The organism is Terriglobia bacterium, from assembly GCA_020072565.1.
Lineage (GTDB): Bacteria > Acidobacteriota > UBA6911 > UBA6911 > UBA6911 > JAFNAG01.
In genome coordinates this window covers 1-115343 of sequence record JAIQGI010000016.1, presented here as the reverse complement: position 1 = coordinate 115343, position 115343 = coordinate 1, and the positions used below count along the sequence as shown (strand labels likewise).

80 protein-coding genes (1 of these 80 running past the window's edge) are annotated in these 115343 nt (G+C 59.9%); 50 read left to right on the top strand and 30 right to left on the bottom strand.

The genetic code is table 11. The annotated features are described in order from the left end of the window. The 5 genes from LAP85_11705 to LAP85_11685 form a co-directional block, all read left to right on the top strand. A protein-coding gene (locus tag LAP85_11705) for an efflux RND transporter periplasmic adaptor subunit (protein MBZ5497059.1) crosses the window boundary here: on the top strand, positions 1-1560 show its 3' portion. Its footprint begins 213 nt before the window's first position; the window shows 1560 of its 1773 coding nt (coding positions 214-1773); its start codon lies beyond the left edge, outside the window; it ends in the stop codon at positions 1558-1560. Continuing rightward, positions 1553-4837 (top strand): efflux RND transporter permease subunit, encoded by a 3285-nt coding sequence (locus tag LAP85_11700; protein ID MBZ5497058.1) that lies wholly within the window; start codon positions 1553-1555, stop codon positions 4835-4837. The genes LAP85_11705 and LAP85_11700 overlap by 8 nt, the downstream gene beginning before the upstream one ends. Then, positions 4834-5331 carry a nitrous oxide reductase accessory protein NosL gene (locus tag LAP85_11695; GenBank protein MBZ5497057.1) on the top strand — a complete coding sequence of 166 codons (498 nt, stop codon included), beginning with the start codon at positions 4834-4836 and terminating at the stop codon, positions 5329-5331. Before LAP85_11700 ends, LAP85_11695 begins: the two co-directional genes overlap by 4 nt. Positions 5332-5415: 84 nt before the next feature. Continuing rightward, positions 5416-6117: a hypothetical protein gene (locus tag LAP85_11690; GenBank protein MBZ5497056.1), complete on the top strand. Its 702-nt coding sequence runs from the start codon at positions 5416-5418 to the stop codon at positions 6115-6117. A gap of 253 nt (positions 6118-6370) precedes the next feature. Beyond that, on the top strand, positions 6371-12547 hold the full coding sequence (locus tag LAP85_11685) for a hypothetical protein (GenBank protein ID MBZ5497055.1): 6177 nt from the start codon (positions 6371-6373) through the stop codon (positions 12545-12547). A 124-nt stretch (positions 12548-12671) separates the two neighbouring features. Here LAP85_11685 and LAP85_11680 read toward each other — a convergent pair whose 3' ends face one another. Continuing rightward, positions 12672-13652: an MBL fold metallo-hydrolase gene (locus LAP85_11680; protein MBZ5497054.1), complete on the bottom strand. Its 981-nt coding sequence runs from the start codon at positions 13650-13652 to the stop codon at positions 12672-12674. A gap of 485 nt (positions 13653-14137) precedes the next feature. Between LAP85_11680 and LAP85_11675 the strand changes: the two genes are divergently transcribed. The 4 genes from LAP85_11675 to LAP85_11660 all read left to right on the top strand — a co-directional run bounded on the left by LAP85_11675 (position 14138) and on the right by LAP85_11660 (position 20204). Further along, a complete protein-coding gene (locus LAP85_11675) occupies positions 14138-14464 on the top strand; it encodes a hypothetical protein (protein ID MBZ5497053.1) in 327 nt (108 codons plus the stop codon). 75 nt (positions 14465-14539) lie between these two features. Next, positions 14540-17476 carry an insulinase family protein gene (locus tag LAP85_11670; protein MBZ5497052.1) on the top strand — a complete coding sequence of 979 codons (2937 nt, stop codon included), beginning with the start codon at positions 14540-14542 and terminating at the stop codon, positions 17474-17476. Positions 17477-18145: 669 nt separating this feature from the next. Continuing rightward, positions 18146-18775, top strand: coding sequence for a sigma-70 family RNA polymerase sigma factor (locus tag LAP85_11665; GenBank protein MBZ5497051.1), 630 nt, complete (start codon positions 18146-18148; stop codon positions 18773-18775). Between the two features lie 652 nt (positions 18776-19427). Continuing rightward, positions 19428-20204: a hypothetical protein gene (locus LAP85_11660; protein MBZ5497050.1), complete on the top strand. Its 777-nt coding sequence runs from the start codon at positions 19428-19430 to the stop codon at positions 20202-20204. Positions 20205-20355: 151 nt separating this feature from the next. Here LAP85_11660 and LAP85_11655 read toward each other — a convergent pair whose 3' ends face one another. Continuing rightward, complete coding sequence (locus LAP85_11655) at positions 20356-21336, bottom strand: acetamidase/formamidase family protein (protein MBZ5497049.1); 981 nt, start codon at positions 21334-21336, stop codon at positions 20356-20358. Positions 21337-21811: 475 nt separating this feature from the next. Here LAP85_11655 and LAP85_11650 point away from each other — a divergent pair, with 475 nt between their 5' ends. Continuing rightward, positions 21812-23479: a peptidase S10 gene (locus tag LAP85_11650; protein ID MBZ5497048.1), complete on the top strand. Its 1668-nt coding sequence runs from the start codon at positions 21812-21814 to the stop codon at positions 23477-23479. Between the two features lie 25 nt (positions 23480-23504). Continuing rightward, positions 23505-25046: a peptidase S10 gene (locus tag LAP85_11645; GenBank protein ID MBZ5497047.1), complete on the top strand. Its 1542-nt coding sequence runs from the start codon at positions 23505-23507 to the stop codon at positions 25044-25046. Positions 25047-25310: 264 nt separating this feature from the next. Here the strand turns inward: LAP85_11645 and LAP85_11640 are convergent, their stop codons facing one another. Continuing rightward, positions 25311-28604 (bottom strand): PAS domain-containing protein, encoded by a 3294-nt coding sequence (locus LAP85_11640; GenBank protein ID MBZ5497046.1) that lies wholly within the window; start codon positions 28602-28604, stop codon positions 25311-25313. 418 nt (positions 28605-29022) lie between these two features. Between LAP85_11640 and LAP85_11635 the strand changes: the two genes are divergently transcribed. The 3 genes from LAP85_11635 to LAP85_11625 all read left to right on the top strand — a co-directional run bounded on the left by LAP85_11635 (position 29023) and on the right by LAP85_11625 (position 31920). Beyond that, positions 29023-29805 (top strand): sigma-70 family RNA polymerase sigma factor, encoded by a 783-nt coding sequence (locus tag LAP85_11635; protein ID MBZ5497045.1) that lies wholly within the window; start codon positions 29023-29025, stop codon positions 29803-29805. A gap of 27 nt (positions 29806-29832) precedes the next feature. Further along, positions 29833-30978, top strand: coding sequence for a histidine kinase (locus LAP85_11630; GenBank protein MBZ5497044.1), 1146 nt, complete (start codon positions 29833-29835; stop codon positions 30976-30978). Between the two features lie 168 nt (positions 30979-31146). Then, positions 31147-31920 carry a response regulator gene (locus tag LAP85_11625; protein MBZ5497043.1) on the top strand — a complete coding sequence of 258 codons (774 nt, stop codon included), beginning with the start codon at positions 31147-31149 and terminating at the stop codon, positions 31918-31920. A 420-nt stretch (positions 31921-32340) separates the two neighbouring features. Here the strand turns inward: LAP85_11625 and LAP85_11620 are convergent, their stop codons facing one another. From LAP85_11620 to LAP85_11610, 3 genes are all read right to left on the bottom strand, one after another. Further along, the gene (locus LAP85_11620; GenBank protein ID MBZ5497042.1) at positions 32341-32877 is read right to left on the bottom strand and encodes a ClbS/DfsB family four-helix bundle protein; all 537 of its coding nucleotides are present in this window, start codon (positions 32875-32877) and stop codon (positions 32341-32343) included. A 373-nt stretch (positions 32878-33250) separates the two neighbouring features. Beyond that, positions 33251-35125, bottom strand: coding sequence for a DUF4412 domain-containing protein (locus LAP85_11615; GenBank protein MBZ5497041.1), 1875 nt, complete (start codon positions 35123-35125; stop codon positions 33251-33253). Then, on the bottom strand, positions 35122-35502 hold the full coding sequence (locus LAP85_11610) for a BlaI/MecI/CopY family transcriptional regulator (GenBank protein MBZ5497040.1): 381 nt from the start codon (positions 35500-35502) through the stop codon (positions 35122-35124). The genes LAP85_11615 and LAP85_11610 overlap by 4 nt, the downstream gene beginning before the upstream one ends. 308 nt (positions 35503-35810) lie before the next feature. On the opposite strand from LAP85_11610, the gene LAP85_11605 reads away from it, so the two are divergent. After that, complete coding sequence (locus tag LAP85_11605; protein MBZ5497039.1) at positions 35811-36995, top strand: methyltransferase domain-containing protein; 1185 nt, start codon at positions 35811-35813, stop codon at positions 36993-36995. A gap of 228 nt (positions 36996-37223) precedes the next feature. Here the strand turns inward: LAP85_11605 and LAP85_11600 are convergent, their stop codons facing one another. The 4 genes from LAP85_11600 to LAP85_11585 are packed head-to-tail and all read right to left on the bottom strand — an operon-like array spanning position 37224 to position 41196. Beyond that, entirely contained in the window at positions 37224-39254 is a 2031-nt protein-coding gene (locus LAP85_11600; GenBank protein MBZ5497038.1) for a hypothetical protein, read from the bottom strand. Positions 39255-39313: 59 nt separating this feature from the next. Continuing rightward, on the bottom strand, positions 39314-39949 hold the full coding sequence (locus tag LAP85_11595; GenBank protein MBZ5497037.1) for an ABC-2 transporter permease: 636 nt from the start codon (positions 39947-39949) through the stop codon (positions 39314-39316). 1 nt (position 39950) lies between these two features. Beyond that, entirely contained in the window at positions 39951-40823 is an 873-nt protein-coding gene (locus tag LAP85_11590) for an ABC transporter ATP-binding protein (protein ID MBZ5497036.1), read from the bottom strand. Between the two features lies 1 nt (position 40824). Beyond that, positions 40825-41196, bottom strand: coding sequence for a GntR family transcriptional regulator (locus tag LAP85_11585; GenBank protein MBZ5497035.1), 372 nt, complete (start codon positions 41194-41196; stop codon positions 40825-40827). 291 nt (positions 41197-41487) lie between these two features. Here LAP85_11585 and LAP85_11580 point away from each other — a divergent pair, with 291 nt between their 5' ends. The 6 genes from LAP85_11580 (at position 41488) to LAP85_11555 (ending at position 48359) form a co-directional block, all read left to right on the top strand. Next, complete coding sequence (locus LAP85_11580) at positions 41488-42279, top strand: PP2C family protein-serine/threonine phosphatase (GenBank protein MBZ5497034.1); 792 nt, start codon at positions 41488-41490, stop codon at positions 42277-42279. 9 nt (positions 42280-42288) lie between these two features. Next, on the top strand, positions 42289-42669 hold the full coding sequence (locus LAP85_11575; protein MBZ5497033.1) for a GntR family transcriptional regulator: 381 nt from the start codon (positions 42289-42291) through the stop codon (positions 42667-42669). Further along, positions 42666-43559 (top strand): ABC transporter ATP-binding protein, encoded by an 894-nt coding sequence (locus LAP85_11570; GenBank protein ID MBZ5497032.1) that lies wholly within the window; start codon positions 42666-42668, stop codon positions 43557-43559. Before LAP85_11575 ends, LAP85_11570 begins: the two co-directional genes overlap by 4 nt. Then, a complete protein-coding gene (locus tag LAP85_11565) occupies positions 43559-45436 on the top strand; it encodes a hypothetical protein (protein MBZ5497031.1) in 1878 nt (625 codons plus the stop codon). The genes LAP85_11570 and LAP85_11565 overlap by 1 nt, the downstream gene beginning before the upstream one ends. Positions 45437-46062: 626 nt before the next feature. Then, positions 46063-47397: a PDZ domain-containing protein gene (locus LAP85_11560; protein MBZ5497030.1), complete on the top strand. Its 1335-nt coding sequence runs from the start codon at positions 46063-46065 to the stop codon at positions 47395-47397. Positions 47398-47417: 20 nt separating this feature from the next. Beyond that, positions 47418-48359: a hypothetical protein gene (locus tag LAP85_11555; GenBank protein ID MBZ5497029.1), complete on the top strand. Its 942-nt coding sequence runs from the start codon at positions 47418-47420 to the stop codon at positions 48357-48359. Here LAP85_11555 and LAP85_11550 read toward each other — a convergent pair. Beyond that, positions 48251-50680, bottom strand: a complete 2430-nt coding sequence (locus LAP85_11550) for an ABC transporter permease (protein ID MBZ5497028.1) — start codon at positions 50678-50680, stop codon at positions 48251-48253. The genes LAP85_11555 and LAP85_11550 overlap by 109 nt on opposite strands. A 269-nt stretch (positions 50681-50949) precedes the next feature. Next, positions 50950-51330, bottom strand: a complete 381-nt coding sequence (locus LAP85_11545) for a HEAT repeat domain-containing protein (protein MBZ5497027.1) — start codon at positions 51328-51330, stop codon at positions 50950-50952. Between the two features lie 171 nt (positions 51331-51501). Between LAP85_11545 and LAP85_11540 the strand changes: the two genes are divergently transcribed. Further along, complete coding sequence (locus LAP85_11540; GenBank protein MBZ5497026.1) at positions 51502-52716, top strand: aldo/keto reductase; 1215 nt, start codon at positions 51502-51504, stop codon at positions 52714-52716. Between the two features lie 59 nt (positions 52717-52775). Here the strand turns inward: LAP85_11540 and LAP85_11535 are convergent, their stop codons facing one another. Together LAP85_11535 and LAP85_11530 are read right to left on the bottom strand one after the other, a co-directional pair. After that, positions 52776-53789 carry a MotA/TolQ/ExbB proton channel family protein gene (locus LAP85_11535; GenBank protein MBZ5497025.1) on the bottom strand — a complete coding sequence of 338 codons (1014 nt, stop codon included), beginning with the start codon at positions 53787-53789 and terminating at the stop codon, positions 52776-52778. Between the two features lie 14 nt (positions 53790-53803). Then, positions 53804-54757, bottom strand: coding sequence for a hypothetical protein (locus LAP85_11530; protein ID MBZ5497024.1), 954 nt, complete (start codon positions 54755-54757; stop codon positions 53804-53806). Between the two features lie 531 nt (positions 54758-55288). On the opposite strand from LAP85_11530, the gene LAP85_11525 reads away from it, so the two are divergent. The 8 genes from LAP85_11525 to LAP85_11490 all read left to right on the top strand — a co-directional run bounded on the left by LAP85_11525 (position 55289) and on the right by LAP85_11490 (position 64332). Continuing rightward, positions 55289-56020 carry a DUF169 domain-containing protein gene (locus LAP85_11525; GenBank protein ID MBZ5497023.1) on the top strand — a complete coding sequence of 244 codons (732 nt, stop codon included), beginning with the start codon at positions 55289-55291 and terminating at the stop codon, positions 56018-56020. 133 nt (positions 56021-56153) lie between these two features. Beyond that, entirely contained in the window at positions 56154-56471 is a 318-nt protein-coding gene (locus LAP85_11520) for a hypothetical protein (GenBank protein MBZ5497022.1), read from the top strand. A gap of 186 nt (positions 56472-56657) precedes the next feature. Then, on the top strand, positions 56658-58358 hold the full coding sequence (locus tag LAP85_11515; protein ID MBZ5497021.1) for an esterase family protein: 1701 nt from the start codon (positions 56658-56660) through the stop codon (positions 58356-58358). 356 nt (positions 58359-58714) lie between these two features. Continuing rightward, positions 58715-59437 (top strand): superoxide dismutase, encoded by a 723-nt coding sequence (locus LAP85_11510; GenBank protein ID MBZ5497020.1) that lies wholly within the window; start codon positions 58715-58717, stop codon positions 59435-59437. A gap of 93 nt (positions 59438-59530) precedes the next feature. Further along, entirely contained in the window at positions 59531-59818 is a 288-nt protein-coding gene (locus LAP85_11505) for a class I SAM-dependent methyltransferase (protein ID MBZ5497019.1), read from the top strand. A gap of 303 nt (positions 59819-60121) precedes the next feature. Beyond that, positions 60122-61759 (top strand): DUF1800 domain-containing protein, encoded by a 1638-nt coding sequence (locus LAP85_11500; protein ID MBZ5497018.1) that lies wholly within the window; start codon positions 60122-60124, stop codon positions 61757-61759. Between the two features lie 41 nt (positions 61760-61800). Next, positions 61801-63141: a DUF1501 domain-containing protein gene (locus LAP85_11495; protein MBZ5497017.1), complete on the top strand. Its 1341-nt coding sequence runs from the start codon at positions 61801-61803 to the stop codon at positions 63139-63141. Between the two features lie 69 nt (positions 63142-63210). Beyond that, positions 63211-64332: a hypothetical protein gene (locus tag LAP85_11490; GenBank protein ID MBZ5497016.1), complete on the top strand. Its 1122-nt coding sequence runs from the start codon at positions 63211-63213 to the stop codon at positions 64330-64332. Positions 64333-64597: 265 nt separating this feature from the next. On the opposite strand, the gene LAP85_11485 is transcribed toward LAP85_11490, so the two are convergent. Beyond that, positions 64598-64936: a cupin domain-containing protein gene (locus tag LAP85_11485; GenBank protein ID MBZ5497015.1), complete on the bottom strand. Its 339-nt coding sequence runs from the start codon at positions 64934-64936 to the stop codon at positions 64598-64600. Between the two features lie 411 nt (positions 64937-65347). Between LAP85_11485 and LAP85_11480 the strand changes: the two genes are divergently transcribed. Then, positions 65348-66229: a hypothetical protein gene (locus LAP85_11480; GenBank protein ID MBZ5497014.1), complete on the top strand. Its 882-nt coding sequence runs from the start codon at positions 65348-65350 to the stop codon at positions 66227-66229. A 712-nt stretch (positions 66230-66941) separates the two neighbouring features. On the opposite strand, the gene LAP85_11475 is transcribed toward LAP85_11480, so the two are convergent. Further along, positions 66942-69002 (bottom strand): alpha-L-fucosidase, encoded by a 2061-nt coding sequence (locus tag LAP85_11475; protein MBZ5497013.1) that lies wholly within the window; start codon positions 69000-69002, stop codon positions 66942-66944. A 609-nt stretch (positions 69003-69611) separates the two neighbouring features. Between LAP85_11475 and bamD the strand changes: the two genes are divergently transcribed. The 8 genes from bamD to LAP85_11435 all read left to right on the top strand — a co-directional run bounded on the left by bamD (position 69612) and on the right by LAP85_11435 (position 82462). Beyond that, positions 69612-70196, top strand: a complete 585-nt coding sequence (gene bamD / locus LAP85_11470) for an outer membrane protein assembly factor BamD (protein MBZ5497012.1) — start codon at positions 69612-69614, stop codon at positions 70194-70196. Positions 70197-70299: 103 nt separating this feature from the next. Then, complete coding sequence (locus LAP85_11465; GenBank protein MBZ5497011.1) at positions 70300-72342, top strand: hypothetical protein; 2043 nt, start codon at positions 70300-70302, stop codon at positions 72340-72342. Between the two features lie 119 nt (positions 72343-72461). Beyond that, positions 72462-74498, top strand: coding sequence for a dipeptidyl peptidase 3 (locus LAP85_11460; protein MBZ5497010.1), 2037 nt, complete (start codon positions 72462-72464; stop codon positions 74496-74498). Between the two features lie 26 nt (positions 74499-74524). Beyond that, positions 74525-75157: a corrinoid protein gene (locus LAP85_11455; protein MBZ5497009.1), complete on the top strand. Its 633-nt coding sequence runs from the start codon at positions 74525-74527 to the stop codon at positions 75155-75157. A gap of 806 nt (positions 75158-75963) precedes the next feature. After that, positions 75964-77187: a M20/M25/M40 family metallo-hydrolase gene (locus LAP85_11450; GenBank protein ID MBZ5497008.1), complete on the top strand. Its 1224-nt coding sequence runs from the start codon at positions 75964-75966 to the stop codon at positions 77185-77187. A 25-nt stretch (positions 77188-77212) separates the two neighbouring features. Further along, positions 77213-77554, top strand: coding sequence for a Rho termination factor N-terminal domain-containing protein (locus tag LAP85_11445; protein MBZ5497007.1), 342 nt, complete (start codon positions 77213-77215; stop codon positions 77552-77554). A 319-nt stretch (positions 77555-77873) separates the two neighbouring features. Further along, a complete protein-coding gene (gene hrpB / locus LAP85_11440; protein MBZ5497006.1) occupies positions 77874-80420 on the top strand; it encodes an ATP-dependent helicase HrpB in 2547 nt (848 codons plus the stop codon). A 146-nt stretch (positions 80421-80566) separates the two neighbouring features. Continuing rightward, the gene (locus LAP85_11435; GenBank protein ID MBZ5497005.1) at positions 80567-82462 is read left to right on the top strand and encodes a CocE/NonD family hydrolase; all 1896 of its coding nucleotides are present in this window, start codon (positions 80567-80569) and stop codon (positions 82460-82462) included. Positions 82463-82972: 510 nt separating this feature from the next. Here LAP85_11435 and mraZ read toward each other — a convergent pair. From mraZ to LAP85_11420, 3 genes are all read right to left on the bottom strand, one after another. Continuing rightward, positions 82973-83422, bottom strand: a complete 450-nt coding sequence (gene mraZ, locus LAP85_11430; GenBank protein MBZ5497004.1) for a division/cell wall cluster transcriptional repressor MraZ — start codon at positions 83420-83422, stop codon at positions 82973-82975. Between the two features lie 111 nt (positions 83423-83533). Beyond that, entirely contained in the window at positions 83534-83977 is a 444-nt protein-coding gene (locus LAP85_11425) for a response regulator (GenBank protein MBZ5497003.1), read from the bottom strand. Between the two features lie 342 nt (positions 83978-84319). After that, positions 84320-84898, bottom strand: coding sequence for a peptidylprolyl isomerase (locus tag LAP85_11420; protein ID MBZ5497002.1), 579 nt, complete (start codon positions 84896-84898; stop codon positions 84320-84322). A 709-nt stretch (positions 84899-85607) separates the two neighbouring features. Between LAP85_11420 and LAP85_11415 the strand changes: the two genes are divergently transcribed. From LAP85_11415 to LAP85_11400, 4 genes are all read left to right on the top strand, one after another. Next, positions 85608-86612 (top strand): exo-alpha-sialidase, encoded by a 1005-nt coding sequence (locus tag LAP85_11415; GenBank protein ID MBZ5497001.1) that lies wholly within the window; start codon positions 85608-85610, stop codon positions 86610-86612. Positions 86613-86750: 138 nt separating this feature from the next. Beyond that, positions 86751-89963 (top strand): hypothetical protein, encoded by a 3213-nt coding sequence (locus tag LAP85_11410; GenBank protein MBZ5497000.1) that lies wholly within the window; start codon positions 86751-86753, stop codon positions 89961-89963. A 484-nt stretch (positions 89964-90447) separates the two neighbouring features. Continuing rightward, entirely contained in the window at positions 90448-90936 is a 489-nt protein-coding gene (locus tag LAP85_11405; protein MBZ5496999.1) for a hypothetical protein, read from the top strand. A 40-nt stretch (positions 90937-90976) separates the two neighbouring features. Further along, entirely contained in the window at positions 90977-91510 is a 534-nt protein-coding gene (locus LAP85_11400; GenBank protein ID MBZ5496998.1) for a Rieske (2Fe-2S) protein, read from the top strand. Positions 91511-91526: 16 nt separating this feature from the next. Here the strand turns inward: LAP85_11400 and LAP85_11395 are convergent, their stop codons facing one another. From LAP85_11395 to LAP85_11360, 8 genes are all read right to left on the bottom strand, one after another. Beyond that, positions 91527-92693, bottom strand: a complete 1167-nt coding sequence (locus LAP85_11395) for a photosynthetic reaction center cytochrome c subunit (protein MBZ5496997.1) — start codon at positions 92691-92693, stop codon at positions 91527-91529. Between the two features lie 333 nt (positions 92694-93026). Beyond that, positions 93027-93809 (bottom strand): hypothetical protein, encoded by a 783-nt coding sequence (locus LAP85_11390; protein ID MBZ5496996.1) that lies wholly within the window; start codon positions 93807-93809, stop codon positions 93027-93029. A 111-nt stretch (positions 93810-93920) separates the two neighbouring features. Continuing rightward, positions 93921-95501: a discoidin domain-containing protein gene (locus LAP85_11385; GenBank protein MBZ5496995.1), complete on the bottom strand. Its 1581-nt coding sequence runs from the start codon at positions 95499-95501 to the stop codon at positions 93921-93923. Positions 95502-95636: 135 nt separating this feature from the next. Continuing rightward, on the bottom strand, positions 95637-96563 hold the full coding sequence (locus LAP85_11380; protein MBZ5496994.1) for an ABC transporter ATP-binding protein: 927 nt from the start codon (positions 96561-96563) through the stop codon (positions 95637-95639). Further along, positions 96560-97423 carry a hypothetical protein gene (locus LAP85_11375; protein ID MBZ5496993.1) on the bottom strand — a complete coding sequence of 288 codons (864 nt, stop codon included), beginning with the start codon at positions 97421-97423 and terminating at the stop codon, positions 96560-96562. Before LAP85_11375 ends, LAP85_11380 begins: the two co-directional genes overlap by 4 nt. A 62-nt stretch (positions 97424-97485) precedes the next feature. Continuing rightward, positions 97486-98475 (bottom strand): ABC transporter ATP-binding protein, encoded by a 990-nt coding sequence (locus LAP85_11370; GenBank protein ID MBZ5496992.1) that lies wholly within the window; start codon positions 98473-98475, stop codon positions 97486-97488. Continuing rightward, the gene (locus tag LAP85_11365) at positions 98476-100938 is read right to left on the bottom strand and encodes a FecR domain-containing protein (protein ID MBZ5496991.1); all 2463 of its coding nucleotides are present in this window, start codon (positions 100936-100938) and stop codon (positions 98476-98478) included. A 14-nt stretch (positions 100939-100952) separates the two neighbouring features. Further along, positions 100953-101471 (bottom strand): sigma-70 family RNA polymerase sigma factor, encoded by a 519-nt coding sequence (locus tag LAP85_11360; protein ID MBZ5496990.1) that lies wholly within the window; start codon positions 101469-101471, stop codon positions 100953-100955. Positions 101472-101744: 273 nt separating this feature from the next. On the opposite strand from LAP85_11360, the gene LAP85_11355 reads away from it, so the two are divergent. The 4 genes from LAP85_11355 (at position 101745) to LAP85_11340 (ending at position 109216) form a co-directional block, all read left to right on the top strand. Further along, entirely contained in the window at positions 101745-103832 is a 2088-nt protein-coding gene (locus LAP85_11355; GenBank protein MBZ5496989.1) for a peptidase M6, read from the top strand. Positions 103833-104009: 177 nt separating this feature from the next. Continuing rightward, positions 104010-104975, top strand: a complete 966-nt coding sequence (msrP, locus tag LAP85_11350; protein ID MBZ5496988.1) for a protein-methionine-sulfoxide reductase catalytic subunit MsrP — start codon at positions 104010-104012, stop codon at positions 104973-104975. Beyond that, positions 104975-105649 (top strand): sulfoxide reductase heme-binding subunit YedZ, encoded by a 675-nt coding sequence (locus LAP85_11345; GenBank protein MBZ5496987.1) that lies wholly within the window; start codon positions 104975-104977, stop codon positions 105647-105649. The genes msrP and LAP85_11345 overlap by 1 nt, the downstream gene beginning before the upstream one ends. A 348-nt stretch (positions 105650-105997) precedes the next feature. Next, on the top strand, positions 105998-109216 hold the full coding sequence (locus LAP85_11340) for a protein kinase (GenBank protein ID MBZ5496986.1): 3219 nt from the start codon (positions 105998-106000) through the stop codon (positions 109214-109216). A gap of 45 nt (positions 109217-109261) precedes the next feature. Here LAP85_11340 and LAP85_11335 read toward each other — a convergent pair whose 3' ends face one another. Then, the gene (locus tag LAP85_11335) at positions 109262-110608 is read right to left on the bottom strand and encodes a hypothetical protein (GenBank protein ID MBZ5496985.1); all 1347 of its coding nucleotides are present in this window, start codon (positions 110606-110608) and stop codon (positions 109262-109264) included. A 107-nt stretch (positions 110609-110715) separates the two neighbouring features. Between LAP85_11335 and LAP85_11330 the strand changes: the two genes are divergently transcribed. The 3 genes from LAP85_11330 to LAP85_11320 all read left to right on the top strand — a co-directional run bounded on the left by LAP85_11330 (position 110716) and on the right by LAP85_11320 (position 113806). Next, on the top strand, positions 110716-111840 hold the full coding sequence (locus LAP85_11330) for a PilT/PilU family type 4a pilus ATPase (protein ID MBZ5496984.1): 1125 nt from the start codon (positions 110716-110718) through the stop codon (positions 111838-111840). A 242-nt stretch (positions 111841-112082) separates the two neighbouring features. Beyond that, on the top strand, positions 112083-113147 hold the full coding sequence (locus tag LAP85_11325) for a succinylglutamate desuccinylase/aspartoacylase family protein (GenBank protein MBZ5496983.1): 1065 nt from the start codon (positions 112083-112085) through the stop codon (positions 113145-113147). 29 nt (positions 113148-113176) lie between these two features. After that, positions 113177-113806 (top strand): LysE family translocator, encoded by a 630-nt coding sequence (locus LAP85_11320; protein MBZ5496982.1) that lies wholly within the window; start codon positions 113177-113179, stop codon positions 113804-113806. Between the two features lie 47 nt (positions 113807-113853). Here LAP85_11320 and LAP85_11315 read toward each other — a convergent pair whose 3' ends face one another. Both LAP85_11315 and LAP85_11310 read right to left on the bottom strand, forming a co-directional pair. Continuing rightward, complete coding sequence (locus LAP85_11315) at positions 113854-114687, bottom strand: VWA domain-containing protein (protein MBZ5496981.1); 834 nt, start codon at positions 114685-114687, stop codon at positions 113854-113856. Between the two features lie 23 nt (positions 114688-114710). After that, positions 114711-115205 (bottom strand): hypothetical protein, encoded by a 495-nt coding sequence (locus LAP85_11310; GenBank protein MBZ5496980.1) that lies wholly within the window; start codon positions 115203-115205, stop codon positions 114711-114713. Positions 115206-115343: the final 138 nt, after the last annotated feature.

Sequence of the window (115343 nt, the reverse complement as noted above, 5' to 3'; positions counted from 1 at the left end):
CGGCGGGCTATCTGGATGCTGCTGTTCGTCGTTGCGCTAGCGGGTGCGGCTTACATCTTTCGCGGAAGCCTGGAGTCGATCTGGAAGCCCCAGGGCGCCCGGAGCGCCAGGCCAGGCGAGCGGAAAATCCTCTATTATCGATGCTCCATGCATCATGAGGTCAAGTCGGATAAACCGGGGAAGTGCCCCATTTGCGGCATGGATCTGGTGCCCGTCTATGCAGAGGAACCGGAGCAGGCGGCGATCTCCGGCGAACGCAAGGTTCTGTACTGGCAGGATGCCATGAATCCGCAGAACCATTACGACAAGCCGGGCAAAGCCCCGGATGGCATGGATCTGGTGCCCGTCTATGCGGAGGAGCAAAGCGGCGCAGCTCAACCTCAGGAAGACGCATTCAAGATCAGCTCCGCAAAGCAGCAACTGATCGGTGTGCAGTATGGCGAGGTGACGCGGCAGCCGCTCACAAAGACCATCCGCGCGGTGGCGCGATTATCGTATGACGAAACCCGGATTGCGCGCATTCATGCAAAGATCGAGGGCTGGATTGACCGGGTTCTCGTCGATTTTACGGGCCAGCTTGTCACCAAGAACCAGCCTCTGCTGAGCATATACAGCCCGGAGCTGGTCGCCACACAGGACGAGTATCTGCTCGCGCTGCGGGCACAAGAGAAGCTGGGCAGCAGCTCTTACAAAGACGTGGCCGCCGGCGCCAACTCGCTGCTCGAAGCCGCTCGGAGACGCCTGGAACTGTGGGATATCTCGGAGCAGCAGATAGCTGAGGTCGAGAAAACCAGGAAGCCAATAAAGGCGCTTATGCTCTATTCTCCGGTGAGCGGATTCGTCACCGCCCGCAACGCCTATGAAAATCAGCGCATCACGCCTGACACGGAGTTGTATGCGATTGCCGACTTGTCGACTGTCTGGGCGATCGCTGATTTCTATGAGTATGAGATTCATGAGGTCCAACTGGGCCAGACGGTCATGCTGACGATCGACTCTTTCCCCGGACGGACCTTCCGCGGCAAAGTCACTTACATTTACCCGCAGCTCGACAACACCACCCGCACGCTCCGGGTCCGGGCGGAGTTCCCCAACCCGGATTTCACGCTCAAACCCGAGATGTACGCGAATGCGGACTTGAAGATCGACTATGGACAGAGGCTGGCTATCCCGCAGGAAGCCGTCCTCGATTCCGGCGCCGAGCAAATGGTCTTTGTGGCTCTCGAAGGAGGGTACTTCGAGCCACGCAAGGTTGTACTCGGCGACAGGGTGGATAACCGAGTGATCGTGCTCAGCGGGCTGAAGGCGGGCGAGAAGATAGTGACCTCCGGGAATTTCCTGATCGACTCCGAAAGCAAGTTGAAGTCGGCGGCCGGCGGGATGGGGATCCCAGGGATGGAGCACGGCGCCGCCTCAGGGGGAAAAACCAAAAAGTCGCCCGATGCGCCGGCACCGCAGAGCGCCCCCATGGATCTATCCAAGCATCAACCGCAAAAGAAAGGCGGGTTCATGGTCCCCTCCAATCCTCAATTGCAGCCGGAGCAAAACAACCATGATTAACAAGATCATCGAGGCGTGCGCGCACAACAAGTTCATCGTGCTCCTCTTCATCATGGTCGCTACCATGGTCGGCGTCTGGTCCATCCAGAACATCACCTTGGATGCGATCCCTGATCTTTCCGACACGCAGGTCATCATCTACACCCGGTGGGACCGCAGCCCCGACATCATCGAAGACCAGGTAACCTACCCCATCATCTCCGCCATGTTGGGGGTGCCGAAAGTAAAGGACATTCGGGGATTTTCCGATTTCGGTTTCTCCTACGTCTACATCATCTTCGAAGACGGCACCGACATCTACTGGGCGCGCTCGCGCACGTTGGAGTATTTGAGCAACATCCTGCCCCGGCTTCCCCAGGGTGTGAACGTGGAGCTGGCTCGTGACGAGACCGCAGTGGGGTGGGTTTATGAGTACGCGCTGGTAGACAAGACCGGCAAGAACAATCTGGCGCAACTGCGTTCGTTCCAGGACTGGTATTTGCGGTATGCCCTCCAGGCGGTTCCCGGCGTCGCCGAGGTCGCGCCTCTGGGTGGTTTCGTACGCCAGTACCAGATCAACGTGGATCCGAATGCTCTCCTGGCCTATGACGTTCCCATCGATCGCGTAGTCAGCGCGGTGCAGCGGGGGAACAACGATGTAGGTGGCCGGCTGGTGGAATTTTCCGGCCGCGAATACATGGTCCGGGGCCGCGGGTACATAAAGAAGCTCTCCGACATCGAGAATATCGTGGTCGGCACCAGCAAAAACGGCGGGACACCGATTCTGGTCAAAAACCTCGGCACTGTTACTTTGGGTCCGGACATCCGCCGGGGCATCGCTGAGCTCGATGGCGAAGGGGAGGCCGTGGGCGGCATCGTCATCATGCGCTACGGCGAGAATGCCCTGAAAGTGATCGAGCGGGTGCGCGCGAAGCTCGAGGAGATGAAAGCGTCCCTACCGCCCGGCGTGGAGATCGTCACTACCTATGACCGGGCCGAGCTGATCCAGCGTGCCATCGAAACCCTCAAGGGTACTCTCATTGAAGAGTTGACCATCGTCAGCCTGGTCATTCTGATCTTCCTGTGGCACTTCCCGTCAGCCATCATCCCGATCCTGACCATTCCGATCACGATCATCATCGCGTTCATCCCACTGCACGGCATGCACATGACGGCGAACATCATGAGTCTGGGCGGCATCGCCATCGCCATCGGCGCCATGGTGGACGCCGCCATTGTCGTGGTGGAACAAACGCACAAGAAGCTCGAACACTGGGATACGGAGGGCAGGCGGGGCAGTTACAAAGATGTGGTCATCGGCGCAGTTAAGGAAGTGGGTGGGCCGAGCTTTTTCGCGCTGCTGATTATCGCGGTTTCGTTCCTGCCCATCTTCACGCTGGAAGGTCAGGAAGGCCGGCTCTTCAAGCCGCTGGCTTATACCAAGACCTTCTCGATGGCAATTGCCGGCTTCCTCGCCATCACTCTGGATCCGGCTATGCGGTTGCTTTTTACTCATATGGATCCTTACCGGTTCCGTCCCAAATGGGTGGCCTCTATTGTGAATGCGGTTCTCGTCGGCAAGATTCATAGCGAAGAGAACCACCCCATCAGCAAGCCGCTGATGAAAATCTACCACCCAATCTGCGATTTCGTGTTGCAGTACCGCTGGGCAGTTGTCGGCGCGGCCATTTTGGTGGTTGCCTTCACTGTCCCGGTGTTTGAGCGTCTGGGGTCGGAGTTCATGCCCGAACTCAACGAAGGCGTCCTCCTTTACATGCCGACCACGCCACCAGGTATTTCCGTGACCGAGGCGGGCAAGCTGCTCCAGGTCCAGGACAAAGTCCTCAAGCAATTTCCCGAGGTCGAACGCGTGTTTGGAAAGGCCGGCCGAGCCGAAACGGCTACCGATCCCGCGCCATTTTCAATGATGGAAACCGTCATCGTCCTGAAACCCGAGGCGCAATGGCCTAAAGTTCCACAATGGTATTCCCCATGGGCTCCGGAATGGCTTCAAGGGATGCTCCGAAGAGCCTGGCCGGACCATAAGAGTATCAAAGAGCTGGTGTATGGTCCGGGCGGTATGAACGACGCCATGCAGTTCCCAGGGGTGGTCAATGCCTGGACGATGCCCATCAAGGCTCGGGTGGACATGCTTACTACCGGCGTGCGCACGCCCATCGGCATCAAAATCATGGGCGCGGATCTCGACAAGGTGCAGGAGCTTGGAATCCATATCGAAAGCGTCTTGAAAAACGTCGCCGGAACCAAGAGCGTCTTTGCCGAGCGGACGGCAGGGGGGTACTTCCTGGATTTCGATCTCAACCGCGAAGCCCTGGCTCGCTACGGCATGACGATCGACGACGCCAACGACGTGGTCATGCAGGCTATCGGGGGAGAAAACGTCACTACGACGGTTGAAGGCCGCGAGCGCTATCCTGTCAATGTGCGCTACCTGCGCGACTATCGGAGCGATCTCGACAAGCTTACCCGCACTCTTGTGATGGCGCCCAACGGAACCCAGATTCCGATAGCCCAACTGGCCGACATCAAGCTCGTAACCGGGCCATCGATGATCCGGGACGAGAACGGCAGGTTGAGCGGATATGTCTACGTGGACTTCGACACCTCGAAGCGGGACATCGGCAGCTATGTCGCGGATGCCAAGAAAGTCCTGCGGGAAAACCTGACGCTTCCTACAGGCTACCAGCTGATCTGGAGCGGTCAGTTCGAGTACATGGAACTGGCAAAGGCGCGCCTCTACGTGGTCGTTCCCATCACGATCTTCATCATCTTCATGCTCCTGTATCTCAACACGAAGTCGGTTGCCAAAACCATCATCATCTTCCTGGCCGTGCCGTTTTCAGCCGTCGGCGCGATCTGGTTCCTCTACCTGTTGGGCTACAATATGAGCATCGCGGTATGGGTTGGCCTCATCGCCCTCATGGGCGTCGATGCTGAAACCGGGATGTTCATGCTGCTCTACCTCGATCTTGCGTACCACGAAGCGAGGGATAAAGGTTTAATGAAGGGGTGGGCCGACCTTAGAGAAGCGATATTGCACGGAGCGGTCAAGCGGCTCAGGCCCAAAGTGATGACGGTGGGGGTGATGTTTACCGGTCTGGTTCCGATCATGTGGTCGACCGGAAGCGGCGCGGATGTCATGAAGCGCATCGCGGCGCCCATGATCGGCGGCATTTTCACTTCGTTTATTCTGGAACTTGCGGTCTATCCCGCGATCTATGCGATCTGGAAATGGTACGGCGAAGTCAGATCGCTTGCAAAGGAGGTAAGCCCGTGAAAATTAAAAACGTGCTTATCGGATTGATTCTCCTGGGTGTCGTTGGTGGCGGATGCTATCTGGCTTATCAGCGCCTTGTACTCCCAAGCCAGCAATGCGACATCTGTGGACGGCCTGTTCATGCCGCGCACGATTCGATTGTGCTATTGAAAAACAGCTCCAAAGTCCATACCTGCTGCCCGCGTTGCGCGCTGCATTATGAACAGAACCATCCTGGGCAGATTGCCGGACTCTTGGTTGCCGATCGCGCCACTGGAGTAAAAATCGATGGGCAGAAGGCACTCTACGTGGAAGGGTCCGACGAACAGCTCTGCGGCCCCTTGACGGAAGCCCCGCCACGCGAGCCGGGAGTCGAGTTTGATCGAACCTTCGATCGCTGTCTTCCCAGCCTGGCGGCATTCAAAGAAGAAGCGGCTGCCCGCAGTTACCAGGCCGTCCACGGAGGCAGGCTCCTGACCTATGAGCAGGCCGTCGAAAGTGTGAAAAAGCAGTGAGGCACCCATTCGAGTTTCGACAGTTTAGCTCGCAGGCACTGAAATGGGGATTGAACCGCCAAGGTGAGAAAAAAGGAAGGTCCTATGTTTCGATCGATTGTGGTCCTGATTTTCGCTTTATCCGCTACCCAGGTTTCCCTGGCACAAAGCTTCGAGTACGCCGTCAAGCACCGCCACATACTCAAAGACTGCCGGGGAACGCTGAAGATCACACCCGAGGGCGTGGAGTACCAGACTTCCCATGCCAAAGATGCACGCAGGTGGAAGTTCGAAGAAATCCGCGTGGTTGAAGTCAAATCGCCGACGGAGATTTCCGTGGTCACCTACGAAGATCAAAAGCGTTGGGCGGGCAAGGACAAGGTGTTCGAATTCACCCTGCTTGACAAGCAGGCGGATCCGGCACTCAGCGCGTTCCTCCTCTCCCATGTGAAGAGGCCCATGGAGCTCGCGGTCATTCCCGAAGAAGGGGAAAAGCCGGCGTTCGAGATACCCGTCAAGCATCTGCACACGATCGTCGGCGCCATGGGGATGCTGAGGATCTATGCGGACAAGGTCATTTTTCAATCGTCCAAAGTGGGAGACTCCCGGTACTGGCGGCTCGCGGACATCGAACGCTTCAGCCAGCCGGATCGCTTTCGTTTCCAGGTAGTCAGCCATGTGCCCCAAGCCGGCGGCCCGACCGAAGTCTACAACTTTCAACTGATGGAGGATTTGCCGGACGGCGTCTACGACTACCTCTGGCTGCGTCTGCATCCATCGTCCTACTATCCGGAGATCAAGCGCTGAGATATGGAGGCCAGGTAAAAGAGAATCTTGAACCCGATTTTTGGCTCTATTTTCTGCAATTAGGAGCGTCCTGGACACGCAGTCCGCGCGGGGAGGAGCCCGTGCCGGTTTTTCGAGCCGTGCGGTCAAGAAACAAGGCAGAAATCGAATCTTAGGGCTTTATCAGGAGCCTGTGTTAATGTAGCTGATGTAGCTGTTTTCCTTCTTCGGGTCCGACACCAAGCGCATTGCAAATTTGCAGAGGAGAAATGCGATGCTCTCTGCGAAACGAACGAAACAGGCCGCTCCGTCCACCGACGCACACCTCCAGGAAGGGTGGGTGATCGCAAACCACATCCTCGTGTCCTTCCATGTCGCCTTCATCTCCTCGGTTCTGGCACTCCCGGCTGCCTCGATCTTCAAGTCCGATGTGCTGCGCTTCATTTTCTGGAGCCCCGAGACGATTCTGTCTGCTGTTTTTCTCTACATCAGTTTCCACACCGGCATTGCCGTCCACGAGATGGGACACTTTCTGACGGCAGCACGGCTCAATGCCTTGAGCGAGTCTCTGGCGGCACGAGTGCAACGCCGGCTCGAGCGGCCACTTCTGCCGCGGCTCCTCTACTATGCCCGTGTTTTCCTGTTGGCGCCTTTTGGCAGAGCAGAAGGGATCCGGCGCGAGGCATTGAACTACTATCCGGACGCTCCCTATAACCTCGCGGTGGCAGCTGCCGGGCCGCGCGCGAGCCGCAACCTGGCGTATGTCGCACTCCCCCCGGCTGTGGCGCTGATCGCGCTGGGGCTCCTGACCGAGACCGCGCTGGCCATCTACCTGGGACGGCTGTTCCTGGGAATCGGCATCGTCGGGCTGCTTGATTTCTGCCTGGCGGATCGCGGCAAGTACAGGGATTTCAGGGAGCGCGAGGCGCGTGCGCGGGTGTCGGCTGCGCAGGTGGCTGCCCAGACGGAAAAGGGAAAATGGCACGAGCTGGCACGGCGCATGAAGCGCCGGATGCTGGAGGAACGCCTGCAGCAGGCAGTGCATCCGCGTCTGGGAATGGTCACCGCCCCCTGGCAATTTCGCAACTGCGGCATGGGAGGACGGCACACCGAAAGAGAATACCCCGAGTCAAACATCAGCATGCAGGAGGCCATGTTCTTGATCCTCGGGGCCTCCGATTTCCAGGAGGCGCAGGAAATGACTGTGCGTCTCCAGAACCGGCTCAAGGAAGTGATCGAGAAGGAGGAAGGTTGCCGTGTCATGGGGATAGGTCTGGAGGGCGGGCTGGCGCCCTACATCGATCGCCGCGACTATCCGCTCCCTGAAGTCCGGCTGTGGACCCTCATGCGCCGGACGATCGAGGAGTGCGGCCTTCGTCCCGGGAGGGACGTCGCGATTGCTCTCGACCCCGCCATGAGCGAGCTCGAGATCGCGTATCGTGAGGAAAACAACATCCCGGGTGCCATCGGCCAGTACCTTTTCTGGCGCGATAAGGCCAAGATCGTGCTGGACCGCGACGGCGTGCTGGCGATCTACGAACAGGCAATCCTGCAGTACGACATACCCATCCTGTCCATCGAAGACGGGTTTTCGGAGAATGACGTCGAGGGCTGGAAGAAGCTGCTCGAGAAGTTCGGCGACCAGCTGTTCATCATCGGCGACGACCTGGTCACCACCAACGACCGCACCATCGAGATGGCCGCCGGGCAGGGTCTGATCAACACGGCGCTGATCAAGGCCAATCAGATCGGCTCGCTCTATGAAACGCTGATCGCCATGCTGGTGGCGCTCGGTAAGGGGCTCGACCTTGTGGTTTCACACCGGTCGAAGAGCCCCAACGACGACATGGAAGCTCATATCGCGCTGGCGGTCAACGCCCTGGGGCTCAAATGCGGCGGCGGTGCCAACACCGAGCGGCTGGTCAAGTACCAGGCCGTGGCTGCGCTGATGCGCCGGGCGCCCGATGCCTCGGATGTTCCGGCGCTGATCGAAGGGCAGAGAGCGCTGGTACGCAAGGTCTGGGGTTACGAAGAACCCACCAATGCCGGCATTCCGACCGTGGGTGTCGAGGTCGAGCTGGCGCTGCCTGAGGCAGGGGTTGCCCTGCAGTTCCGGGGGGCGACGCCGCTGGGCACTTCAGCAGGCACGGGCGAGGCCATCCATCTGGTCGATGCGGTGATCGAGCGGGCCGAGCATCTGGAGCTGATCGACGCTCATGGTGCGCTCTTCGACGAAATCGAGTCGAAGGTTTTCGCCTTCAAAAAGGGTGTGGATCTCGACCGGGTTGTGGCGACCGGCGATGAGGCTCTCCGCAATCTCTTTGAACGCACGCGACGCTATCAGGGAAAAGGCTGTCTGAACGCCGTGGACAATATCCGCCAGATGATCGCCCCCTATTTCGAGGGACGCAATCTGGCCACGCGGACGCTGTGCGACATCGACCGCGAGCTGCTGGCGCTGGAACTGCGCATGGCGCAGCGGCGCGGCAAGCTCGCGGAAGAGCGGACACCGGAGCGGGCGGTTGCGGTCATGCAGCGCAAGCAGAATCTCGGGATGAACGCCATACTCTCGGCATCCCTCGCGCTGGGCCGGGCGATCGCCCACATTCAGGGCAAGCAGCTATATGAGATCCTGCGCGAGGAAATGATCGGGTTGATTGGGCGCCTGGCCGCCGAGTGCACGGTGCCGATCGACGGCAGTCAGTGGTCTGATTACGTGCGGGCATTGCGTGCAGCAAACCGGGTGCTCGAGGATGCAGGGCGCCCTCTCCACATCGAGATCCGACGCCTTGCCGGGATCTATGCGGGAGATGCAGCCAGCCGGGAAGTCCCGTCCGGAGAAACTCGGGAAGCGCTCGCGATTCCGGCACCAGGGGACGACCGGAAAGAGCGACCAATGGCGGCTTCAGCGCCGATGCCCGCGCCGCTCATCGATCCTGGTGCGCGCCTCGCTGAGTTGTTGGCAGGAACCGAGCAGGCGGAGATCGCCACGGTCACCGCAGCCCTCGCGCAAGCCCTCCGGCACCCGGACGAAACCGGGCGGGCGGCTGCGCTGCGCGACTTTCTGATCGACATCGAGACCTTCTGTGCCGGCGGCCGCCGCCTCGAGATTGCCAACAACCGGGTACTGCGGGCCGGCGAGCGGATCCTCGTCCCTTACGTGATCCAAAGCAACCTGGTGACCTACGTCGTCTCCAATCATAAAGCCCTCCCGCTCGCGCCGAGGAAACTGTCTCCCGGCACCATCCTGACCGACACCCTGATCGCGCGCTTTGCCGGACTCGATGCCGGGACCGCCCTGATTCAGCCCATCGACCTCGAAGACGAGCTTTACGAGTTTGAGGATGAAGGGATCGATGAGATCGACGTAACCCGGATCCGTGATATAGCCGCCCTGCTGTCACAGATCAACTCATGCGCCAACATCAACAAAGCCAACTATCTGCTCCATTTCATGGTGGCAAACCTTGGCGGCATGGTTTCCCGGGCGTTTATCGGGGCGAAGAACCTGCAACCCGAGATACGTAATCTCATGGACGAGCTGGCACGCCTGCTCAATGGCCCCTATGGCCGACGGCTGCGATTCATCACGCGCGTTCTGGTCCGCAATCTGTCGGCTCTGGTGCTCCGTCCCAACCTTATCGATGAGGTGTGGAACATCACCGTCCAGCTGGCGGAGGTGCAGGTCCGAGGCAGTGCGATCATCAACGAGATTCGCCGCAGCAGCCATCATGCGCTTGGCCAGCGCACCCTGCGCCTGGCGCGGGCGTACCTCTCCTATCTCGAAACCTCCGATCCGCAGCCGTTCGCCGAGCTTGGCTTCTGTGAGCTGTCACCCTCAGATCTGGAAGCGCCGCACCGGGATGCGCTCGCCGGGATTTTCCATCGCCTGGTCGCCGACCTGGAGAAGCTGCTCGGCACTTCGGAAACCCTGAGCCGGATCGAAGAGTGGCGCGAGTTCTACGCCGAGAGCCTGTTACGATGCGAGTTCGGCAACAGCCTGGACCACGAACTCGAGACCCTGATCTCAGAAGGCATCCGGGCGCAGAACAGCTGGATCTATCGCCACCGTCTGAGAGTCATCAAGCGCAAAATCGACAGTTTCACGCTGCCGCCGGAGATCGAGACGCCGTTGCGCCAGGAACTGGCCGAGCTTGAGCTCCTCGAGTTCCATGACGGAAACTTCGATCCCGAATTCTGGGCGCAGCGGGCGAGCGTATGTATCGAGGGCGTGATACGATCCCTCAAAGGGCTTTACCAGGACGAACTTTTCCGTGAGCTCCAGGCGGTGATCGACTCCTGCCAGCAGCAGGTTTCCACGGCGGCTTTTGCGCACATCTGTGCGTTCCGGCAGACAGTGCACCGCAGGATCGAACTCGGCGGCTTTGAGGAGATGCGTTGCCATTTCTACCAGCTTGACTGCCTGCTCGAGGAGATGGGCTATCTGATGCTGCGCCGAACGGCTGCCGAATTTGAACAGCACGGCGTGGACCTCGACCGATGTTTCAACATCATTCGCCGCCTGATCATTAACCTCAGCTACGACGGCTTTCCCTCGCGCGAACTCGACGATCTCGGCGCCATGCTGGCGGACACCGCGGGAGACCGTGAGGAAATCACCAATGTCCTGGATCACATCCAGCATCTGTACCACAAGATATTGCGCCAGACGACGGCTCCTTACGATGCGATGGCGGAGCGGCTGCGCTTAAGCGACCAGGATTTGATAGCACTGGTCGGCAATTTCAAACGGTATCTGCATGATTTGGAGGCGATCGCACAATTCTGCGACATCGCTCGGGCCCATGTTCGCAGCCTACCGGGGAGTGCGAGCCTGAGGTCAGGCGCACCGCCATTGCCGTCGGCCGGAGGAACACCCCCGATCCTTCATATTTCTCGCCGGGAAGACATTCTCGTCCAGACGGGCGAGGGAGTGAATCTGCGGGAAGCTTATGGCTGCAAGGGTAGCGGGCTTCTTTACATCAGCCTTCTCAATATTCCGACGCGCGATGGCTTCATTCTGCCTGCAAGCCTCGCCCGCACTGCAACTGGCCATCCGGAGCCGGGCCGTCTCAACGAGGAAATCCTGCATCACCTCGAGATCCTCGAGCGCGATCTGGCTCAGACCGGCGGCCAGAGGAAGAGGTTCGGCGATGCGAACACGCCGCTCCTCCTCGCCGTGCGCGGGGGTTCGATATTCTCGATGCCCGGAATGCTCTCTACCGTGGTCTTCGTCGGCATGAACGACCGGATCGCAGCCAAGCTGGCCGAACACGACCCATGGCAGGCCTACGACGCCTACCGCCGCTTCCTTGCTTCCATAGGCAAGGCAATCTGGGAGGTCGACATGGAGACCTTCGGCCTGGTCGAGGAAGCCAAGGAGCGTCACAAGGTACGCTTCAAGCACGAGCTACCCTGGGAGACGATGAGGGAGATCGCCGAGGCGTCGAAGGAAATCTTGCGCCATAAAGGATTCGGCGCGGAACTGGACGCTCTACTGAGTGATCCCCAGCAACAGCTGTTCGCGGCGGTCCGGGCGGTCCTGGCTTCCTGGCATTCAGAGCGGGCACAGCGCTATCGCGAACTCAAGGGACTGTGTCACGGCTGGCACACCGCAGTCATAGTGCAAGAGATGGCCTCCGGCAATCGCCGCAACGATTACGTCGGGGAAGGCATGGACGAAACCCAGGCTTCGCTTACCGGCGTGATCCCGCGTACCACCATGACCAGGAGCGGCACTCCCGCGCTGGCCGGCGAAATCAAATTCTCGGCGGCCGGGGATGACCTGGTCGGCGGCGTCACGGGCATCAACTCGCTGCAGCCGATCAGTGAGCTGCCCAGGACCATGCCGATGCTGCACCGGCGGATCAAGCATATCGCAGCAGCGCTGCGCAGCTTCATGGGCACTGACCAGGAGATCGAGTTCACCGTCGAGCGTGGCGAACTCAGCATCCTGCAGACGCGCATGGCAGAGACGGTCGAGGGGAAAAAGGTCTGCAACTTCGCAGGACGCAGGGAGGCGCTCACGCGCGGCAACGGCGTGCGCGGGGGCGGCTTTCGCGGGCTCGTCGCCTTCGATGAGCCCAGCCGCCGCGAGATGACGGCGATCGTCGAGTCCGGGCGCGACGACGTGGACGGCGTGCTGCTGGTGCTGGAAAATCCGACACCGGACGACATTCCGCTGATACTGTCTGCCGACGGAGTGTTGACCGCCAAGGGCGGCTCGACTTCCCACGCCGCGGTGGCGGTCAACGGCATCGAGCACAAGAGATTCAGCGCCGTGCTGGGAGCAGCGGGGCTCAAGGTCAACCCCCGGAAGAACGAGGCCGTATTTGTCGACGACCGCCGGGAGGTGCGGCATCGCGTGCAGACTGGCGACGTTCTCTCCATCCATGGCACCACCGGTGAAGTCTACATCGGCTCGCTGCCGCTGGTCGGGACTGCCGATTGAGAATGTTTCAGATCCCTGCGGGCTTCTCGGGAAGTGGCGACAAGTCCGGTCGCAGCGGCGCCATTCGCGCCTGTCCGCGAAATCAGTGAGGGTTCCTTCTGCTTCCGTGGAGGCGGAGGCGATCCTATTTCTTGGTGCCGGCCATCAGCAGCGAGAAACCATCGAACTTGTATTCGCGTCGACCGCCGGTGAGCGTGAACTGTGCTTTCCCGGATTGCACTTGACGAAAGGCATCGGATAGCCGCGTGAGCATCTCCGGCTTCGCTTCAGGGAAATTGTGCGATGGCAGTAGAAGATCCAATTGCGGAACCAGTTTTGCCAACTTTTCTATGGAGCGGCCGTAGGCCGTTACGTCGGTGTCGGGTATGTAGAGAAAAATGGGACCGGCATAGAAGGTATCGCCGGTGAAAAGAAGCCTGTTTTTACGGTCCAGCAGGCAGAGAGCATCGGGGGCGTGGCCAGGCGTCAGCAGGACTTCAACCTTGCGATCGCCGAGGTCGAGCACCTCCCCTTCCTTGACATAGCTTGAGATCTTAAACGGAGGGATCGCATAACCCTCCGGCTTGAACCCTGGCGGCAGATCGCCACAGAATCGCTCGGGTATGACCGCGTCCCGCAGCTGTTCATGGGTGGCGCCTCCAGCATTGTGGCGAGTGTAGGAAATGTTTACGCCCAGGATAGTCTGAAACTGCCAATTGTCACCGATGTGGTCAAAGTGCGTATGCGAGTTCAGCACGATGATCGGAAGGCGCGTAAGCTGGGTGACGATCTTGCGCAAGTCGCCCATGCCCATGCCGGTGTCGAAGAGCAGGGCACGCTGTGAGCCGACAATCAAATAGGAAATCACCTCTTCGTACTGGTGAGGCTCATAGATGGCAAAAACACCGGGGCGAATACGATAAACCTCAAACCAATGGTCGGCAAGAGAGACGCGATCGAGGGCCTTGTATCCCGGGCGGGGCAGTTGGCCGCACCAGTCCGGCTGCAGTGGCTCTCCCTTGGCCTCCGGTCGCGCCGGCCTGGCGCCCTGTAGTGCACAAAGAGGAGAGACCACACTCAGTAACAACAGAAGCCACGACCAACCAGCAAAGATCGCCATACGCATCACGGGCAGAGCCTCTTTACCTCGTCTTACGCTTGCTGATGCCAAACCTGCCGCCGGCAGTGCAGGTGAAGAACAGGTAATGCCTCCGAGGACAAAGCGCCGGTGCCAGGACCGCTCTGCTCCGGCTCAGAGGCGTCGACTCCCCATAGGCAGCTCTGCCCTTCCATGACTGCCACAGCTGTATATTATACATCGGAGACAGTTAGTCCAGGCTCCGGCGATCATGCTCAGCAAGCCGGCATACGTGATCGGTGCGTGATCGGTGCCGGACCTGAGGAAGTAATTGAGCCTGCAGGAATTGATCTCAATACTGCACGTGAGCATAGGGTTTGCGTTTAGTTTTGAGGCCCGTTTTCTCGGTTTAAGAAACCTTCGTCTCTATGTCTTGCCGCCAAGACATTTAATAAGCTGCAAGAGAGCGCTGAAACCGTGTCCTTTTCAGAGATGAAATGGCAGCGGCATGACTCCAAGGTGAAGGTATCGGCATGCTCTCCATCAATGGGCTTTACAGCTTCGAAAAAGCCGGGGCCAAAATCGCGCCGTTCATCACCGGAGGCTATTCGCTGCTATTCCGAAGCGGCCATTTGAACGCCATGAATTTCGGTGGGGGGGTTGACTACTGGTTTGGGAAGAGATTTGGCATTGGGATTTTTCATGTCTATCGAAGAACAGGTTATGAAAAAATGGGATGTCAGGTCGAGCTAAAAACAGCGGAAGGCGGGCAAAGGGGCAACCGGCAACCTCAAACCTGCCGGACATCCGCAAGACGGTCGATACGCGATATTAGTATCCCCGAGGATTATTCCAGCTGACCGCCACCGTGATGAGTGATATTCTGTCGCCAACATCAAAAAGCAATTCATTATCAATTCGAGGAGGGCTGAGAAATGAGTCTCCACAGAAAGATCCAGGTGTTGCTGCTGTCGATGCTGATTACGGTCTTCTGCATCGCTGCGGCAGAGCAGCAGGTGGCTCAAAGCCCTGCGCCGGCTCAGGCTCAGACTCAGGCGCAGGCGAATGCCTTATCGCTTACCCAGCAGATACCCGTCGATCCACGGATCACCATCGGCAGGTTTCCCAACGGGCTCCGTTATTACATCCGGACCAACAAGCTGCCAGAAAAGCGGGCGGAGTTGCGCCTGGCGGTGAATGCGGGTTCTGTACTCGAAGACAACGACCAGCTCGGCCTGGCGCACATGGTTGAGCACATGTGCTTCAACGGCACGAAGAATTTTGCGAAGCAGGAGATCGTCAATTTCATGGAGTCGATCGGGATGCGTTTCGGTCCGAGCCTGAATGCCTTCACGAGCTTCGATGAAACGGTCTACATGCTCACGATTCCGACTGACAAGCCGGAAGTGATGGACAAGGCATTTCTGATTCTCGAGGACTGGGCGCACAACGTCTCTCTCGATCCAGCCGAGATCGACAAGGAGCGCGGAGTCATCATCGAAGAATGGCGGCTGGGACGGGGAGCCGGCGCAAGGATGAATGACAAGCAGTTCCCGATCCTGTTCAGTGGCGCGCGCTATGCCGATCGGCTGCCCATCGGCAAAAAGGAGACCATCGAGACGTTCAAATACGATGTGCTCAAGCGGTTTTATAAAGATTGGTACCGGCCGGACCTTATGGCCGTCGTCGCCGTGGGCGACTTCGACAAGGCTGCGGTAGAGGGCCTCATCAAGCAACATTTTGCATCGATTCCTGCGGCGAAGACCCCCAGGCTGCGGCCAACGTACAATGTCCCCGACCATCCCAATACACTCTACGCCATCGCCACGGACAAAGAAGCTACGATGACGTCGATCTCGGTCTACAACAAGCTGCCGCTTCATGAGCAGGGAACGGTCGGCGTCTACCGGTACAAGATCGTGAACCGGCTTGCAGCCGGAATGCTCAGCCGCCGCCTGTCCGACCTTACCCAGAAGCCGGACGCCCCGTTCGTCATGGGCGCCGCGGGCTGGTCGAACTTTGTCCGCACGAAGGAAGCTGCCATGCTGAACGCGATCCCGAAGGAGGGTGGTATCGACCGCGCTCTAGATGCGCTGTTGACGGAGGCGAACCGGGTCGCACGGTTCGGGTTTACCGCGACGGAGCTCGATCGCCAGAAGCGGGAAACATTGCGCACTTACGAACGGTATCTGGCCGAGACCGACAGGCACGAGTCGGCAACCCTGGCCGACGAGCTGGTCCGGAATTTCACACAGAAGGAGACATTGCCCGGTCCACCCCTCGAGTATGCGCTCCATCAGCGGTTCCTGCCCGAAATCACGCTCGATGAGGTAAACAACGCCGGGAAAAACTGGTTGAGCGACAGAAGCCGGGTAATTGTTGTCAGCGCTCCCGAGAAGGCCGGCGTCGTGGTGCCCGACGAGGCGAAGCTTGCGGCCGTGGTCAAGGGTGTCGGGACCAAGGAGATCAGCGCCTACGTCGATACGGTCGGCAACCAGGTGCTCCTCGACAAGCTGCCCGAACCGGGAAAGATCGTCAAGACCACCCCCAAGGAAGTGTTCGGCATCACAGAGTGGGACCTCTCCAACGGCGTAAAGGTCGTGCTCAAGCCGACGAACTACAAGATGGATGAGATCGTGTTCCGGGCGACCAGCCCGGGCGGGACCTCCCTCGCGAGCGATGAGGATTTCATACCGGCGAGAACCGCAACTCAGGTGATGTCCATCACCGGCCTGGGCAATTTCAACGCAATCGACCTCCGGAAGGTGCTTGCCGGAAAAATCGCGACGGTGAGCCCTTTGATATCCGAGCTCGAAGAAGGATTGATCGGCAGTTGCTCGCCGAAAGACCTGGAGACGATGTTTCAGCTCATCTACCTCCGGTTCATGGCGCCACGCTCAGACAAGGAAGCGTTTGCCGCCCACCTCGCGCAGGGGCGGGCCGTCCTGGCGAACCAGCAGGCGAGCCCTGCCTATGCCTTCAGCGAGGCGCTCCAGTCGACACTGACGCAGAACCATCCCCGGGCGCGCATGTTGACCGTGGAGATGATCGATCAGATGAATCTCGAGAAGTCGCTGGCGTTTTACAAGGATCGCTTCGCCGATGCCGGTGACTTCACCTTCGTTTTCGTCGGGAGTTTCGACCTGGAAATGATGAGACCGTTCGTCGAGCGCTATCTCGCCTCGCTGCCCGCGCTGCACCGGAACGAAACCTGGAAAGACGTGGGGATCCACACGCCGAAAGGCGTCGTTGAAAAGGTGGTCAGAAAGGGGATCGAGCCGCAGAGCCGGGCGGCGATCGTGTTCAGCGGGCCGTTCCAGTACAACCAGAACAACCGGGTTGCGATCCGGGCACTCGGCATGGTCCTGGATACAAAACTGCGCGAGGTGCTGCGAGAAGACCTGAGCGGGACCTACGGCGTCAGCGTAGCCCCGAGCTACACGATAATCCCACGCCAGGAGTTCTCATTCACGATCCAGTTCGGCTGCAATCCGCAGCGCACGGATGAACTGGTTAAAGTCGTCTTCCAGGAAATCGAGAGTCTGAAGCAAAGCGGTCCCAGCGAGAAACAGGTCAGCGACGTCAGGGAGGCGCTGCTTCGGGACTTCGAAACAAATTCCAGGCAGAACAGCTATCTGCTGAGCCAGATCTATCTCCGTTACCAGGTTCCCCAGGATCTCGGGGAGTTTTTCGGTCTGGGCGAGTTTTACAAGACCCTGAATGCAAAGATGATCTGGGATGCGGCCCGGTCGTACCTCACCCCGGACAATTACGTGAAGGTGACGCTGTTCCCGGAGACGAAGTCAGAGTCTTATGCCATCGAAAAGAACCGGGATGATCCCCCGGCCATCCGGCAACGGCCGGCTGCTTGATTTTTCTGATGCAAACCGCCAACACAGATCCCATGGGTTTCACGTGATTCTTCGGTGAAACCCATGGAATTTCAAGCAGGGACACGCGCGATTTTCAGGATAAAAACCCTGTAAAACCTGCGCATCCCCATAACCAGCTGCGCTCGGAGTTTTTTTACAGGCCTCCGGAGTCTTGGTGTCGGCTTGCCGACTGCTTGCCGGCGATCTTGCTGGCAGGCCTGCCGCGGGACCGGGCTGTGGGATTATGTGCAACCGCAGCCTGTCCTTCCCAACCCGGATTATTCATGAATATGCGATCAAAAGAAATTTTTGGACGTGGAAAAACGCTGACAGACGCTGACCGTTCGGTGTCGGTCGGCGTGCAGGAGCTTTTGCCGGGCAAACAGGACGGCAAAAGCTCCTGCCAGGGTTTGTCCGAATCCAATTGTGTTGCCTTTAACCGGCGTCCGGTTCTGCTTCACGAATAATTCGGGCTAAAAGCCCGGAAAAGGTGCCAGAGTGAAGCTCCGGGGGCTCGATACCTCCAGGACATGGTCCCACTCCCGGGCTTCTTTACCGAATTCGCAGAATTCACATGCCCGCGAGAAGCGGCAGTGATTTCCTTTCAACGTTTTCGACGAATCATCAGTCTATAGTAAGTAGATAGGTGCTCTTAGCCCCGGATACAAAATGTTGTCCGATGCAGCAGGCGCTCTGCGGATTGCCGGAGATGAAAAACTGAAAACAAGGGAGGACTCTGCGACCCGGAGCAGCGATCTGGTAGTGCGTGCTCAGGCAGGGGAGACCTATGCTTTCGAACAACTAATGATCTGTTATCAAAGGCAAGTCCTGTGTACGGCGGCGCGCATGCTGCATCGATATGAGGATGCAAAGGATGCCTCCCAGGAAGTTTTCGTCAAGCTCTACCGGTACCTGCCCCGCATCAATCCCGGGGCCGTGCAGACTTGGCTCTATCGGGTGACGATCACCGTCTGCCGGGATCTAGCCAAAAAGAGCAGAAGAGTGACGGAGACTTCGCTGGAGGAGTATGACGCCGGGAATGAACCAGGTTTCCCCACTGGAGACCAGGTCGAGACGGGCGTGGACCTGAGGGAACGGAAGGAGATGTTGCGCCGCGCGCTGCAGTCGTTGCCGTTTAAGGAAAGAGCGGCTTTGGTGCTCCGAGATGTCGAGGAGCTGAGCACCGAGGAGACCGCGCGCGTATTGGGGAGTTCCGCGGTGACGGTCCGCACCCAGATTTCAAGCGCGCGCGTCAAGGTGCGGCGTTACTGCGAACGCGCTATGCGGAGAACAGGATGAGAGGGCACATCGAAGAAGAGAAGATTGCACTAATGGCTCGGGGCGATCTGAATGCCAGGGAAACCCGTGAGCTTGCGCCGCACCTTACCGGGTGCCCCGCGTGCTCGGGCCGGCTGAAAAGCTACGTACAAGATTGTCAGGCTATGACCGAGCTCCGTGATCTTGAGTTTGAAGAGGACGATTTCGCTCGCGTGCGGCGGTCGGTCCTGCATCGGCTCCGGGAGCAGGAAGTTCCACGCGTCCGGATGCATATGCCGTTCTGGCGGTCGGCTTTGGCGGTTGTCATTCTGGCGGCAGTTACGACCTCTGTCTGGTGGTGGCGGAACACTTCCACACCACAGGTGTTGCAGGTTCCGGTTCCGGAGAGACCGGCCCAAGTTATTCAAATGCCGGTTCAAATCAAACCGCGTTCTGCCGGACCTATGAAACCAGCTGTGAATCAGGCGGGGACTTTGCCCCACATGAGACGTTCCAATGCAAGGAGAATGCAGCCATCCAACGAGCTTGCCCGGGAAACCGTCCCTCTTGCGGAGGGCGCAAAGCCGCCTGGGCCCCCGGCTTCCGTGATCTTGGACGATGTTTTCATGAAATTAGAAACCCCTGATCCCAACGTCATCATCATCTGGTTAGCAAGCCCGAAAGGAGTAGGAAGATGACAAAGAAACGAATTTGGCTGGCGGCAGTAGCAGTCGCGTGGTGCCTGGCGGCAACGGAATCCCGAGCCCAGGCAGCACAATCGTCACAACAAGATCCTGCAAAGGTGATCACCCGATCTATTGAAGTGAAGTCCGCAGATCCCTACTCAATCAAGACCACCCTTGATCCCATCGCCAAGGCAAACGGCACGGTAATAACTTACGATTCCCGGAACAAAGTCCTGATCCTGGCCGGTGATTCGGACCGGATCAATGAGATGGAGGGCCTGATAAGGAGGCTTGACGTCGCCCCACCGGTGACCAGGGGCATAGAGCTTACCGTCTATCTTCTTTTTGCAAGCGATGTGGCAGGTAGCGCAGAAAATCTCCCGCAACAAATTGATCCTGCACTGAAGCAGCTGCGCGCGACTTTCAACTACAAGTCCTATCGGCTACTGGATACCGCCTTCCTGCGCAACCGCATCGGAGAATCCGGCAGTACCAACGGCGTCATATCAGGGCCAACCATATCAGTGCCGAACAGTGAAACCAAGCCGGAAAGCCTTGGCCTTGTCACTCAAACGTACACACTCTCCTATAACGCTTCCTACTTGAGCCACGATGAAAAGGGGGATGTCATCCATCTGAACAATGTGAACTTGAAGACTCCGAGCGCCGGTATTCAAACCAATCTGGACCTGCGCCCGGGCCAGCTTGTGGTCGTAGGCAAGACCGCCTTCGCCAGAAGCGATAGCGCTCTGATTGCGATCGTCACCGCCAAAATCGTTGATTGAGCACGTCCGCAAACCGGGAGCCGCGCTCAGAAGAATGACCGGCAAGAATGCCGGTATCATCCAGGCTTTTGCAGGCAATCATGGGTTTCGTCCCGTGTCCACCTCATTTCCGATTTCCGGGAGTTGGATGTAGAGGGCTTGGCAGGCCCGGCTATTTGAAGATACCCTTCGATATTTTCACGTGAACTCCGAGGTTGGGCTTGTCCACCAACTGCGTGATTGCCACATTCCCGGCCATGCTCACGACCTGATAGGCCTGATGCTTCGTAAGCCCCTTCGCGCCGGCCAGAAAATCAATCATCTCCTGGATCGCCGTCTTCGCTGCAATCGCCAGGTCCGGATCCATCGCCATGCTGATAAAGTCCGTCGCCGTTTCCGCCCGCGGCCACGAGAGCTTCATGTCCTTACGGACCGTCAGTTGAATCCGGCCTCGTAATGACGTCTCGATGGCCGTCTGGTCCACTTCGCCATCCCCCTGTGCCGCGTGCCCATCGCCAACCTCGAATAACGCTCCGGGGACGAACACGGGAATATAGAGTGTCGAACCCGCGACGAGGTCCTTGAGGTCGATATTGCCCGCATGCCTGCCCGGCGGGGTGCTGCTGACTCGGCCGAGCTCGGGAGCCGGCGCCACGCCCATGCTGCCGAAAAACGGCCGCAGCGGAATGACGATGCCGGGGAACAATTCCGCCGTCATTGTCTTCTTGTCGAGCTGAATGATCTTCGACCCTGCCGACCGGTCACAGTTCTCCGGAACGAAACCGCTGCAGCCGTTGTACCCATAATCAATCGGAAGATCGATGGAGAGGATTTTTACTTCAAGGGTATCCCCCGGCGCCGCGCCTTCGATGTAAACCGGACCGGTCAGGATATGCCCGCCGGGCCCGCGTTTGTCTCCCGTCACCTCGGCAACAACGGCTCTCAATGAGTCCTGAATCCTGGCTTCCGGCAGGCCGGCCCTTGCGAGCCCCGTCGGACTGTTCGTCAGCAAGGTATCGACATCGATGATGTCGCCCGATGCGATCCGGAGAGCGGGTTTCGCTTCCGACCAGTAATAACCGTATGCCACGGTCGCTGGGGTCGCCTCCAGCCGATGTGTCTTCGGCACCGGTGTCTGCCCTCCGACCGACATTACCAGAACCCATGGAACCGCAATCCCAAAAACCAAGCTACGACGCATTGAGCCACCTCGTAGATACATAAAGTAGAGTTAATCTCCCTTCTTTCCCGGGCGGAGAGGCCACGCCCATCAAGGACTCTCAGAATCGAGTGCAGACGGGGCGGTCAATTCCTGACCCTCGGATTTCATGATGACTCGTAATTTACGTCCGGCGACCTGGCCAAGCCAGAACAATTTGATCCGCTCTCTCTCAAAACTGTAGAAGAATCCGGCTGCATGGACTGTTATAGTATCCCAATGGTGGTGACTCCCATGTCCACAGCAAGAAGGCCCGCGGCGGGGGCAACGGCGTTTGCGTATTTCCGGCGCCGTTGAAATCCCGGCAGAATTTGCGGAGCCGGCGGCGAAGTCTTTGGGGTGGCAGTAGGCGCAATTTCAAACCCGAGCTAAAGGTTATATCACCGGGTTGGGTCAGGAGCAGATTACGATGCGATGCATACGGAACGGACAATTCCTGCTGGTGATCACGCTTGGTTTATCGTTCGGCGCCTGGGGCCGGAGCGGCAGCGTCCAGGCTGGCCGGGGCGCGGCGGTGCAAGGCGCCGCAGCACAACAGGCCGGGCCGCCGGGGAGTGCTGCCGGTCGAGGCGGGCGCGGCGGTGGAGGTGGAGGCGGCGGCACCGGTTTCTACAACTATGATACGACGGCGTCTTCAGGGATACCGATTCCCGATGCCCCGCCGGCAGAGACTCACCAGAAGATCACCGTCAACGGTGAAGCGCTCGCCTACACCGCGCGTGCGGGCCACATGCCGCTGCGCAACGCGACGACGGGACAATCGGCAGCGCATCTGTTTTTCACTTACTACGCCAGGGATGGCGTGAGCGACGCCTCGGCGCGCCCGGTGATGTTCTTCCTGGGCGGCGCGCCGGGCGTGGCGGCAGGTTGGCAGGAGTTCGGCGGGTTGGGTCCGAAGCGGATGAAGTGGGCGGCGGACGGCACTCCCGGGCTCCCGCCCTATGGCTGGGTGGATAATCCCTACACCCTGCTCGGCCAGGCCGATCTGGTTTTCGTGAACCCGGTGGGCACGGCGTTCAGCAGGCCTGACCAGCCGGGCCGCGGACCCGATTTCTGGACCACGGCCACCGACATCGCTTCGCTCGGTGAGTTCGTACGCAGCTTTCTGAACAACTACAACCGCCGGAACTCACCGCTTTTCCTCGCGGGCGAGGACTTCGGCACGGCACGAGCGGCCGGCCTGGCCGGCTATCTTATCGAACACCAAATCCCGGTCGATGGCGTGGTGCTGCTTTCGATGACGCCGGCCGCCGACGCTCTGGCCGGCGACGAACAGTACCTAACGCTGCTTCCGAGCGTAGTCATGGCCGCCTGGTACCACAAGAAACTCGCGCCGGAATTGCAGGCGCTCGGCGCCGAGCAGATCGCGGAACAAGCCCGGCAGTTCGCGGCGCGCGAGTACCTGCGCACACTTTACAAGGGCGACCGCATGACGTCGGAAGAGCGCACCAAGGTAGTGGCGAACCTGTCACGGCTGACCGGACTCTCGAAGGCGTTTATCGTAAACAACGACCTGCGCATCACGTTGGCCCGCTTCACCCCTGAACTGCTGCGCGACCAGCGCCGGGCGCTTTCGAACTCGGACGCACGCGTGACCGGTTATGTGCCCGGGAGCAGCGGCGGAGGACGCGGCGGCTTCGGCGGCGGGGGTGGTGTGGCCGCGATTGATTACAACCAGATCAACCTCGCCGGCGGCTTCCTGACGGCGTACGAGGCCTACTTGCGGCGCGAGCTCACCTTTGCCGGCAGCGGCAGCATCTACTATCTGCTGAGCGGCGGCATCGGGACCTTCACTTCGAGCGGGAGCGACGACGCCAGCCTCGCCGGCCTGTTCGTCCGCAACCCGCGCCTGCATCTGTTCGTGGGAGTGAACTTCTTCGATCTCAATGCGCCGTTTTATGCGACCGAGTTCACCCTGTCGCACCTGAACGTGTCGCCGGAAGTCCGCGCTCACAATATCACCGTGAGTCATTACGAGGCCGGCCAGATGGCGTATCTTGACAACAAGGCGCTGGCCAAACTGCATAGCGACCTGGCCAGATTTATCAACGAAGCGATATCACCGGCACGCCAATAAGCGCACGAAACCAAGGAGCAATGCCATGAGATACAACGGACGATTCAACCCGACGCTTTGCAGCTGCGTCATCCTCATCGCGGCCATGGTTGTCGGCGCTTTCGCGCAGGGCCGGGGCGCCGGCAGCGCGCCCAACAATTTCTTCCGCTTCAATTACAGCCTGGAAGAGATGCAGCCCATCAACTATCCGCCGCAGCCGATCACGACGCAGCATCAGATTACGCTCGGCGGTGAGACGATCCAGTACACCGCCCACGTCGGATTCATGCCCATCCGCAACGCCACCAGCGGCGTGAGCGAGGGACACCTGTTCTACATCTACTATTCCAAAAACGGCGTCACCGACAAGAGCAAGCGGCCGGTCTGGTTCCTGTTCAACGGCGGACCGGGCGCGGCCACCATCTGGCTCCACATGGGCGCCTTCGGTCCCAAGGTGGTGAAGCTGAACTCGAACGGCCTGGCGACGCCGCCACCGTACACCTACGTCGACAATCCCAACTGCCTGCTGGATACCGGCGACCTGGTCTTCATCGACGCCATGGGCACAGGTTTCAGCCGTCCGGACCGGCCCACCTGGGGTCCCAACTTCGGTGGCGTGGACAACGATCTGGCCGCCTTCGGCGAGTTCATCCGCAGCTTCCTGAATGAATACAATCTCTGGGGCTCGCCGCTCTTGGTCGGCGGCGAGAGCTATGGTACGACTCGCGCAGCGGGTTTGGCCGGCTATCTGACCGACCGGAGCATGCCTCTTAACGGCGTGATGCTGCTGTCGGCGGTCATCGACTCTAATGCAGGAGCCGGCATACAGCGCCAGCTTACCACGCTGCCGACGGAGATCATGACCGCTCACTATCACAAGAAGCTCGGGCCGGAGCTGCAGAAACTCACCGCAGACCAGATGGCCGAACAGGCGCGCCAGTTTGCCTCGGGTGAGTACCTGGAGTATCTGTTTGACGGCGCCCGCGCCTCGCAAGCCCAGCGCGACAAGGTGCTGAACAACTTTGCGCGCTTCACCGGACTCTCGAAGGCCTTTATCGACGCCAACAACCTGCTCATCCCGCTGGGGCCGTTCAGCACCGAGCTGTTGCGCGACCGGCACATGATGACCTCGCGTCTGGACTCGCGCCTTGCCGGCTACCAGATCGATGCCGGCGACACCAATACGAGCTTCGATTTCAGCAACGCCAACATCACCAACTGTTTCCTCGTCTGCTTCGAGGCCTACATTCGCAATGACCTGGCCTACAAAAACGACAACCTCTATTACCTCTCGGGCAACGCACCGCCGTGGTCAGGCGAATACAACACAGTGGTCAACCTGGAGAACGCCTTTGCCAAGAATCCGCACATGCATCTTTTCGTGGGCATGGGGTATTACGATTTCGCCTGCCCCTTCTATCCCGTCGAGTGGACCATTGCCCACCTGAAAGTGTCGGACGAAATCAGGAAGAACAACATCTCGCTGGGATATTATGAGTCGGGCCACATGGTCTACATCGACCAGCCCTCAGCGGCAAAGTACCACGCCGACCTGGTGAAGTTCGTGCGGGCCTCGTTGCCTAAATGAGAGCTAAGAACCGCTCTGTATCTCGGGAGTTTCCCGGCAGGTTGGCAGCTTGGAAGCAACCGCTCAGATATGGATGGGGCGCTGATGCAGGGCGTCGATTTCTCGATTTTTTTCCCCGGCTTAGCCCGTATTACTCATGAATGTGCGACCAAAATGCAGTTTTGGACGCGGAAAAGCGCTGACCGGCGCCGCCCGTTCGGTCCTGGCCGGCGGCCGATTCCCTGGTTTTTTCTGCTTGCCATCGAACTTCATGAAGAGTTCAGGCTAAGATGCGTTTTTTTTGAGGGCGTTCTTTTCCGCCGGGCGAATACAGGATCGGATGGCGGCGATCAGGGCGTCCGACGGACCGCTCTTGGTCTGATAGCCCTGCGCACCGGCCTGTCGCATGGCGGCGGCTTGCTCGCCCTCCTCGAACATGGACAGCCCGATGACATGGACCTCGGGCAGTTCCTTGTGGATAATGCGCGTAGCCTGAATGCCGTCCATCCCCGGCATGTTAATATCCATGAGGACGACATCGGGACGGATCTGACGGGCAAGGTTTACGGCGGCTTCGCCGTCGGATGCCTCGCCTACGATTTCAAGGTCGGGCGTGATTCGCAGTAATCCAGCCAAACCCTGGCGCATGACCACGTGGTCATCCACCAGCAGGACACGAATTTTCTTTTCCGCGCCGGGCGTTACCGGCCCGCGCTGCGGAGACATGACCACGGACACCCGCGGCGGTCGCTCGGAAAGTGGCTGGCCCGCCTCCTCCGCGGGCGCCGATTCAGGACCGACCAGCCTGAAGCGGCTGCCTCGTCCCGGGGCGCTGTCGATCTCCATCCTTCCACCCAGCAGACTCAGGCGCTCGCGGATGCTGAACAGGCCGATGCCACCGCCGCTGCCTCCCTGGGCCCGGAGCTGACTCGGATCAAATCCCCCGCCCTCGTCATCGACCACGATCTCGATCCGGCCTTCCCGTTGGGTGACTATCACAGCAGCCGACTTTACCCCGGCGTGTTTGACGACGTTGAACAACAGTTCGCGAGTGGCCTGGAACAGCAGGACAGTCACTTCCTCCGGCGCGGGCTGAATCTGCCGGGGTACCAGGAGACTGGCACTCAACCCATGTTTGTCGCGCATCCAGCGTGCCAGCCATTCCAGCGCCGGGACCAGCCCGCCCTGGCGCAGGATGGGCGGGCTGAGTTCGGCCGTGAGCGAACGGGAAGTCTCGATGGCGTCGTCGATAAGGTCCGCCACCTCCTCGGCCGTCCGACTCACATCCTGGCTGCGGTCCACCAGCACAAGCCGGAATTTTGCGGCGACCAGGATTTGCTGGAGGCCATCGTGCAGAACCTGCGCCAGCCTTTGCCGCTCTCGCTGCTCGGCCAGAGTCAACTGCGCGGCCAGCAACTGCAACTGGCCCGACCGTTCGCGCAGGGCCTGCTCCGTGAGGATGCGCTCGGATACCTCCTCGTGCAAGGTTGTGACCGCTTGTGACAGTTCAGAGGTCCGCTCCTGCACCCGCAGATCCAATTCATCCTTCGCCTTGCGGAGAGCCTCCTCCGCGCGCTTGCGTTCCGTGATGTCGCGGGCCACATGCACTGCTCCGATCATGCGCCCCTGCGCATCCGAGATGGGGGTCGTGCTGACGAGGAAGTCGCCGCCCAGGCGGTCTTCATGGACTTCCGCTATGTGTTCCCGACCGTCCGCCAGGGTCAGGACATGGGGGCAGAAAGCGGGCGGGATTTTCGCGCCGTGCACGTGCTCATAGCATTGAAGACCGGTGCACCCTTTCGGGAAAGTGGCCAGCCGCCTTTCCATGGCTTTGTTCATGCGCATGATCTGGAATTGATTGTCCAGGATTGCTATCAGGTCGGGCACGCTTTCAAAGGTCCGTTCCCACTCTTCTTTGGCCTGGAGCAGCGCATTCTCGGCCCGTTTTCGTTTGGTCAGATCCAGTGCGAAGACCGCAACTCCCGTCACGTTGCCGCTCGCATCCCGGACCGGATTGTGGGAGATCTCGAAATAGCGTCGCGTTGTTTCATCCTGACCGGCAATCGTCTCGACCGTGACCCGTTCGCCGCGCAGCGCCCGGTCCAGGTTCTTCTGCGCGGCATCGCGATCCCGGGTGACCGTGTGGTAATCGAGCGCGTTGTGCCCGATCTCGATATTTGCGCCGAAAAGCGCCTTCATGACTTCGGCGTGCTGCATGTTAAAGCTGGTGTAGCAGTAGTTACGGTCGACAGAGAAAACCGGCCCCTGGGCGCTTTCAAAAATTGTCTGTAGCAGGGAGCGCTGCTGTTCCAGACTCCTCTCGGCGCGTTTGCGGGCCGTGATCACCTCCGAAAAAATGATGATGCCTCCGATCTGCTGGTCGCCGGTCCGCCAGGGGTGGATCTCCCATCGGAGCCATTCAATCCGGCCATCAGGCCGGACGAACTGATCCTCCTCGCACTTCTCGGACGCTCCTTGCAGACACCGCTGGTGAACGGCTTTCCATCGGTCTTCGATTTCGGGAAACACTTCGTAGTGACTGCGCCCGATGATCTCGCCCTGCCCCAGGCCGTAATCATGTCGCCACCGGTCGCTGTGGGCGAGGTAACGCATCTCGCGGTCGAACATGGCTACGGCTGCCGGAGCATGCCGGACGAACAGCCGGAAGATCTCTTCGCGCTCTTGCAGAGCATCCTCCGCCTCACGCCGCTTCTCGTCCGTCCGATTGACCGATCTGGCGTTCATCCAGACCAGCCAGAGCAGGCAGACGGTAAAAGCGACCGCTACCAGGGCCACACCGATTTCCGAAGCGAAGGCGCCTGCACGCTCTCCCATCAGCCGCAATCTGCCGACCAAAAGCGGAATGATGAGGAGGGCCGGCAGGAGCCGGCGGGCCATAACGCCACCGGCATGTTCACCAGTGAGCACGCTCATCAGCCAGGTATCCGGACGGAGATAAAGAATTGCGATACAGAGGGCGCAGAAAGCGATGCCGGTATTCAGCGCCACCGGAATGTCCAGCCAGCCGGTCATCGCCTGAACATCGAGAAGGTAGCTGACCGGCACCAGGTAACTCGCGATGGCGGCCGGCAATATGACGGCATGAGCGATATTCGCCCCCCGGCGACCGCCGGCCGCCAGCAACATGAGGGAGCAACTGCTGACCACGAAAAGGATCGCGGTCAGCAACGCCGGCCGGTTGGGAGGCGCAAAAAAAAGGCCGAGGAATGGCGCGTTCACCAGGGATGGGTCCTGCCCTGTAACCATCGCGACGACGTACAGCACGGTAATCAGCAAACCCACCACGCACACCAGTACCGCGGGCGTTTGAAGAATCGGGAGACTGCGAACGTTGGACGGCTTCTCCTGCAAAAGAGCCAGTTCGATTGCCTGCAGGGCCAGACAAATCGCCGTGATCACCCTCATGGTGATCCACCGGGGGCTGATGCTCTTGAGCAGGGTGATGTCCAAAATCCATCCCAAGAGGGCCAGGAAGCTGATCGCAAAGACGGTCACGATTGCCAGCCTGGCGATCGTCCTCGCAGTACGCGGCTCAGTCAATGAATGCCGAAGTCGCATCACTATCCTCCCCGTCCGCTTGGCGTCCAGGAGATTCCCCGCCGGCAGTGTGCCCGTGGCCGCGGAGTATTGATTTTCGGGACACGGACTTTTGCCCGGCGGCCACGCTGAATTCACATCAATTCAGCATAACCGAAGCTTCTTCTTAGGCCAGCATATTCTTGCGTTCGCGCCGGAAATTCGGAAAGAGTCACCAAAGGTGCGAGGTCAAAAAGCACAACATTTGGGTAGGCTAATGGCAATCGGGCCACATGGTCTACATCGACCTGCGGTCGGCGGCAAAGCACCACCTTCGTGACCCTGACCTGGCCAGACGTCCGGATCAGCCCGGCCCAGAAGCCGCTCGTCATGTCTGGATCGCCTTTCGTCACAAACGCATTGGAGCTCAGTCCGGACCCATCTACAGTGAACTCAGATTATGGCTACGATCGAATGTTTTCATCTCGTATCGAGCGCCCCGGGATCGCGTGCCCCGTCCCCGATTCTGGAAGCCGGCACCGCAGAGCACCGCATGGTCGAGACGCCTCGATCAGAGGCGCATCCGAGTGGGAACGCTGGAATTCGGGCGCATGAACGACGGGGATTCGTCCTCCGGTGCGAGTGCGAGACAATTCGCAGAGCTCAGTTGGGCGACGCCCTGGCCTGGGAAACCTTGGTCCGGCAGAATGTCGGTTGGATTCTCCGCACGTGCAGCCGATGGGCAGGTTCCCGTGGCCGAGCCGAAGATCTGACTCAGGATGTGTTCATCAGAGTGTTCCAGACTCTCCACTCTTACCGAGGTGAACTTAGCCGATTTCGGATCTGGTTGAATCGCATCACCCGAAACCTGCTGATCGACGACTACCGCAGGAACCGCAAGGCGCGGCGTACCGTATCCTTTGACAGCGCCGACGAGCGGACGCAAAGTGTTCTCCGTGCGGTGCCCTCAGGCGGAACCAGCCCCGAAGCCGATTTCGAGAGGCGGGAACGGAGAGCCGCCCTATGCAGGGCGCTCCGGCTGCTCGCTCCGGAAGTGCGGGAGGCGGTCATTCTGCGCGATGTGCGGGGCCTTACCTACCAGGAGATCGGCCAATTGCTCAAGATGCCGGTGGGAACCGTAAAATCGCGGGTTCATCGGGGCAGGATCGAGCTGGTCCTCCGCGTGCGGCAACAAGCAACGTTATCGACCGGTTTGGGTCCGAGTGCTTCTGCGGTAGCATAGAGCCGGCAGACGACAAAGGAAGGCGACATGATCCTGAGGCGCGTGGGATTTAATGTCTTGCTGATCCTCCTCGCCGTCAACCTGATGGCGCTGGGCGAGCTCATTCATGCGCTGATGATGATGAATTGGCGGCCCGGCACGACCATGGGCCAGTTGTTTTTCGCGCAATTGTCATCTGCGGCCTGTTTTGGGATTCTGATTCCTCTCATTGTCCGGCTTGCGGAGCGTTACCAGCTGGCTCGTGAACGCTGGTGGAAGAACTTGCTCCCGATAGCCTTGGGAGGAGCTTTGGTCTGCATGATTCACCCTGCCCTGTACACAGGGCTGGATCGCCTCATCGGTGAGGTGCTCGGCCCGCCCTACTCTTTCCATTACCGTTACGGCTATGCCTTTGTGGAGGGCCACGCGGAGGTTCCGTTCTGGAAAGTCTGGTGGTACGTCCTGACCTACTACCTTACCTCATTAGTGTTCTTCTACGCGTGCGTCGTGGCTTTTGTATCTGCGCGCCAGTATTACCAGTTGCTGCGCAAGAGCGAGCTCGATCGCATCCGGCTCGAGTCGGGCCTGGCGCAGACCCGCCTCCACCTGCTTACGATGCAGCTGCACCCCCACTTCTTGTTCAACACGCTGAATTCAATTTCCGAACTCATGTACGAAGACGTGGCAGCGGCGGAGCGCATGGTTGCGCGGCTGAGCGAGCTGCTGCGCCTTTCTCTCGACCAGCGGGATGTGGCGCTGGTCCCGCTCGACAAGGAGCTCGAATACCTCGGAGTCTACCTGGAAATCGAGAAGATTCGATTCCAGGACCGGATCACGGTGGATCTCGAGATTGCACCGGCCGCGCGAGAATGCCTGGTTCCATTCCTGATCCTCCAGCCGCTGGTGGAGAATGCGGTACGGCACGGCATTTCGCGGCTGAGCCGGCCGGGGAAGATCCTGATCCGGGCCCGCCGGGACGCGGACCGTCTCGAATTCGAGATCTCCAACGACGGTCCTGCAGCTGCAGTGAGGATTCCCTCGGAGGGACTGGGCCTGGGCAACACCCGCGATCGGTTGAGAGCGCTTTATGGGGAAGATTTCAGTCTTGGATACGGTGCGATCCCGGAAGGGGGTTGGAGGGTTCGCCTCGCGATCCCCGGGGCGCGCGTCGAGAGCCCAGAGACTATGTGTTGATTGCGTTGCCCGGGTTCTCGCCGCGGTATCCCGCTTCCGTTCGGAACTATCGATTGTGATGCTGAACCTGATCACGACATTGGCGCGGAACCTCGAGGTCCGATCGCACTTCCTGTTAAGCGTTATGCCTTTCCGCGTGTAGAATGATGAAAAAAGGGGGGTCTCCGCGTGTATCGCGCGCTGATTGTAGATGATGAACCTCTCGCTCGTAAGAGGATCCGGCGCATGCTCAGCGGGGAATCGGACATTTCCGTGGTCGGCGAGTGCGCTGACGGGCACTCGGCTGTCTCTGCAATCAACGATCTGAGCCCCGACCTGGTCTTCCTCGATGTGCAGATGCCGGAGATGAACGGCCTCGAAGTGATCCGGGCTGTCGGCCCGCGCCGACTCCCTGCCCTGGTTTTCGTGACCGCCTACGATACTTACGCGCTGCAGGCCTTTGAAGCGGAGGCTCTCGACTACCTCCTCAAACCGTTTGACCCACTCCGTTTCCGAGAGACTCTGCAACGGGTCCGCCGCCGCCTCGGGGGGCAGGGCGGCGACGAGCTCAGCGAGCAGATCCGGCAGCTGGCGAGCCGCTTCGGCGCCGAGCCGAGGTATCTGCAGAGGCTGGTGGTCAAAACGGGGGACCGGGTGCTCCTTCTCAACATAGGCGATGTGGATTGGCTGGAGGCGGCAGGCAACTATGTCTGCGTGCACGCCGGCAAGCAGAGCCACATCGTTCGCGACAGCCTGGGACATATTGAATCGCGCCTCGATCCTGAGCACTTCGCGCGCATCCATCGCTCCACCGTGGTGAACCTCGACCGGATCCGTGAACTGAGGCCGCATTGGCACGGCGACTACAAGATCATCCTGCAGAGCGGTCAGGTCCTGCCGTTAAGTCGCCGCAACCGCGGGGCGTTGACTGAAAAGCTCGGCATCCAGGGGCCGCTGGCGTGACCAACGTCCAATGCCATTCCCGATTTTGCTCTCGGCCAGCAGGAGCGCGCCACGCAAGGACTGGCTACTTATAGACAGTCGTGGAATATTGAGATAGAAATCAAATTCCGAGCCCCGAAGGGGCGAAAGAGAATAGCACCGGGCCTGAGCCCGGGGTTGAGAGCAAGTGAAGAAAGAGCCTTGAAGGGGCGACACATCTTTCCTCGGAATTGTGTCCCTATAATATCTGATCCTCAATAGGCAGCTGGAGATTCTGCTTCTGACGGCCGCAGAGGTCCGTCATCGGATCGGGCAGAGAGAACTGGAGGTGTAGCATGCGCGGCCTTGCCGTCAAGCGCCGCCGGGGATTATTCCTGGCCGCTGCCGTGGTCATTATGGTGTGGGGAAGCGTCGGCTTCTACCAGGGACTGCACAGCGGATTCAGCGGCGGCTGGTATTGGGCCGGACACTCTCTTGGGCCTTTTGCTCCTTCAGCCACCTTTTGAGGACCCTCGTCGCAAAGCGATAGTGGCTGCCGGTGTTCGGTGCAAGATACGTCGTGAGTGGATACTTCCCCGTCCAGGCGAAATGTCCGGGGATGAGGAGCTCCTCAGGCGACAGCTGCCAGACCAGGGCGAGGATCTCTTCATAACTGGATTCAAATCCCTCTATAACCTTCTTGGTCGAACTCCGGCGGTGCTTGCGCCAGATGGCCCGGTTCAGCTCCGGTATCTGGTTCCACTTGTATCCCGGAGCGGGAAGGGCGGGTTTTCCACCCTCGCGCCCCTCGCGGTACCAGCGCAGGAACATCTGTTCCCACTCCATGAGGTGGGCGAGGAGATCTTGTATGGCCCAGCCGTCACCCCAGACCCCTTCCTCTCGATAGCGTGACCTCGGTATGGACCTCGCGAGCTCGACAAACGCCTGGTGCTCCTTCTCGTTCCTCTCCAAAAGCTCCCGCTTCGAACCGAATCTCATGGTAGACATCCCCCATGCGTGCCACATGCCCGGCATGCTCCAGCCTCTCTGCGCGACACGGAAGTTCAGCGGCAGCAACCTGTGGTTGCCGCGCGCCTGGGCTGGCATGTCGGATGTTGCCAGGTTCTGATTCCAGCTTCACGCCGACGGCCTCGTCCTCCTGCGAGTTCCTCCGGACTATAGCCTGCCCGGTGTCCTTTCGAGTTCGATCCAGAACGGGAGCCAGATTCTCCCGCGCAGTCGACAGCCGTGACGAATCCGGCAATCAAGACCGTCACGACGGCGGCAGACATCGCCACGAAAAAGATCGAAATCATTCTGGCATCCCGGTGTTTCATTTCACTCACCCCCACAGAAATTCCGAGCGGCAGGTTCAGCGAAGATTTCCGACGTCGAGCTTTTCGAGCCGGGTATAGTCCGGCGGCACGCTGAAAATGCCGGGGGGGACGATCTTCTCGGCGATTTCAACTACGCGCATCACATACTTTTTGTTGAATGGAAACCGCCCGGTCTCCTGTTCGATTCCCATTTGGTATCCCTTCATGCGTTTCTGCATCTCCTGCAGAAGCGCTTCATCTTTGTTGGAAACCAGCAGGCGCATGTTGGCAAGCGCCTCGTCGAACAACGCGACGTTAAAGGGAACGTCATTGGTGGTCCAGACGATGTTTTCCGCACGGTCCGTCTGTTCGCCGCCATAGGCGCTCCAGTTGATCAGGCGGAAGCCATTGCATGTTCGTCCCAGAATCTGCTGCGTTTCGCCCAGCGATTTCACCCGCCCCGACGTCTTGCGCTCTTCGAAAAATCTCGCGAGTTCAGGAGCATATGCCGTCGCCCGATTCACCGGCGGCGGGACTTCCAGATAGGTCTTTCGGTTGTGGTTCAGAAAAAGGAAGCGGTTCTTTTCCTTATCCAGGATGAAGGTCCGGCCTCCCTCGAGCAGCGCGACTTTGTTGCCCGCATGCCAGCCTTCCTCCATGGAAAAAAAGCGGGACTCGGCCTCGAGCCAGAAGAAATAGTCGGTCTCCCGGGTGATCATGCGCCAGTAAACGGCACGAACACCGGCTCCGGAGGCAGGCGCTTCCACGGGCTGCTGGCTTGCAGAAAATGGGCTCCCAGAATACTGAGCGGCCGGATCCACCGTTGGATTCACCGAGGCGGGCCGTCCGGCCATGGGCATCACCAGAACCGCCATGCCCAGGATGACGAGGGCGGCTGAAGCCGCAATGGACTTGCGATGATGCCAGGTTTTTTTCTCCAGCCAACGAATCCGCGCCACCAGCCAGAAGGGTTCTTCGAACACACCCAGCAGGCCCATTCCGGGTTCCACCTTTTCCGTCAGGAGTTCCCGCGCGGTGTTCAGAAGGGTTTTCCGATAGGCTTCGGTCCGATCCTGAAGCCGGGCCGCAAGGGTCTGGTCACAGCACATTTCGCGTACATGGCGCAACTGCCGGTTCGCCCACAGCAGGAACGGATTGAACCAATATGCGACCTGCAGCAGCATGACCAGGCCGTGAACCCACAGATCGCCCCGCTTCACGTGGCACAACTCGTGCAGCAGGACGTGCTCGGCTTCCTCCCTGCTCAGATCATTCAGATAGTGTTCCGGCAACAGCAGCACCGGCCGGAACACTCCATAGACCGCGGGCGTCGCCGCATCCCGGGAAAAAACGATGGCCGGCAGTTGCTCGAGATTCAGGCGCCCGCTGGTTTCGACCAGCAGCTCGTGAAACCACGGGGGGATCGTTTTGCGCTCCTCCTGTTGACGGTGCCAGCGGCGGAGCTTGGCCATCTTGAAGATTAAAAGAAACAGAAAGAGGCTCATGCCCGCCAACCAGAATGCAAGAAGGTATGCCTGGGGGACCAGCCGTGAAGATGCGGCAGGCGTGACTATTTCGGGCCGGCCGGAGCCGGCCACCGGCTGCGGGATGGCAGCGGACTCCGGGAGCGCCGGTTCCGCTCCCCGCAAGGCCGCCGGCGAAGGAAACTGCCGGTCCCAGACCCGACCCAGCAGCTGCTGAGTTTCCCCCAACAGCCGAGGCACCACCGCCGTGGGGAGATGCCAGCCGGGGGGTATCAGGAGCTTCACGAAGATCAGCAGCCAGAGCACGTACCGAATCTGCGGCCAGACCCTGCGCCGGATCAGCAGGTCAAGGCCGCTCACCAGGAGAATCAGGAGGCTGGCCTGCCAAAACATGGATCCCATCCAGTCCCACCATCGATACGCAATGATGTTCCAGAGTTCGATCATTTCTCCTCCTTTTCCCTGCGTTCTTCCTCCTCGAGGAGCTGAGCCAACTGGCGACGCTGTTTTTTAGTCAACTTCCGCCCTCTGACCAGGAAGTGGAGCAGGGGCTCCATTGCGCCGTCAAATGCCTGATTCAGGAAAGTGCTCCAGGCGCTGCCCCGGGCGGTCTCGGGTGAAACGAGAGCCTCGTAGACACTGACGTTTTTGTTCTTGCGCTCGCTGACGGCCCGCTTGGTTTCCAACCGCGTCAACATTGTCTTGACCGTGGTGTAGGCCCAGTCCACGCCTGGAGGCAAATGCTCGATCAGATCCCGGACCGTGGCCGGCTGGCAGCGCCACAACGCCTTCATGATCTGCCATTCCGCCTCACTCAATCTCATGGGAATGCACTCCTTTCTACATTTGTAGAAAGAATCTCATGAGCCCGATGTCCTTGTCAAGGACATTTTCTACATTTGTAGATGCATGAAGTCGTATCCCTATCGGAACGACAAAGGCCAGATAGTCAGCGTTCATTTTTCAGGTCCTCACCGATTTCCCCTTGTGCTCCCGAACAGAGGTGCTTATAAGAGAATGGCATGCGTTTTTTCCAACATTTTTGCGTCTAATCCTAGAGGCTGCGCAGCAGCCCCCATGCGCCACACCCTGCGCATGAAAATGCATGACCTTATTGCCGAAGGAGGCACGCATGAAGCGTTGGATGAAAAGAGATTTTGCGCTGGCCGTTGCTGTTCTGGTTGCGAATCTCGCGCCGGCGCAGAAAGCAACGTCGTTTCACGAATTCCTGCTCCGGCTCCTGGATATCAAGGCCGGTATGACAGTGGCCGACGTGGGTGCGGGTCGAGGAGAACTGGCCTTCCTGCTGGTCCACGAGGTCGGACCCGAGGGTGAGGTTTACGCAAACGAAATATCTCGAGAAAAGATCAACCAGATCGAAAAGGGGAAACGAGAGAGGAGTCTTGCCAACCTCACCACCATTCTCGGTGAAGTTGAGGATCCCCGTTTGCCGGAGAAAGTCGATTATCTTGTCATGGTCAAGGTGTTTCATCACTTATCCAAGCCGGACCAGTTCATGAAGAATGCCATGAAGTATTTGAAGCCGGAGGGCCGGCTGGTCATCACGGCCGTTCTGAACAAGCGGAATCCTCAAGCCCAGCCCCGCACATTCACCCTCAACGACCCGTGCGTAAGCGATCCCGAGGTAACAAGGAAAGCGATCGAGAAGTCGGGGCTCCTCTTCGAGAAGATCGCCCTGTACAACGACCCCAATCCGCGGGCAAGTTGGCCTACAAGCTACGCCTTGGTCTTCCGGTTGCCCCAGGCAGCGCCTTCGAATCACCAGTCTTCAGGATCTGATCCGGCACTCGGGAGCGCCCGAGCCTCCCAAATCGCAACCACGCTAAACACCGCCGAAGGTGTTGTGGCGCAGCTGTATCGCCTTGTGTCTTTCAGGGCAGGCAAGGAAGTGGACTGGGAGCTGGTCAAGGACCTGTTCATTCCCGAAGCGGTGATCGTCCTGCGGGCGAGCCGCACCGCGACAAGTGTGTTCAATCGGGCCGGGTTCGTGGCCGACTTCGCGGCCTTCATCAAGAGTGCGAAACTCGAGGAACAGGCCTTTGAGGAGAGAATCCTGGCCAGCCGGACCCAGGTCATGGGCGACGTCGCCCGTTCACTCGTGCTCTATGCGGCAGACATCCCGGCGGACTCACGCCCGCCCCAGCAGGGTCTCGACAGCTTCCTGTTGATGAAGAAGGACGGCCAGTGGCGCATCGTGTCGATCGTCAATGAACTCGTCGGCCCCGGGGTGCCGGTGCCCGAAGAGCTGCGAAAACACGATACCGTATCGACGCAGGTGCGAGCCGCAGCCCGCTGAGCGCCTCGAGCTGATGAGCCGGGTGGCTACAGCCTTGGGCAACGCTTCGTAGATCAGGATCGATGCCGTAACATGCCAAATCACGGCCGCAGCCCCGATGGCTGCCATAAGGATTGTGTAGTTCATAATCTTCCCCGACTCTCCCTGAAAAGGTAGATTCCGGGTGCCGCAAGGCGCTCAGGGCCCGGCTTAGCGAACCCCTTTCCCGTCCGGTCCCCGGGACATTTCCTATCGTAGGAAACGGGAGACCGACTCCATGACCAACGACTCCACCTCTGTCTTGCCATCCATGGCGAATCGGATGGACAGATTGCCGGATTCGTCCTGCCAGCGGCCTTCAGTGCCCAGTGGCTTCAGGCGAGTGACCCTCTTTGCCGAAAGGTTGTGCAGGAGAAGGGTTCCTCCTTCATATTGAACTACGAACTCGGCCTGCGCCTGCGCCAGCAGGTACTTGCCCGGATAGCCACGGAGCTCGGCCGGTAAGTCCGCTGACGGTACATCCGGCGGTCCGGTGCGGCGCAGCATCATAATCTCGTGCACCCGAACCTCGTTGACAGCGCCCGAAACCGCCGCCTCGAACGTGATATACACACGGTCGGAGAGCGTGCTCTGCCAGATTCCCTTCTCATCCGCATCCTTCAGTGCGAGGGAGATCTTCCCTGGGATATCCAGAACCAGCGACCCATCCTGGACGATGATCCGCACCATGCCCTTGCCGCTGTGGGTGTATTCTCCCAGGTACTTCTCATATTTCTCGGCGGTGAGGGCATTCGGTTTCACCGGACCGCCCGCTCCGATCCGATATTCGAGGATCTCCATTTTGCGCGCATTCAGCGCCGTGGTTGTGGACTGGTGAATCCCGATGCGTATGTGTCCTGAGTCGACGAGGTCGGTTTCCCCGACCGTCGAATCGACAGGGATCCAGCCGGCCTCCTCCATGTAAATCTCGTTCCAGGCGTGCTGGGCGAAGGCGCCGCCCCCGGAGGGGACATACAAGCAGCCCCAGACCACACGCGCGGGAATGCCAACAGCGCGGCAGAACGCCGCCACCAGGAACGAGTGGCCGCCGCACTCACCGCTGCGGGTGTCATACACTCCCCGTGCAGTGCCCCCGCCGGGAATCGCCCCCTCGATGTTCTCGCCGACCCATCGGCTCAAGCGGCGCGCCGCTTCCCAGGAGTCCCTGGAACCCTTTGTGATCTCCCGGGCCTTTTCGACCAACACAGGATCGTCCGACTGGATCAGCTCCGATGCCGCCAGATGATCCTTCAGAGCCGGCTCCCGGCTGAAATCGGGCGGGAAAGGGGGCGCCTTCGAGCCATCGTAGCGGCGATGCTCGATCTCAAACTCGCCCTCCACACGATTGTCCTTGACGGTGCCGGCAAAGCGTTGTCCTGGTATGTTGAGCCCCTCCGGCGACACCCAGAAGCCGGTGGGATCGATGGTCGTGCGGACCTTCATGTAGGAGATTTCTCTGGGATTCGGGATGGAAATGTTGGCGTTGGCGATGAGGTTTGCGTCCAGGTTGGCCGTCTGGACCGCCTGCACCACCGAAGCGTCGGCCAGGTACGAAAGCCGGTTTGGATGTCGGGTCTGGACGGCGATTCCGGTCGCCGGTTCCAGCCACAGCGTCGATTTCATCCCATTCCACTTGTTCAACGAGTCCAGAACGATGGTCTCGTAAGTCTTGCCCGCACGCCGGAGTGTCTCGATTCTTGCCCTGGTGTAAACGGTTTCCTGTACCTGGGCGTCGCGCCCGTCGAAGATCGGATAGGTTTTGGTCTCCAGCCTGCGGCCGACAAAATCCACCACGAGGTGCGGGTAGTAGAGAGTGTTGGCCAGTACGACATCCGGTGGCAGTGGAACCACCTGCTCCTGGTTTGTCCCGCTTCCCGAGACGAATGCCTGTCCGCCCTCGATGCGGATTTTTGATGCCAGCCGCATTCCTCCCTGCTCGATGGTGCTGTCGTGGTAGGTGAATCGACCTGTGGCAGGATCGATATGATAGGTCAGGCCGAGTCTGCTCTCGACTCGGCTCCCCAATGCCGTCATTTGCATCAGAATCGTGTGCTTCAGCAGAAGCATCTTTCTGCCGTCCTGAAGGAGCGGCGAGGTCACATACCGTGCATAGCCGCACAGAGTGCCGTTCATTTCAATCGCGTAGTAGTACTCTCCGGCCGCGGGCGGATTTGAGACCTGGGCCGGCCAGGCCGGCAATAAGAGAGTCGGCAGAAGCAACACCCATCGAACCGATTTCATCGGAAGCCTCCTTTCGGCACCATGCCCGAAAATACCCATTCAGCCTCCACTGCCCAAACTCACAAGCACGCCTCACTCCTGGCTTTCACGCGAATCGCCACCTCCATGAGCCCGTAATATGCGGCGAAAGCCGCCAGGAAAAGATAGAGCTGCGGATACCACGGCACCTCGGCCAGCCAGCGGATGATCGGGATTCCCGGTGCGCCGACCCAGTTCCCGTGATCGACGTTGACGACAAAAGTCGCGATGACGTCGAGCACTACAAAAGCAAGCACCCCTGCGGTCAGCGCGGATATGCCGAACCGCCAGTAAAAGATGTACCAGCAGGCCACAAGGGGCAGTGAAATGGCGCACGTCAGATTGGTGAGCGCTACGTATGCAGGATACTCCCAAGTAGAACCCCAGGCGGCCCGGACGAGCAGCGACAATATCAGCCAGTAGACGAAGGCGGCTGCAAGGGCCAGTCCAAATTTCACGCGCACAATTTCCCGGTCGGTCACCGGCAGCATGCGCAAAAACGCATACGATTCCATTTTTTCGCTCCACAGGACCGAACTGCTCAGCCAGGCGGGCACAAAGATCGCCATCATGGAGATGACGCTGCCTTTGCCCTTCAACAGCAAGAAAGCCGGCAGCGAGAATGTCCCCAGATGGGTGAGGAAAAAGAAGGAGGTTTTTCGAGCGATGGCGAACATGTCACTCTCCCTTCAGCATCGCAATAAGGATGTCGTCGAGACGGGCGTTTTCCACCTTGACGTCGCCGGAGGCGATCCCCGCCGCCAGTTGCTCGCGGATGGCGGAAAAGTCCCGGGTGAGCCCCGAGTTGCCGAAGGGCTGCTCGCGGACATCGGCGAATTGCCTGACCAGGGCGGGATTCAGCGCCCCATCTCTAAAGTGGATCCGCTTCCATCGGGCCAGCAGCTCGTCCTTTTCGGCCTGAAGCACGAACTTCCCGTCATCCAGGAAGTTGACGCATTCGGCGATCTCCTCGAGACCATCGGTGATGTGAGACGAGACCACAACGGTCCGCTCCCCGGCGGCAACGTACTGCCGCAGGCGGTTGAGAATCGTGCGGCGCAGAACCATGTCCAGGCCCGCTGTCGGTTCGTCCAAGATGAGCAGGTCTGCCTCGTGCGACAGCGCAAGTGCGATCGAAAGGAGCGTTTTCTGGCCCCTGGACAGGTGTTTTATAGTTTTCTCGCGGCTGATCTTGAATTCGTCGAGCAGGTGGTAAAAAGCGCTGCCATCCCAACGCTCGAAGAATGAGGCGGCGAAGCGGGCATTGAATCCGACGGACCTGTCGCCGTAGAAGCTCGGCTCCTGGGGGACGTAGCCGATCCGGTTTTTGATCCCCTTTTCCCGGTCGTCATAGCTGAGGCCGAAGACGCAGACTGTTCCGGAGCTTGCCGGGATCTGATGGGCAAGCAGCTTAATCAGCGTGGTCTTGCCGGCCCCAATGGGCCCGAAGAATCCCACGATGCAGCCGCAGGGAATCTCGAGGGATATCTCCCTCAGGGTGAAATCATGGTATTGCTTGGTGAGGCTCTTCGCCTCCAGAATGGGGGGCATCTCAGTCCTCCTGAATCTGCCGTACCAACTGCACAATGTCGTCGGCCGATATGCCGAATTTTTTGCCGGTACCGAGAATCCTCTCGAGCTCGGTTCGGAATTCGGCAAGCTTCTCCTTGCGCAGGCTCTCCAGATCCACCTCAGAAACAAAGGAACCCATCCCGGCGCGGGTGAATATGTAGCCTTCCTTCTCGAGGTCCAGGTACGCGCGCTTGATGGTGATCGCGCTGATTTTCAGCGCTTCGGAGAGCTCGCGGACGGAGGGGAGTTTCTCGTTCGCCTTGATATCGCCTGAGGCGATGGCGTGCTTGAGTTGATCCGTGAGCTGCTTGTACATCGGATCGGGATGGCTTGGCGACAGAGCAATGAACACCACGATCTCCTTACGTAATTAGTATAGATAATATACACAGTATAACTAGTAGTATTTATTGTCAAGAGAAAAATCCAGTGAACGCAGTTGCAATTATATGTTATTGAAAATTAACAACATATACTCATGTGACCAGCGCCATAGGCCGGAGGCTGCAGGCGATTGGAGGAACCTGTCTCTCGCGAGTCCCGAGGTTGTAGCACCTGTCCTCAGAATTTTTGCATTTTTCTCTTGCAATATGAAGATATGCTGATATAGTGCTATATATCATTATAGAGACGGAGGCTGACCATGCAACTCGGCAACGTGACCATCGAAACCGTTCCCGCCCTGGCTGGACTGTTTGCCCCCTCCGGCGAAGAGATGGAAATTGCCCGGCGAGTTCAGGCCAGGCTCTTGCGCCGCAGGATTCCGCAAATGGAAAACCTCGCATGGGGCGGATGCTATTTTCCTGCCGGGGGGATCGGCGGGGATTACTACGATTTCATTCATCTCGGGTTGAGACGCGTCGGCCTGGTGTTGGGGGACATTTCGGGAAAAGGAGTGCCGGCTGCGTTGATGATGGCCAGTCTGCAGGCGACCTTGCGGAGCCATTCCCCTTCCATGGCAGATGACTTGCCGCGACTGCTGCGGTCGGTGAACCGGCTGTTTTGCGACTGCACCGGGGAGAGCGACTTCGCCAGCTTGTTCTTTGGGGACTACCACGATGCGACGCGATGTTTGCGATATGTCAACTGCGGGCACACTGCGCCGCTGCTGGTCCATCGTGATTTCAGCGTCGACAGGCTCGCATCCACCGCGACGGTCCTCGGCATGTTTACGGACTGGGACTGCTCGGTCGGAGAGGCAGCGCTTGTTCCCGGCGACACTCTGCTGCTTTTCACCGATGGTGTGACTGAGGCAATGAACGAAACAGGGGATGAATTCGGCGAAGCCCGGCTGTTGGGTGTGTTGAAGGCATCCCGGCACGCGGCGCTGGGGGCGCTTGTGCATGAAATGGCGGCGGCGGTCCGAGAGTTCAGCGGCAATCGCCCTAAAGACGACGTGACCCTGCTGGTCGCGCGTCCGGTCGAACCGAGGTAGGGGGTGTCCATGCAACTCCATATCAATCCCGGCGACGAGCTGCCCATCTACCGTCAGATCATGCGCCAGATCGTCGACGCGGTGGCCGGCGGGAGGATCGCGCCCGGCGAGCAGCTCCCTTCGCACCGGGACCTGGCGGAGCAGCTCGTCATCGCTCCCCTGACGGTCAAGAAGGCCTACGACGAGCTCGAGCGGCAAGGGCTCATCAGCACGCAGCGGGGGCGCGGCACCTTCGTGTGCGAGCGGGTTCCGGCGATCGAACCCGCAGAGCGGCGCGAGCGGTTGCGGGACGCTGCCCAGCGGCTCCTCTCGCAGGCGGCCTTGAGCGGGGTTTCCTTCGATGAGGTTTTGAGTCTGCTGGCAGAAATCCAGAAAGGAATAGAGCGATGAGAGTCCTCGAGTTCAACGACGTGTGCCGGGCCTATCAGCGCGGAGCCGACGTGCTCCGGGGAATCACTTTCGCCCTGGAAGCCGGGGAAGTCGTCGGCCTCCTGGGGAAGAACGGCGCCGGCAAGACCACGCTGATACGTGTTGCCATCGGGATGATCGAGGCGCAGAAGGGGAGTGTGAGGGTTTTCGGTCTGGATCCCCGCGCGGATGCCCTGGAAGTAAAACGCCGGGTGGGGTACGTATCGGAGGATCAGGTCCTTCCCGAGTTTCTCTCGGTCGGCGAGGTGATCCGGCTGCACCGCGGACTCTTCCCGACATGGGATGACAGCCTGGAGCGCCGGCTGCGCGAGCGCTTTGCCCTGTCTCCCAAATCCAAAATCAAAACCCTCAGCAAGGGGCAGGCGCGCCAGGTCGCGCTGCTCTGTGCTGTGGCCCACCGGCCCGAGCTGCTCCTGCTTGATGAACCGGCGGGAGGTTTGGATCCCTCCGCGCGCCGCGAGTTCCTGGAAACCTCCATACAACTGCTCAACGAAGCCGGCACCACCATCCTTTTCTCGTCGCATTACATGGCCGATGTGGAGCGCATGGCAGGCCGCATCGTCATGATCCACGAAGGCCGGCTGCTGCTCGACAACAACCTGGACGATCTGCGGGAGAAATTCACTCTCGTCATGGTCCCTAAAGTCCCTGAGGACTGGCGCGCACGGCTGCGGGGCGCCGCGGGGTGTCTGTCGGTTCGCGACCAGGGGGACGCCCTGCACGCGATTTTCGCCCTCGAGCCGGAACGCTGCCGCCGCGTCGTAGAGGGGGATCTCGGCTTTCATGACGCCTACTGCACACCCATCGCGCTCGAAGACATGTTCATCGAGCTGGTGGGAGGGAGGTCCTGATGTTTGCCCTGTTGCGACGGGATCCGCTCATCAGCTCGCACGCGCTGAAGATGGGTGTCGTCATGGCTCTGAACGCGGTGTTGGTCGCGGGATTGGCGGTATTGCTGTCCGCCTCTCCCGGCACGCGGACGTTCGGGCCCTTTGGGCGCCTGGCCCTTTTGGCGGTTCCCATCTGGCTTTCCATCTTCCCTTTTCTGTGTTTCGGCAAGGTCGCACAGCGCTGCCTGCCGTTCGACCTGGCTTTGCCGCATTCGGCCCGGACACTCTGGCTGGCTCACGTCATTGCCCTGTCGTTGTTCGGCCTTGCGCTTCTGGCCCTCTCAGGAGGAATTCTGCACCTCCTGTTCTCTTTTTTATATAAGGCTCCACAATATCCTTCCATGTTCCCGGCAGCCTGGATCGACCTGATTCTTCCCATGGCGGCGAGTTTCATCCTGGTCGGCGTCCTTCTGCAACGCGCCAGCCCCTCGCAATGGTGCATCCCGCGGACCGGGAAATACATTTCCTTGTCGGTCCTGGCTGTTTGCGGCGCCCTGGGGCTGATACTTGCACTCGCGGCTCTGTCTGCCTGGCTGGCAATCCTCCCGCTGGTGCTTGCTCTTGTGCTCGGCCATCGGACCTGGCGCTCCGTGCCTCCAACCTTCACTCTGGTTCCATTCGAAGCGCAAGAGTGTGAGCAGCCTTCCGCGGTTCAGAATGACGCTGCGCCCCACAGGGAGCGCGCGCCGGATTGGGAGGAAGATGCAGGAGGCCGCGATGCCGGAGGTATTGGTTTCGCCTGGCTCCTGTTCCGGTCGCTCTACGGCAAGCTGGCCCTGAAAGGATACGCCTGTTTCGCGTTCTACCCGCTCCTGATCCTGCTGGGAATAGTTTTGTCGGGATTCATTTCGGTCTGGAAAGACATCGAACTGCCGCAGCTGACGTGGCTGTTTCTGACGGCCTATCTTCTTTTTACGCTTTTGCCGGCACAGATGGTGCCGCTCCAATTCTTTTCGCTGCTGCCGATCTCGCTCCGCCGCATCTTCGCCTGCTTGATGTTGCCGGGCATTCTGGCCTTTGCCTTGGGATATGGAATTGGAGGGGCCGGCAAGGCTCTCATCCAGGGTTCGAGGCTGATGGTCAAGTTCCAGAAGGAAAGAACGAGTTTGCTGCCGACCTACTCGTCGAAATATCCCCAGGTCCGGGTTCCCGCTCAATATTTCGAGATTGCCTGGGACGGGCGGGCGCCGGAGAACACTTCGCCCTGGGGGGAATCTCACCCGGCGCGCACGGATGCCCTGTACGCGGGGAGCCGCATCGCGGTCTATGAGCCCTTCAGCACGCCCGGGGATTGTACGCCGCAATTCGCCGCGCTTCAGATCAGCAGGGCCATGCAGGCCGTTTATGGCAAGTCGATACCATATCAGCAGGTCCTGGATCGATACCTTGAAGTCAAGGGCAACGCAGCCGTTGCCTTGAAACAAGGTGCCGGGCGGCTTCTGCAGGATTACCCGGATCTAATCCCATTGCGGGAAATCCCTCTCTTTCCAATCGTCATGCTCGTCATCGCGGGCACGTGGCTGCTTATGGCAGCCCTCTATTTCCGGGCTACTCGGGCTACCGTTACCGACGCTCGACGCAAAGGGATCTACTTCGGAATGTTGGCGGTGGTTTTGCTGATCAACCTAGCTCCAGTTCCCACAACAATCACCGGATTCGCCAGGCTGGAAGTCGTGGGGGCATTCCTGAGCGTTCTCATCCGATATGCAGTCGATGCACTGCCGGGAGGCACTCCGGCGCTCTGGTTCATTTGCGCAATCCCACTGCTGGGCTTGTACTGGCTTGCCCAGTCACAGTTCCAGCGCATCGAATTGGTACCGGGCCGCCCATGGCGATAATCGGAAAAATGGACGCGACCCAATTTGGAGCGCCCTGGATGCTGCGCGTATCAGTTCATCCTCGGGAAAACGCAGAGCTTTCCACGTGGCTCCATATAAAGATGGGCAGCATCCCCATGTATGCGTTTATGCGACGGGACTGCTTGGTGCGGAAAGGTATTCTTGGTTGTGGCTGGAGGGCGTGGACACATGCTGCGCCTTACACGGACCTCATACTTTATTCGCGCTCTGGCTTCCCTGGGAACGGGAAGGGACATGAGATTCCAATTGGTGGACGACATCGGAGTGCCGGCCCTTCGGGCCTCCATCATTCGCTGCGGCAAACCCCGCGCTAACGCGCGGGGCTACTCACTGCCGGCGCTTCGCGCCTGATTTGGGGAATGCAATGGAGCCTGAAGATTTTACGAGAAAGCCCGAAGTGCCGGCAGTGAGTGGGGCCAGTCGTGGGAGGCTGTCCAACGGTTGATATTCTGGCCGTGCTGCAATTCTGGCCGTGAGGAGGCCCGAGGGGCCGGCAATGAATAGGCCCGGCCGTGAGGCCGGGAGGGGCGAGGCTCAGGATTGAGCGCCGAAGGCGCGCCACAGACGCCGACTTGCGCGTGAGGCGCAGGACACATGAGGAAATCATGAAGATAAAAAAGCATGACCTTCCTGGGTGGTTGCGGCTGAGTCTCCTGCCGGTTTTCTTGTTGTGTGCCGGGTTGGCGCCGGCACAGCAGAAGCCGCAGCAGACCCCGCAGGAGCGGAAACTCGACGTCGATTCGTGGGAGCACCTCTGGAAAACCATCTACGAGAATCATTTTGATCCGACCTTCGGCGGAGTGGATTGGAAGGCTGTGCGCCTCGAATTCCTGCCGAAGATCGAAGCCGCGGGCGACAAATCGGAAGCACGCAATGTCATGCGTGAGATGCTTTCCCGCCTGAAGTTGACTCATTTCAGCATCATCCCGTCCGAACTTTACGAGGATGTGAGCCGGACCGGCGGCTATCCGTCCGGAGATGGGGTAACGGGAATTCAGGTCCGGGTTCTGGACGGCCAGGCTCTGGTGATGTCGGTTGATCCCGGTTCCCCCGCGGAAAAGTCGGGAGTAAAGCCCGGATGGGAGATCATTCAAATTGGTGAGCAGGAGGTCCCCAAACGCCTCGCTTCCATTGCGGCGGAGTTCGAAGGCAGGACTCTGAAGGACCTCGTTCTGGCCGATGCCGTGGCAGGCCGCCTCGAGGGGACCGTCGGCGGAAGTGTGTCGGTTACATTCCGCGATGGAGGAGGCCAGGCAGTTACCCATACCCTGCGTCTGGCGGAAGCTCGAGGCATTCGTTTTCAGCTCGGAAATCTGCCGCCGGGCCGCGTGTGGATCGAAACGAAAAATGTCGGCCCGGACATCGGCTACATCGCCTTCAATGGCTTTGTCGCGCCTGCAATCATCATGCCGCCTGTCAACGATGCCATGAAATCCTTCATGAGAACTGCCGGCATTATCATCGACCTCCGGGGAAATACGGGCGGCCAGGCGGAAATCGTCACCGGCATCGCGGGCTGGCTCATTGCGGAAAAAGGAAGGCATTTCGGAACCATTCAATTGCGCAACCAGACCTTGAAGCTGGTGGTTCGGCCCCGCCCTGAAGTTTACGCGGGACGAGTCGCAATTCTCGTGGACGGTCTTTCCCTGTGCGCGACTGAAATTTTCGCCGGTGGCCTGCGCGACCTCGGCCGCGCACGCATCTTCGGTTCCCACACCGGCGGCGCCGCCCTGGGGGGAGCCGTCGAGAAACTCCCGAACGGCGATGGATTCATGTATGCCTTTGCCAACTATGTGACCGCCGGGGGCCTGACTATCGAAGGAAACGGCCTGGCTCCGGACGTCGCAGTGAAACCAACAAGGGAAGCTCTCCTTCAGGGGAAAGATCCGGCCCTGGAGGCTGCCATCAACTGGATCAGAAAACAATCCTGGCCTGATTAAATGCAAAGGGAGAAATTGTCGTGGCAACCATAATGAATCGGTTCAGCGGCGCCGGCCGCCGCAACGTGATATTCATGGCGGCGACAACAGCTCTATTGATGACAGTTTTCACAAAGGCAATCGTCGCGCAGACATCCCAGCCGCCAATGCCCAAGGCGGAACAGATCCTTGACCGGTATGTCGAAGCGATCGGGGGCCTGGCAGCTCTGGAGAAAATCAATAATCGCGTCTCGAAAGGGACCATAGCCATCGCCGCGGCCGGCATTCAGCTGTCCGTGACGGTCTATCAGGCCCGGCCGGCCAAGGCTTACAGTGTCATTGAATCAGCGGTCACGGGCAAGATCGAAAGCGGCACGGATGGCGCCGTGGCCTGGCAAATGTCCGCCACGAGCGGCCCTCAACTCATGGAAGGGAAGGAAAAAGCCTTCCAGCTGCATATGAATGTTTTCGACCGGCTGGTCTACTGGCGCAAGGTCTTCAAGCAGGTCGAAACCACGGGTATCGAAGACGTGGCCGGCAGGCCCTGCTATAAGATCATCGCAAATCCGCCGGACCTCGCGCCTCAGACTCTTTATTTCGACAAAGAGTCCTGCTTGCTGGTCAGGGTCTCGCTGACGACGGAAACCCAGGCGGGTACGATTCCCGTGGAGACGACGCTGAGCGACTATAAATCCGTGGACGGAATTCTTCTGGCTCACAAGACCGTGATCAAGAGCATCGGTCCCCAAAGGATTGCCACGATCGAAAAGTACGAGCAGAACGTCAGCCTGCCGGCCGATCGATTTGCGCTTCCGGCAGAGATCAAAAACCTGATCAAATGGAACTTACCTCGCTTCGCCTTCCGATCTGATATCTACTCTGCGTGGAGCGCACGCGCTGGATTGGCCCTTGTGGCACGCCACGCCGGCACCGCGCAGGCGGCGAGGCCGACCAGAAGCAGGAAAATGGCGATAATCGTGTAGGTCAGCGGATCGGTCGGTGAGATCTCGTAAAGCTGACTTCCGAGGGGCGCAGTAAATAGAAGAGCCAGGATTAAACCCGCGACCTCTCCTGCAAGGATCAGCTTCAGTCCCTGGCGCACGACCAGACGCACGATGTCTGCGGAGCCGGCCCCGAGGGCGATCCGAACGCCAAACTCGTGGCTCCGCCGCGCAACCGAATAAGCCACCAGCCCATAGACGCCCACTGCGGCGAGAGACACCGCAATGACGGCAAAAATGACGATCAGAAGCGTCACCGCACGCGGCACATACTGGGAATCGCTCCGCAAATTGTCGAGAGACACCACTTCATTGACCGGGACGGTTCGATCCAGTGAAGAGACGGCGGCCTGGATGGCCGGCACCACCGTGGCCATGTCAGCCGAAACGTGCGCCACCAAGTACAGTCGCGTCCAGGCAAATTGAAACTCGGGGAGATAGAAGAAAGGGCGGGGCGTCTCCGTAAGCGATCCCTGGCGCACGTCATCGACCACGCCGATCACCTTGCACCAGGGGCGCTCGTTGCCCACCACTGGCCGAATCCGCTTGCCGATTGCCCTCTCTCCCGGCCACAGCCTTTTTGCCAATGATTTGCTCACCAACGTAACGAACGGAGCTCCGCCGGGCATGGTCCCATCGATTGCCCTCCAGTCATCATCGTTGAAGTCCCTCCCATCCAGAATACGAATGCCCAGCGTTCTGAAATAATCCGGCGTGACGGTACGCACGCAGGCGATCGGGACACGGGGCGGCGTTTCGGCTTGATTTTCGACATCGAACTCCATAATTCGCTGGCCTTCCAGCCATCGATCGCTGGTACCGGTGGCCGCGATAATCCCCGGCAGGACGCGTACCCTTTCGAGCAAGGAACGCCAGAATTGGATCACCTTCGCATCGGGTTCATACCGAGTGCGCGGCAGGTTCACGGTCAGTGCCAGGCGGCCAGAGGTCTGAAATCCCGGATCTACCTGGGAAACGCGCGCGGCGCTGCGTAGAAGCAGTCCCGCTGAAATGAGGAGTGCAAGCGCGAAAGCCACCTCGACAACCACCAGTGTGCCCCGTAAACCTCCGCGTTCCGGCCTGCCGAATCCACTCTCGGTGGCGTCTTTCAGCGCCTCAACGAGGTTCGTCCGTGATGCCAGAATCGCGGGAAACAGCCCTGCTGACAGGCCGGAGACGAACGCAAGTGCAGCGGTAAACACCAGCACCATGCCGTGCATCCCCATGGAGTCAAGTCGCGGGATGTGACCGGCGCTGAAGCTGCGGAGTACATCAACTCCCCAGAGCGCGAGCAGGGCGCCCATGGCGCCTCCGAGCATGGTCACCATGACCGATTCCGTCAGGAGCCGCCGCATAAGACCGAAGCGTCCCACGCCAACCGCCGCATGAATCGCAATCTCGTGGCGGCGCCCAACCGCGCGCGCCAACAGCAGGTTTGCCAGGTTTACAGATGCGATCAGCATCACGAACACGACCGCCCCACTGAGAAGTCCTATGACGAGCCGGGAGTTACGATTGACCACCACTCGGTCGATGGGGACGAGAACTACCGAAATCTCCGACTTTTCGACGCGGAATTCCGGATGAACGCCAGCCGCGATTCTCTGGAGCTGCGCCTGCGCGGTTTCTAGCGTCTGGCCGGGTTTCAGGCGCCCCACAACAGAGAGAATGCGCCGGTCCAGCATGTCCGTCACATACGGGGGTATCGGCATAAGCAGATCGACATCCAGCCACTGCTCGTTAGGAGGCATAACCCCCACGATGGTGGCAGGAAGGTCATCTACCAGAATCGTACGCCCCACTGCCTCCCGGTCTGATCCGAACTGCTGACACCAAAACCGGTTGCCGATCACAACCACATTGCCGGGATTGCCTACGAGGGTTTCATGAGGATGAAAACCGCGGCCCAAGACGGGCTGCAAGCCCATGGCAGGAAAGAAATCGGAAGTGGTCTGCCAGGCCTGGACCTGCAGCGGAGCATCGGCGCTGGTCACATTCGTGGTGCGCTCATACCAGCCGGCGAGCTGAGCAAACACATCATTTTGCGCGCGCATGGCGAGGAACATGCGAGCGGAGCAGGCGTCGTAGGTGATCCCCCGAACCAGGTCTTGCTCATGGACAACGACGAGGCGTTCCGGTTCACGGAGCGGCACGGGTTCGATCAGCAGCGCATGAACGACGGTAAACACAGCTGTGTTGGCGCCGATACCCAGCGCGATGGTGAGGGCTGCCATGAGTGTGAAACCGGGACGCCTGCAGAGAAATCGATGGCTGAGGACAGCGTCCCGAAGAAATGTTGCCACGCCAGATCTCCATCGGCCGGCATGGTGCAGGTACCGGATGTCTGAAGCAAGAAATTGCACAGGATCGATCGCAAATGCAGCGACCCGATCGGCTCTTGCCTTGTTATTCTACCTCTTTCGCACAGGAGGTGATTCCTCATTTTTGCGCGACGGAAATAGCCGTCACCACAAGCACAAATATGACCTCCAGGAAAATCTGCGTAACCAGCAGAAATAGGTACCACGCCATGCGGCTGGAAAAGGCCGGCTTCGAGGATTTATCCGTGATCTTATGACGAGTTTTGGGGATCACTCAAAAGAATGGACTTTGAGGCCCGAAGATCGATTGCTGGTCGCCTTTTGTGTCTCCGGCATTGAGCAGCACGGTTTTGCCGTGATAGGGAACGGATTGGATATTCTTCCATCGGTGTTACGGATGCATCGGAACGCGTGCGCGCCAGGGCAACCGATGCTTCATTCCTCACCATCCAATCCGCATCGGAAAGAGCTTCGATCAACGCCGGAACGGTCTGCTCCGAAGCTATATTCCCCAGCATCAGCGCCGCCGTCCATCGAACCTGCGGATTCGGGTCGCGGAGTGTCCGGCCAATCGCCGGGGCAGCGGTGCGGCCGATCTTCACGAGTGCATCCCGGGCACGCTGGCGAACCATGCTGCTTGCATCCGACGACACCCGAAGAAGCGGATCCACCGACCTGTCGGATCCAAGGAGCCCCGGGGCCGTGGCGGCTTCAGCCCGAACGTATTCATGGTATTGTTCAGGAGTGCAACTGAACTCTTCCTGAAGAATCGGCAAGGAGACTGATCATAGGGAGACTCAGCCATGAACAGATCTCGACTCACTTCCCGAAGGAGTTTTCTGAAAACCGGAGCGACGGGGATTGCAGGAGCGGCATTTATTTCCGCCTGCTCCCGCCCGCCGCAAGAGAAACCGCTAAAGGACCGAAGTTTCATTTACCGCACCCTCGGGCGGACAGGTCTCCGGCTCCCCGTCGTGAGCATGGGATCCATCTATGCCATAGACCTTGTTCGTGCGGCGCATGATGAGGGAGTCGTCTATTTTCACACCTCGAGCTCGTATTCTGAAAGGAATCACGAGCACCTTCTTGGCGCGGCCCTCCGGGGTCTCCCTCGGGAGTCTTTTGTTATCGCGACCAGCCCGGACCTGCCTGCTCGGTTCGAGAGAGGAAGTGACCGGTCATTGGACCTCGGGAAAGACGCCAATCCAGAACTTATCTCGGATTCTCTTGAAGGGAGTCTGCAGCGCCTGGGACTCGAATATGTCGATATCTACTACCTGGTTTCAGTCGGCAGACGGGAAACCACACTGCATGAGCCCTACATGAAGGCGTTCGAAAAGTTAAAGAAAAGCGGGAAGGCGCGTTTCGTCGGAGTCGGGACGCACAGCAAGGAGCCGGAAGTAATCCGGGCCGCCGCCGATAGTGGATTCTGGGAGGTAATCCTCACCGCCTACAACTTCAAGCAATCTCACCGCGAAGAAGTCCGCTCTGCCATCGGCCAGGCAGCCAAAGCCGGACTCGGGGTCGTCGCCATGAAAACGCAAGCCGGAGTCTACTGGGATGGAACCCGCAGGAAGATCAACATGAAGGCCGCCCTCAAATGGGTGCTTCAGGATGAAAACGTTCACACGACCATCCCGGCATTCTCCAACTACGATGAGATGCGGGAAGACCTGTCGGTCATGAATGATCTAGCCCTGACGCCGGAGGATAGGCGAGACCTGAAGCTAGGGGAAGTATTGGGGCTCTCGGGCACTTACTGCCAGCAGTGCGGACGCTGCCTGGCGCAGTGTCCTGCCGGCATGGATATCCCCACCCTCATGCGCGCCTCCATGTATGCGCTCGGCCACCAGAGGCCGAAAAGAGCTCGGGATACACTCCGGGCGTGGACGGTGGCGGATGTAGCCTGCAGACGCTGTGGCCCATGTGACGTCCAGTGCTCCCTCGGGCTCGATGTGCAGTCCAATGCGCTTGCCATGGCGCGCCTCCTGGATGCTCCCGAGGAGTCTCTCGGGTGAGCGATTCCGATTGTAATAAACGGGATATTCATCAGCTCTGCACTGCGACAATCCTGGGTTCAGGAGTTCTCAATCTTGATCGGGACCATGACCATCAGGGTTGCGAGCGCCACGAGCAGCAGCGCGACGACAGGGTATCCGTACCAAACCAGGCGGCTCAGACTCAGCCCTCGCCGGTTGTGACTGCGGTCCTGCAGCGGCAGGCCGATCGCGAGCAGACCGACGAAACCCGCGAAGCAGGACGAGATCATAAAGGTAATCCCCTCAGAAACCGCCGCGATACTTGCCGTTGAGAATCCCTGCAGGGCCTGGACGACGCCGAAGAGCGACCCGATCAGGCCCGCGCAGGCAAAGCCCAGGACCAGTGAGCCGGTTTTAAAAGTGTGCCCCGACATCAGCCCGAAAATCAGCGCTCCGCCGAACACCACGAGCCAGGCCGGCCAATGGACAAACCAGTCGAATGGCATGGTGGACCCGGCTGCGGCTGGGGTGAAGAGAACCCACAGCATCAGGACGAGGAACAGGATGTGACCGAGCAGCTGTTCCAGACGGCCGGCTCTCTTGCCTTCGCCCGGCGAAGCGTAAATCGGCTCCCCGGTTTCCGAAGGATGCTCAGGTCCGAGCGTCCAAAGGGATCGCACTGCAGGCGTGCTCAGAATTGCCGCCAGAATCAATCCGTAGACGGTTGAGAGCAGTGCGCCCCCCAGGGCGAACATGAAGCCGGCCTGCCCGCCTATGTCCGAACAGATCTGGATCACGAATCCAACCAGAGTCCCGAGGACTCCGAGGTGCAGTGCATTGCGCGCGGCAGCTTCCCAGAAATAAGTGCTGCGCTCCGACGCTCCTGCTGCAGTGCGCTGTCCCGCCGCCTGCCGGAAGGCATTTGCAATCTCAGCCCATCTGAACCCCATGAGGAGCAGTGCGATTTCGCCCACGAGGATCAGGACCGCCCAACGGAGGCTGAGCGGGCATTCATGACGGATGGAAAAGGTCAGGCCGGAGATCAGGGCTATGGGCACACCGATCCTCACAATCCCCGTGACCAAGTTATTGCCGTTGCTTGAGGCTGACATGGAACCCTCCTTTGTCAAGGCTGCCTGGGCGTGCCCGGCCGGATCTCCCAGCGAAATTCGGCGTTGAGCACGGGCTCGGAATTCAGCAACTGCGTTCCGGATCCGGCCGGGAAAAGGGCAAGACTGACCGGCAGATGCGCGTGCAGGTCAACGACCACCAGGGTAAGAATCCGGCTCCCAGGCGAGGTCACGATGAAGGATTTTCGATCCTTTTCACTGCCGCCTGATAAGGGAGCAGCCCGCCATTGTCCTGTGATGAGGCCGGCCACCGCAGGCGCACTGAGGAAATCGTGAATGGGTTCGAGCCGGCGATCCCGAGGCCGGCTCCCAGGCGTCCTGCCCTCCGGCCGGGGAACATTGACAACGCTGGCCTGCATCGAGGGCGCGGGTGCGAACCGGACCTCCTTGCAGCCCGGTCCTTCGATCTCCACCCTGGAGTCACGCCCTTCACCCCAGGAGATCGAGTATCGGACCAGTCGGTTCTGCTCGCCGCGAGCCTGCAGGCTGCATTCCATTTGCCGGGCGCGCTCGAGCCGTCCGGTCACCGAGGATGCAGTCTGCCTGAGGGCGAAGGACTCCGCCAGGAAACTCGACGTGTGTCCGATGCGAAGCGCGCCTCCGGAGATCAGCATCACCACTTCGATCTGCATCGTTGGAGGCGCATGGAAAGGCGCAGCCGCTTCCCCGTCTTCCGCCGGCCGTTCGCGCTGTTGAAGCCGGAGGCTCCGGCGCAGGACGTCACAAGACACATCCGTGGTGATCTTCAGCATCAGCGCCTGGGGATTCGGGTGGAGCCGGATCTTTTCGCGGCACCGCCAGATCGCGGCAAGGGCATCCTGAACGGCGTCCTGCACGAGGTCGGGATTGCGGACAATTCTCCACACGGCCCGCAGTATCCGGCTCTCCATAGGGGCGAGGAACGCGTCGTAGAAATCGTCGCTTCCCGGCACGCGCGCCTGATCCGTCATCCGACAGGCCTCCGGATTCATGCCTGAGATGAAATCCGCCGATCGGCTATCCGGCCGCGGCTCGCTCCTGCAGTCGCCGGTTGAGAGCTCTCATGTTCCACCTCCGCTCCTGCAACCGTTTGAGGTCCGGGATTTGTTTACTTTAATTTGAGTAACAGGCTCAACTTCAGAATTGGGTGACAGACTGGAATGGACCTTAGATCAGGCGATTGAAATCTAACGCCCTCCAGGGCGCTCTTCGTGCCGCAGGATTCAAAGTCCTGGCCTTATTTATTCATGAAGCAGAACCGCACGCCCGTGAAAAGAAACAAAATTGGACGCAGATAAACGCAGGCAGGAGCTTTTGCACGCCGACCAAGACCGAACGGTTAGCGTTTTCCCGCGTCCAAAACTGCATTTTGGTCGCACATTCATGAATAATCCGGGCTGGAGATTAGGGTGCGCATGCTACGCGCACCCAACCATTGGTTTTTGACCGCAGGATCCTGTCGTGCGAGAATAAGCCTCCCATTGAAAGGCTGGAGGAACAACATGTACTGGCAGAAATGGTCTGAGAGATTGAAAAAGGAACTGAGCCTCGACACGAATCCCGTCGCTGTGACTTTCGCCGGAGCCCCGGTGCCCGGCACCGCTGCTCCGCAAGGGAAGGTCTCCGTCTGCCAGGCTTTGAAAAGAGCCTGCGGCGGTGAAGCGATCACCATCACCTTTGAAACCTGTGGCTGCCCCGGCGGCCTCGTCAGCCTGGGGCTCGGCCAGACGCCCGCTGCCGGGAGGGAAAAATTGATTGATTTTCTGGTCAACAAAGAGAAGGTCTACTGCTCGCGTGTCGCGATCCACCGCAGCCAGCAGACCGTTCCGCCGCCCACGGGTATGGCGAACCATGTCTTCTTCTCTGCGCTGTCAGAAGCTCCGGTCCTGCCCGATCTGGTGGCTTTCGTCGGAACTCCCGGCTCTCTGCATAAACTCCTAAGCTTCGCCGCATACTGGCAGGGAGGCTCGATGAAGGCCGAACTTTCCGGCCCCGCGTGCAGGACCGGGATTGCATACCCGCTGGTTACCGGCGAGATCGGGATGTCGTTGCTCGACTTTGGTGCAAGGCAGCTGGCAGGCTTCGAGGAGAACCACCTGCTGGTCACGGTACCTTTTCACAAGATGATTGGAATCCTCCACGCCCTCGAGCATGGTGCCGGTGGGAGGGATCTCGAAGACAGCAAAAGCATCGAGCGACAGATTGACCAACTCGGCAGGGTGGAGCCCGTCTGAGCGAATGTGCACAGTCGGGGCATTCGGGGTCGCACCGGAACCATTTCTTTGTTTTCATAAAATTAAGGTCAAACCAGCTGCCAAAATTGCGCTCTGCGCGTGATTTTTGCGGTTCTTTATGTGATTTCAAGCGATGACGGAATCGTTCGCTACCAGCAGCATCGCAGGTGAGGGTCTCGAGGGTCTCCCGGGCCTCCTGATCGTGATTGCATTCGTCTTCATTTTCGTGGGCATCTTCATTCCGCCCCACGCGACCGATTGGTTGGTGGTCATCTTCTTCCTGGTAGAAGGCCTCGCGGCCGTCGTGTTCCTAGTGTGCCAGCGGCGCGAGCGCAGGGCGACCAATCAACTGGCGCATGAGTTACATCGGCTGAACGAAAATGAAGAACCACGGCCGGCGTCTATCGCGTCAACTTCAGGTGCGCACAGCACGGATGGACCTCAGGGCTAGCGAGTGATCTTGTTTCCCAGACCTGACCCCGGTTCATTCTGCTCTTGTCCTCCCCGAGGTAAAGTCCTATAAGTTGCGGATGCATGACTAATCAAGCCGGACACCCAGCTGCGGCCGCCGGTTGGCTCTTTGTTGCCGGCGTCCGGGCTCACTGGCACCGGCGCACCCTATGAAACCGAGGTTCCCATGAAACGGAGAATTTTCGTTCTGTCGCTGGTCGCGATGGGCGTTGCCCTGATCGCGGTCTCGTCGCAACCGGCAGCGACCCTTGCAGCCAGCTCAAAGTTCGAGGTGTCCTTCCCGTCCGCGCTCGATCAAGGGCCGATCACCGGTCGTGTCTTCGTGGTCATTTCGAAGAGTGGCCAGGGCGAACCGCGGAATCAAGCCGGCGGCTACGGCCAGTCCGTCCCATTTTTCGGCATCGACGTCGATGCCTTAAAATCCGGGCAGAGCGTCGTGGTCGATGCCTCGGTGCTCGGCTATCCGCTCAAGAATCTGAACGAGATTCCGGCCGGCGACTACTACGTTCAGGCGGTGATCAACGTCTACACCGAGGTCCATCGCAAAGACGGACACACGATCTGGGTCCATATGGATCAGTGGGAAGGCCAGCAGTGGAACCGTTCGCCGGGCAATCTGCTGAGCGACGTGCAGAAGGTTCACCTCGATCCGGTGGCGGGTTTCGATGTGCGGCTGAGTTGCTCGAAGAAGATTCCGCCGGTGCAGGTGCCTACGGACACGGCTTTGGTCAAGCGCCTCAAGATCCAGAGCAGGATGCTTTCGGAGTTCTGGGGATATCCGATTTATTTGGGCGCGACGGTACTGCTGCCGAAGGGGTTCGACCAGAACCCGAACCAGAAGTATCCAGCGGTTTACATTCAGGGACACTTCAGTCTCGGTGCGCCATTCGGATTCAACGAGCGCGCACAACCGCCGCAGGAAACCGAAGCTCAGCGCAAGGCCCGCCTGCAACGCAACGGGCGTGAGACTGCATACGAGTTCTATCAAGCGTGGACGTCGGACAACTTCCCGCGTCTGGTTGCTGTGACCTTCCAGCATCCGACGCCGTACTACGACGACTCCTACGCAGTCAACTCCGCAAACAACGGGCCGTACGGCGACGCACTCACTCAGGAATTGATCCCGTATCTCGAACAGAAGTTCCGTATCGTGCCACGGCCGGAAGGCCGGGTGCTGACCGGTGGATCGACGGGCGGGTGGGAATCGCTCGCGCTGCAGGTTTTCCACCCTAAGTTCTTCAACGGCACCTGGACGATGTATCCCGATTCGATCGACTTCCGTCGCTACCAGATGTCCGACATATATAAGGATGACAACGCCTTCGAAATCCCAAACGGCGACTGGGCAAAGCTCGAGCGTCCGTTATCGCGCGACGCGGCCGGTCAGGTGACGCTGACCATGCGTCAGATGAATCAGCTCGAAGCCGTGCTCGGCAGCAAGGTGCGATCGTGCCAACAGATTGCCGCATGGGATGCGGCATACGGCCCGACCGATGCCGAAGGTTATCCGCGTCCGCTGTGGGATCGAATGACCGGCAAGATCGATAAAGATGTCGCGATGTACATGCGCGACAACGGTTACGATCTCAGCTACAACATCCAGAAGAACTGGGCAACGATCGGAAAAGACCTCGCCGACAAGATTCACATCTATGTCGGCGACATGGACAACTATTACCTGAACCTTGCTGTGTATCTCCTGGAGGATTTCATGAAGACGACCGATGCTCCGCCGGCCCACGCGGAGTTTCAATACGGTCGCCCGCTGAAGGGTCACGGATGGCAGCCGATGTCGAACGCGGAGTTGATCCGCATGATGGCCGAGCGCATCAACCAGACGGCACCCGGATTGGTAACCAACAGGTAATGAATGGTCCTCCCTTGCGCGCACCGGTTGCGCTGCCGGGCAGAGAGAGCGCCGCGATCTGCTGCACGGCGCAATGGAGAATGACACGAATCAGAGATAAACGCGTCTCGGGATGCTTCTCGCTTGAATTGATGCATCCGAGCCTCAATAAGATCTCAACGCAGAGACGAGGGCGCGGCCGGCGGCCACAGCCGCTGGAAGGTCTTGGATTCTGCCCCCGCCTGCCGCGCCGATCTTTCAGCCATCAGCTGCCGGCATCCGCTCCGCTGATCCTTGCGATCGAGCGGCACCATGAGATATTCTGTTCCAGTCCACAGAGCAAGCATTCGCGGCAAGACCGCGGAAGGAGTCAACCCATGAGACCGGAGGATTCCATCACCGTCGACCGCAGGGAGTTCCTGATCAAAACCGGCACGGCTGCGGCCGCTTTCACCTTTTCCCTGGCTGGCACCAAGGTCGCGGCGCCCGCACCACAGAAGCGGGCGGCGCTGCAGCTGCCGCCGCTGCCATTCGATCCGGGTGCCCTGGCGCCCTCCATTTCTGCGAACACCCTCTCATTCCATTACGGAAAACACCACCAGGGCTACTTCAACAACACAGTCAAGATGATCGCGGGCACGGAGTTCGAGCGAGTGCCCCTCGAGGACATCATCCGAAAGACCGCGGGCAGCGCCGAACAGGCGGTGCTATTCAACAATGCCGCCCAGGTTTTCAACCATACGTTTTACTGGAACAGCATGAAACCCGGGGGCGGCGGCGAACCCGAGGGCAGAATCGGGGACCGGATTCGGACAGCCTTCGGAACCTATCCGAAGTTCGCAGAGGAGTTTTCCAATGCGGCCGCCACACAGTTCGGCAGCGGCTGGGCATGGCTCGTTCTGGACGGCGGCCAGTTGAAAGTCATGAAGACGGCCAATGCCGATACTCCCATAGCCCGGGGAATCAAGCCGCTGCTGGCAATCGACGTCTGGGAGCACGCCTATTATCTCGATTATCAGAACCGGCGTGCCGACTACATCAAGGCCTTTGTTGACAAGCTCATGAACTGGGACTTCGCCGAAAAGAACCTCGGCGCCTGATGCGGCAGACCTTGCCGCCTGCAGCCGCGACATTGAGTGCCCGGGATCAGGCAGCCGCGAATAAGAGCTGGGTATACGAATCAGCCTTGCATAATGCCCGCAAATGTCGGTCTGCGGAAGTCCCACGGCGGGCAAGGCAGATCCGGTGGTATTGTTTCCGCCAAGGATATAGATCTCATCAGGTCCGGGGTGGATAGCCGCTTTTACCTGGACGAGATCGCCCGATCCCAAGGCAAGGGGCTGGAGATGGGTGTCGGTACCGGGAGGCTCTTTGCCGCTGCTCTCAAAAACGGCGCGGATATACATGGCCTGGACTTGAGCCGGAACATGATCGAGATATTGCGGAAGAGGCTTCCTCACGAAGATCACAGCCGCCTGTGAGTACAGGATGCCGTCGCCATGCGACTGCCTTACAAATTCAGCTTGGTGGTCGCGCCTTTCAGAGTGTTCTCACAGCGGTTTTTCTTCAGGCATGAGATAGAGCATCTGGTTCGCCTGTCCAAATTCCGAAATGGCTGCGGAGGCGATCGGGCCATTGACATGATCCTCGGTAACGCATACATTAGCAGACAGAAGGCTCTCTCAGAATTCGGATCGCCCGTTTCGCCCGGCAAAGCAGGATCCCGTGGGACGCAGGATTGAAGACATCGTCTGCGCCGCCAGACCGTCGAAAGGAGAGGCCAGATGTCCTCCGCTCCCGTCTCTAATCAGATCGGTTTCCTATCCCAGGTTCAGGGCCGCACGAACACGGGACTGGAACTCTATCAGGGGCCATGGAACACGCGCACAGCCGCCCACCTCCTGTGTCGGGCGGCACTGGGGCCAACCCAAAGTGAGATTGCTCTCGCAGCTTCCGCGTCACTCGACCAGATAATCGCAACACTGCTGCTTGACCAGGCGCCTCCCAGTCCTCCTATCGACCCGACGACCGGCCAGACCTGGATCGGAAGAGTGTACGATTCCGCCTCGGACAGCAGATATCAGGGTTATCTCAAAGCCTGGTGGATGGGGCTGATGGCGACGCAGGGAATTTCCCTTCAGGAGCAGATGGTTCTCTTTTGGCACAATCACTTCGTTTCGGAGTACGCGACGGTGCTGGATTCGCGCTACATGTACCAGCAGAATACGCTGCTCCGCCAGTATGCTCTGGGCAACATAAAGGAGCTGGTGAAGGCAGTCAGCATCGATCCCGCCATGCTCATCTATCTCAATGGCTACCATAACCGCGGAGACGGCAACAACATTCCGGATGAAAACTATGCCCGGGAATTGCAGGAGCTGTTCACGATCGGGAAGGGGCCCGAGGTTGGCCCCGGGGATTACACGAATTACACGGAGCAGGATGTGAAGGCGGCCGCCCACCTCTTGACGGGCTGGAGCGTCAATGGATATCGCAGCACTCAAAATCCCGACATCAGTTCCTACTTTGATGCTGCCCGGCACGACACCAAGGACAAGCTATTTTCCGCCGCTTATCAGAACACGCGCATTACAGGAGGCACCGACGGTCGCGCCGAGCTCGACGCGCTCGTCGAGATGATCTTTCGCCAGCCGGAAACCGCCAGGTTTCTCTGCCGCAAACTGTATCGCTGGTTCGTATATTACGACATCGATGCCGCGGCCGAGAGCAACGTGATCACCCCTCTGGCCACCATCATGTTTTCCAATAATTACGAGGTGAAACCGGTACTTGCGGCTCTACTGCACAGTGCTCACTTCTTCGATGAAAACAACATCGGCAGCCTGATCAAGAACCCCATCGATTTGCTCCCCGGCGCGATGAGTACACTCGACATCGCCGTTCCGTCAGCCAAGACCCAGACGAGTTCCTATTACACCCTGATGGCATCACTATGTAATACAGCTTCGAATCTGCAGATGAATCTCATGGATCCGCCGAATGTCGCCGGCTGGCCGGCATACTATCAGACTCCAGAGTATCATCGGCTGTGGATAAACACGATCACCCTGCCCGCTCGGTGGGCCTACACGGATTCTCTTGTCAACGGCATCCGCGTGGGAAGCGTTACCATCGCAGTAGACCCCCTTGCCCTGGCGACGCAGGTCTCGAATCCCGCCGATCCCAATGTGCTGGTCAGCGAGATCGCCGGGATTGTTTTCCCGATCCAACTGACGGCCAACCAGATAAGTTATCTTGTAAGCAATGTCCTGATACCCGGGCTTCCCGATTACGAATGGACGGCTTATTGGAACACGTATATTGCGGACCCGAACAACACACAGAAGCGGGATCCGGTCGTGACAAGGATCAAAGCCCTGTTGAAATTCATGATGCGGATGGCGGAGTTCGAATTGTCGTAGGCGGTGGTACAGTTTCAAAAAGTACCTACTCGAGCGCAACCATGGAAAGAAGAGATTTCGTCAAGCGTATCGCGCACCTCTCGGCTCTGCCCTTTTGCCTGGATGGCTTCCGTTTGTATGCCGGCAGCCCGCCGCAGGCGCTGGCGGCCCTGGCGAGCACCGGCGCTGCTCTCGATCGGGTTCTGGTCCTGATCCAGCTTGCCGGGGGAAACGATGGAATCAATACCGTGATTCCTCTCGATCAGTACACCGCCTATTTCAGCGTACGCGCCAACATAGCGATCCCCCAAAACCGGGTTTTGCGGCTCACGGACGCGACCGGGCTCCACCCTGCCATGACCGGGATGAAGGCCTTGTATGACAACGGGGAACTGTGCGTGGTGCAAGGGGTGTCCTATCCGTCTCCGAACTTTTCGCATTTTCGCGCGACGGACATATGGTTGACTGCATCCGATTACAACCAGTACCTGTCCACGGGCTGGGCAGGACGGTATCTGACCTACGAGTTTCCGGATTATCCGTCCGGATTCCCGAACGCGGACATGCCGGATCCTCCAGCCCTCCAGATCGGGTCAGTGGTTTCGCTGGGATTCCAAGGACCGACGCAATCGACTGCCATCACCATCCAGGATCCGAACACTTTCTATCAATTGGTGAGCGGTTCGAGCAGCGGCGGGCAGGATGACATTCCACCGACCACTGCAGGCCAGGAACTGGCATTCATCCGAGTGGTAGCGGCCCAGTCACTCGGATATGCGGCCAGGGTAAAGGCTGCCGCCGACAAGGCTCAGAATCTGTCGACGCTGTATCCCGCTGCAGGTCAGAACACTCTGGCCGACCAGTTTAAGATTGTCGCTCGCCTGATCGCCGGCGGGCTAAGGACAAGGATCTATCTGGTGAATCTCGGAGGATTCGACAACCACTCCAACCAGGTTGTTGCCAGCGACACGACCACGGGCACCCACGCCACGCTGCTTGGCAAGCTCGCAACCGCGGCCCAGGCCTTTTTCGACGACCTCGGACTCCTCGGCTGCGGTCATCGCGTCATCGCGATGACCTTTTCCGAGTTCGGCCGCCGCGTGGCCTCCAATGCGAGCCTGGGAACCGACCACGGCACCGCCGAACCGGTCTTCCTGATCGGGAAGATGGTGAAGAGCGGAATTGTAGGCGCCAACCCCAGTCTTCTCGATCTTTCCAGCGGCAACCTGAAAATGCTCGTGGACTTCCGCGCCATTTATACAGCAGTCCTGATCCAGTGGTTCGGCGTAGATCAGAATGAATTGAATGCGGTCCTGCTGCAGAGTTTCCAGCTACCGGACATCATCCAACCCCTGCGCCTGCTCCCGCGACGCCGTCCTCTGGTGAGAGACCGGGGTCGGTGATTGAGGGCTTAGGCAGGGGATTGGGTCGGAAACATGAGGTTCTCACTAACATGTGCCAGGAGGGTTGCTGTGTACCGTTATGGCGTGGTTCTGTCGCTCCTTGTTCTAGCTGTACCGTTGTATGCGCAGTCGGATCTCGCATTCCCCCAAATCGCGTTAGGCGGCAACCCGGCCTACGAAACCCTGGTGCAGGTGATCAATGAAGTGGAGAACACAAACCCTGTCGTGATTGAGGTATACCAGGGGTCGCTGGCGGGAACCAACAACGGTACGCCACTGCCGGTCAAATTTGACGGGGGAACACCGGCTTCCTCACTCAGCGCAACACTCGGGCCGTTTCAGGAATTCACCACTCTGATAACAGGCACGAGCACAACTCTCATGAACGGCTGGATTCGGGTGAGATCAACGTTGTCCGGGGGCAAGATTTCGGCGAGCCTGCTTTATCGGCAACGAAGTGGCACCACGGTGATCGATTCCGTGGGCGCCACCAGCCCGCAACGCTATCGCCTTGCCGTCGTCCAGGTAGACCAGCGCGAAGCAGGCAGCGATGCCGGACTGGCCTTCGTAAATCCCGATACCAATTCGGTCGATGTCACACTGTCCCTGTACAAGGCGACCACCCTTGCTGTCGCTCCGATCACGGTCACTCTGCAGCCGAAGCAGCACTACGCCAAGTTGATTTCGCAGATGTTTCCTGCCTTCCTCAACCAGCAGGGCACGCTGGTAATCGAGGCGGCAGCCGGCCGTACGGTTCCGTGCATGGCGCTGCGACTGGATGGTCTTCAGAACACAAACATACCCGTGCGCCCGCTCGGTTTCAGCTTTCAATACACGATCACCGACGCCGGCGGCGCCGCAATCGAGACCGGTTACTGGCTATTCGATCTCGCCGGCTTCAACCTGGTGGGTACGGGCAAAGTAGAGTCTCCGGTCGCTGCCGATCTGCCCGAGGTATCGGGCAGCTGGGTGGGCACAAACTTCCAATTCCGATATCGCAGGACCTTCACGGACGGCAGCGTCGGAATGGTGGTGTTCAACGGCAGCAGCGCCGGCAACGAATCGACCACGGGCAGCGACGGCAAGAGCAAAGCGCTGATCGGGAAAGTCACCATCATCGCGGCGGACGGCACGGTTGTTGCCACATACAATTTCACCGCCTTTCACAAGTTTGGTTCACCGCCGCAGTAAGTCGATGATCGGCCAAGCAAGGATCCCTAGAGCGGCAACGGCATTGGCATCGCTGGCATTGACGGCCTTTGCGTATTCGTCTTTGAAACAAATATTGATCATAAGGTGCTTCCGGTTCGGTCAGAAACAAAAATCGCATAAGGTCAAGTCGAGGGGAAATCGAAGCTTCGATGCCGCTCGATCTGGTGGATCGGGGGCAACAACATCGACGTCAGGGATTTTTGAGGTTGTGGCCCGGGATGTACAACCGTGGTTCCCGGCGCCGCTATCTCTTGGCTCGGTACCGGTCGGCGTCTGCGAATACGTCGATCACCCGCACCCGCGTGAGAAATGTGGCGGCGTGCTCGACGTTGGCGGGTATGTGGTACGAGTCGCCGGCTCGATATCTCCCCGTCAGCCCCCCGATAGTCAACTCCATCTCCCCCTCCACCACGATGCCCCATTGCTCACCGTGGCGGTGCGGCGCCACCCGGCCAATGGGATCGATATCCATGAATATGATTTGATGGTTCGGGGCCTGTGAGATCATGCCTCGGACACCTGGAAACGGAATGTCCGCTTCGGGAAGATTGGTGACGAACTCGGGGAATGCTGCTGTACTCATTGGCGTCCCTTCTCATTGTGCGGCACGCAGCAATGTCATCCGAGAAACACCGCACGTGCCGGATTTATAACCTCATTGATGTATAGGCGCACGCTTTGTACTGGCGGGGCGAGAATATCAGGAGTTGCCGTGGGAAGCACGAGGAATCCTCTCCGCGATCGGCGCACGTGTGAGACGTCCCGATCTTTCCGAATCCATCGTGGCGGTACTTGAAGTGGCACTCATGCAAAGTGCCGTATGCACTGCCCCGGGAGGGTGCGCGCGCACTTCGACCATCTTCCGGGGAAAACTCAGTCATCAACAGGCGCAATTCTCCATGGCGACGCCCCTGACATTCTTTTTCGTTGCTCCTCCAGGGGTGGTAGGATGAAAATGCCTCCTCTGTAACAGATAGGGGAGGAGAAAACAGTCATGTATTACGAAGTGGAAGTGCCACGCAAGCAGCCAGGGACGAAAAACTGGGTGGCGGCCTTGGTGGTGCTGAATCCATCCGAGTCCCGGCGATTGCTCGCCAAAGCTACGGTCGTGTTGCCGGAAGTGCAACACGCGATGGAGCAAGGCACGATCATCATTGGACGCGGCGTTACCAACGCCTACGTCACCGAAGAACTGCTGGGTATTCGGATCGAGCCGAAGGCGGGCCTTACGTTCGGGATGGTGTGCGGGGGCATTACCACGGGAAACTCCGGTCCCCCGGCGTGCTCGCATCACGTCATCCGCAACGGTAAAGTCGTCGAGGGCGCCGATTCCAAAGTTGAGATTCTCAGCTTCGGTCCCGACGACGTATTCATCAAAGGTGCCAATGCCATAGACCCGGAGGGGAATGCAGGCGTGCTGACCTCCTCGCTTACAGGCGGCACGATCGGGATGGCTTGGCCGGTTGTGACACCCCGGGGTGCCCACCTGATCCTGCCTGTCGGACTGGAAAAGCTGATTCCATCGGTCATGGAAGCCGCCCGGCACTCGGGGGTGTACTACTTCAAATACAGCATGGGCATGCCGGCGCGCCTCACGCCTGTGGTGCTCGGCACTGTCCTCACTGAAATTCAGGCGCTTGGCGTACTTGCCGGTGTCAGGGCGACTCACATCAGTTCGGGCGGCGTCGGCGGTTCCGAAGGAGCGGTGGTGCTTTCGATCGAAGGCGAGGAACCGGCTGTGGCGAAGGCATTCGAGCTCGTCAAATCGATCAAGGGCGAACCGCCGGTGACCGTGCCGGACACCCTGACCGTCAAGTCAGCCGCCGAGTTCGACTACGACCCGCGCGCCCAACTCGCCACTTTGGGGGGCAGATAACTAGGGTCACGGATGACAGCCGTTTTGAACGCGGAGTTGATCCGTTTGATGGCCGAGCGCATCAACCACACGGCACTCGGATTGGTGACCAACAGCTAAGGAATGGTCCTCCCCTGCGCACACCGGTTGCGCTATCGGGCAGCAGCTGATCAACGACTACGCCGCGTGGTCGCACGTGCGCCGGGCCCGCGCCCGCCAAGCGTGCTCCCCGCCGCGGCCGTCGGTTCGAGCTGGCAGGGCCCAGACGGAACATCCCGCCGGCGCTCAGGAGACTGAGAGGGATTTGGCTGCAAATCTCACCGCTGGAGCATCTCCGGGGTGTAGAATCCGCAACGTGTGTGTACCCGGAATATTCAGAGGTGCAGGGTCAACCGGACGGCATTCTCTTCGATGCATTCAACCAGACGACGGCAAGATCATCTCCACGCTGCCGCTGGGCGGGGGCTCTGACGGAGCCGTTTTCAACCCCACGACGATGGCAGCTCGAGGGACGCTCCCCCGCCCCCGTTCCCTCCATTTCGGTCCCGAACCGACCTTCGAACCCAGCAGCCGGGACAATTCAGCAGGATTTCCGCCCCAACCTGCCCTATTCTCCACCCAGCACCAAAAAGCGATTTCCTATTGATAAATCATTAATACACTTGAGCGTTGAGCCTCGCAACATTCAGGCGATGCACAGCAGTCCCTCGCACGATAAAGCGGCCAAGCCTTCTTACTCGTGAAAGAGAATAGCAGGCGGGACCGGCTGTTTCTTTATCTTCTTGCTGGCATAATTGGCCTTCAGGCTCAATCCGCCGGTTTTGTTGAAATACGCGACTCGAATCGGATGCACCCCGGCCGCCAAGGCGATGGCGCCCTTTTTTTCCCGTGTGCCATGCAATCCGTCGTTGTCGACCACGAGGGAGTCCCCGATGTACAATCTGCTGCCGTCGTCGCTTTCGATATAGAACTCATAGACATCGGGTGCCGGGATCCGGATAAACCCGGTGTATTCGAATCCGAAATACTCCGGTCGGCTTCGCGGGGAAAGGTCGAGGTCAGGCGCTATCCCTTCCTTCAGCGGCTTGAGCGACTTGAAGTCCGGCAGCTTATCCCAGTCCCCCTCGTAGTAGGCATAGTTCATCCCGCTTTGCAGTACGTGAGTTTTCACCGGGGGCAGAGGATCGACCTTTTTGAAGAGAGCCAGAACAATCGGGCTGACAGGATTGCCGTCCCGGAAGCAACGCGCAGAAACCGCCGTGGTATCGTTCAAGATGATTTTGCCGGCGGTCACCGGCGAAGTTGCATTCGGCGCGCTGCCGTCGAGTGTGTATCGGACCTGGACGTTCTCTCGGTCAGAGCGAATGGTAATGTCGAGGTTATCAACAAAGATGGTGAAGTCGGCTTCAATCACCGGCGCATCATTGACATCTGTTCTGCCGGCAACGTCCAGAACCACCACGCTGTCATTGGCGTCCGGCGCGGCCGTCGGGATTGTAATGACGAGAGCGTCTTCCTTTCGAGTGACCGCAAGGGCAGTCTTCCGGCTGTCGGATAACAGGTAAGCTTGCTTGGGTTCGTTGAATATGCCGGGGACCGCGAGCTTGCCGTCACTGGGCCAGTCGAAGACGTGCAGGTAAAGCCGGGTGCCGCCGCTGATTGATTTCGAGGTGCAGCGTCCCCAGTCCAGCTTCTTGAAGGGGCTGGCCTTGGTGGCATAGATCGCTTCGCCGTTAACACTCATCCACTGGCCGATTTCGCGCAACCGATCGATGCTGGGCTGGGGGAACAGGCCCTCCGACGTGGGGCCGACATTGAGCAGGAGGTTGCCTCCCTTCGACGCCGTGTCCGCCAACATCCGGATCAAGATTCTCGTCGACTTCCAATTGTTGTCGTGCGAGTTGTAGCCCCAGTTATCGTTCATCGTCATGCAGGATTCCCAGTCTGCCCCTGGAAGCCCAGTGGTGGGTATCTGTTGTTCGGGGGTGCCGAAGTCACCGCCGAATTCGCCTTCCTTGGTGAGGCCTTCCATGCCACTTCGCCCGGCGCCCACGCGGTTGTTGATGAGAATCTGCGGTTGCAGGGATCGGATATAGTCGTACAGGTCGCGGCCATGATTCTGATTCCAGGTGCTTTCCCACTCGCCGTCAAACCAGAGCACGCCGATCTCGCCATAGTGGGTGAGCAGCTCCCGAAGCTCGTTTTTCATGTAGGAAATGTAGCGGGAAAAATCCGCCCCCTGTGCCGTCCGGTCCTTCTCCCAGTCTCTCCTGGGGAGGTAATCGGGATGATGCCAATCCATGATCGAGTAATACCAGCAGATCTGAATGCCCTGCTCATGGCACGCGTCGGCGAGCTCCTTCAGGACATCCCGTTTGAATGGGGTCGAGGCGACATCAAAATCGGTCTGCTTCGAATCGAAGAGGCAGAAACCGTCGTGATGTTTGGAAGTAATGACGATGTACTTCACGCCGGCCGCTTTTGCCGTGCGGACCCACTCATCCGCGTTGAACTTGACGGGATTGAACTGCTCGACGAACTTGTCGTACTGCGCGAGCGGGATCTGGGCCGTGGTGCGGATCCACTCGGCATGGTTGGTCCGTCCTTGCCATTCTCCTGCCGGGATTGAGTATAATCCCCAGTGGATAAACAGCCCGAAGCGCGCCTCACGCCACCATTGCATCCGGGCATCGCGCTCCGGCGCTGTCTCGCGTTGGGCCAGGAGGCCGGCAGCAAAAGCCAGTATCAGTATGCCGAGGATCCCGATGCAGAACCTCGGAGCGCTGGTTTTCATGTTCGTCTCCTTGATGCGCTGAGCGTTTTCGGATTGCGACCACGTCAGACATCGCAGGTGCAGAGAAGCATGGTCGATTGTTTTTGTTCGGCGGGGGAAGCATAGCACGGGGCCGGCGGTAACTGTGCCGAATTCCCCCACCGGCCGGGTGTGCGGAACACCCTTCGATTGCCCCCGGCCGTTTGTTCGGCACCGCTCCGGCATATTCGCCAGCGGGATTCGAACCCGCTGTGAATGGATCACCGCGCGAACGCTTGACGTTCCAGACCCTGGCAAAGTGCGAGCAGTGCTCACGGCAGCGCCGAATCTGGATTCGATGGCACGGAGCAGAGATTAATCGGTCTGGGGATGTTTTTCTCTTGAACTGTTGCATCAGAGCATGGATCCTACCTAGGATCGACCAACGGAGTAGGTATGCGCTGGCGAATGGCCATTCCCCTGGTTGTGGTTGGACTGATTCTGGCATGCACCTTCCTGTTGACTGGATCCGCGCGAAAGCACATCTCGTCTCAGCAGCCTCATCAAGCCGTAGCAGTCAAAGACCATGCGGCGCTCACCACTTCGCCTCTGAAATCTTCCCTGCTGGTCACCAGGATCAGGTCCATCGAGGTGGCTGAACCAGATTTGGAGAAGGTAACTTCTCTGCGGCGCATCCTTGCAAATTCTGATCCCAGAGCCAGATTAATGCTTGAGAGTAGTTTGAGCTCTATCCGAAGCCACAAATTCCTGGAAGCCCGACTCGCACTTCAGATCCTGATCAAAACATACCCGGATGATCAGGCTGTGGCTCTCGCGCATTGGGCCCTGGCGCTCGGCTATTATCGGGAAGGTGGGTTGGAGAACCTACGCATAGCCGCCGATCAATTCAGCAAGTTCAGCCATCTCTATGAATCGGACAAAAACCTGGAAGAACTGGTCCAGGCAGCACAGTTAGACGTTGCTGTGATCCAAATCGAGCTGATGTGTCTCTCTGCCAGCGAAAAAGGATGGCCGATCGCAGAGTTTGCCACTTACGACACAGGTGCCATGCCCGCAGGCACGCTTGCCTTAAGTGAATTAGACACGATGATGACAGCGGATAATGCCATTTTGAACCTGCAAATGTTCCTTTCGCAATGGCCTGACAGTCCTTATGCCCCCGCAGCCCGCGCTTCGCTGGAACAGGTTCAGGAGTTTCTTGCCGGTAGGCGATAGGGGCATCTCTGCCAGCGGAGCCGCATCTAATTGAAACTTATTTGATCTGTTTTTGTGTTCCATCGGAGAGGATTTTTAGTTTAGTTGTCCGGGAGCATCCCGAATGTCGCAACTCCTCGATCTTCTCGAACTCGAGCCGGCCCCTTTGTCGATCGACTATGTCGAAAACAGGAAACAATTTCACCTCTTCAGCCTCCTAACCGAGCAGCGGCACCCGAAAACCTGGAACCTGAGTTTTGTACTTCAGTCGGATACGGTAGCGGGTTTGCACATGCTCTTTTCGGTGGATCGGGACGTTTCCGAACGAATCAGGCAACTGGAGATTGACCCGGCTCTTTTGGAGCAAGCCGTAGAAGCCATCGCAAAGGCGGTCTTACACGGCCACAAGATCTATGTGTATGGCTGCGGTGCGACCGGCCGCCTGGCCAAACAAGTGGAGAGCACTTTCTGGCGGCCGTTCTGGAAACGGACGAAAGAGCATCCCTTGTGGCAAAAGCTGCGTTCCCGCGTCGGTGACGGCATTGAAGACACTTTGATAGGCGAAATGACAGGTGGCGACCGGGCCCTGGTCAGTTCTCTGGAGGGCTTCGAAGATCTGCAGTTGATCGGCAGCCTGCAGTTGCGGGACCACGGCATCCGGCGAGGGGACGTGGTGATCTGTGTGACCGAAGGGGGCGAGACCTCCTCGGTGATCGGCACGATTCTCGCGGCGCTGGATCAGTATGGCCCAATCGAGGGAATAACGATCGAGGAGGCACGAAACCACCTGTATTTTGTATGCAACAACCCCATCGATGTTCTGCTCCCTTTCGATCGCAGCGCCTCCGTGCTCAACAATCCGGCAATCACCCATATCGACTTGACTACCGGCCCGCAGAGCATCACCGGTTCCACAAGAATGCAGGCTACCACGATCGAAACCTTTGTACTCGGAGCCATCCTCGAACAGGCGCTTGCGCAGATCCTGGAGAGTTGTCTCGATCCGGATGAAATGGGTGATTTGGATTTCGGCGCGGCATCCGAGCTGCGCGTCCGGCTGGCGGACTTCGAGACCGTCAGGAGCGCAGTCGAGTCCCGTGCAAACAGCCTGGCGCAATTCACCGATCTCGAGACTCGCACATACCGGGGAAATCATTTCTCCACCTATCTGGCCAACCGGGCCTTGATCACGGTCTTCATTGACAGTACGGAGCGGAGCCCCACATTCCGTCTGTATCCGTTGGATAGAGTCGAGGATCCGGAGCGTCGCTGCTGGGTGCAGGTATGGACGGAAGCCTCCGATCTCCATGCCGCCTGGTGCAACTTTTTGGGACGCCCATTCCGCGGCCTCGATCCCCTCCTGTACGGGCCTGCCTTTGAAACACACGTTGCAGACCCCTACCTGCGTGAGGCAGCCCTTCGCAGCCTTACTAGCGCCGGCAACGATCAGGAATTTTCATACGACTTCTCTTTTTCCATGGCCAACATCGAACGCAGAGGTCCAGGGCGTGGCGATTTGGGAGTCCTGGTCCTGATCGATGACGAAACGCGCAGTCTTGACGATCCCGATTCCGGCCTTCGGGCCTTCATCAGGCTTTTTCATGATCGTGGCGGTTCGATAGCCGCATTGACCGTCTCCGGGGCGCGCGACCTGGAGAGGCTCGGCAACTCAATCAAACCTCTGATGAAAGCCGAGGACGTCTGGGTGCCGTTGGCACTCGATTTTCCGTCGGACCCTCTCGGGTTGCGCCGCCAGATTGCGCTGAAGATCCTTCTCAACGCCCATTCCACTGCAATCATGGCCTCGCTGGGCCGCGTCATTGGAAACACCATGACCAGCGTCAGCCCGAGCAACCTCAAGCTCATCGGCAGGGCTACCTATCTGATTCTCTCGCATGTCAATGACATCCTACGCGGGCCTGCGTGGAGCGTCGGGCAGGGAGCCGACTCAACGATCACGTTTGCGGAAGCAAACGCAGTGTTGATGGATGCCGTCGATTTCGTCAAATCTCGCGGGATGGGGCAAACGGCGGAAGTGGCACTGAGCATTATCCGGATCGTTGAGGCGCTGAAGCGACAGGGCCGCGTGAGTTGGGAGGAGGCACAGCAGATCCTGGAAAGGGATGGGCTGGCATCCTATCTTGCCCGGCACACAGCATCTCCCTGACCCAAGCGCCCGCCAAACACTTCAGCCGGCTGCGATGAGACCTGTCAGGATCGGGTATCCTGCAGAGTGGTTACTGGGGTATATTTCAATCCTGTCCGTCTTGAAACGAGAGAGGTGTTATGAAAAGTGCAGTTTTGCTGTCGGTCGCGATATTGTTTCTGCTGGTGCAGGCTGTGCCGCAGGAGAAAAATCCAATTCTTGTCGATCGCGTCGGCGACACCGGCTTCATCCATCTGCAGGCTGAGAGCTTTAGAGCGCTGGAACCGCGCCAGCAGCAGTTGGCCTACTGGCTGACCCAGGCGTCGATCGCCATCGATCCGATCATCTATGATCAACTGTCGCGTTTTGGATTGCAGCAGAAGCGCCTGCTCGAGGAAATCGTCGGCCATCCCCAAAGTATCGATCCCAAGGTGATGGGCAGGATCACCGACTTCGCCAAGCTCTTCTGGGCCAACCGCGGCAACCACAACGAGATGACCGCGCAAAAATTCCTGCCGGCGTTTACGTTCGATGAACTGCGGCAGGCCGCGCTTACGGCGCAGAAGAACGGCGCTCTGAAGACTTCCTATGCCGACCTGCCGCCGCTGCCGACACCCGCCGTGCTGGATCGGGAACTCGAACAGCTCAGGCCTGCCTTCTTCGACGCCAATTTCGAGCCGATGATTACCGCAAAAAGCCCGCAGGGGGGCAAAGACATCATCCAGGCCGGTTCGAACACCTTCTACCAGGGGGTCACGCTGGCCGACTTGAAGGATTTCCACGGCCAGCACCCATTAAATTCGCGCGTGATTAAAGGTCCCGACGGCAAGCTGCGCGAGGAGGTCTACCGCGCGGGCACTCCGGACGGGAAGATACTTCCCGGCCTGTACGCGACCTATCTGAAGAAAGCGATCGCCTGCCTGGAAAAAGCGCGTGCGGCGGCCGATCTGCAGCAGGCCATTGTGATTTCCGCTTTGATCCGATTTTATCAAACCGGCGACTTCAACGACTGGCTGAAATTCGGTTCGGCATGGGTTCAGAACAACGCGACTGTAGATTTTGCCAACGGCTTCATCGAGATCTATCGCGACGCCAACGGCATGAAGGGGAGCTCGCAGAGCTTCGTCTCCATCACCGACAAGCCGGTGTCGGATGCAATGGCGAAACTGGCGCAGAATGCCGCGTATTTCGAAGAGAAGGCGCCTTGGGACGCAAAATACAAGAAACAGGCATTCAAGGCCCCGGTGGTGAAGGCAGTCGAGACGCTGATCGAAACGGGTGATTTCCAGGTCAGCACCATTGGCGACAACCTCCCCAACGAGAACGAAATTCACGAGAAGTACGGCACCAAGAACTTCCTGTTCACCGCTTCGAGCCGCGCGCTGAACGATGCCGCCGGTTCCAAATCGATTGAAGAATTCGGGTCCGGCCCCGAGGTCATTGAGCGCGCAAAAAAGTACGGTGATCAGGCGGATGACCTGATGACTGCGATGCACGAAGTGATCGGTCACGGCTCGGGCAAGCTGAGCGACCGCCTGAAGGGCGGCTCCGAGCCTTACCTGAAGGAATACTTCTCCACCCTGGAGGAGGCGCGCGCCGACCTGATGGCGCTCTGGAACGCCTGGGATCCGAAACTGAAGGATCTGGGGCTGGTCCCAAACCAGGAAGAGGAAGCCAGGTCGATGTACGACACCGCAGCCCTCGTTGTTCTCACGCAACTCCGGCGGATTCCGCGCGGGGCTACCATCGAAGAAGACCATCAGCGCGACCGCGCCCTGATCGCCAACTACATCATGGACAAGACCGGCGCCATCGCAATGATCGACCGCAACGGCAAGACCTACGTGCAAGTAAAGGACTATCAAAAGATGCGCGAGGGAGTGGGAAGGCTGTTGGCCGAGCTCATGCGCATCAAGGCTGAAGGCGATTACAGCGCCATCAAGGCACTCGTGGACAAATATGGGGTGCATTTCAATCCGGCGTTGCGCGATCAGGTTGTGGCCCGGTTCAAGAAGCTAGACTTGCCTACCTACTGGGCCGGCATCAACCCCGAGCTTACTGCGGAAATAGACGCCGGCGGCCGGGTGACCAAGGTGCAGATCAGGTATCCGCGCAATGCAGTGAATCAGTATCTGAACTACGCCGCCATGTACGATCGTGCATTGGAACGCAAATGAGCCCTGGCGGCTAAAGGAGCAGGACCGTGAACTTGCAGCGACTCTACGACGCGATCCTCACAGGTGATGCAAAAACCGCGGCGACGATCACTCACGAAGCCCTGGGGGGCGGAGTCCCTCCCATGGACATCATCTCCCGGTACATGGTGCCGGCCATGGGCGAAGTGGGGCGCAAGTTCGAATGCGAGGAATACTACGTCCCCGAACTGCTGCTCTCGGCCCGTGCCATGAAGGCGGCTCTGGATCCCTTGCGCCCCTTGCTGGCCGCCGCAGGCGCGCAGGCAGCCGGAAAGGTGGTCATCGGCACAGTCCGAGGCGACCTCCACGATATCGGGAAGAACCTCGTCGCATCGCTTCTCGAAGGGGGCGGGTTCGAGGTGGTGGATCTTGGCGCTGACGTGGCACCCGAGAGGTTCGTCGAGGCCGTAAACGCCACCGGTGCCAACATCGTCGGCCTTTCTGCTCTGCTTACGACCACCATGCCCGGCATGAAGAGCACGGTCGATGCTCTCAAGCAGGCCGGGATCCGGGACAAAGTGAAGATCATGATCGGCGGCGCCCCGGTCACTACGCAGTTCGCCGAGCAGATCGGAGCCGACGGATATGCGGAAAACGCCAGCGTTGCTGTCGCGGTTGCCCGCAGACTCGTAGCGAAGTGAAATCGGACAGTGACGCGCGTGGATCGGCATGGCCGCGGCCAAAACAAGAACCACGAAACCCACGGAATCGTTTGCCTGCGTCTTGCAGTTCAATTCACTCGATGCCCGCCCCGGCTGCCGAAATTCGCTTGCCCCCCTGGAGCCTCCGTGATAGAAACGCCAGGAATCAGAATTGGATTCCCGGCACAGTCCTGAGGTGATTTTCCGGGAATCGGACCCTTTCCCTGTCCGCCCCGGGAGGAGATGAGTCAATGAGAACAAAGCGTCTTTGCGTGCTGGCGTCAGCGGCGCTCCTGTTGGCCCTGCCGCTTTTGGCCACCAACGAAAACATCAATTACGATGACATCAACAAGATCAAGGCGGAAGGCATGCAGCGCTCGCAGGTAATGGAGCTGAACAGCTGGCTCTCCGACGTCTATGCCCCGCGCCTGACGGGCTCCCCCACGATCGTGAAGGCCGCGGAGTGGGCCATGGGCAAGATGAAAGAATGGGGCCTGGTGAACGTCAAGATGGAGCCCTGGATCAATCGCAATTCGTTTGACCGCGGATGGACGAACGACAAGTTCTACATGCAGGCCATATCGCCCGAGAAGTTTCCGATCCCGGGCACGCCGACCGCATGGACGCCCGGTACCAACGGGCTGGTCAGCGGCGAGGTCGTGCTCGTGACGGCCACGACTGCGGATGACCTGGCTCCATACAAGGGCAAGCTCAAGGGCAAATGGGTCATGACGCAGCCGGCCCCGGACGTTCCGGCGATGTGGGATCCGCCGGCGAAGCGCTTCACGCCGGATCAACTTGCGGCCATGGAGGGGCCGCCGACCCAACCCGAGTTTGGCGTTCCGCCGCCCGGTGCCGCACGGCAGGGTGCCCCCGCGCAGGCGACCCCGGCGCGACAGGGCGGACCCGCCACTCCCCCTGCCGGCCAGCCGGCAGCACAACAGGGACAACGCGCCGGCGCCCCGCCCGCAGGTGCTCCGCAACAGCCGGCCGCAGGCGGCAGGGGAGGATTCGGCGCCGGCAACGTTCGCAACGATTTCTTCCGCACGGAGGGAGTGCTCGGAACGATTTCGACGGCACCGCGCGGCCACGGCATGTACACGATCAGCGGCACCCGGACGAACGATCCGGCAACCACCCTGCCGGCGATAGTGATCGCCGCCGAGCAGTATGGACGCATCGCCCGAACGCTGGCCAAAGACATGCCGGTCACCATCGAGGCCGACATCAGGAACACGTTCTATCCCGACCCGCCGCTGTTCAACGTCGTGGGCGAAATCCCGGGTACCGACAAGGCCGATGAGATCGTCCTGCTCGGCGCGCATTTCGATACCTGGCACGCCGCGACCGGCGCGGCCGACGACGGCAACGGCTCGGCGGCCATGATGGAGGCCATGCGCATTCTCAAGGCGACGGGAGTCAAGCTGCGCCGCACCGTGCGTATAGGACTCTGGGAAGCCGAGGAACAGGGCCTGATCGGCTCCCGCGAGTACGTGTCGGCTCACTATGCCAGCAGGCAACCTGCACCGGCAGGCGCCGCAGCGCCCGCGGGCGGTGGCCGCGGTGGCGGCGGCCGTGGTGGGGCCCAGGGCCCGCTCGAGCTGAAACCTGAATACGCGAAGTTCTCGGTCTATTTCAACATTGATAACGGCACCGGCGCTCTTCGCGGCATCTACACTCAGGGCAACGAAACCGTGGTTCCGATCTTCCGCGAGTGGATCGAACCGTTCCGCAGCCTGGGAATGACGACGATCACCACCCGGAACACAGGCGGCACAGACCACACCAATTTTGACGGCGTGGGCCTGCCGGGCTTCCAGTTCATTCAGGATGAGATCGAGTACAACACGGTCGTTCATCACACCAACATGGATACCTACGAGCGTCTGCAGCCGCGCGACAATATGCAAATGGCGACCATCGTCGCGGGATTTGCCTATCTGGCAGCCAATCGCGATGAGCTGCTGCCCCGCAAGCCGCCCTCGGCCCAGGGCGGTCGCGGCGGACGCAGCGGAGGAGGACCGCAATAGCGCGTCGGAAAGGAGAGACCGGGTCATGGCTTTTACCTATGAACAACTCAAGGAAAAGACGGTTGCGGAACTTCGTGAGATTGCCGCGGAAATCAAGCACGAAGCAGTGCAGGGTTACACCCAGTTGAACAAGGAGCATCTGCTGGCCGCCCTGTGCAAGGCTCTCAACATCGATATGCATGTGCACAAGAAAGTCAAGGCAACGGCTCTTGACAAGGGGAAAGTCAAGTCGCAGATGAAAGAGCTGAAAAAGAAACGGGACGCAGCACTGGAAGCCCACGATCACGCACAACTCAAGACCCTCAGGCACCAGATGCACGAACTGAGGAGATTGTTGCGCAAGGCCGCAGCAATCGCTCCCAAATAGCGGTACAGCCGAAACAGAATATTTCAGCGCAGAGGACGCTGAGGGCGCAAATACGGCCAGTCGATACCCGCTCTCCGCGTTTTCTGCGCCCTCTGCTCCGAAAGTTGACTCTGCCGAGCGCGGTCGGGCTGCCCGCGCCCACGACGTGGGTTGCGGCTGCCAGACGCGACCCTCCCCATGTCTCCCAACATCGCCCCTATTTTCATGCGTCCCGGGGTGCGCGCCGGCGCATGAGAGACTACGTTGAGATTTTCCCGACGCAACCAGGCACATCCAATTCATTCGTGGCCGGCTGCTGTTGATAGTATGATTCCCCTGCATGAATCCCGGGCTGGAAGCGTTACCCATTGATGGGGCACTGCCCGATATTGTGGCGGTGCTGAGGTCCTCCGGCGGTCTGATTGTGTGCGCTCCGCCCGGGGCGGGCAAAACCACGCGGGTGCCGCGCGCGCTGCACGACGCGGGATTCGCAGACGCCGGGGAGATTCTGATCCTGGAGCCGAGGCGCCTTGCCGCCCGGCTGGCTGCAGCGCGCGTCGCGACCGAGTTTGGAGAACGGTTGGGCGAGACCGTCGGCTTTTCCATCCGGTTTGAGAACGTCGCCGGCCCCAGGACCCGCATCCGCTTCCTCACCGAGGGAATTCTCACCCGCCGGATCGTGCAGGATCCTCTTCTGACGGGCGTATCCGTCGTCATAGTCGACGAGTTTCATGAACGCCACCTTACCACCGATCTTGCCCTCGCGTTTCTGCGACGGCTCCAGGGCGGAAGCCGCCCGGATCTGAAGCTCCTCGTCATGTCAGCCACGCTCGATGCCGCGCCGATCGCCGACTTTCTCGGGGGGGTGCCGGTCCTCACATCCGAGGGCACACGCTTCGATGTGACCTTGGAGTATGAAGAGCGTGAGCGCCAACAAGCGTTGCACGAGAAAGTCGCAGAAGCGGCGTCCAAGCTGCTCAAAGAAAGCCTCGCCGGCGATGTCCTGGTCTTCCTGCCGGGTGCGGCGGAGATTCGCCTGGCAGCCGAAGCATGCGGACGCTGCGCTGCCAGGTCGGATTTGCTGGTTCTTCCCCTCCACGGGGATCTTCCCGCCGCTGCCCAATCCCGTGCGGTACAGCCCGCCCCGCAGCGAAAACTTATTCTCGCCACCAATGTCGCGGAGACCTCGGTAACGATCCCGGGAATCGCCGCCGTAATCGATTCCGGGCTCGCCCGGGTGGCAGGGTACTCGGCGTGGAGCGGCCTGCCGGTGCTCTCCCTCAGCAAGGTGAGCAAATCCTCGGCCATCCAGAGGGCCGGCCGGGCAGGCAGAACGCAGAACGGCCGGGTCTTGCGCCTCTACACGCGTCATGATTTCGAGTGCCGCCCCGAACGCGACCTGCCCGAGATCAAGCGCGCCGATCTGGCAGAGTCCGTCCTGACGCTGCACGGCGCTGGCATTCGCGACATCCGTTCCCTCTCCTGGTTTGAGCCACCGGCGGAGACGGCTCTGCGGGCAGCTGAAGATCTGCTTGTGCGGCTCGGCGCACTCGAAGCCGGCGGCACTCTGACGGCGGCAGGCAGGCAGATGCTGCGTTTCCCGCTTCACCCGCGCCTGGCACGACTTATCGTTGAAGGAGAGCGGCGCGGCGTGAGGGAAGAAAGCTGCCTGCTGGCCGCTCTGCTCACAGAACGGGATATCCGCCTCAATGAGCGGAGTAACTTCATCCGCACCGCGCCCTCGAGGCCGGCTCGTACCACTGGACCTTCGGATCTGCTTGAACTGTGCGAACGCTTCCGAGAGGCAGAGGAGGCGCGCTTTGAGCCCGGGTGCCTGAGTACCCTGGAATTGGATGCACGCGCGGCCGAAGCGGTGGATCGCACACGCAGGCAGCTCTGCCGGTTTGCCGGCCGTGCCGGTAGCGCCGCACCCGCGCATGATGCCGAAGAAGCCCTCATGATCGGCATTCTGGCTGCATTCCCCGATCGCGTCGCCAGGCGGCGCGCTCCCGCGGCGCGGGAGTTCCTGCTCGCGGCCGGGGGCTCCGGCCGGCTGGCCGACACCAGTGTCGTCCACCAGGCGCCGCTCATCGTCGCCGTGGACGCTGAAGAAAGAACGGGCAGGAAAGGCTCGCGCGACAGCTCCGGCGTGATCATACGGCTGGCGTCGGCGGTGGAACCCGAGTGGCTCGCCGTGCTTTTTCCGGACGAAATCAGCCGGCAGCGCTCTTTGACCTGGAATCAGCACGGGGGCAGAGTTGACGAGCTAAGCCGGACACTGTACGGGGAACTTGCGCTCGAAGAGACCGTGCGACCGGCGCCGTCGTCCGAGCAGGCATCGCAAATGCTCCTCGATAACGCGCTGGCGCGAGGCCTGGCGCTTTTCGGCGACGGCGAGCGCGCCGCTGCGCTGCAGGCTCGCATCGCACTCCTTGCCCTGCACTTCCCCGCCTCCAGCCTGCACGCCCTGGATGAGGTTCAGCTCAGCACCGCCTGCCGGGAATGCTGCGCCGGCAGGCGCAGCCTGGCGGAGCTTGCCCAGGCCTCCATAATCGATGCTCTGCTCGGGCAGCTGACATCGAGGCAGAGGGATTTGCTCGTGCGGGAAACGCCGGAACGCATCACGCTGCCGGGCGGCCGCAAGGTCCCAGTGCACTACGAGCCGGGCGGGATACCATGGATCGAGTCGGCTCTGCAGGATTTCGTCGGCATGAAGTCGACCCCGGCCATCTGCGCGGGACGCGTTCCCTTGACGGTTCACCTGCTTGCCCCCAACCGGCGCCCGGTGCAGGTAACACAGGACCTGCCTGGCTTCTGGGCACGCCACTACCCGGTCCTGCGCCGCCAACTGCAGCGCCGTTACCCCAAACACTTCTGGCCCGAATAATGTCAGGATTCGGATCTGCAGAAATCAAAAAAAGGGGTGATTCCTTGATCTTGGCGGATCCGGCCCCGTCTTCTGAAAAAGTTTGACTTGGGCTCGACTGCAGTGGGTTGTACCATCCTGAGAATCATAGGGGAGGGAGATCTCGCATGTTCAGACGGTTCCAATCCTCAAGAGTTTTTGGGGCAGCCTGCTGGGTTGCTCTCGTGTTTCTCACGATCACGGTTCCGGCAGGGGCCGGAGAATCGCAATACATCCGCCAGCACTATACCAAGTACGAGTACCGGATTCCGATGCGCGACGGCGTCCGGCTCTTTACCGCGGTTTACGTTCCAAAGGACAAGCGCCACCAATACCCCATGATCATGATGCGCACGCCTTACAGCGTCGCTCCCTATGGCCTGGATAAATATATAGATGAGCCCGGAAATCAAAGGTCCCGATACTTTCACGAGGGTTACATCCTCGTCTACCAGGACGTGCGCGGCCGGTATATGTCCGAGGGGGAATACGTCAATGTCCGCCCCTACCTCCCGACCAAGCCAAGCAACCGCGACGTCGACGAAACCACTGACACCTACGACACCGTCGACTGGCTGGTCAAAAACGTGCCGCTGAACAACGGCCGCGTGGGAATCAGCGGTATTTCCTATCCGGGCTTTTATTCATCCATGGGAGTCATCGACGCCCACCCGGCAGTGAAGGCGGCATCCCCGCAGGCTCCGGTTTCCAAATGGATGGGGGGAGATGATTTCTTTCACAACGGCGCCTTTCTTCTCTCGCACGCCTTTGACTTCTTCAGCAGCTTCGGCTGGCCTCGTCCTGCGCCAAAGATGGAACCGGACCCCAGGTTTGACCACAAGACTCCGGATGGGTATGAGTTCTTCCTGGAAATGGGCCCGCTGCCGAATGCGAACGTCAAATACCTGAAAAACGGTGTGACCTTCTGGAATGAGATCATGGAGCACGGCACGTGGGACGCATTCTGGGAAGCGCGCAACATCCTTCCCCACTTCAGGAACATCAAACCGGCGGTCATGGTGGTGGGAGGGTGGTTTGATACTGAAAACCTTTATGGCGCACTGCACACCTACGAGGCGATCAAGCAGCAGGATCCCGGCGCGCGTGACACACTGGTCATGGGGCCGTGGTCCCATGGAGAATGGAGCAGGAGCGACGGCCAGATGCTGGGCGACATCGACTTCGGCTCCAAGACCGCGGACTACTACACGGAGCGGGTGGAGGTGCCCTTTTTCAACTATTACCTGAAGGATCAGGGCAAGTTGGATCTACCGGGAGCCTTCGTTTTTGAGACCGGAGCCAATCAATGGCGTTCATTGGACAGCTGGCCCCCGAAGGACCTGCAGGCGAAGGATCTCTACTTGCAGGCGGATGGTTCCCTGTCCTGGGAGCCGCCAGCAGGATCCGCTCCCGACTATAGAGAGTATGTCAACGACCCTTCGAAACCGGTTCCTTACACATCTGAGATCACCAACTGGTACAACCCCTCTTTCATGCTGCAGGACCAGCGATTCGCCGCCACCCGCCCCGACGTTCTGGTGTACCGAACCGACCCGCTTGCGAGCGCCGTTACCATAGCTGGACCTATCAGCGCCAGCTTCTTCGTCTCCACTTCGGGAACCGATTCGGATTGGATCGCCAAAGTCATCGATGTCTTCCCTGATGGGACTCCGGATCCGCAACCCAATCCGCGCAATGTGAGGTTGGGGGGATATGAAATGATGGTTCGGGGGGACGTTCTGCGCGGAAAATTCCGCAACAGTCTGTCCGCACCGGAGCCTTTCGTGCCCGGGCAGGTCACCAAGATCGAGTTCGAGCTGCAGGATGTCTTTCACACCTTCAAAGAGGGTCACAGGATCATGGTCCAGGTGCAAAGCACCTGGTTTCCCATGATCGATCTCAACCCGCAGAAGTTCGTCGACGTCTACCGCGCCCAGGCGGCTGATTTCCAGAAAGCCACGCAGCGAGTCTACAGCTCGCGGGAATACCCGTCGCACGTCAGGTTCGGACTGTCCAGGAAGTAGCCGTCCCAGGCCAAAACGGCTTCCGGACGGGCGAGCAATTATTGAATCTCAGATAATATAGTGACGCATTCCATGGAAGGAGTGCCGCCCTCTCAGGGCTCATATCTCTCCTGCTCTCAACCCCGGGCTTACGCCCTTAAGCGCTAACTTAACCCGCTTTCCCGACCTGGACTTGGACTTGGACTTGGACATGGACCTTGACGCTCTGCTGCGCCGCAAGCGATAAGAAGCGACCCGTAGCCTGATAAAGGCTGGGCGTGCAAGAGTTTGTCTCCACTCAAAAGGTCCACGTCTAGGTCCAGGTTTAGGTCCAAGTCCACGTTTATTGGCAAAATCATTCCTATCTTAGCGCTTAAGGGCTCACGCCCGGGTCTACTCAGCGGCGCCCCTTCGGGGCTGGGATTTTCCATTGTTGTCACTATATTTCATGATCATTCATAGCTGCAAAGAAGAGACGAATTGGGCGAAATCCCCGGACAAGGTTTCGCGGATTTCGTGGGTTCATCAGGTTTATGGCGTCGGGGGCGATTTCAGGAGTTCGCCGCTGTTCAGGGCCGCGAGATCGGATGCTTGCCGCTGCTCGAACCGGTCTTTGTCCCAGATTTCCACCGCATCGATCATGCCCATGATCACGACATCCTTCTCAATGCCTGCATAGGCGCGGATCGGCGCGGAAAGGTGAATCCGGCCGAGGCGGTCGATCTCGCACTCCTGGGCGTTTCCCACCATGTGTCTCGTCAACTTCCTCACGGCCGGATCGAGCTGGGACATGGAGCGGACCTTCTTCAGCCAGGCTTCCCAGCTCGATTCGGGCAGAATCCAGACACACGGGTCGAAACCCAGCGTGACTACCACCCGCTGGCCGATCATGCTGCGGAATTTAACGGGCAGGCTGACGCGGCCCTTGGTGTCAGCCGTGTGATAAAAGGAACCGTGAAAATCCAGGAACCCTTCAACCATAGTCGCTCGGCCGGGTATCGAAGATCAAACCGCCGGAGCCACGAAGACCGCAAATCATGTCGAGGTCTTTCCGGCTGGCGCGGTTCGCACCGTTCGTTGCATCCTGTCCAATCAGGCCGTCTGTATCTGTCCGTGGCAAGCCGACTCGACGAGAGCTGAAAGGTCCTGCAAATCGAAGGGTTTGGGCAGGATGCCCCACAGACCGTCGCGGCGCGCATCTAATAATTCAGATTCAAACTCATCCACGGATCCGGAGACCACGACCGCCCTGGTTTCCGGCGCCAGCGTCTTGGCCCGGTTGAAAGTCGTCAGCCCGTTCATGCCCTTCATGCGCAGGTCAAGAATCAGAAGGTCGTAGGACCTCTGCGCCAGGGCTTTGAGCGCCTCCTCTCCGGAGGCGCTGGCATCGACCTCATAGCCTGCCATGCTCAGAAACTCAACGCACAACTCGCGGACACAGGACTCATCATCCACAATCAGGATATTTTTCATGCTCACGAATCCTCTGCGGGCATCGAGGCACAACCGCGCGTCCATACGGCGTCTGTATCTCATCAAGAATCCGGTGTCCATTCCCTGGGCCCCTCATATTTCCACTGATCGGTGAGTTGGGTGGCATTGATTAGCACTATTTTCCTCTAATTACCACTTTTCCCCACTTCGTCGCCCATCAGATACCATGCGATCCCTTAGGTGTCAAGAGAAATTAATGAAATATGTGAATTATGTGAATAATATGAGGTCTGGACTCTTGACAGCTGACAAGCGTCGTCGAAGGGCATTCCGGGAGCGGATAAATCGCCGCGAGCTTGGCTGCAGCACGGGCATTCTGGCTGCGGCTACCGCTGCAGGCAGGACGCCCGTGCCGATGTTCAACCGCGCTAGAAATAGATACAGCTATTTTGCCGGTGTGCTGACGATGACTGCCGACTTGACGTAGTCGAGCTTAGGGAAACTCTTCTCTAGATAGGCATTGCCTTCCATCTGGATGCGGCCCTGATCCGGTCCGACGCCGTCGGGCGGCCCTTCTCCATATGCGGCGTAAAGAGAATCCACGACTTTCATGCCGTCGGCGAGCACCTTTCCAAATGGCGCGAAGCGCTGCGTATCAAGAAATGAATTGTCCTTAAAATTGATAAAAACCTGATTACTGCGCGAGTCCGGCACGGGAGCTTGGGCATAGGTGACGTACCCGCGCTTGTTGGATTGTTTGACCGGATCGTCCTTGATATTTGCCCGATTCCAGACCGCGTTGAGCTTCGGATCACCATTGATGCCAAATTGTGCCATGAAACCGGAGAGGACGCGGAAAAAGCGGCAATTGTCGTAGTAGCCGTTCTTGACCAGGTTGTAGAAACGGTCGGCTCCGGACGGTGCCCAGGCTCGGGTCACTTCAATAACAAAAGCACCTTTCGTAGTTTCAAACTTGGCCTGAAAGACGTCCGGCGCCTTTTCTGTCAGTGATGCGGGATTCATGAGCTTCTCCTTGTTCGCTTGCGCCCCGGCCTGTTGAAATGCGAGTCCCAACGCAACGGCACAAAGCAGTACCAGAACTGTTACAAGACCCTTTGTCATCAAACGCATCGATCATTCTCCTTTTCTTCAGAGGGTTCGTGGCTTGTAGAGTCCGCCCATGCGATGCGGCATGCGTCGAAACTCCGCGCGCAGTATACCACCATTCGCAGCCGCGCCCGATGGCGGTCTTAACCTGATTTATTCATGAAGCAGAACCGCACGCCCTTGAAAAACAACAAAATTGGACGGTCAGCGTCGGTCAGCGTTTTTCCGCGTCCAAAACTGCATTTTGGTCGCACATTCATGAATAATCCGGGTTAAAGACCCGCCGCCCCCATTGGATAAGGGCGTAATTTTATCCACAAAGACTCCAGGACTCAAAGACTCCAAGGAAAACCATCTGTTCTTAGGGTCTTTGAGTCCTGGAGTCTTTGTGTTGCTTCCTCGATGACGAATCTCAAGAATTTCAGGATTTCGTTTCCCGCACAAACCGTTTTGGGAATACGATGATTCAATCCGCGTGAGGTAGGAAATGAGGAACTCATCCAAGGTCTGGACCGGGCCGCTTCCTGTCATCCTGCCCATGGCCTGCATTCTCTTCTACCTTGGATCGGGCGTGGCCCTGGTAGCACCCCGGCAATCCACTGTTCCCCGGTCAAGAAAGGAGCCCATGGGCGAATTTATTTTCATCTCAGCGCCGTTTGCATCCTGTCATGCCTCCACCATCGTGGAACTGCGCAACGGGGACTTCATGGCGGCGTGGTTCGGCGGATCAGCTGAGAGCAGGCCGGATGTCGCCATCTGGGGTGCCCGCCTTGCCGGCAAGGAGTGGTCCACGCCCTGCGAACTGGCGCGCGAGCCGAATATCGCTACCTACAACCCCGTGTTGTTCTTCACCGCAGATGAACGCCTGTGGCTTTACTTCAAGTTTGGCCCCGGCCCTACTGCCTGGACCGCAGCGCGGCGCTGGAGCGCCGACGACGGCCGGAGCTGGTCGGCTGTAGAGTATCTCCCGGCCGGGCTGTACGGCCCGATTCGAGCCAAGCCGCTGGTCCTGTCAGACGGAACCATCGTCAGCGGAACCTCCGTGGAAAGTTACCAGGCGTGGTCCTGCTGGATTGAACGCAGCACCGACGGTGGCAAGACCTGGACGAAGTTCGGTCCCATCACGGTTCCTAAAGATTCCGAGCGGTCGGGCGAATGGGGCAATGCCGTGCCTGCGGTTTCGGGCACGGCTGAGCCACAGCTTCCGGACGGCATCATTCAGCCGTCGGTAGTCCCTCTGGGCGGCAAGCGGCTGCGGTTTTATGCACGCTCCACGGCACGCATCGGCAAGATCTGCGTTGCTGATTCCACTGACGCAGGCGTGACTTGGACGCAAGCCCGGCCCATCGATTTACCCAATCCCAATTCCGCTATCGACGCAGTGACACTGCGGGACGGGAGGGTGGTCCTGGTCTACAATCACTCCAGCAGGGAGCGCACCCCTCTGAATCTGGCCGTCAGCAAGGACGGAGAACGCTTCCAGATGTTCTACACTTTGGAGGACCAGCCCGGTGAATACTCTTACCCCGCGATCATTCAAGCCCGACGCGGCGACCTGCACATCACCTACACATGGAACCGTAAACGGATCCGGCATGTAATGATTCCGCTTCCGGACATTTCTCGATAATCCGCCCGGGGAGGATGACCACGTAACATACGGCACGGCATAGCCGCATCTGTTGTGATTCGCTGTTGTGAAGGGTGGAGCGCCCACGTATACTTGGCGCCATTCACGCACATTACCCCTTCAGGAGGAGGATTTGCCATGCGCTCCCTGACTGCGTTTCTTGCTTTGGTGTTCGTCACGATATTGCAGGGGCAGGAGACTCCAAGGCTCGACCCTGCGCTCGTCGCTCCACTCAAGTGGCGGAGCATCGGACCGGTGAACACGGGAGGGCGCGTCGACGATTTCGCCGTCGCCAGAGTCCCCGGCGCCCCTGACGCGATCTATGTCGCGACGGCAAGCGGCGGCGTTTTCAAGAGCGTGAATGGGGGAACCTCCTGGACTCCGATCTTCGATGGCGTAGATGCGATGATGTCCACCGGCGACATCGCGGTGGCGCCCGGCAATCCGAACATCGTCTGGGTGGGCACGGGCGAAGCGAACAATCGCCAGAGCTCATCGTGGGGTGACGGCGTCTACAAGTCGGTGGATGGCGGGCGCACCTGGAAAAACATGGGGCTGAAGGAGACGAGGCACATCGGTCGCATCATCATCGACCCCGCAAATCCCGATGTCGTCTATGTCGCTGCGGTCGGACACCTCTGGGGTTCCAATCCCGAGCGCGGAGTCTTCAAGACGGCCGACGGCGGCCAGACTTGGAATAAGGTGCTGTACGTCGACGAGAACACCGGCGCCAACGACATCGTGCTTGATCCCGGGAATTCTCAGAGGCTCTTTGCATCGACGTATCAGCGCCAGCGCAAGGCGTGGGGCTTCAATGGAGGCGGTCCCGGCAGCGGGATTTATCGTTCTTTGGACGGCGGCGCAACCTGGACGAAGCTGACGAATGGACTGCCGCAGGGCGACAAAGGCCGGATTGGCCTCGACATCTTCCCTGCCGATGGCCGGATCGTTTATGCGACCGTGGAAGCCGGCGGGGGGGCCCAAGGCGGTGGGCGCGGCGGAGCAGGCGGAGGCGGAGGGAGAGGAGGCGGAGCGGCAGCAGAGGGCGGAGCCGCGGCCGCAGCAGGAGGCGGTGGCGGAGTTTATCGCACCACGGACGGAGGGGAAAGCTGGGAAAGGCTCTGGGCGCAGAATCCCAGGCCGAGCTATTACAGCCAGATCCGGATCGATCCGAAAGACAGGAACCGCATCTATGTGCTGGGATCGAACCGGGGATTCTACATATCGGACGACGGTGGGAAGAGCTTCCGCGACGTCTTCAGCAACGTTCATTCGGAAGATCACGCCCTCTGGGTCGACCCGGACAATCCCAACCACCTGATAGTCGGCGGTGACGGAGGTGTGTCGATCTCATGGGATCGCGGCCTGACCTGGGACTTCCGCCGCAACATGCCGATCGGCCAGTTCTACGAAATTGACGTGGACAATCGCGATCCCTACACCATTTGCGGCGGACTGCAGGACAATGGGGTCTGGTGCATGCCCAGTGCAACCCGCAACCGGAACGGAATCGCAGATCGTGATGCATGGAACATCGGCGGCGGTGACGGCTTTCATGCCCACTTCGACCCGAAGGATTCCAACACTGTGTATGAGGAGTCGCAAAATGGTGCCCTCGCGCGGGTGAATCTCGCCACGCTCGAGCGCGTGAATGTCCGGCCCGGCCCCGCGGAGCGCCCCCAGCCGGGCGCACCGCGCGACGCGGGCTACCGCTGGAACTGGGACACCCCAGTGCTGATCTCGAGCATCGATCCGAAGGTTCTGTATATGGGGGCAAACGTGCTTTTCCGCTCCCCGGACCGCGGCGGCAGTTGGAAAGCCATCAGCCCGGATCTCACTCTGCACATCGACCGGGACACGCTGGAGATGATGGGCAGCCGGATCACGGCGCAGACCCTTTCGCGCAACGACGGGCAGTCGAACTATGGATCGCTGACGACGATCGGCGAGTCACCGTTCGATGCCCGCGTCCTGTACACCGGCAGCGACGATGGCCAGGTGCAGATGACACGGGACGGCGGCGCCACCTGGACGAACATCACATCCCGGTTCCCCGCCCTTCCGCCCAGAACTTATGCCAGCACCGTCCTACCCTCGCGCCACGCCGCGGGACGAGTGTACGCCACCTTCGACGGCCATTACGACGACGACTACCGTGCATACGTGTACGTCAGTGAAGACTACGGGCAGACGTGGAAGTCACTCTCGGCCGGCTTGCCGGAAACCTCCATCAATCGTATTCGCGAGCACCCGAAGAATCCTCGTTTCCTGGTGCTGGCCCACGAGCGTGGCGTTCACTTCTCCAACGATGGCGGTGCAACCTGGACATCGCTGGCCACGAACATGCCGACCGTCCCGGTGGACGATGCGATCATCCACCCGCGCGACAACGCGCTCATCGTCGGCACGCATGGGCGAGGCATCTGGATCCTGGATGATGTCGGGCCGCTGGAAGCGTTGACACCCGATGCCGTGAAGACCGATGCCCTCCTCGTGTCCATTGCTCGAGGCCGCCAGTGGAACATCTACGGCCCGCAATCCTGGTTCGGGGCTGGAGAGTTCTTCGCGCCCAACCCGGAGTTCAATGCCGTCATCTCCTACTACCTGCGGGATGGCCTCTCCGACCAAGTACAGATCGACATCAATGACGCCAAAGGCGCCCCCATCCGCACGCTGCGAGGGCCTGGGGCGCGCGGTTTGAATCGCGTCACCTGGGATCTGCGTATGGGGCCCGCTGTCGCCCCGGCGGCAGCACCCGCGGGTGGCGGCAGTGGCTCATTCGGCGGCGGTCGGGGAGGGGCGGCAGGCGGCCCCCCCGTGCTGCCGGGCAAATACCAGGTCGTGCTCAAAATCCCGGGTTCCAGTCGCGAACTTCGCGGCGAGGCCGCGGTCGAAGGCGATCCCCTGGCGAACTTCTCCGATGCCGATCGGCGCGCGCGGCAGGCCGTTTTGATGAGCATTTACGGGCTGCAGAAGACGCTCGGCAGTGCGCGCAGCGCGGTCCAGGCGCTCGTCGGTCAGATGGACTCGATCCGGAAGGATCTCGCGGCAGGCGGGTCGGGCGAGGCTGCCGGCCGCACGGACGCGTTGGCCGCGCGCCTCCGGCAGATAGGGGACGATGTCAGTCGCGAGCTCTCCGTCGCGGGCGGGCTGTCACGCCCCATCGAGGGCTTTTCCGGCCTGCCGACCGCAGATCAACAACGCCAGGCCGATTGGGCATTCGAGGATGCAACGAAGACGGTCGACGACTTGAACCGGGTGATCCAGGCGGAGATCCCAGGGCTGTATGCGCAATTCGCCAGGCGCGAGTGGCCGAACCGGATTCAACCCATCCCTCCGGTCCGGCGCTGAAGCCGCTCGGATGAAACCGCGCATGCATGCGAAACAACCCGGACAAAGGCAGATTCTCATCTGGCCCGCCAATCCACAGATCCTGGTTCGTTAAGTGAGTATGTTGCAGGGCTTCAGAAACCAAGAAATCCGCGAAACCGATTTCGTGCGTTGCGCGTATGTCGTGGTTCCTGCAGTTGCGGTCGAAAGGCTGTGCTGCGCACACCCGAAACTTGAAATGTGCTCTTGGTTTTTCCGAGGCTGCTGGCATAATATGCCGATCCTGGAATTGCTGGAAGCTCCAATAACTCGGGTGTGGTTCTAGGGGATTCTGATGCTCGCTGCGGAAGCGGGATTTGTGGCTCCGGGGCGCTCGCGCCCCATGAGGCGGAGCGAAGCCGCCGGCTGAGCGCCAGCGCTTCCACACACAGGGCGGTGACTCTCACCTCGATGGGAGTTGCGACGGTCAGTTACCTGTACATGCTGTCTACGCGGTGAGGGAAATGTGCTGGTTCTACTCGTAGGTGTTGCAGCGTGGTGGTCATCCTATTACGGCAACCACCAAGTCGCTTCGGTCACGATCCGGTTCCTGCATCTGGCAGGGTTGATCATGGGTGGGGGCACGGGGCTGTTCGCGGATCGGCAGGTTCTGCGCGCGGCGCGGTCCGCGCCCGGGGAACGAGAGGCGGTGCTGGCCACTTTGAGCCGGGCACACGCCCACGTAATTTCCTGGATCCTCATCGTCGGCATCACGGGTGCGCTCATGACGGCCGCCGACACTGCCACATTCCTGGCCTCGAAAGTCTACTGGGCCAAGATGATTCTGGTCGGTCTGCTCATTGCCAACGGCGTTGCCTTGTTTTTCGTGGAGCGCCGTACGCGCCGGCTCGGAGCCGCCTCAGAATGGTCCCGGCTGGTGATCGTATCCACCATCAGCGCCGTCCTGTGGCTGGTAACTCTGTTTATGGGTACGCTTCTGACCGTCGCCGCCTGACCACAAACCCGGGAAGGATAGGGCAAGTAAGGAAGGAGAAATGATTCCAACGGAAAACAGTCATGGAGACAATTCCCGCGGATGCGGTTGTTTCGATTCTGAAACGACCCGGCGCGTTTTTCTCAGCAGGGCGTCATGCGCTTTAGCTGCCGCGCTCGCGGCCTCCGGCGTAAACGTGGACGCGGCGCGCGCTCTGCCGGTGGTACTGACCGGGGCCGTCTCGCGCCAAGGCACCGAACGCTCGTATGCCATTCCATCAGGGGATGTGGTCAATATCGACGAGGACAACGATGTGATCCTCGTCCGCCAGGCGAATCACATCTATGCATTCTCGCTGTCCTGCCCTCACGAGAATACGGCCTTGCGCTGGCGCCAGGCCGACCTGCGATTTCAATGCCCGCGGCATGAATCCAAATACCAGCCGGACGGCACCTTCATCGCCGGCCGCGCCACGCGCAACATGGACCGTTTCGCCATTCGCCGTGATGGGCAGAAAGTGGTCGTAGACCTGGCGAAGCTGTACCGCTCGGATCAACAGAAAACCGAATGGGACGCTGCTGTAGTCACGCTCTGAAAACGCGGCACCTGATTCACTTCTGGACCGCGGGGGGATCGAACTTGGCTTCATCTACCGGGACGTTGTGGGTAATTTCCTTCCACTCAATCGTTGATCCGGAGGATGGATCGGGCGCGGAGAACCGGGTCACAAAAGCCAATTTCACGCCGTCGACCTCCCGGTAATCATCGTAGTCGGTCTGTTCCGGAAATGCACCGAGAACCGTGTTGCGCATGACTAACCGCCGCAGGAGCAATCCGGTCTGCGCGTCGAAAAAAAGCTGAACACGCTGGCCGTCCGCCCGTGCCGAGACTTGATACGCCTCTCTGTCACCCACTTTCACTTTGCCTAGAACGCGCGGGCTGAGGGATTCTTCCTTGATTTTGAGGGGCCGCGCCATATCGGCTGCGCGCTTCAACTGCGCCAGGTCCGATCCTTTCAGTTCGGTCTGCTCGCTGGGGCTTTTCGTCCAGCCGATCGTTCCGTTGTAGCCCTGTGCAGCCACCCCATCGGGAAGGGTGGTGATCATTACCATTTTGTCGGGCGCAGCCTGATCAACCTCCACCGGGAACGAATTGCCCTTTCCGTCGATCATGGAGCCCTTCATGACCCGGCTTTTCAGTTTGTCGTAGGCCTCGCTGCTGCCGATGGCCTGCAGATACTTATCGATGATCTGGTCGAAGGTCGGCAGGCCTGCGGTGACGGGACGCGGCCCGGGCGCCGGAGCCGGCGCGGCGGGTTGGCCGATGGGCGGAGTCGCTATCGGTCGCTGCTGGCCGCGATGACAACTGTAGCACGTGATCTGTGGCTGTCCTTCGAAGCTCGCCTTGTTGATTTCCTGCGTCATCAGGATCATCCGGCGCGTAGTCTGCTTGGCCCGCTTGTCGTCTTTTTCATTAGCGTCGGGCACGTGACATTGCTCGCATCTCATGCCCACCGACGTGCCGATCAGATTCATCACACTCTTCATCTGCGCTGCCGGCATCCCTTTGAGTGCCTGAATATTCTTGAAAACCTGCTCCGCCGGCGGATCAACGGCGTTGACGGCCTGGGCAGCGTTCGGATTGCCGGACTGCCATACCGCCTCGGCAAAAGGCGCGTCCTCATAGCTTCGCGCCGCCAGCCAGTCCTGAATCAAAAAACTAAAAGTGAATCCCCATATCGCGACGCGGAGGCCGCGCCTGATCTGCGCCTTGAACATTCAATTTTCTCCCCGATGAGGTACCCGAGCCAAGCAAGTTCCGGCCCCGCAACTCGATCCAGACTGAGCCGGCGGGCGGAAATCTGATGTTAAAAGTGCCTGAAACGGCTGCCGCGGTCAAGCTGCATAGTGAACCCACGAATCGCGGAGAGCGATTCCTCGGCGCCGCGGCCAGGCAGTCTGCGCCCGGGTCGTGGGAGCAGACTGCCCGCCGCCCAGGGTCCAAAGCCGCCTCAGAGGGCTGGGTGTCACATCTTGCCGGCGTTCGGCCGAAATAGAGGGCGATTCGCAGATCACGCTCATCCGGCCCGACGCCGATGCGCGCCGTCAATTCTACAGTTCCGGCTTGTCGCCGATCGTCATGTCGGCAAACTTGAACGGGTATTTGTATTTGGCGTCGTTGATCCTGATCTGAAGCGTGACCTCCTTGTCTGCAGGCGACAGCGTGGGTTTGCCGTCGATCTCCTTCGCAAACTGCAAAAAGTAGGCCCCGTTTTTGGTTCGCGGTGGAGGCGCAATTATGTTTGCCAGCGGAATCTTGTCGCCGTTCTTCTTCTGGAGAAACGTGTCCTGCTTGAACTTCGCGAGAGCGGCATCGGCGTCTCCCCCCTGATCTCCCCGACCCCCACGGCCTCCTCTCCCCGCGCTGCCGGGAGCATAGCCCGTGAGCATCACTTCGTAAAACTCAGACTTATAATTCAGGATCGCGTCGAGTTGCGCTTTGGGAGCGTTGGGCGCGGCCAGCATCATATTGCGTACCACAGCCTCACGAATGGGGCGCGCGTACCAGTTGATATATATCGGTGGCGGCCCCGCCGTTCCGCCGCCTTCACCACCACCACCGCCGCCGCCACCACCGCCGCCCCCCCCCTTCGAAGCTCCACCGCCTCCGCCCGTTCCTCCTATTTGGACGGAACTGGCCGGGGCGTTCAGCAGCAGGACGTAGGTCCAGGGTGAATTCTTGAGAAGGATCTTTTCCACCTCTTTGGCGGTCCACTCGGTGTAAGGCTTGGTCGCCCAGAAATCCTTCGGACCGGCATTCGCAATCAAAACAAAAAAGGCCAACAACGAACACGCAGCAAGGATGGCGGCGTGCTCGAACTTACGGTTTGTCATCGTTACCTCCGATTGCTCGGGATGGTTAGCTGAATTTTTCCGGCCGCATTTTAACACGAGATGTGCAATATGAAAGCACTTCTGTTCCGAACTCAGACGTTGGGGAGTTTCCTACGTTTCGGCGCCGTAGGAGACCTGCATGCGGCGGACGGCGATGCGGGCGACCCACAGCACCAGTGCGGTCACTACCAGCAAGCCGAGGATAGCCCCGAAATGCGACGCGGGCGCGGCCGGCGACAGAAGCAATTGAATGAGTGCCGGAGCGCTCTTGTCGGTGGGCGCCGGAACCGGGCACAACGATTGCAGGTAGTACAATACGCTCAGTTTCTGCAGGATCTGGGGCAGGAAGCCGTTGATGCTCTCCCAGGCAAGCAATACGGCGGCCGGAATGATCGGATTGCGTAACAGCAGGCCGGCGGCGAGGAACACGCTCCCGTAGCCGACGCATCCGAGTACAGCGGCCGCCGTGTACCAGAAGGCGTGTGCCATCCCCGCACCTTGCCAGTAAGCCTGCGCCTCGACGGGGTTCTGCGTCCACAGCATGACCGCGAAGCACAGCAGTGCTCCCCCCGCAAAGATCACCGACGAGGCGATCAGGCCCGCACCGTACTTGCCGGCCAGCAGTACCTCGCGCCGCGCCGGAGCGAGGAACCAGTAATGGAGCGTCTTGTCCAACATCTCCCCGCGGAAGAGGTTCATGAAAATGCCGAGGCAGCCGAAGAAAATCGCCAGCCGCAGATAGAAAAACTGGAATACTCCGGCAAACACCTGGCGGTCTTCCTCGAAATTCAGCAGCGGGCCGAGGTCACTTGACGCCAGCTTGTTGTATGCAAACTCCAGGCGCGCCTCGCGACGGCCGTCGAAATAAATCAGCATGCGGTGCGACGTGCGTTCGTCCACGAACTTCGCCCCCGTCGAAGTCAAAACGGTGGTGAACAACCTGCCGTCCTTGCTCACTTGGATATTGAACTCACGGGTGTCGAACTCCTCGCTCTCGCCTCCAGCGCTGGCATGCTTTATGACAAAGCGTTTCACCTTGACGGCCGCCCCCAGGTCCACCTGCAGGAAGCGGTCCCACTCGTGTGAGCACCACTTGTCGTCCTTGCCGAGGGAGACGCTGCCGTTGAAGGCCTTCTCCGGCCCTTCGTCGGAAGTGCAGGGGGAACTGCCGATGGCCGGACGCCGCAGGGCCAGGTTGGCCGGGCCGTCGGGACCGTAAACCTCAAACTCGTAGATCCTCGCGGTCGGGTCGCCGCCGTAGGTGGGCCGGGTGATGTTCAGCCGGACAAAACGTGCCTCGGCGGCCGGCTCGATCATGTGGGTGGTCACAGCCGTGGTTTCACCCTGGGCGCGCACGCGTTTGCGGCTTTGCCACTGGTATTCGCTGGCGGGCCGGCCAAGGCGCTTCAGCACCTCCTCGGCGGATTCCCCTTTGGTGACGCTGTCAATCAGGGCCGGCGGTGTCAGGCCGCGGGCCGAGAGGCGATCGCGCCGGATCTTCACTTCGATGCCGTGCCCGAAGAAGATAACCGCCGGGAACAACGCCAGCCCGTAGACCCAGAACGCGCGTTTCGAAAAGAAGGCGCGCCGCAACTCGATCTTCGCGATCGTCCACGCCTGCTTCACCGGTTTCGGGAACCGGATGGCGGGTGGCGGGGTTTCGGCAGCAGGCATCTGGTTTGTGTGATCCATCTTATGTTTCGGGCCTTTCGTACATTCCTGGTAAGAGCGATGATCCCATCAGTTGGTGATCATCGTAATACCTGGCTAGCGGGTGCGGGGTATCGAGTTTTCCACGATCACCCGACACCAAACACCCGGCAGCCATCACCCGCCGATCAGGTACTCGTACAGGGCGTCCACGTTCTCGTCGGCCGGGATGACGCTGTCAATCCGATGGCCGTTGCGCGCGATGCGGCCGAGTGCCCGGGAGAACTGCTCGCGGTCCCGGGTCATCACAAGCAGCCCCATCCGGTCGTCATTCAGCTTGATCTCAGTGATGTGGTCTTCGCTAAAGAGCAATGCCGCCACACGCGAGGCGTCACGGCAACGAATGACAAACTGACTGGGGTGATCGTGGATCTCCTCGCGCACATTGCGGATCTCGCCTTCGGCTACGATCATGCCGTTGGCGATGAGGACTACCTGGTCACTGATCACGTCCACTTCCTGGAGGACGTGGCTCGAGAGAATCACGTGTTTGCCCTCGGCGGCCCAGGCGCGGAAGAGCGCGATGGTTTCGGCGCGGACCAGCGGATCCAGCCCGTTGAGCGGTTCATCGAGCACCAGCAATTCGGGTTCGTGCGCGATCGCCTGCGCGAGACGTACACGCTGGCGCATGCCCTTCGAGTAGGCCGCCACCTTGCGTTCCGCCGCCTCAGTAAGGCTCAAACGCTCGAGCGCCTTCCACGCCCTCTCTTCCGCTTCGGCACGGCTGTAACCGAACAGCAGCAGGCCGGTGGTGATGAAGCTGAAACCGGTCGCCCAGCGAGGCGCCGCGTCGTATTGCGTGGCATAACCGGTGATGCGCATCAGATGCTCGGGATCCCGGGGCGAGAGGCCGCGCATGAGGATCGAGCCATGATCGGGATGGATCAACCCTGTCATCAGGTTCATCAGCGTGGTCTTTCCGGAACCGTTCGGCCCGACCAGGCTGGTGATTCCCGGCGGAATGTGCAGGGTGACCCGGTTTACGCCGAGCACCTCGCCGTAAAACTTCGAGACCTCGTCAAAAATCACCACGGGCTGGTTCACGTGATCACCTCCACGGGGCGCAGCTTGCGCTCGAGCACAAGCACGAGCAGGAGGATGATCGCGGCCAGCACTGACGCGCACGCCGTCACACCGGGCCCCGTGGGCGGCTCGACGCTGAGCATCTCGCACCATAACCGGTTGGCGGCCCATGCCGGATTCAGCGCATGGCCCCAGGTCACGCGAAAGACGCCGTTGATCATTACGGACACGCCGCTCAGGATGAAGAAAAATCCGAGTATGAGCGCACCCGCCACCACTCTCCACCGCACGTACGCAGAACTCGCCAGAGCCACCATGCTCACCAGGAGCACCCAGATGGCGAAGCCGGCGACGATCGCAGAGCCGATCGTCCAGTTGGCCCGGAACCACGACGCGCCGGCCATGCCCACCTGCATGCCGAACAGAAGCAAACCCGGGATCCAGGTGATCAACGAAAGCATTCCGAACAGAACGATGAGCCGGGCCCACGTGTAGTCGGACCGGGTGAGCGGACGGCTGAAGTAGAGCGGCAGAGCGTTGTTAGCGAGATCGGGTGCGATCAGCCCGGGGCCGATGAGCGCGGCGAGAAAGGTCGCGAAGGCCGCCTGAACATTCATGAAAACCATGAAAAAATTGCCGTTCGCTTCGATGAAAGTCTCAAATTCTCTTCCGAAAAGCCCTTTCAGCAGCTCGGCGTGGTTGGTGAGGTAAATGAAGCAGGCGCAGAGCAGCGGCCAGATCATTGCAGCAACCGTCAGGAGAACAACCAGGCGCTGTTGGAACAGCCGGCGCCAGGCAAAGCGGGGCAGCACCATGAACCGCGTCCAGTGGCCGGTGATTCGACCTTGATACCGGTGGTACCCACGCCTGTAGACCGCCATGCGAATCTCCTGCTCTGAAAACGACTCCTCAAAAACGGAAGGCAGCCACCGGCGCTCCACACCTAGATGGGCTGTGCCTTGCCGGCACTAAGCAGTTCGGCGCCTTCCCCCGGTGTATGTGCAATGTGGCCCATCGCCTTCAAGAAGATTTCCTCGAGCGTGTCGCGGCGGTGCGTGAGCTTGCGCACGAGGAGGTTCTCCCGTGCCAGCAGATCCCACACCACCTGGACTTCGACGTTGGGCGGCAGGACGATGCGCCAGCGGCCGCCCCCCTCGCTGACACCGTCGGCGCCGATTTCCGGCAGGGCGCCGCGCAGATTCTGGTCGTCGCCGGTAACCTCGAGTTCGACGAAACACTTGTTCGAGCGCCGTTCCTCCTCGAGATTGCACTCGTGTACGATCATGCCGTCCTTCATGATGACGACTTCGTCGCACACCTGTTCGACGTCGCGCAGCAGGTGCGAGCACAGGAGCACGTTCATCCCCTGCTCTTCCTTCATTTCACGGACCAGCTTAAGCATGCGCTGGCGGGCGGAGGGGTCGAGACCGTTGGTAGGCTCATCGAGGATCACGAGCTCCGGGCCGTGCACGATGGCCTGAGCGAGCTTGGCCATCTGTTTCATGCCCAGCGAATACGTCCTCAGCTCGCGATAGCGCGCCTCGCCGAGACCCACGTGGAACAACACCTCGTGCGCCTTCTCGAGCGCGGCTTCCCCGGGCAGGCCGGAAAGCTCCGCCATCAGGCGCAGGAAGGTGACCGCCGTCATGTTGGCGATGAAAGAATCGGTTTCGGGCATGTAGCCGATGCGGGACCGGACTTCGCGCATCTGGTGGTGGCAGTCGAAGCCCAGCGCACGGGCGCGGCCCTCGATCGGCTTATGGAATCCGAGCAAGGTCAGGATCAGGGTCGATTTGCCCGCGCCATTGGGTCCCAACAACCCCACGGCTTTTCCGACGCCGGAAACGCCGAGACGGCAGGAGATCCCGCGCAGGATCTCCCGCCGTCCCAGCTTGACCTTGAGGTTGTCCAGTTCAACGACCGGCTGTGCCATTCAGCGTCCCTGCGGAACAATTGTTGTCATCGGGCCGGAGCGCGCCCGGCTCAGGCTCTGCAGCATCACCAAGTCTAGTACCAATCCCGATATCCGAATACGGCTGGCGGCGTGAATTTGTTCCGTGGATCCGTTAAAAACCACCAGGATCGGGTCGCGCTCGGCGAACAATTTCTGGAGGGCCGGGTTCGGTACCAGCGCAGCGAAGCCCTGCAAGGCACCCTTCGTATTCAGCCAGGCGAAGCCCGATGGGTGCAACCCGGCAGATGAGGGGAGTTGCTGTTGGAAAATGGACGACCAGACAAGCGGCGAGCCGCCGTTGCGCGTCGCGATCGCGCGCGCAGCCGCGCCCCGATCGGAAGCCGCCACGAGATAGCCGCGGTCGTACGTCCAGGTGACCGCCAGCGGGAAAAGGCCGGGCTTCATGGTGGTCCAGATTCTCCCGTCAGCGTTTTCCTGTTCGATGGTGATCCGTTTGGCCTGATCTTCCGGCGCCAGCTCCGCATTGAACGCATCCACCAGCTTTTGAACAGAGGCGTCGACGACGGATGGATTGTTCACGAGCGCCGACAACACCCAGACCGGGCCGGTCACCGAGAGCCCTTCCAGGGCGATTGCCGATTCCGTGCCGAATGCAGCAGCCAGGTCATTGGCGAAACCGGCGCCGAGCTTCGCCTCGGCGGCGGCGAGCCCCCCCGTGAATGACGGTTCCGACTTCGCAAGTTGCGCGGCGAGCTCCTCGAACAACTGGCTCGGCTCGCGCGTGGAAGCGTAGACTGCCAACGCAGCGTCGCTGGAGACATACTCGGCCGCGCCTCCGGACCCGGCGCTCGCCAGCCACGAAGCCATGCCCATGCGCGGGCCCTTGAAGGTGAGCGTAACCTCGTTCTGTTCGATGCCCTGAATCGCACGCTGCTCGATAAAGAGATGCTTCATCTGCTGCGCGCCCACGAGTGCGGTCTCAGCGGCTCCCGGCGCCGCCGCCGATACGGTCGGCTCCATGTCAATGCCGATCAGCCAGCCAGCCCCCCGCTGGTAACGGGCCGCAATTGCTTCGGCGAACGGTGTGGCCGCGCCCTGCCCCAGGCCATTGAGCACCCACTGCAGATGCGGCTGCGAGTCGGAGACAACCAGCAGCGTGTCGTTGAGGGTATACGGCAACGGAGATTCGGCCGGCTGGCCGCGCAACGCGTCTATAGCGCTCGCCAATTCGGCGCGTTTGCCCGGCTGCACTTCCGCAACGACCATCGGGACTTGTTCTTTCGCTCCCGGCGCACTTGTCGAGAATACAAAAACGATCTCGTCGCCGAGCAGCGGCGTTACCGTCTGAATGCGGTCAATAAGCAGCTTCAGCTCCTGGCCGGCGCCGGAATTCCACCACTCACGAAATGCAGGGCTGTCGGCTGCCTGCTGCTCAAACAGCGTCATCGCCTGGCGGATGGTGCCGCCGAGGTTCGGAATCGCGCCATAAACCACCGCATTCGGCGGCAGGCACTGCAGCAGGCGGGCTTGAGTGCGGAGTTCCGGAGGCGGCAGCTCGGCGATCTGCTTGTCGAGCCTGGCGAACGAAGCCAGCAGCGCGATATAAGTGTCGGCGTCGGGGCTCCAGGCCACCGCATCCTGGACGGAATTTGCGAGTGCCGGGTTCGTGGCCGCCTGCCTCCCCGGGCTCAGTACGACTTCGACCCCGGGCTGAGTGACCGCCACCGAGCCCTCGACCACGGAAACCACGGTGCCGCCGAGACCGGAGGATACGGCGAACACGGTTCCTTTCACGGATGCGACCGAGTCGCGGGTCTCGACGCGCAGATGCCCGCGGCGCTGCTTGGCCGCCTGGACAATGATATCGCCGCGCTGGAGATGAATGGTCTGGCCGCTCCAGGCAGCCCGCACGAACAGCTCGGTACGCTCGTTGACGTCAACCAGCGAACCATCGGCAAGCTGCAACACCGCGCGGGCCCCGGGCCCGGTGCGGACCACTTCGCCTTCGCCAAAGGCAGCGCCGGCCTGCAGCACGCCCTCGGGCACGCGATGGAGCTCTCCGCGGACGGATGTCACCGTAGCGCGGGGGCCCGCCGGTGCCAGCAGCGTGTCGATGCGGTCGCGCCCGAGATAGAGCGCCGCCAGAACCAGCGCGGCAGCAGCCGCCCAGGCCCCCCACATCGGCCACCGGGATGCATGCCGGTGGGGCATGACGATCGCTTTCCGTTCCCCCTTCAGTTCGGCGAGCTGCGCGCGGCACTGCGGGCAGCGGCTGAGGTGGTCTTCCATCAGCAGCTGCCGGTTGCCGGCGAGCCGGCCGTCCAGGTAATCGCGGAAGCCGGCATGGAATTCCGCGCATGCCGCCATCCCGGGATTTCCCAGCTTTTCCCAAACGCGAGCCCGAGCCCCGGCAAGTTGCTCGGGACTGGCACTTTCACTCTTCATCGCCTCCAGGGCTTTTTCCAATCGATCTTCTGACATCGCCGACCTCCTGTCTAACGCTCCATTTCAGCTTGCAATGCTTGCCGGATCCGGTGCAGCCGAACGGCTATGTTGTTCTTTTCCAGGCCGAACATCTCGGCCAGTTCCCCGTTGGACAGCCCCTCGACGTAGCGCAACAGGAACACCTCCGCATCGTCCTCCCCCAGCGTGGCGATCGCCCGCCGCAACCGCTCCTTCAACAGCGCCGGGCTTTCGGCAGCGGCATGCACCGCCTGGTCGTCGAGCTGGTCCTCGCGGTGCGAAACTCTGCGGCGCAGCAGGTCCACAGCAGCATTCGTGGCTGCACGCCGGAAGTAGGCCTCCGGCACTTGCGCAGGGTCCAGGCGTCCGCCCTGGTTGAGGACGCGGAGAAACACGGTTTGCAGAACGTCCTCGGCGTCGGCCGGGTTCCCGGTGACGCGGAGGGCGGTGTGGTAAACCGCGGCATAATGGCGTTCGTACAGTTCGGCAAATCCCTTTGGCGAAGTCATGGCCATGGGCTGCGCGTAGAGTGAAGGGCTGGCTGTTCCCATATCCGGTTGCCTCAACCTCCCATACGCGCAGGCGCCCTGATTATTACATGGCGGAGAAAAAAAGTGGAGGCAACGTGCACTGACAACATCGGGCACGTGAAAAAAGCCGGAGACGGTGAGAATGCGGGCGCTCCAATAAGCGCCGGCGCCTATCTCTGGGGTTGTCCTTGTTCGGTCCCGCCCGTTTTTGACCTACGTTGGCGACAATTCTGATACAATCGCCCGGATTTGGCAGCCAAAGATCGGAATAAAAAATTTGATACAGGGCCATTTATGAAAAAACATTCAGTCCCCAGACGGGTCACAATCACCCGGGGCTTTTCGTTTCTGTGTCTCTCGTTCATTCTCCTGGCCGCCACGGCATGTGCCGGGAGGGCGATCCCGACTCAGAGCCCGACGGCCCAGACCGGAACGGGCGGAAGCCAGTCTCCCGCGCAGGAGCCGATCGACCCGCAGAAATGTCAAGACCAGCAGGATATGACGTGGGCCGACTACCACCCCATCCCGGGCAAGGACTGGGCCGACCCTTCGCTCGTGCCTGGCCGGCAGCTTCGCATCGCACTCGTAGCGGTCGATTTCCCCGATCAGCCGTTTGTGATCACCCTGCCAAAGCGGTCGGATCTCTTCGGCAATCCGCAAATCGATCCGGTGCGGCGCGAGGACGTGCCGCAGTTCTACGCCGACTTCTGGAACAAGCCCAATGCGCTCAATCACGGGCACACGATCAACGGATACTGGATGGAGCAGTCGCACGGGAAGATCGGCATTCCCAAGATGGACGCGTTCGGCCCGTACCGGATGCCCAAGAACCTGTTCCAGTACGGCCTCAACGAGTACAAGCAGCAGAGCGGCTGCCCGACCGGATTCACCTGCAACGGCGACCTCGAGACCGATGCCGACGCGCTCTGGCGCCAAGCCACCGGCATGACTGTCAACGACACCAAGGCAAAGTACGACAGAATCCTGAGAATCTACGCCGGATATGACGAAACCAGCATCTGGCAGGAATTCGGCGAAATGAAGTTCCAGTCGCAGAACGATATTCCCGCCGAATGGGGCAACCCCGACACGACCAAGCCGCGGTGGGTCATCACCCGCTACGTGCCGTGGACTTCCTGGAAATCCGGCCAGATGCAGTGGGGGCTCTCTTCGATGCGCCAGGGCGAGAACTCCGGCACCATCACCCATGAGATCGCCCACGTCGCCTTCAGCACCGGCGACAACAACAACAATCCCTATGTCACACCCTACCGACGCGTGGGTTCCGGCCCATGGGATATCATGGACCGCGGCTCATTCAATGGTCCGGGCGGCCCGCACCGGCGCTGGGTCGTGCCGGCGGCAGAAGGGGCAGCCATGCCTGCAGGATTCATGCTCCGGGAAAGGATCCGCTTTGAGTTCGTCCGCCCGGAAAATGTTCTCAAGCTCAACCGGGATGGTCTGGCGAAGTCAGGACCGGCGGTTGCAACCGTCACGGCCAGGGCCGTGGATCCAGGACCGGGCGGCTTGGCCGGCATCACCGTCACGTTCGACGGAAGCGCCCCGCAGGACAAGACGCCTCCCTGCGACATCAACAAGGACCCGCTGTGCGCAGGCAATCCGACCTACAACTTCTACTCTCTGGAGGTTGTCCAGCGGATCGGCTACGACTCGTTCACGCCGGACAATGGCGTCCTGATATCCAAAGTCCGGAATCGCGCCGACCAGTCGACCGGCTACGGCTGCTTCACCTGGGTAATCGACGCTCACCCGGAAGATATCCATATGGTCGATTTCAAGCGGCCGGACGGTACGCCCGTGATGCGCACCATCGCCGACTATCGGCAGCTGAACGACGCGCTCTTCCATGCCGGCCTTAAGTCCGGCAGTCAGTACGAGTGGGAGGACACGCCCAACCGGTTGCACTTTTACATAATCGATCTCCATAAGGACGCCAACGGGATCCTGTCGTACACTGTCGGTGTGCGGTCGCTCGACGGGTCCGGCCCCCAGTCGCGCGGTGTGTCCCTTGCGGGAGCGAGTGCCCAGGCCAATCCGACGACCTGCAACTTCACCCTGAAAAACACGGGTGCGCCGGCCGCAGCGGATCCGTCGCTCCGTCCGCAGGACGCCGCACCATACTTGAACAGCGACATCTATCGCCTGTCGGTTTCGGTTGAGGGTAAGGGTTGGTCGGCGCAACTGACGAACGCGCTCGCTGCCGTGAAGATCGGTGATTCGGAGACAGTACCGGTACACCTGACCAGGGCACCGGGAAGCGCCGCGTCCGCCAAGGTAACCCTGAAAGCGGTATCGGAGAGCGATCCGACAAAAACGGCGAAGGCGACCTCGTCAGTTTCAGCTTCGAGTGCCAGGCGGTAGCTTCGCTACCGGCAGTGCTGCCTCAGCAAACCACGAAAGACCCGAACAGCAGCTGATCTTGTACACCTCTCCCCGGACTCCTATACTTCTATCGGGTGCAATAAACAGCGGGTGGGAATAAACCCGGCCGACTTTGATTTTGTATTTGCCAGGGATTCCTGTCAGGGAGACTCATCCATGCTGATCAAGAAAGCTCCGGATATTCGGTCTTCCGAGATCACGCCGAAGGAAATCTATCTCAATCGCCGCAAATTCATGGCGGGCCTGGGAGCGGCCGGAACTGCTCTGGTTGCCGGCCGGTTCCTGCGCAATCTGATGAATCCCCAAACGGTAGTTCACGCCGGGACTAAGCTGCCATACATCAAGAGCGGTCTCAGCACGCAGGGCGAGAAGCTCACGCCTTACCAGGACATTACGACCTATAACAATTTCTACGAGTTTGGGACCGACAAGGAGGACCCTTCACGTTACGCGACCAACTTCAAAACCACTCCGTGGACGGTTTCCGTCGAAGGTCTGGTCAAGAAACCGCGGACCTATGACGTCGACAGTATCATCAGGATGCATCCTTCCCTCGAGGAGCGCATCTACCGTTTGCGCTGCGTCGAAGCCTGGTCCATGGTCATTCCCTGGATCGGAATTCCGCTCAGTTCGGTCATCAAGGCGGTCGAGCCGGCATCGAAGGCCAGGTTTGTAGCTTTCGAGACTCTCTACGATCCGAAGCAGATGCCGGAGCAAAGGCGTTCCGTGCTGGAATGGCCTTACGTCGAGGGGTTGCGTATGGATGAGGCCATGCATCCTCTTACGTTCCTCGTCGTGGGGCTCTATGGTGAGACTTTGCCGAATCAGGACGGGGCACCCATCCGTCTGGTAATACCCTGGAAATACGGCTTCAAGGGCATCAAATCCATCGTGAAGATCAGGTTCGTCGAAAAACAGCCCCCCACAACCTGGAACATCATGGCCCCTCAGGAATACGGCTTCTACGCCAACGTCAACCCGGAGGTGGATCATCCGCGTTGGAGCCAGGCGAAGGAGCGCCGCATCGGCGAGTTCTTTAAGCGTTCCACACTCATGTTCAACGGCTACGGCGATCAGGTTGCCGGCCTTTACTCAGGCATGGACCTGCGCAGATACTACTGATGGCAGTGACGCGACGTAAGATCCTGGCTCTGAAATGCATGGTGTGGGCAGCCTGCCTCGCGCCGCTGGGACGGCTGGTCTACAGAGGGCTGACCGGTCGGCTGAGCGCAAATCCGATTGAGTTCATTACTCTCTCCACGGGGAGGTGGACGCTGGTGCTGCTCCTGGCGACGCTCAGCATCACACCGCTGCGAAAGCTCACCGGCCTGGCCTGGCTGATCAGGTTCCGCAGGCTGATTGGATTGTTCGCATTTTTATATGGTTTCCTGCACTTCATGACCTATGTCTGGCTGGACAAATTTTTCGACTTCCAGGACATGGTGAAGGATGTGATCAAGCGTCCCTTCATAACGGCCGGCTTCTTTGCTTTCCTGCTCCTGGTTCCGCTTGCAGCCACCTCCACGACATGGTCCATACGAAAACTGGGCGGCAGGAGATGGCAGCTCCTGCATCGTGCGATTTACATCAGCGCCGTTTCTGCCGTGATTCATTTCTGGTGGAAGGTCAAAGCCGATACCCGGGACCCCCGCATTTTCGCCGCGGTCCTCGCGCTCCTGCTGTTGTATCGTGTGGCAGCCTGGGGGGTGCGCCTGCACTCTGGCTACAATTCGGCAAGAGCCAGCGATGCCGGCCGTCTTCACCGGCGCCGTTCAGTCGCGAGCCCGATGCCGTAGTCATCCTGCGGCGTGATCATACATAAGCAGCGATGTAGACCTCTGAAAGCGAAGCCGCATCCTGAAAATTTCAGCGCACAGGGTGAGGATTGCTCGTCCACCTCTACCAGTCAATCTACGTCTCCCTGTGTTTCGCCAAGCTGTGGGAGAAAAGCCGCCCCCGGCAAACCCGGCTCAAGCCATAGAGCGTCAAAGGGATCGTACCTGCGAGATTCAAAATTCCAGCTGAACTCCTGCCAGGAATGCCGATAAGACATATGCAGTACTGAAAATGTCGGCAGATGCTGGTGGCCCCGGCCCGTTATTCGTTCAGCATCCCATTCTGATTCTCTGAAGGACGCTAACACTATGGAAACATTGGGGAAGTACGGACCCCTGGAGAAGTTGAGTGACGTGCCCATGGGGGCGGTGTACAAAGCCTTCGACGGCTCGCGTATGCGCTACGTTACCCTCCGCACACTGGGCAGCGATATCGAATGGGATCCGGCACTGAAAAAGCGCTTCTGCGATGAGTGCCGTGTCCTGATCGGTCAGAGGCATCCCAACCTCGCTGCTGTCTATGAACAGGGCCAGGAACAGAACATCGCTTATGTGGTGACGGAGTTGTTGCCGGGCAGGAATCTGAAGATGTTGATTGCTGAAAAAGCCGCCATGACGGTGGAGCAGAAGTTCGCCATCATGATCCAGGCGGCGGCTGGCCTGTGCCATGCCCATTCACTGGGAGTGCTGCACCGGAACCTCCAGCCACACAGCATAGAAATACTGCCTGATGGAAGGGCCAAGATTGCGGACTTCGGCGTCGGTGGCCTGCTCTCATCACCCGGCGCTCCCGTTTCAGCCCAGTCTGAATCCAGGATCTACCTGGCGCCGGAGCAGTTGCTGGGCAAGGAAGCGACCTGCCAATCGGATGTTTTTTCCCTTGGCCTCATTTTTTATGAGTTTCTGACGGGAACTCACCCATTTTATGACAGTGACAGCAGCAAGACGCTCGATAACATCCTGTACAAAACGCACTTTCCTACGGTAGAGCAGTTCCCGGAAGTGCCCTTCGCCCTGTGGCCGATCGTGGAGAGATGCCTCGCCAAGGATGCGGAGGAACGCTATGCGGGCATGCTGGATTTCAGCACAGCGTGCCAGGCGGCCCTCGATGAACTGGCCGAGGACTCCCAGTGGATGCGCATCGAACTCCAGACCACATTGCCGCGCCTGCAGAAAGCGGCCCGAAAACACGCTGCACCCCCAGCACTCGCGAAGCTGCAAAGCGAAGTGGAGCACGCTCTGTTCAACGAAGACAAGTCGGACTATCAGTCGCTGAGCCGCCTGGTTGCCGCATTGGCAGAACAACATCGCCTGCTGGAGACCTCTTCGGAAGCTACATTCCCTTCCCTGCCCGAGCCGGCGGACACTCCGCCCGGGAAGGACTCAATCACTGTGGACGAAGGGACCATGTCCGCTGAAGCATCCGCGGGCGTGCCCGACTCGAAGGAAACATGCACACCCGCCCCTTGCACTCCGGGTCTCCCATTGCAGAGCGGCGCTGCCGACTTCCCGGCTATGATGGATTCGGGATTTGCTCCGTTTGCTGCAGCGGCGGGAAGCCGGGAAAAATCGGAGGCCGAGACCACAGAACCCCCGGCACCCGCACGCGATGAAAACCTGAGCTTGCCGGGCTTGCCTCTGCCATCGTGTGGACCGGCGCCAGCCGAGTCCTTCGTAGCCAGACATCCGAGCGGAGAATTGCCGAGGATGGGTGGTACCCGCAAGGAAAGCGTCTCCGAACTGTTGCGGAAGATCGATCAGGGGCAGGATAGCACCAGAAAGACGGTGGAGAAGTTCCTGGCCGGGCGGCAGGCAATGGCGACGACCGGGACGCAGAAATCACCGGAGACCGCCCTCGCCGGGACGGCATCCGCAGGTGCGCAGCGAGAGGCTTGCGAGCCAAAGCGGGAAGCGACGCCGGCTGCAGTCACGCCGGGAACCGATCGTGAGCAGCCGCAGCAGCCGGCCGCACACGCCAGGACGGGCAAAGATCACGCATCTCGCGCGAGGCTACCGATTGAAGGAGTGGAGGGAGTTCCCAGAGGATTTTCTAGACAGGACCTGCGGCGGGCAACTCTCTGGATTAGCGCAGCCGTGCTGGTGCTGATCCTGGCTGTGGCGGTTCCAACGTGGGTACGAAATCGCTTCGGATCGAACGCAGGCAGGAACATATTCGCTCTTGGTCAGCGGGCGACGGGAATGGTGCCCTCACGAACCTCCGGCAAATCATCCGACCGGACGGTGGATGCGCTTCGTAGCAGGCTTGATTTCACGCGCCAGGACATTCTGCTGCAGGAGGCGCAGATCCTCCGTTCCATCGGACGCCTCGGTGAAAGCAAGGTATTTCTGAAACGCCTCATCGAAATCTATCCAACGTACCTGCCGGCGCAGCAGGAACTCGACCAGATCGAGGCCGCAACCAGTCCGCCGAAGAATAGTTCGTCCAGAGATCAGGATAACCAGCAGCAAACGGTGCAGAAGCTGCTCGCCAGCGCCGCATCCGCGATCAATACCGGCAAACTGCCGAGAGCGATGTCTGATCTCGACAAGGCTGACCAAATGCAGCCGGGACTGGTGGAAGTGGCAAATCTGCGCAGACGCCTGGAGGCTAAGAAGGCGGAGCTGGCCGCGAGCACGACCCGCCAGCAGGAGGAGCAACTTGCGGCACAGAGGCAGAACGAGTCCGAGGCCCTGATTCGGCGCACCGATGAACTTTATCGGCAGGGAAAGTATGACGAGGCGCTCGCGGCAGTCGAGGAGCGACTGGCACAGGATCCCGAGCTACCCCGGGCACAGGAACTCCGGAGCTCGACTATCGAGGTGCAACGCAGTCTCAAAGCGTACCAGAGCGCCCTCGAAGGGGGTAAGTATGCTGAAGCGCGGGCGGCACTCGACAGACTGGAACGCATCAATCCCGCAGATCCCGATCTGCCCGCCCTTCGAAAGCGGGCGGAAACGCCCCCGGCCCCGGGCAGTGCTTCCCTGACCATGTACGCTCTCGCCGAGCCCTCAGCCCTCTTGCTCGACGATCAACCTGTCGGAACCGGCGGCGAACTCATCAATCACGCCCTAAGCGCCGGCCGGCATAAGCTCCTGGCCAGAAACAGTGCCGGACGTGAGGTCGTGCTGATCCATGAATTCCCGAATGGCCAGAGCATTTCCATGGTCTATGACGTTGCCGGCCAGATTCTGCGGCCGATGGTTGAATCGGATCGGGAGCTGATGAGAAAGAGCAAGGCCAGGCAGCAGGCGCATCGCTTCGCGGTCGAGCACAGCCACGGTCTCTTTCGAGGCAGCTGCAAGGGCGATTTGATTCTGGACTATTACCACATCGTTTATCAGCCAACCACAGGGTCCCACGGCTTCAGTGTTCCCTTTAAGGATTTTAAGCTAAGGGTGGAGGATAAGACGGCGGTGCTGCTGCACACGGCAGACAGCAAAGAGTTTTCCGCGTTCAGGCTGGCGGATGCCGGGGTCGCACAGACCCTCAAGAAACTGTGGGATGACTTGACCGCCCTCGACAAGTAGCGGGCGGCAACGCACGATTCGGAACCAACGTCGGCCTCGCGGTTGTCAGGCATGCCCCGTCTGGGCCTGTTCGATCCACGTGCGGTAATCTCCAGGATACCCCGCGCGCTGCTGCAGCGCCTGCACGCGCGCCAGAATTGCGTCCACGTGCTCACCGGGAAGCGGGGCCTGTACCGCAAGGCGCTCCGCGACAGCATCCACCTTGGCCCTGGCCTCGGCCGCGGCATCCGCGAGCACCTCTTCGTAGCCGCTTCCTGTACCCAGCAGGTAGTGCTCGAGCATATGCTGCGACACCACCCGGCCGTGCCTGGCAGAAACAAGGATATTCCCCTTGCCGGTGACGGCGTTCCCGACGGCGAAGACTCCCGTCATCCCCTCTAACTCGCCGGTGCGCTCGTCGCTCAATCGATAGAGTTCGCCGCTCATCGGAATTCCCGGGATCGGCTCCGGAGTGCTGCCGATGGAACTCACGACCAGCGCTGCAGGAACTGCGCGCTCTGTTTCCCGGCGGATCAGAACCGCGCCATCCTCGACCATGGTGGCTGCCAGACGGAGGCCGGCGAGGCGGCTTGCTTCTGTCAGGTACGCCACAGGCACTTGCTGGTCCTGAAAGGTGAACAGATACTTCTCCATAAAGATCCGCAGGAGCTTGCTTCGTGTGGCGCGCGTCTGCTCCCTTTGTTGCGCCGTGGCGTTCTCCCTGGACTCGGCCACGGGCATATCCTCGGCGCGGCGCCGGTAGATGAGCGTGCAACCCTCGAGACCGAGATCGGCGAGCGTCATGTGCCGTTCCGCAAGGACCTTGTGGATACCGCGCTGCTCGAGTTCGTAGAGGTCGACAGGGTGGCCGCGCGCTGCCAGGGCGCGGGTGACGGTTTCGAGCATGAGGATCTTGACCACGTCCAGGGAAGCCAGGCCGCCGCCGACCACGATCGCGCCATCCGCCGGCTCCACCTGGGGACCGCGATAGCCCGGCTCCGGGTAGTGGTTGAACCAATGCACAAAAGCGTTCTGGTAGAAAAAGCCCTGCCCGACAAATTGATCGATGCCGGGTAGAGGCAGGGGGCGATCACGCCAGGCGCCATTGGCAAGGATCACCGCGCTCGGGCGCCATCCCAGCACTTCCTCGAGCGCAAGATCCCGTCCCAGTTTCGTGCGGGGGACAAAGTAAATCCCCGGGTGAGCCAGCTTGCCGTCAATCCTTTCCTTTTCCTGCCGCCGCAGTTTTTCGTGCCAGCGCGGCAGCCCGTCCTCGATCTTTCCATAAGGATGGTCGTTCTGTTCCAGGACGATACAGAGCACGCTCCTCTGGGCGAGTTGGGATGCCGCCTCAGCCCCGGCGACGGCGCCTCCCGCGACCAACACAAGGTGACGTGCTTTCTGTTCCATCATGGATCTCCGCCCGACGGTGGAATAAGCAACTATTAGAATACCAGAATTCGAAGACACGGCCTCATCTCGTAAACTCTGGCAGCGAATTGACGATAACAATGTGGACTATGCAAACTGCAACCAAGACTCTGCCCAGTGCATTCGAACGCTTCAATCAAATCCTGAGAACCATGGCCGAGCAAGGGGCCAGCGATCTCCACATCTCAGTCGGCAGCGGATTTCGCATCCGGATTCAAGGAAAGCTGGTTACCGCGTCGGATGGCGGGCCGCTCTCGGCGAACGACATTGCCGCCGTCGCCGCGGGCATCCTGCTCGTGAACCGCAGATGCACCAAGGACAACCTCGCTCAATTCATCGACGGGCTCACCGACTGCGACTGCTCCTACTCGGTTCCGACCCTCGGGCGATATCGCGTCAACATTGCGAGTCAGCGGCGCTCTTTGTCGCTGGTGCTGCGCCACATCCCTTACAATCTCCCTACCATTGAAGGGTTGGGGCTGCCGCCCGTCATAGCCGACATCGCCATGGCCGATCGCGGATTGGTGCTCGTAACCGGAGTCACCGGCAGCGGCAAGTCCACCACCCTGGCGGCCATGATCAACCTGGTCAACAAGACGAAGCACTGCAAGATCGTTACGATTGAGGATCCGATCGAGTTCCTCTATAAGGACGAGATGTGCACCGTCACGCAGCGCGAATGCGGTTCCGACACCGAGAGCTTCGCTAAAGCACTGCGGGCCGCCTTGCGGCAGGATCCGGACATCATTCTCGTCGGGGAGATGCGCGATAAAGAGACGATCGATATCGCGATCAAGGCTGCGGAAACCGGACATCTGGTTCTGTCCACGGTCCATACTACGGATGCGCCCAAGACCATTTCGCGCATCCTCAGCGTCTTCGACCCGGCTGAGCAAGCTTCGGTCCGCCTGAGATTGAGCGAGACGCTGCTGGCCATCCTCTCCCAGCGCCTGCTGCGGCGGGCCGACGGCACGGGCCGTCTGGTTGCCTGCGAGATCATGCGCCAGACCCAATCGATCCAGGAGTGCATAGCCGAGCCGTCCAAGACTGCGATGATCAAGGAATTCATCGAGAAGGGCCGCGATCTGTACCGCATGCAGACGTTCGACCAGCACCTGACCGACCTTTATCGCTCGGAGAAAATCACCCTGGAGACGGCCAAGGCAGCGGCAACTTCAGCGGCGGACTTCGAGCGCAATCTTCAGTTCCAATAGGGATAGTTGCCCCGATCCTCAACAGCTCACCCAGAGGATGCAGGGCGTCGATGGCCTCATTTCCAAACTCTCTGCTCCCTCTGCGCTAATCTCTTGCTTTTCACAAATACTCTCCCAACAGTCTTACAGACGCGGAGCGCCCCGGCTGCCGGCAGCAGTGCCACAATAATTTTGTGTCCGCCGGGTCTTTGTGGTTTGATAGATGCAAATTCTCGAAATCCAGATAGAGGAGGAGCACTGCGATGCGAAGCAGAATAACGGTCGGTTTGGTGATCTGGTGTTCGATTTTTGCCGGCACGGCCTTTCGTGCGCCTCAGGAAAAGCCCTTTGCGGTAGGAACCGCAGCGGCACAGCGCGGACACAAGGCAACGGGCGCAATCGAGGTTCCCGCAGGAAGCGATGCCGCGCTGAACATCCCGGTCGCGGTGATCCACGGCGCAAAGCCTGGGCCTGTGCTCGCCATTGTTTCCGGTCTGCACGGAACCGAGTACGCCTCGATCATCGCGGTGGAACGCCTGATCGAGAGAATCGATCCTGCATCCGTGGCAGGAACGGTAATCCTGTTGCCGCTGGTCAACATTAACTCATTCGAGCAGAAGGTCCCCCATGTCAATCCCGTGGACGGCAAGAGCATGAACCGTATGTATCCGGGGGACAGGAACGGAACCCAGACGGACCGCGCTTCCTACTTTATAACCAGGGAGGTGGTGGAGAAATGCGATCACCTGATCGATCTCCACGGCGGCGATCTCGACGAGAGCCTTCGTCCCTACAGCTATTGGACGAAGACGGGCAATGACAAGCAGGACGCGATTTCGCGTGAGATGGTTCTCGCCTTCGGCCTTGACCACATCATCATTTCCACAGACCGCCCGAAGGACCCCGCAGCATCCCGCTACCTGGAAAACACTGCGACCACGCGCGGGAAACCCTCGATCACGGCCGAGGCCGGGCACGCGGGCACGGTCGAACCGGAGGATGTCGAGGCGCTCGCACGAGGGTGCCTCAGTGTGATGCGCTATTTCAAGATGCTTCCGGGACAGCCCGAGCGCGTCGAGCATCCGGTCTGGATCGAGAAAATTCACACGATTGCGAGTGAAAGAAACGGCATCTTCTATCCCCTGGTCCGGCGCGGAACCTACGTGGCGGAAGGAATGGCGGTGGGCTATCTGACCGATTACGTCGGCAACAAGATCCTTGAAGCGCGGGCTCCGGCAGCGGGGATCGTTCTGTTCATCCGGGCCGTTCCTTCGATGACCAAGGGGGAGACCATCGCCAACATCGGCGTCGTGGGCGCGTCCAAATGAATTGAGCGGGGTCCTGTGACACAAGCCCTATGATGTTCGATGCCGGTTACAATGCGTTCGTGATCGTGGCGGCGGCGCTCGTAATCAGCCCGGGAGCCACGATGGCCGTCGTAACTGAGATGGCCCTCCGCCGGGGCCGCGGCGCCGCCCTCCTGACGGTGATAGGCGTGAACGTCGCCAACTCCTCGTTGGCACTGGCCTCAATGTTTGGTCTTTCTGCAGTTTTTCACCAATGGCCCTCGCTGCTTCGCGCCGTCAGCGTCTGCGGCGCAGTTTATCTCACCTGGCTGGGAGCGCGCACCTTGTGGCAGGCAAGCCGGACGCAGGGCGGTGACGTGCGCGGCCCGGCGAAGCCGCCGGCCGGAAGGCAATCCTCGGCGGTCGTGCGCGGAATTCTGACGAACCTGCTGAACCCGTCAGTGATTCTCTTTTACATGCTTCTCCTGCCGCAATTCATCGGCAGGTCCGATCCTTTCCTCCGTCGTTTCCTGCTGCTTGCCGCGACGCACGTTTGCATGAGCATCGTGTGGCTCTCGGCCTACGCGATGGCCGTCGGAACGCTGAGCGAGCGCCTGGCGCGTCCGCAGGTGCGCCGGACCATGGAATGGGTGACCGGCTCCGTGCTGGTGATTCTGGGCGTGAAGCTGATCCTCAAATGATTGTTCGTGCGTCGTGTATTTCGTGTTTTCATAATGCGACAGTCCGCTCACAGACCTTTGAGGTAGCCGGGGCGCGCCTTCACCGTGAAGTTGCGGCCCTTGACGCGCACTTCGATCCGGTGCCAGCCATCCTTCGGGACGCCGCGGGGCTCGTAGGTCACCAGATAGCGCTGGCGGAATTCTTCGAGGATGCCGAGAAAAACCGCGCCGAGATTCTTTGTCGATTCGACTTCGAAGACGGAACCGCCCGTGAATTTGCTCAGATCGCGCAGAAAGGTCATGTTCGGCAGCTGGCCTGCCGACACCGAATAGACAACCGCATGACCGCGCTTGGCCGTGTCGAGCACCTCGTCGCTAGTCAGCCAGCTGGAAGTGTCGAGGCCGTCGCTGAACACGATGAGCAACGGGCGTCCGGCATCCGACTCGCCAACGATCAGTCCGGCATAGCTCGCATCGATCACCGACGTATTGCCGAACGGCTGCGCCTGATCGAGCGCCAGCCTTACGCGCCCGAGGTCGGTCGTGAGCCCCGAACCCAGCGCCAGGATATGGCTGAAGATCACGAGCGCCGCTCGGTCGTCCTTCTTCAAATTGTCGAGGAGCGCACGGCCCGCACCTCTCAAATGGTCGAGCCGCTCGCCGGCCACGCTGCCGCTGAGGTCAAACGCCAGGATCGCGTTGATGGGAATCTGCTCGAAGCTCGCGAACTCGATTTGCTGCCGCACGCCGCTGTCGCGCACTTCGAAATCCGCCGACGTCAGCCCGCGCACCGGCTTGCCGTGGTCGGTCACGAGCACATCAACCCGAACCTCTTCCGTCCTGACCGAAAACGTGGGGAGCTGCGCGGCTGCGGACATCGCCCCGGCAACAGCAAGAATCATGAGTACCGCGGGCCGGGGACGCGTCATCGGGGGAGCCCTCCGAACGCCTTGCGCATCTCGATCATGAGCGCCTCCGCGTTACGAACGTGCGCGACGTCATAAGTCCACCATGGATCAAAGCACTCGAGTTCCTTGATCGGCAATGTGAGAGCCCTTTCCATGGCGACCAGAGCGCGGGGAGGATCCCCCTCACGGCTGGCGAGGTGGCTGAGCGCGAGCAACGGCGACTGCGCGGCCGGATAAAGTCCTGCGGCACGCTCGAACTCTTCACGGGCTGCGTCGCGGCGACCCCGCGCCTCCTGCTCGCGGCCGAGAAACATCGCGGCGTAATAGAGGAGCTGCAGATCGGTCATGGCCGCAGCCGCCTTCGACAGCGCCGTGACGGCCCTGTCGTGGTCGCCGAGCAGTCCGGTCACGCGCCCGAGCCGCAGAAGCGCCTCGGCCAGCCCGGAATCTGCTGCGACCGCCTGCTCCAGGAACCGCTGGGCCAGCCGCAACTCCGATTCCTCAGAGCCCATGCTAAACCACTACCGGCTGAAGCCGGTAGGTTCCTTTTCGACTGAAAGTCGAGGTTGCGGCTGAAGCCGCCCGAGGAATCCCCGGCTCACAGCCGGCTCAAGGCTTGGTCGGTGCGGTGATCTTGAATCCCTGGTCGT

Excerpts from the sequence above, each read along its gene's own strand:
- LAP85_11565 (MBZ5497031.1), top strand. The coding sequence starts at position 43,559 with ATGTTTGCCCTGTTGCGACGGGATCCGCTCATCAGCTCGCACGCGCTG.
- LAP85_11385 (MBZ5496995.1), bottom strand. The coding sequence starts at position 95,501 with ATGGATCACACAAACCAGATGCCTGCTGCCGAAACCCCGCCACCCGCC.
- LAP85_11630 (MBZ5497044.1), top strand. The coding sequence starts at position 29,833 with ATGATCCTGAGGCGCGTGGGATTTAATGTCTTGCTGATCCTCCTCGCC.
- LAP85_11335 (MBZ5496985.1), bottom strand. The coding sequence starts at position 110,608 with ATGATGGAACAGAAAGCACGTCACCTTGTGTTGGTCGCGGGAGGCGCC.
- msrP (MBZ5496988.1), top strand. The coding sequence starts at position 104,010 with ATGCTGATCAAGAAAGCTCCGGATATTCGGTCTTCCGAGATCACGCCG.
- LAP85_11360 (MBZ5496990.1), bottom strand. The coding sequence starts at position 101,471 with ATGGGAACAGCCAGCCCTTCACTCTACGCGCAGCCCATGGCCATGACT.
- LAP85_11545 (MBZ5497027.1), bottom strand. The coding sequence starts at position 51,330 with ATGGTTCGCCAGCGTGCCCGGGATGCACTCGTGAAGATCGGCCGCACC.
- LAP85_11535 (MBZ5497025.1), bottom strand. The coding sequence starts at position 53,789 with ATGTCAGCCTCAAGCAACGGCAATAACTTGGTCACGGGGATTGTGAGG.
- LAP85_11525 (MBZ5497023.1), top strand. The coding sequence starts at position 55,289 with ATGTACTGGCAGAAATGGTCTGAGAGATTGAAAAAGGAACTGAGCCTC.
- LAP85_11680 (MBZ5497054.1), bottom strand. The coding sequence starts at position 13,652 with ATGCGTATGGCGATCTTTGCTGGTTGGTCGTGGCTTCTGTTGTTACTG.
- LAP85_11315 (MBZ5496981.1), bottom strand. The coding sequence starts at position 114,687 with ATGATTCTTGCTGTTGCCGGGGCGATGTCCGCAGCCGCGCAGCTCCCC.
- LAP85_11435 (MBZ5497005.1), top strand. The coding sequence starts at position 80,567 with ATGTTCAGACGGTTCCAATCCTCAAGAGTTTTTGGGGCAGCCTGCTGG.
- LAP85_11500 (MBZ5497018.1), top strand. The coding sequence starts at position 60,122 with ATGTCCTCCGCTCCCGTCTCTAATCAGATCGGTTTCCTATCCCAGGTT.
- LAP85_11580 (MBZ5497034.1), top strand. The coding sequence starts at position 41,488 with ATGCAACTCGGCAACGTGACCATCGAAACCGTTCCCGCCCTGGCTGGA.
- LAP85_11520 (MBZ5497022.1), top strand. The coding sequence starts at position 56,154 with ATGACGGAATCGTTCGCTACCAGCAGCATCGCAGGTGAGGGTCTCGAG.
- LAP85_11410 (MBZ5497000.1), top strand. The coding sequence starts at position 86,751 with ATGCGCTCCCTGACTGCGTTTCTTGCTTTGGTGTTCGTCACGATATTG.
- LAP85_11515 (MBZ5497021.1), top strand. The coding sequence starts at position 56,658 with ATGAAACGGAGAATTTTCGTTCTGTCGCTGGTCGCGATGGGCGTTGCC.
- LAP85_11675 (MBZ5497053.1), top strand. The coding sequence starts at position 14,138 with ATGCTCTCCATCAATGGGCTTTACAGCTTCGAAAAAGCCGGGGCCAAA.
- LAP85_11530 (MBZ5497024.1), bottom strand. The coding sequence starts at position 54,757 with ATGACGGATCAGGCGCGCGTGCCGGGAAGCGACGATTTCTACGACGCG.
- LAP85_11600 (MBZ5497038.1), bottom strand. The coding sequence starts at position 39,254 with ATGAAATCGGTTCGATGGGTGTTGCTTCTGCCGACTCTCTTATTGCCG.
- LAP85_11330 (MBZ5496984.1), top strand. The coding sequence starts at position 110,716 with ATGCAAACTGCAACCAAGACTCTGCCCAGTGCATTCGAACGCTTCAAT.
- LAP85_11665 (MBZ5497051.1), top strand. The coding sequence starts at position 18,146 with ATGTTGTCCGATGCAGCAGGCGCTCTGCGGATTGCCGGAGATGAAAAA.
- LAP85_11590 (MBZ5497036.1), bottom strand. The coding sequence starts at position 40,823 with ATGCCCCCCATTCTGGAGGCGAAGAGCCTCACCAAGCAATACCATGAT.
- LAP85_11450 (MBZ5497008.1), top strand. The coding sequence starts at position 75,964 with ATGGAGGGGCCGCCGACCCAACCCGAGTTTGGCGTTCCGCCGCCCGGT.
- LAP85_11620 (MBZ5497042.1), bottom strand. The coding sequence starts at position 32,877 with ATGAGATTCGGTTCGAAGCGGGAGCTTTTGGAGAGGAACGAGAAGGAG.
- LAP85_11460 (MBZ5497010.1), top strand. The coding sequence starts at position 72,462 with ATGAAAAGTGCAGTTTTGCTGTCGGTCGCGATATTGTTTCTGCTGGTG.
- LAP85_11595 (MBZ5497037.1), bottom strand. The coding sequence starts at position 39,949 with ATGTTCGCCATCGCTCGAAAAACCTCCTTCTTTTTCCTCACCCATCTG.
- LAP85_11340 (MBZ5496986.1), top strand. The coding sequence starts at position 105,998 with ATGGAAACATTGGGGAAGTACGGACCCCTGGAGAAGTTGAGTGACGTG.
- LAP85_11640 (MBZ5497046.1), bottom strand. The coding sequence starts at position 28,604 with ATGCGACTTCGGCATTCATTGACTGAGCCGCGTACTGCGAGGACGATC.
- LAP85_11395 (MBZ5496997.1), bottom strand. The coding sequence starts at position 92,693 with ATGTTCAAGGCGCAGATCAGGCGCGGCCTCCGCGTCGCGATATGGGGA.
- LAP85_11560 (MBZ5497030.1), top strand. The coding sequence starts at position 46,063 with ATGAAGATAAAAAAGCATGACCTTCCTGGGTGGTTGCGGCTGAGTCTC.
- LAP85_11355 (MBZ5496989.1), top strand. The coding sequence starts at position 101,745 with ATGAAAAAACATTCAGTCCCCAGACGGGTCACAATCACCCGGGGCTTT.
- LAP85_11655 (MBZ5497049.1), bottom strand. The coding sequence starts at position 21,336 with ATGTCGGTCGGAGGGCAGACACCGGTGCCGAAGACACATCGGCTGGAG.
- LAP85_11635 (MBZ5497045.1), top strand. The coding sequence starts at position 29,023 with ATGGCTACGATCGAATGTTTTCATCTCGTATCGAGCGCCCCGGGATCG.
- LAP85_11375 (MBZ5496993.1), bottom strand. The coding sequence starts at position 97,423 with ATGGCGGTCTACAGGCGTGGGTACCACCGGTATCAAGGTCGAATCACC.
- mraZ (MBZ5497004.1), bottom strand. The coding sequence starts at position 83,422 with ATGGTTGAAGGGTTCCTGGATTTTCACGGTTCCTTTTATCACACGGCT.
- LAP85_11465 (MBZ5497011.1), top strand. The coding sequence starts at position 70,300 with ATGTCGCAACTCCTCGATCTTCTCGAACTCGAGCCGGCCCCTTTGTCG.
- LAP85_11475 (MBZ5497013.1), bottom strand. The coding sequence starts at position 69,002 with ATGAAAACCAGCGCTCCGAGGTTCTGCATCGGGATCCTCGGCATACTG.
- LAP85_11575 (MBZ5497033.1), top strand. The coding sequence starts at position 42,289 with ATGCAACTCCATATCAATCCCGGCGACGAGCTGCCCATCTACCGTCAG.
- LAP85_11605 (MBZ5497039.1), top strand. The coding sequence starts at position 35,811 with ATGAAGCGTTGGATGAAAAGAGATTTTGCGCTGGCCGTTGCTGTTCTG.
- LAP85_11345 (MBZ5496987.1), top strand. The coding sequence starts at position 104,975 with ATGGCAGTGACGCGACGTAAGATCCTGGCTCTGAAATGCATGGTGTGG.
- LAP85_11615 (MBZ5497041.1), bottom strand. The coding sequence starts at position 35,125 with ATGATCGAACTCTGGAACATCATTGCGTATCGATGGTGGGACTGGATG.
- LAP85_11540 (MBZ5497026.1), top strand. The coding sequence starts at position 51,502 with ATGAACAGATCTCGACTCACTTCCCGAAGGAGTTTTCTGAAAACCGGA.
- LAP85_11495 (MBZ5497017.1), top strand. The coding sequence starts at position 61,801 with ATGGAAAGAAGAGATTTCGTCAAGCGTATCGCGCACCTCTCGGCTCTG.
- LAP85_11645 (MBZ5497047.1), top strand. The coding sequence starts at position 23,505 with ATGAGATACAACGGACGATTCAACCCGACGCTTTGCAGCTGCGTCATC.
- LAP85_11480 (MBZ5497014.1), top strand. The coding sequence starts at position 65,348 with ATGTATTACGAAGTGGAAGTGCCACGCAAGCAGCCAGGGACGAAAAAC.
- LAP85_11400 (MBZ5496998.1), top strand. The coding sequence starts at position 90,977 with ATGATTCCAACGGAAAACAGTCATGGAGACAATTCCCGCGGATGCGGT.
- LAP85_11570 (MBZ5497032.1), top strand. The coding sequence starts at position 42,666 with ATGAGAGTCCTCGAGTTCAACGACGTGTGCCGGGCCTATCAGCGCGGA.
- LAP85_11485 (MBZ5497015.1), bottom strand. The coding sequence starts at position 64,936 with ATGAGTACAGCAGCATTCCCCGAGTTCGTCACCAATCTTCCCGAAGCG.
- LAP85_11390 (MBZ5496996.1), bottom strand. The coding sequence starts at position 93,809 with ATGACAAACCGTAAGTTCGAGCACGCCGCCATCCTTGCTGCGTGTTCG.
- LAP85_11420 (MBZ5497002.1), bottom strand. The coding sequence starts at position 84,898 with ATGAATCCCGCATCACTGACAGAAAAGGCGCCGGACGTCTTTCAGGCC.
- LAP85_11310 (MBZ5496980.1), bottom strand. The coding sequence starts at position 115,205 with ATGGGCTCTGAGGAATCGGAGTTGCGGCTGGCCCAGCGGTTCCTGGAG.
- LAP85_11685 (MBZ5497055.1), top strand. The coding sequence starts at position 6,371 with ATGCTCTCTGCGAAACGAACGAAACAGGCCGCTCCGTCCACCGACGCA.
- LAP85_11325 (MBZ5496983.1), top strand. The coding sequence starts at position 112,083 with ATGCGAAGCAGAATAACGGTCGGTTTGGTGATCTGGTGTTCGATTTTT.
- LAP85_11445 (MBZ5497007.1), top strand. The coding sequence starts at position 77,213 with ATGGCTTTTACCTATGAACAACTCAAGGAAAAGACGGTTGCGGAACTT.
- LAP85_11510 (MBZ5497020.1), top strand. The coding sequence starts at position 58,715 with ATGAGACCGGAGGATTCCATCACCGTCGACCGCAGGGAGTTCCTGATC.
- LAP85_11610 (MBZ5497040.1), bottom strand. The coding sequence starts at position 35,502 with ATGAGATTGAGTGAGGCGGAATGGCAGATCATGAAGGCGTTGTGGCGC.
- LAP85_11700 (MBZ5497058.1), top strand. The coding sequence starts at position 1,553 with ATGATTAACAAGATCATCGAGGCGTGCGCGCACAACAAGTTCATCGTG.
- LAP85_11670 (MBZ5497052.1), top strand. The coding sequence starts at position 14,540 with ATGAGTCTCCACAGAAAGATCCAGGTGTTGCTGCTGTCGATGCTGATT.
- LAP85_11365 (MBZ5496991.1), bottom strand. The coding sequence starts at position 100,938 with ATGTCAGAAGATCGATTGGAAAAAGCCCTGGAGGCGATGAAGAGTGAA.
- LAP85_11320 (MBZ5496982.1), top strand. The coding sequence starts at position 113,177 with ATGATGTTCGATGCCGGTTACAATGCGTTCGTGATCGTGGCGGCGGCG.
- LAP85_11690 (MBZ5497056.1), top strand. The coding sequence starts at position 5,416 with ATGTTTCGATCGATTGTGGTCCTGATTTTCGCTTTATCCGCTACCCAG.
- LAP85_11370 (MBZ5496992.1), bottom strand. The coding sequence starts at position 98,475 with ATGGCACAGCCGGTCGTTGAACTGGACAACCTCAAGGTCAAGCTGGGA.
- LAP85_11415 (MBZ5497001.1), top strand. The coding sequence starts at position 85,608 with ATGGGCGAATTTATTTTCATCTCAGCGCCGTTTGCATCCTGTCATGCC.
- LAP85_11505 (MBZ5497019.1), top strand. The coding sequence starts at position 59,531 with ATGCCCGCAAATGTCGGTCTGCGGAAGTCCCACGGCGGGCAAGGCAGA.
- hrpB (MBZ5497006.1), top strand. The coding sequence starts at position 77,874 with ATGAATCCCGGGCTGGAAGCGTTACCCATTGATGGGGCACTGCCCGAT.
- LAP85_11650 (MBZ5497048.1), top strand. The coding sequence starts at position 21,812 with ATGCGATGCATACGGAACGGACAATTCCTGCTGGTGATCACGCTTGGT.
- LAP85_11660 (MBZ5497050.1), top strand. The coding sequence starts at position 19,428 with ATGACAAAGAAACGAATTTGGCTGGCGGCAGTAGCAGTCGCGTGGTGC.
- LAP85_11425 (MBZ5497003.1), bottom strand. The coding sequence starts at position 83,977 with ATGAGATACAGACGCCGTATGGACGCGCGGTTGTGCCTCGATGCCCGC.